General features: G+C 42.1%; 88 protein-coding genes, 1 pseudogene and 1 other annotated feature (2 of these 90 only partly in view). Of the genes and pseudogenes, 74 read left to right on the top strand and 15 right to left on the bottom strand.

Annotation, left to right across the window (positions count from 1 at the left end; translation table 11 throughout):
• The 3 genes from ABS301_RS05555 to ABS301_RS05545 form a co-directional block, all read left to right on the top strand.
• Nucleotides 1–3,415: the 3' portion of a DUF6531 domain-containing protein gene (locus ABS301_RS05555; protein ID WP_349671268.1), read on the top strand. Its footprint begins 1,598 nt before the window's first position; the window shows 3,415 of its 5,013 coding nt (coding positions 1,599–5,013); the start codon falls outside the window, past its left edge; its stop codon occupies nucleotides 3,413–3,415.
• A gap of 47 nt (nucleotides 3,416–3,462) precedes the next feature.
• Nucleotides 3,463–4,296, top strand: coding sequence for a hypothetical protein (locus tag ABS301_RS05550; RefSeq protein ID WP_349671267.1), 834 nt, complete (start codon nucleotides 3,463–3,465; stop codon nucleotides 4,294–4,296).
• 178 nt (nucleotides 4,297–4,474) lie between these two features.
• Nucleotides 4,475–4,675, top strand: a complete 201-nt coding sequence (locus tag ABS301_RS05545; RefSeq protein ID WP_349671266.1) for a hypothetical protein — start codon at nucleotides 4,475–4,477, stop codon at nucleotides 4,673–4,675.
• Nucleotides 4,676–5,140: 465 nt separating this feature from the next.
• Here ABS301_RS05545 and ABS301_RS05540 read toward each other — a convergent pair whose 3' ends face one another.
• Entirely contained in the window at nucleotides 5,141–6,169 is a 1,029-nt protein-coding gene (locus tag ABS301_RS05540) for a 3-deoxy-7-phosphoheptulonate synthase (protein ID WP_349671265.1), read from the bottom strand.
• 182 nt (nucleotides 6,170–6,351) lie between these two features.
• On the opposite strand from ABS301_RS05540, the gene ABS301_RS05535 reads away from it, so the two are divergent.
• Genes ABS301_RS05535 through citX form a run of 3 tightly spaced genes read left to right on the top strand, consistent with a single transcriptional unit; the run spans nucleotide 6,352 to nucleotide 8,587 of the window.
• Complete coding sequence (locus tag ABS301_RS05535) at nucleotides 6,352–6,642, top strand: hypothetical protein (RefSeq protein ID WP_104438231.1); 291 nt, start codon at nucleotides 6,352–6,354, stop codon at nucleotides 6,640–6,642.
• Nucleotides 6,643–6,689: 47 nt separating this feature from the next.
• Nucleotides 6,690–7,997, top strand: coding sequence for an MATE family efflux transporter (locus tag ABS301_RS05530; RefSeq protein ID WP_349671264.1), 1,308 nt, complete (start codon nucleotides 6,690–6,692; stop codon nucleotides 7,995–7,997).
• Between the two features lie 56 nt (nucleotides 7,998–8,053).
• Complete coding sequence (gene citX, locus ABS301_RS05525; protein WP_349671263.1) at nucleotides 8,054–8,587, top strand: citrate lyase holo-[acyl-carrier protein] synthase; 534 nt, start codon at nucleotides 8,054–8,056, stop codon at nucleotides 8,585–8,587.
• A 17-nt stretch (nucleotides 8,588–8,604) separates the two neighbouring features.
• Here the strand turns inward: citX and ABS301_RS05520 are convergent, their stop codons facing one another.
• Complete coding sequence (locus tag ABS301_RS05520; protein WP_349671262.1) at nucleotides 8,605–9,414, bottom strand: MerR family transcriptional regulator; 810 nt, start codon at nucleotides 9,412–9,414, stop codon at nucleotides 8,605–8,607.
• A gap of 99 nt (nucleotides 9,415–9,513) precedes the next feature.
• On the opposite strand from ABS301_RS05520, the gene ABS301_RS05515 reads away from it, so the two are divergent.
• The 8 genes from ABS301_RS05515 (at nucleotide 9,514) to citC (ending at nucleotide 19,236) form a co-directional block, all read left to right on the top strand.
• The gene (locus tag ABS301_RS05515) at nucleotides 9,514–11,625 is read left to right on the top strand and encodes an FAD-dependent oxidoreductase (protein ID WP_349671261.1); all 2,112 of its coding nucleotides are present in this window, start codon (nucleotides 9,514–9,516) and stop codon (nucleotides 11,623–11,625) included.
• Between the two features lie 11 nt (nucleotides 11,626–11,636).
• Nucleotides 11,637–12,881, top strand: a complete 1,245-nt coding sequence (locus tag ABS301_RS05510) for an NADH-ubiquinone oxidoreductase-F iron-sulfur binding region domain-containing protein (protein WP_349671260.1) — start codon at nucleotides 11,637–11,639, stop codon at nucleotides 12,879–12,881.
• 76 nt (nucleotides 12,882–12,957) lie between these two features.
• Nucleotides 12,958–14,412, top strand: a complete 1,455-nt coding sequence (locus ABS301_RS05505) for an FAD-dependent oxidoreductase (RefSeq protein WP_349671259.1) — start codon at nucleotides 12,958–12,960, stop codon at nucleotides 14,410–14,412.
• A 140-nt stretch (nucleotides 14,413–14,552) separates the two neighbouring features.
• A complete protein-coding gene (gene citD / locus ABS301_RS05500) occupies nucleotides 14,553–14,852 on the top strand; it encodes a citrate lyase acyl carrier protein (RefSeq protein ID WP_349671258.1) in 300 nt (99 codons plus the stop codon).
• Nucleotides 14,849–15,751 carry an aldolase/citrate lyase family protein gene (locus ABS301_RS05495; RefSeq protein ID WP_104438224.1) on the top strand — a complete coding sequence of 301 codons (903 nt, stop codon included), beginning with the start codon at nucleotides 14,849–14,851 and terminating at the stop codon, nucleotides 15,749–15,751. The genes citD and ABS301_RS05495 overlap by 4 nt, the downstream gene beginning before the upstream one ends.
• Before the next feature lies 1 nt (nucleotide 15,752).
• Entirely contained in the window at nucleotides 15,753–17,315 is a 1,563-nt protein-coding gene (gene citF / locus ABS301_RS05490; RefSeq protein ID WP_349671257.1) for a citrate lyase subunit alpha, read from the top strand.
• A 3-nt stretch (nucleotides 17,316–17,318) separates the two neighbouring features.
• Nucleotides 17,319–18,305 (top strand): triphosphoribosyl-dephospho-CoA synthase CitG, encoded by a 987-nt coding sequence (gene citG / locus ABS301_RS05485; protein ID WP_349671256.1) that lies wholly within the window; start codon nucleotides 17,319–17,321, stop codon nucleotides 18,303–18,305.
• Entirely contained in the window at nucleotides 18,211–19,236 is a 1,026-nt protein-coding gene (gene citC, locus ABS301_RS05480) for a [citrate (pro-3S)-lyase] ligase (RefSeq protein ID WP_349671255.1), read from the top strand. The genes citG and citC overlap by 95 nt, the downstream gene beginning before the upstream one ends.
• On the opposite strand, the gene ABS301_RS05475 is transcribed toward citC, so the two are convergent.
• Nucleotides 19,226–19,912 (bottom strand): response regulator transcription factor, encoded by a 687-nt coding sequence (locus ABS301_RS05475; RefSeq protein WP_349671254.1) that lies wholly within the window; start codon nucleotides 19,910–19,912, stop codon nucleotides 19,226–19,228. The genes citC and ABS301_RS05475 overlap by 11 nt on opposite strands.
• A gap of 110 nt (nucleotides 19,913–20,022) precedes the next feature.
• Between ABS301_RS05475 and ABS301_RS05470 the strand changes: the two genes are divergently transcribed.
• Both ABS301_RS05470 and ABS301_RS05465 read left to right on the top strand, forming a co-directional pair.
• Entirely contained in the window at nucleotides 20,023–22,197 is a 2,175-nt protein-coding gene (locus tag ABS301_RS05470; protein WP_349671253.1) for an ATP-binding protein, read from the top strand.
• Nucleotides 22,198–22,321: 124 nt separating this feature from the next.
• Nucleotides 22,322–23,659, top strand: coding sequence for a CitMHS family transporter (locus tag ABS301_RS05465; protein ID WP_349671252.1), 1,338 nt, complete (start codon nucleotides 22,322–22,324; stop codon nucleotides 23,657–23,659).
• Between the two features lie 115 nt (nucleotides 23,660–23,774).
• Here ABS301_RS05465 and ABS301_RS05460 read toward each other — a convergent pair whose 3' ends face one another.
• On the bottom strand, nucleotides 23,775–24,323 hold the full coding sequence (locus ABS301_RS05460) for a beta-class carbonic anhydrase (RefSeq protein WP_349671251.1): 549 nt from the start codon (nucleotides 24,321–24,323) through the stop codon (nucleotides 23,775–23,777).
• A gap of 357 nt (nucleotides 24,324–24,680) precedes the next feature.
• Here ABS301_RS05460 and ABS301_RS05455 point away from each other — a divergent pair, with 357 nt between their 5' ends.
• Together ABS301_RS05455 and ABS301_RS05450 are read left to right on the top strand one after the other, a co-directional pair.
• Nucleotides 24,681–30,689: a right-handed parallel beta-helix repeat-containing protein gene (locus tag ABS301_RS05455; RefSeq protein ID WP_349671250.1), complete on the top strand. Its 6,009-nt coding sequence runs from the start codon at nucleotides 24,681–24,683 to the stop codon at nucleotides 30,687–30,689.
• 221 nt (nucleotides 30,690–30,910) lie between these two features.
• Nucleotides 30,911–32,014: a GGDEF domain-containing protein gene (locus ABS301_RS05450; RefSeq protein WP_349671249.1), complete on the top strand. Its 1,104-nt coding sequence runs from the start codon at nucleotides 30,911–30,913 to the stop codon at nucleotides 32,012–32,014.
• A 73-nt stretch (nucleotides 32,015–32,087) separates the two neighbouring features.
• On the opposite strand, the gene ABS301_RS05445 is transcribed toward ABS301_RS05450, so the two are convergent.
• On the bottom strand, nucleotides 32,088–33,320 hold the full coding sequence (locus tag ABS301_RS05445; protein WP_349671248.1) for a helix-turn-helix domain-containing protein: 1,233 nt from the start codon (nucleotides 33,318–33,320) through the stop codon (nucleotides 32,088–32,090).
• A gap of 279 nt (nucleotides 33,321–33,599) precedes the next feature.
• Between ABS301_RS05445 and ABS301_RS05440 the strand changes: the two genes are divergently transcribed.
• The 12 genes from ABS301_RS05440 to ABS301_RS05385 all read left to right on the top strand — a co-directional run bounded on the left by ABS301_RS05440 (nucleotide 33,600) and on the right by ABS301_RS05385 (nucleotide 48,778).
• On the top strand, nucleotides 33,600–35,003 hold the full coding sequence (locus ABS301_RS05440) for an MFS transporter (RefSeq protein WP_349671247.1): 1,404 nt from the start codon (nucleotides 33,600–33,602) through the stop codon (nucleotides 35,001–35,003).
• A 22-nt stretch (nucleotides 35,004–35,025) separates the two neighbouring features.
• A complete protein-coding gene (locus ABS301_RS05435) occupies nucleotides 35,026–35,904 on the top strand; it encodes a sugar phosphate isomerase/epimerase family protein (protein ID WP_349671246.1) in 879 nt (292 codons plus the stop codon).
• A gap of 29 nt (nucleotides 35,905–35,933) precedes the next feature.
• Entirely contained in the window at nucleotides 35,934–37,130 is a 1,197-nt protein-coding gene (locus ABS301_RS05430; RefSeq protein ID WP_349671245.1) for a Gfo/Idh/MocA family protein, read from the top strand.
• Nucleotides 37,131–37,151: 21 nt separating this feature from the next.
• Complete coding sequence (locus ABS301_RS05425) at nucleotides 37,152–38,162, top strand: Gfo/Idh/MocA family protein (protein ID WP_349671244.1); 1,011 nt, start codon at nucleotides 37,152–37,154, stop codon at nucleotides 38,160–38,162.
• Nucleotides 38,163–38,184: 22 nt separating this feature from the next.
• Nucleotides 38,185–39,051: a sugar phosphate isomerase/epimerase family protein gene (locus tag ABS301_RS05420; RefSeq protein ID WP_349671243.1), complete on the top strand. Its 867-nt coding sequence runs from the start codon at nucleotides 38,185–38,187 to the stop codon at nucleotides 39,049–39,051.
• A 211-nt stretch (nucleotides 39,052–39,262) separates the two neighbouring features.
• Nucleotides 39,263–41,107, top strand: coding sequence for a flavocytochrome c (locus tag ABS301_RS05415; protein WP_349671242.1), 1,845 nt, complete (start codon nucleotides 39,263–39,265; stop codon nucleotides 41,105–41,107).
• A 163-nt stretch (nucleotides 41,108–41,270) separates the two neighbouring features.
• The gene (locus ABS301_RS05410) at nucleotides 41,271–41,684 is read left to right on the top strand and encodes an alpha/beta hydrolase fold domain-containing protein (protein ID WP_349671347.1); all 414 of its coding nucleotides are present in this window, start codon (nucleotides 41,271–41,273) and stop codon (nucleotides 41,682–41,684) included.
• Nucleotides 41,685–41,796: 112 nt separating this feature from the next.
• Nucleotides 41,797–42,561: a type I 3-dehydroquinate dehydratase gene (gene aroD / locus ABS301_RS05405; RefSeq protein ID WP_349671241.1), complete on the top strand. Its 765-nt coding sequence runs from the start codon at nucleotides 41,797–41,799 to the stop codon at nucleotides 42,559–42,561.
• A gap of 91 nt (nucleotides 42,562–42,652) precedes the next feature.
• Nucleotides 42,653–42,906, top strand: a binding site (T-box leader).
• Nucleotides 42,907–42,945: 39 nt separating this feature from the next.
• The gene (gene tyrS, locus ABS301_RS05400; protein WP_349671240.1) at nucleotides 42,946–44,166 is read left to right on the top strand and encodes a tyrosine--tRNA ligase; all 1,221 of its coding nucleotides are present in this window, start codon (nucleotides 42,946–42,948) and stop codon (nucleotides 44,164–44,166) included.
• 278 nt (nucleotides 44,167–44,444) lie between these two features.
• Nucleotides 44,445–45,362 carry a helix-turn-helix domain-containing protein gene (locus ABS301_RS05395; RefSeq protein ID WP_349671239.1) on the top strand — a complete coding sequence of 306 codons (918 nt, stop codon included), beginning with the start codon at nucleotides 44,445–44,447 and terminating at the stop codon, nucleotides 45,360–45,362.
• Between the two features lie 5 nt (nucleotides 45,363–45,367).
• Complete coding sequence (locus ABS301_RS05390) at nucleotides 45,368–47,431, top strand: beta-glucosidase (protein ID WP_349671238.1); 2,064 nt, start codon at nucleotides 45,368–45,370, stop codon at nucleotides 47,429–47,431.
• A gap of 12 nt (nucleotides 47,432–47,443) precedes the next feature.
• Nucleotides 47,444–48,778 (top strand): MFS transporter, encoded by a 1,335-nt coding sequence (locus ABS301_RS05385; RefSeq protein WP_349671237.1) that lies wholly within the window; start codon nucleotides 47,444–47,446, stop codon nucleotides 48,776–48,778.
• Between the two features lie 55 nt (nucleotides 48,779–48,833).
• Here ABS301_RS05385 and ABS301_RS05380 read toward each other — a convergent pair whose 3' ends face one another.
• Nucleotides 48,834–50,165 (bottom strand): HD-GYP domain-containing protein, encoded by a 1,332-nt coding sequence (locus ABS301_RS05380; RefSeq protein WP_349671236.1) that lies wholly within the window; start codon nucleotides 50,163–50,165, stop codon nucleotides 48,834–48,836.
• A 194-nt stretch (nucleotides 50,166–50,359) separates the two neighbouring features.
• Here ABS301_RS05380 and ABS301_RS05375 point away from each other — a divergent pair, with 194 nt between their 5' ends.
• From ABS301_RS05375 to ABS301_RS05335, 9 genes are all read left to right on the top strand, one after another.
• A complete protein-coding gene (locus tag ABS301_RS05375) occupies nucleotides 50,360–51,058 on the top strand; it encodes a DUF1961 family protein (protein WP_349671235.1) in 699 nt (232 codons plus the stop codon).
• Complete coding sequence (locus ABS301_RS05370; RefSeq protein ID WP_349671234.1) at nucleotides 51,052–53,271, top strand: helix-turn-helix domain-containing protein; 2,220 nt, start codon at nucleotides 51,052–51,054, stop codon at nucleotides 53,269–53,271. Before ABS301_RS05375 ends, ABS301_RS05370 begins: the two co-directional genes overlap by 7 nt.
• Nucleotides 53,272–53,475: 204 nt before the next feature.
• Nucleotides 53,476–54,444, top strand: coding sequence for an ABC transporter permease (locus ABS301_RS05365; RefSeq protein ID WP_349671233.1), 969 nt, complete (start codon nucleotides 53,476–53,478; stop codon nucleotides 54,442–54,444).
• 16 nt (nucleotides 54,445–54,460) lie between these two features.
• Nucleotides 54,461–55,363, top strand: coding sequence for a carbohydrate ABC transporter permease (locus ABS301_RS05360; RefSeq protein ID WP_349671232.1), 903 nt, complete (start codon nucleotides 54,461–54,463; stop codon nucleotides 55,361–55,363).
• 25 nt (nucleotides 55,364–55,388) lie between these two features.
• On the top strand, nucleotides 55,389–56,972 hold the full coding sequence (locus ABS301_RS05355) for an extracellular solute-binding protein (protein ID WP_349671231.1): 1,584 nt from the start codon (nucleotides 55,389–55,391) through the stop codon (nucleotides 56,970–56,972).
• 88 nt (nucleotides 56,973–57,060) lie between these two features.
• Nucleotides 57,061–59,688, top strand: coding sequence for an exo-rhamnogalacturonan lyase family protein (locus tag ABS301_RS05350; protein WP_349671230.1), 2,628 nt, complete (start codon nucleotides 57,061–57,063; stop codon nucleotides 59,686–59,688).
• An 18-nt stretch (nucleotides 59,689–59,706) separates the two neighbouring features.
• Nucleotides 59,707–62,856, top strand: coding sequence for a rhamnogalacturonan lyase family protein (locus tag ABS301_RS05345; RefSeq protein ID WP_349671229.1), 3,150 nt, complete (start codon nucleotides 59,707–59,709; stop codon nucleotides 62,854–62,856).
• The gene (locus tag ABS301_RS05340) at nucleotides 62,856–63,905 is read left to right on the top strand and encodes a glycoside hydrolase family 88/105 protein (RefSeq protein ID WP_349671228.1); all 1,050 of its coding nucleotides are present in this window, start codon (nucleotides 62,856–62,858) and stop codon (nucleotides 63,903–63,905) included. The genes ABS301_RS05345 and ABS301_RS05340 overlap by 1 nt, the downstream gene beginning before the upstream one ends.
• Entirely contained in the window at nucleotides 63,905–64,714 is an 810-nt protein-coding gene (locus ABS301_RS05335) for a polysaccharide deacetylase family protein (RefSeq protein ID WP_349671227.1), read from the top strand. The genes ABS301_RS05340 and ABS301_RS05335 overlap by 1 nt, the downstream gene beginning before the upstream one ends.
• 12 nt (nucleotides 64,715–64,726) lie before the next feature.
• Here the strand turns inward: ABS301_RS05335 and ABS301_RS05330 are convergent, their stop codons facing one another.
• Nucleotides 64,727–65,290 carry a manganese efflux pump MntP gene (locus ABS301_RS05330; RefSeq protein ID WP_349671226.1) on the bottom strand — a complete coding sequence of 188 codons (564 nt, stop codon included), beginning with the start codon at nucleotides 65,288–65,290 and terminating at the stop codon, nucleotides 64,727–64,729.
• A 332-nt stretch (nucleotides 65,291–65,622) separates the two neighbouring features.
• Between ABS301_RS05330 and ABS301_RS05325 the strand changes: the two genes are divergently transcribed.
• The 8 genes from ABS301_RS05325 to ABS301_RS05290 all read left to right on the top strand — a co-directional run bounded on the left by ABS301_RS05325 (nucleotide 65,623) and on the right by ABS301_RS05290 (nucleotide 74,191).
• On the top strand, nucleotides 65,623–65,763 hold the full coding sequence (locus ABS301_RS05325) for a hypothetical protein (protein ID WP_349671225.1): 141 nt from the start codon (nucleotides 65,623–65,625) through the stop codon (nucleotides 65,761–65,763).
• Nucleotides 65,764–65,929: 166 nt separating this feature from the next.
• Complete coding sequence (locus ABS301_RS05320; RefSeq protein WP_349671224.1) at nucleotides 65,930–66,364, top strand: MarR family winged helix-turn-helix transcriptional regulator; 435 nt, start codon at nucleotides 65,930–65,932, stop codon at nucleotides 66,362–66,364.
• 13 nt (nucleotides 66,365–66,377) lie between these two features.
• Complete coding sequence (locus ABS301_RS05315) at nucleotides 66,378–67,805, top strand: MFS transporter (RefSeq protein WP_349671223.1); 1,428 nt, start codon at nucleotides 66,378–66,380, stop codon at nucleotides 67,803–67,805.
• Between the two features lie 475 nt (nucleotides 67,806–68,280).
• A complete protein-coding gene (gene aspS, locus ABS301_RS05310; RefSeq protein ID WP_349671222.1) occupies nucleotides 68,281–69,612 on the top strand; it encodes an aspartate--tRNA(Asn) ligase in 1,332 nt (443 codons plus the stop codon).
• Between the two features lie 25 nt (nucleotides 69,613–69,637).
• The gene (gene gatC, locus ABS301_RS05305) at nucleotides 69,638–69,931 is read left to right on the top strand and encodes an Asp-tRNA(Asn)/Glu-tRNA(Gln) amidotransferase subunit GatC (RefSeq protein WP_104438186.1); all 294 of its coding nucleotides are present in this window, start codon (nucleotides 69,638–69,640) and stop codon (nucleotides 69,929–69,931) included.
• Between the two features lie 11 nt (nucleotides 69,932–69,942).
• Nucleotides 69,943–71,439 carry an Asp-tRNA(Asn)/Glu-tRNA(Gln) amidotransferase subunit GatA gene (gene gatA, locus ABS301_RS05300; RefSeq protein ID WP_349671221.1) on the top strand — a complete coding sequence of 499 codons (1,497 nt, stop codon included), beginning with the start codon at nucleotides 69,943–69,945 and terminating at the stop codon, nucleotides 71,437–71,439.
• On the top strand, nucleotides 71,440–72,873 hold the full coding sequence (gene gatB, locus ABS301_RS05295) for an Asp-tRNA(Asn)/Glu-tRNA(Gln) amidotransferase subunit GatB (protein WP_349671220.1): 1,434 nt from the start codon (nucleotides 71,440–71,442) through the stop codon (nucleotides 72,871–72,873).
• Nucleotides 72,874–72,901: 28 nt separating this feature from the next.
• Nucleotides 72,902–74,191 carry an aspartate aminotransferase type Ic gene (locus ABS301_RS05290; RefSeq protein ID WP_349671219.1) on the top strand — a complete coding sequence of 430 codons (1,290 nt, stop codon included), beginning with the start codon at nucleotides 72,902–72,904 and terminating at the stop codon, nucleotides 74,189–74,191.
• Between the two features lie 65 nt (nucleotides 74,192–74,256).
• Here ABS301_RS05290 and ABS301_RS05285 read toward each other — a convergent pair whose 3' ends face one another.
• Nucleotides 74,257–75,135 carry a LysR family transcriptional regulator gene (locus ABS301_RS05285; protein ID WP_349671218.1) on the bottom strand — a complete coding sequence of 293 codons (879 nt, stop codon included), beginning with the start codon at nucleotides 75,133–75,135 and terminating at the stop codon, nucleotides 74,257–74,259.
• A gap of 223 nt (nucleotides 75,136–75,358) precedes the next feature.
• On the opposite strand from ABS301_RS05285, the gene ABS301_RS05280 reads away from it, so the two are divergent.
• Nucleotides 75,359–75,898 (top strand): hypothetical protein, encoded by a 540-nt coding sequence (locus ABS301_RS05280; RefSeq protein WP_349671217.1) that lies wholly within the window; start codon nucleotides 75,359–75,361, stop codon nucleotides 75,896–75,898.
• Nucleotides 75,899–76,031: 133 nt separating this feature from the next.
• Here the strand turns inward: ABS301_RS05280 and ABS301_RS05275 are convergent, their stop codons facing one another.
• Both ABS301_RS05275 and ABS301_RS05270 read right to left on the bottom strand, forming a co-directional pair.
• On the bottom strand, nucleotides 76,032–77,228 hold the full coding sequence (locus tag ABS301_RS05275; RefSeq protein ID WP_349671216.1) for an NADP-dependent isocitrate dehydrogenase: 1,197 nt from the start codon (nucleotides 77,226–77,228) through the stop codon (nucleotides 76,032–76,034).
• Between the two features lie 72 nt (nucleotides 77,229–77,300).
• Nucleotides 77,301–77,720, bottom strand: a complete 420-nt coding sequence (locus ABS301_RS05270) for a metal-dependent transcriptional regulator (RefSeq protein WP_104438180.1) — start codon at nucleotides 77,718–77,720, stop codon at nucleotides 77,301–77,303.
• A 156-nt stretch (nucleotides 77,721–77,876) separates the two neighbouring features.
• Between ABS301_RS05270 and ABS301_RS05265 the strand changes: the two genes are divergently transcribed.
• A complete protein-coding gene (locus tag ABS301_RS05265; protein ID WP_104438179.1) occupies nucleotides 77,877–78,191 on the top strand; it encodes a FeoA family protein in 315 nt (104 codons plus the stop codon).
• On the top strand, nucleotides 78,182–78,355 hold the full coding sequence (locus ABS301_RS05260; protein ID WP_349671215.1) for a FeoB small GTPase domain-containing protein: 174 nt from the start codon (nucleotides 78,182–78,184) through the stop codon (nucleotides 78,353–78,355). The genes ABS301_RS05265 and ABS301_RS05260 overlap by 10 nt, the downstream gene beginning before the upstream one ends.
• Nucleotides 78,356–78,366: 11 nt before the next feature.
• On the opposite strand, the gene ABS301_RS05255 is transcribed toward ABS301_RS05260, so the two are convergent.
• Nucleotides 78,367–79,764 carry a recombinase family protein gene (locus ABS301_RS05255; RefSeq protein WP_349671214.1) on the bottom strand — a complete coding sequence of 466 codons (1,398 nt, stop codon included), beginning with the start codon at nucleotides 79,762–79,764 and terminating at the stop codon, nucleotides 78,367–78,369.
• A gap of 128 nt (nucleotides 79,765–79,892) precedes the next feature.
• Between ABS301_RS05255 and ABS301_RS05250 the strand changes: the two genes are divergently transcribed.
• Complete coding sequence (locus ABS301_RS05250; RefSeq protein ID WP_170072452.1) at nucleotides 79,893–80,042, top strand: hypothetical protein; 150 nt, start codon at nucleotides 79,893–79,895, stop codon at nucleotides 80,040–80,042.
• A 68-nt stretch (nucleotides 80,043–80,110) separates the two neighbouring features.
• Here the strand turns inward: ABS301_RS05250 and ABS301_RS05245 are convergent, their stop codons facing one another.
• Entirely contained in the window at nucleotides 80,111–80,470 is a 360-nt protein-coding gene (locus tag ABS301_RS05245) for a hypothetical protein (protein ID WP_349671213.1), read from the bottom strand.
• Between the two features lie 294 nt (nucleotides 80,471–80,764).
• On the opposite strand from ABS301_RS05245, the gene ABS301_RS05240 reads away from it, so the two are divergent.
• The 8 genes and pseudogenes from ABS301_RS05240 (at nucleotide 80,765) to ABS301_RS05205 (ending at nucleotide 94,472) form a co-directional block, all read left to right on the top strand.
• Complete coding sequence (locus ABS301_RS05240) at nucleotides 80,765–81,928, top strand: FeoB small GTPase domain-containing protein (protein WP_349671346.1); 1,164 nt, start codon at nucleotides 80,765–80,767, stop codon at nucleotides 81,926–81,928.
• A gap of 169 nt (nucleotides 81,929–82,097) precedes the next feature.
• Nucleotides 82,098–83,426: a redoxin family protein gene (locus ABS301_RS05235; RefSeq protein ID WP_349671212.1), complete on the top strand. Its 1,329-nt coding sequence runs from the start codon at nucleotides 82,098–82,100 to the stop codon at nucleotides 83,424–83,426.
• Nucleotides 83,427–83,430: 4 nt separating this feature from the next.
• Nucleotides 83,431–84,942: a VanW family protein gene (locus ABS301_RS05230; protein WP_349671211.1), complete on the top strand. Its 1,512-nt coding sequence runs from the start codon at nucleotides 83,431–83,433 to the stop codon at nucleotides 84,940–84,942.
• A gap of 368 nt (nucleotides 84,943–85,310) precedes the next feature.
• Complete coding sequence (locus tag ABS301_RS05225; RefSeq protein ID WP_349671210.1) at nucleotides 85,311–91,460, top strand: hypothetical protein; 6,150 nt, start codon at nucleotides 85,311–85,313, stop codon at nucleotides 91,458–91,460.
• 111 nt (nucleotides 91,461–91,571) lie between these two features.
• Nucleotides 91,572–91,727 carry a hypothetical protein gene (locus tag ABS301_RS05220; protein ID WP_349671209.1) on the top strand — a complete coding sequence of 52 codons (156 nt, stop codon included), beginning with the start codon at nucleotides 91,572–91,574 and terminating at the stop codon, nucleotides 91,725–91,727.
• Nucleotides 91,724–93,322 (top strand): recombinase family protein, encoded by a 1,599-nt coding sequence (locus ABS301_RS05215; protein WP_349671208.1) that lies wholly within the window; start codon nucleotides 91,724–91,726, stop codon nucleotides 93,320–93,322. The genes ABS301_RS05220 and ABS301_RS05215 overlap by 4 nt, the downstream gene beginning before the upstream one ends.
• A gap of 12 nt (nucleotides 93,323–93,334) precedes the next feature.
• Nucleotides 93,335–94,180: pseudogene (locus tag ABS301_RS05210) on the top strand (nucleoside recognition domain-containing protein); the annotation flags it as partial.
• A 64-nt stretch (nucleotides 94,181–94,244) separates the two neighbouring features.
• Complete coding sequence (locus ABS301_RS05205) at nucleotides 94,245–94,472, top strand: hypothetical protein (protein WP_277406096.1); 228 nt, start codon at nucleotides 94,245–94,247, stop codon at nucleotides 94,470–94,472.
• A gap of 52 nt (nucleotides 94,473–94,524) precedes the next feature.
• On the opposite strand, the gene ABS301_RS05200 is transcribed toward ABS301_RS05205, so the two are convergent.
• Nucleotides 94,525–94,923: a bacteriohemerythrin gene (locus tag ABS301_RS05200; RefSeq protein ID WP_349671207.1), complete on the bottom strand. Its 399-nt coding sequence runs from the start codon at nucleotides 94,921–94,923 to the stop codon at nucleotides 94,525–94,527.
• A 178-nt stretch (nucleotides 94,924–95,101) separates the two neighbouring features.
• Between ABS301_RS05200 and ABS301_RS05195 the strand changes: the two genes are divergently transcribed.
• The 9 genes from ABS301_RS05195 (at nucleotide 95,102) to ABS301_RS05160 (ending at nucleotide 105,877) form a co-directional block, all read left to right on the top strand.
• The gene (locus ABS301_RS05195; protein ID WP_349671206.1) at nucleotides 95,102–95,905 is read left to right on the top strand and encodes a pseudouridine synthase; all 804 of its coding nucleotides are present in this window, start codon (nucleotides 95,102–95,104) and stop codon (nucleotides 95,903–95,905) included.
• Nucleotides 95,880–97,838: an NAD-dependent DNA ligase LigA gene (gene ligA, locus ABS301_RS05190; RefSeq protein WP_349671205.1), complete on the top strand. Its 1,959-nt coding sequence runs from the start codon at nucleotides 95,880–95,882 to the stop codon at nucleotides 97,836–97,838. Before ABS301_RS05195 ends, ligA begins: the two co-directional genes overlap by 26 nt.
• Nucleotides 97,839–97,841: 3 nt before the next feature.
• Entirely contained in the window at nucleotides 97,842–98,747 is a 906-nt protein-coding gene (gene metA, locus ABS301_RS05185; protein ID WP_349671204.1) for a homoserine O-acetyltransferase MetA, read from the top strand.
• A 693-nt stretch (nucleotides 98,748–99,440) separates the two neighbouring features.
• Nucleotides 99,441–99,635, top strand: a complete 195-nt coding sequence (locus tag ABS301_RS25790; protein ID WP_502877941.1) for a Fic family protein — start codon at nucleotides 99,441–99,443, stop codon at nucleotides 99,633–99,635.
• A 137-nt stretch (nucleotides 99,636–99,772) separates the two neighbouring features.
• On the top strand, nucleotides 99,773–101,515 hold the full coding sequence (locus ABS301_RS05180) for a tetratricopeptide repeat protein (RefSeq protein WP_349671203.1): 1,743 nt from the start codon (nucleotides 99,773–99,775) through the stop codon (nucleotides 101,513–101,515).
• 559 nt (nucleotides 101,516–102,074) lie between these two features.
• Nucleotides 102,075–103,520, top strand: coding sequence for a sensor domain-containing diguanylate cyclase (locus tag ABS301_RS05175; RefSeq protein ID WP_349671202.1), 1,446 nt, complete (start codon nucleotides 102,075–102,077; stop codon nucleotides 103,518–103,520).
• 194 nt (nucleotides 103,521–103,714) lie between these two features.
• The gene (locus tag ABS301_RS05170) at nucleotides 103,715–104,281 is read left to right on the top strand and encodes a hypothetical protein (RefSeq protein ID WP_349671201.1); all 567 of its coding nucleotides are present in this window, start codon (nucleotides 103,715–103,717) and stop codon (nucleotides 104,279–104,281) included.
• A gap of 837 nt (nucleotides 104,282–105,118) precedes the next feature.
• Complete coding sequence (locus tag ABS301_RS05165; protein WP_349671200.1) at nucleotides 105,119–105,427, top strand: cupin domain-containing protein; 309 nt, start codon at nucleotides 105,119–105,121, stop codon at nucleotides 105,425–105,427.
• Nucleotides 105,428–105,454: 27 nt separating this feature from the next.
• Nucleotides 105,455–105,877: an EamA family transporter gene (locus ABS301_RS05160; RefSeq protein ID WP_349671199.1), complete on the top strand. Its 423-nt coding sequence runs from the start codon at nucleotides 105,455–105,457 to the stop codon at nucleotides 105,875–105,877.
• An 85-nt stretch (nucleotides 105,878–105,962) separates the two neighbouring features.
• Here the strand turns inward: ABS301_RS05160 and ABS301_RS05155 are convergent, their stop codons facing one another.
• Nucleotides 105,963–106,292, bottom strand: a complete 330-nt coding sequence (locus ABS301_RS05155) for a winged helix-turn-helix transcriptional regulator (protein WP_349671198.1) — start codon at nucleotides 106,290–106,292, stop codon at nucleotides 105,963–105,965.
• 220 nt (nucleotides 106,293–106,512) lie between these two features.
• On the bottom strand, nucleotides 106,513–107,730 hold the full coding sequence (locus ABS301_RS05150; protein ID WP_349671197.1) for an MATE family efflux transporter: 1,218 nt from the start codon (nucleotides 107,728–107,730) through the stop codon (nucleotides 106,513–106,515).
• A 337-nt stretch (nucleotides 107,731–108,067) separates the two neighbouring features.
• On the opposite strand from ABS301_RS05150, the gene ABS301_RS05145 reads away from it, so the two are divergent.
• From ABS301_RS05145 to ABS301_RS05120, 6 genes are all read left to right on the top strand, one after another.
• Nucleotides 108,068–109,441 (top strand): ABC transporter substrate-binding protein, encoded by a 1,374-nt coding sequence (locus ABS301_RS05145; protein ID WP_349671196.1) that lies wholly within the window; start codon nucleotides 108,068–108,070, stop codon nucleotides 109,439–109,441.
• A 150-nt stretch (nucleotides 109,442–109,591) separates the two neighbouring features.
• On the top strand, nucleotides 109,592–110,329 hold the full coding sequence (locus ABS301_RS05140; RefSeq protein WP_349671195.1) for a response regulator transcription factor: 738 nt from the start codon (nucleotides 109,592–109,594) through the stop codon (nucleotides 110,327–110,329).
• Nucleotides 110,326–112,137: a cache domain-containing sensor histidine kinase gene (locus tag ABS301_RS05135; protein ID WP_349671194.1), complete on the top strand. Its 1,812-nt coding sequence runs from the start codon at nucleotides 110,326–110,328 to the stop codon at nucleotides 112,135–112,137. The genes ABS301_RS05140 and ABS301_RS05135 overlap by 4 nt, the downstream gene beginning before the upstream one ends.
• A gap of 158 nt (nucleotides 112,138–112,295) precedes the next feature.
• Nucleotides 112,296–113,201, top strand: a complete 906-nt coding sequence (locus ABS301_RS05130) for a carbohydrate ABC transporter permease (RefSeq protein ID WP_349671193.1) — start codon at nucleotides 112,296–112,298, stop codon at nucleotides 113,199–113,201.
• A gap of 22 nt (nucleotides 113,202–113,223) precedes the next feature.
• Nucleotides 113,224–114,072, top strand: a complete 849-nt coding sequence (locus ABS301_RS05125) for a carbohydrate ABC transporter permease (protein WP_349671192.1) — start codon at nucleotides 113,224–113,226, stop codon at nucleotides 114,070–114,072.
• 14 nt (nucleotides 114,073–114,086) lie between these two features.
• Nucleotides 114,087–115,343: the 5' portion of a glycoside hydrolase family 43 protein gene (locus ABS301_RS05120; protein WP_349671191.1), read on the top strand. The gene runs 318 nt beyond the window's last position; 1,257 of the gene's 1,575 nt are visible here — the first part of the coding sequence; its start codon is at nucleotides 114,087–114,089; its stop codon lies beyond the right edge, outside the window.

The following is a 115,343-nucleotide window of genomic DNA, read 5'->3' as shown; positions in this document are numbered from 1 at the left end:
CTTCAACTACGACGATAAAAAACAATTAGTAAGTATTTTATATCCGGACGGTTCGAAGAAAAAGCTGTGCTATGATTCATCAGGAAACGTAACCTGTATAATTGATCCAATGGAAAATATGATCAAGTACGAATATGACATATTAAACAGGGTTTCTTCGACCACAGATGGAAATGGAAACATAACCAGATTCTATTATAATGAAAATAACGATATTGTTAAAACCATAAATCCTATGGGATATGAAAAAGAATACAATTATAATCCAAGTGGAAAAGTAATTGCCATCATGGATTATGATGGGTCAACACAAAAGATGTGGTACAATTCCTGCAACCGTCCGGAAAGATACGAGGATCAAGAAGGGAATACAACGGAATATCAGTATGATGAAATGGGAAATCCGATTAGTGTAAAACTGCCCAATGGAGGAGAAATACACCTTACCTATGATAAATCCAACCGACTGATTCAACATGAAGATGCAGTAGGGGGGCATACGAAATTTACATATGATGCCTGCGGAAACCAAGTGCAGATAAAAAATGTAAGAGGTAAAATTACCGATTACCATTACGATGCATTAAACAGAGTAATAGAAGAATCGGATTCTCTTGGCATGGTAACTCATTACGAATATGATGCTGCTGGAAATTTAGCACGGATCACAGATTCGGCCGGTAATTGGAAACAGATGGAGTGTGATGCAAGTGGGCGGAAAATTAAAGAAACTGATATTCATGGTAACATAACTACCTTTTGTTATAATTCAATGGGTAAACCGATATCTGTTAGGGACGCAATTGGAAGGACGACTTCTTATGAATACTATCCAGGAGGTCTTTTAAAAAAAGTAAATTATCCTGATGGAAAAGGTGAGAGTTATATTTATGACGGAAATCGGAACATATTGGAAAAATGGGATGGAGAGGGATACCGTATTCGTTATTTCTATGATTGTCAGAACCGCATAATATCAATAAAAAGCAGTGACAGTCAGGAAAAATCCTATTCTTATGATACAGCTGGGAATATAACTTCCGTAACGGATGCCAATGGAAATACAATAAAGTACAGCTATTCTCTGGCTGGAAGGCTTATGAGCGTGGAAGATGCAAAGGGGAATTTTACGAGATATGGTTATGATCCTTTGGGTAATGTAACTGTGGTATTCCGAATAGGGAACCAGTCTGAGCGTTACATGGAGCTGGAGGAGGCTATACAGCTAAATCAAATTCAACATAGCCTTCATCTGACGCTTTATGATAGGGATTTGGCCGGACGGGTATTGTCCGTGACGAATCCATTGGGAAATAAGGAACAATATGAGTATGATGCTGCAGGAAACGTACTGAGAAAAACGGATCGGGATGGCTACTGTACTTCATTTTCTTATACCATTGACGGACAGATTGAGAGTATCACCTATGATAATGGAGACCAAGTAGAATACTCCTATGATCTACTCCGGCAGCTAAAAGAGGTAAAAGACTGGCTTGGAACCACTACCGCCGAGTATGACAGTTTTGGAAGAATACATAAGATAACGGATCATAGAGGTCAAAGCATAGCTTATGAGTTTGGAGACCTGGATGAGAGGAAAGCTGTTGTCTACCCTGATGGAAGCCGGACAGAATATGCCTATGACAATCTGCTGCGGATGAAGGAAGTTCGTTGCAGAGGTAGTCGTGTGAATTATCAATATGACCAGTCAGGAAGATTAACAGAAAGAATTTGCAATAACGGTCTAACCACGTTCTGGAATTATGATAATGCTGGCGGACTGACTGAACTTATTCATAAAAAGGATGATACAGTACTGGAAAATTACCAGTATATGTATGACCGTATGGAGAATAAAACTGAAATTCGGAAATATCGAAAGGGTGTACCGGAAGAAAGCGGGAATTACAGGTATCATTATGACCATAATGGCAGGATGGCCGCTGTAGAAAAGGATGGACACACACTGCGGGAATATGCTTATGATGCATTTAATAACCGGACAGTAATGCTGGAAGGGAAAGAAAAAACTGAGTATTCCTATAATGCTGCGGATCAGATGATTCAGAAAACAGGCAGGATCAGACAAATATACGATTATGATTTAAGAGGAAACTTGACAGAAATCCGGAACGATAGCACAATAGAACATGAGTATACTTACGATGCTATGGGCAGGCTGAGCATGGCTGCATCTGGTTCTGGTAAAAAAAGTAGCTGTTATGTTTATAATGGTTTGGGCAGAAGAGTTGGGAAGACAGAAAAAATTCGGGAAGCAAATAGCTGCCAGACGGAATATCTTCTTGATATGACAAAGGATTATAATGATTTGCTTGCGGCAGAAAGCGGAGGAAAGCGTCAAAACTATCTGTGGGGAAAATTTCTTGAAGGAATGGAGGAAGGGGAATTAGAAAGTTTTGCGCTTTTAGATGAGATGGGAAGCCCAGTCAGATTCCAATGGCATAACGGAAACGATATGGAATGTTATGGATATGATGAATTTGGTTGTGATATGCATGGAAATGCTGGGAAAAAACAGCCTTTTTCCTATACCGGATATTTGGCAGATGAGGTGAGCGGCACCCACTTCGCACAGGCGAGAGAGTATATCCCAGAGATTGGAAGATTTGGTGGAGAAGATATACTAAAAGGGTATCTCGACAGCCCATCATCTTTAAATAGTTATATATACTGTCTTAATTCACCTTTAAATTTAATAGATTTATTAGGAAATGAATCGGAGTTTTGGCTTGTTCTGTTAGAGCAAGGTGGTGATGCCCATAAAACCTTAGAAACTAAAATGATCGGCTGCCCGGGTCTGATTTCGGAGGCGCCCATACCGGATGGCTTAGAAAAAGGAAATGGTTCAGGGTATTCTACACCTACAGGATCAGGCCGTGCAGACTTCATATATTATAATGCTGCTGGTCAGATTGAAGTATATGAATTAAAACATGACACTGCATTTGGAAGAACAACAGGTCAGGTACAGTTAAACGCATATATAAATGCGATAAATGAAAATGAAACAATATATAAAGGGAAAAGTGCAATAAAAGGTAAGTCATTAAACAGAATGTTTAACTGTTCGCTTCCTAGCCTTAAATATCCAGATAAAATGATAAATTATCATACAGACCCAAGCTTACCAGGTCAGATTTTCTGGTCTTATGAAGATAGGAAAAAACAGCCACAGGAAGAGTTAGTAGCGTTACCAAAAGATGCTTTAGAATGGGCTAAGAATGCCGGCCTAATAATAGGGGCTGCGGGTTTGACTGTATTCGGTCTTGCTTTGCTAGCGGATGATGCAACTGGTATTGGAACTTTAGATGATGGCATTGCTGTGGGATTTTTTGCAAAAGCAGCACAAATGTTTACACAAGTATTTGGTAGTTGTCCGGCGTTGAACTAAAGTATAAATATTATAAAACACAACATTTGTGTAGAAATGGAGGAAAGATGGGAAAGAAAAGTGTTGTAGTCGATATAATGGAAAGAAGGCTGTCTCCCTATGGCTTTCAATATGTGGGTTATAATAATCTGATTTGGACCTTTAGACGAGAGGTAGAAGGGGTGGATCAGTATATAGCGATTCAAAAGAGTCAATGGGAAAATTCTTATGCACTAAATCTTTATGTTTATGGGGTGGGTCTACCAATATACCGAACAAAAGAGCTTACCAATGACCCGAAATACAGTTGGGACTTCCTGAACTTTAACAACGAGCAAGATCAAAGAGAAGTACTGAATAAGTTGTTAGATGTTGCCGAGAAATATGGTATTGATAAATTAAATGAATTAGCTAATGAGAAAAAGGTCATGGTGGATCCTCTTAAGCCAACTACTCAAATGTATAAGAGGTTATATGATGAGAATGCAATACTGATGAAGCAGTTTATGAGCCGAACTAATGCGGCTGATTTGATAGAGGAGGATATTTTACAATTGTTAGAAAAAGAACTTGTAGAATTGCAAGGAGAAGAGTATGAGAATATACAGGATAAGTTGGTAGAGCTTGCTTCCGTGTATGGAAATATGATACTTAAGAAGCTAGGAGGGCGTTGGGAATATGTGAAATCCAGTGGTAAAGCTGGTGTAGATATTCCATTGTTTTGTAGGTATAACATTTTAGTAGATTTTATTGAAGCCTGGCAAAAGGGTGAAAAAAATTTAATTATAAAAAATTTTAATAATAAATGTAATGAAGTTATTAATTGGGTAAGGCAGTGCAGGGCATTATATGGAGAAGACTGGCAACCTCCGGAAACGAAATATAAAATACCACCTCTGTAATTTGGTGTTTATGGGATTTTATATGAACAAGTAAAGTAGTTTTTGTGTGATAAAATTGCTATATTTTAAGTTGGGTTTAAAGCAGATCATTACGCTAAAAATGTGGTCTGCTTTTTTATGGACTGTGCCAGAGCTCGTGATGCGTCTGAAAGAGAAAAAACAAAGAGACTAAAAAAAGATGGAAGAATGGCTTTATCCAACTCCTCTAATGAATAAAAAATTGTATAAGAAAATTCTATATTGGTGCAGAAATTTATTGATGAAAAATGCAGATAAGTTATTAGAGAAGGATATACTGCTGCTGCTAAAAAATGTAGTAAGTGTTGTTGGCGTATTCGATGATGGCGTTGCTGTGGCGCTTTTTGCAAAAGAATCATAATTATTCCCGCAGGTATTTGGTAGTTGTCAAGCGGCATACTTAGATTAGTTGAAAAGGAGACAAAATGGGCAAGAAGAGTATTGTTGTTTATATAATGAAAAAAAAGGATGGCTTCCTACGGTTTTCAATATGTGGATTATGAAGGATATCGGTGGAGATTTAGTAGAGAGGTAGGAGAGGTGGGGAGTGGCAATGGAGAGAGGATTATGGAAATATATGCTGGATAGATAAAATGCGCGGAGATATAAATGGGACATATCCCCTGAATGACATAATTTATCATTGGCGCGAAGGGAAAGATAGTATCAATTATTTTATGGATATGTTTAGAGCTTCAAGTGAAGAAAAAATTTAAAATTAATTTAAAAAGGTCATAGACCAAGTAATCTGTTGTAAGATAAATCAGATTGTTTTGGTCTATGCCTTTTATTAAATTACTTAAAATTGAGAAAGATGTATGGGTAATTAACAGTTCTCCGCAATCTCATAAACCAGACGCTCGGATTCCTCCCACCCAAGACATGGATCGGTAATGGATTTTCCATAGCATCCGTCACCAACCTTCTGGCTGCCAGGTTCGATATAGCTTTCAATCATCAGTCCCTTAACAAGGCTGCGGATCTCAGGCGCGTGCTTTCTGCTGTGAAGGACTTCTTTGGAGATACGAATCTGCTCCCTGAATTTTTTATTGGAGTTTGAATGGTTTGCATCTACGATGCATGCTGGATTTTGCAGATTGCGTCTGCTGTACATCTCATGAAGAAGAAATAAATCTTCAAAATGATAGTTGGGGATGCACTGCCCATGTTTATTAACCGCACCCCTCAGGATGGTATGGGCAAGGGGATTGCCGGAGCTTTTCACTTCCCAGCCACGGTAAGTAAAATCATGAGCCTGCTGGGCAGCGACTACGGAGTTCAGCATAACTGACATATCACCGCTGGTGGGGTTTTTCATACCAACGGCCACTTCACAGCCGCTGGAAGTTAACCGGTGCTGCTGGTTTTCCACGGAACGGGCTCCGATGGCAATGTAGGACATGATATCATCAAGGTAGGTTAAGTTCTCCGGATACAGCATTTCGTCTGCTGTGGATAAACCGGTCTCCTCAAAAACTTTCATGTGCATGCGGCGGATTGCGATGAGTCCTTCGTGCATGTCCGGCTTTTTCTCCGGGTCAGGCTGATGTAGCATTCCTTTATAGCCTTCGCCTGTGGTTCTTGGCTTGTTGGTGTAAATTCTGGGAACCAGAATTAGACGGTCTTTCGTTTTCTCCTGAACCTTCACCAGCCGATTTACATAATCACAGACGGAGTCTTCGTTATCAGCAGAACAGGGACCAATAATAACCAGAAATTTGTCGCTGTTTCCTGTAAGTACGTCACGGATGGCCTGGTCTCTTTCTATCTTAAGGGCTTTTAAAGCGGCTGGAAGAGGAAAACGATCTTTGATTTCTTCCGGGCTGGGCAGATTGCTGACATATTGAAATCCCATAATATCCTCCTGTATCATTGCTGTTTTATTTTTTGCTGTTGATTATATAACAGAACACCGGAAAAATCCAGTGTTCCTTGAAATTTGGTTAAGTTTGACCAAGTGCCTCTTCTAAAGTGTTCCTTTTTTTACAAAAATGTTGTATGATGTTAACGAATGAAAAATGGAAAGGTGTTAAAAATATGGAAAAATATTGGAACTGGGGAGGAAGCTATATCGGGGTGAAGCAGCGGGATTATTTAGTTGCTTGTGATGGAACAGTTCTTGGTAAGTTTTATGGCAAAGAGCTGTATGACAAGAATGGAAATTACATAGGTGAGTTAGGAAGAAATGACAGACTGATTAAAAATAAAACAAAAGAACCATTTCGCCGTCTGGCATTCAGTCCTTATGTTAAGGGGACGATAACCAGTCCGGTGAAAAGCATCGCACCGTATCCCATGATTTCCGGATTTGAGGATTTTACTGTCTGACTCTATTTGATTGATGGGAGAAATATGAAGATGACTAAGGAGAAAGTATGAAGGACTTAACCAAAGGCAGCCCCGGAAAAATCATGCTTCAGTTTGCGCTTCCCGTTGCAGCTGGCAATCTATTTCAGCTATTTTACAGCCTTGCAGATACCCGGGTAGTGGGAAGCACTCTGGGAGAGAGTGCACTGGCAGCTGTGGGAGCCACAACTTCCATCAGCACTCTGTTTATTGGTTTTTTGTCAGGACTGACCGGCGGCTTTGCCCTGCTTACAGCAAGAAGCTATGGAGCCGGGCAAGAGGAGAAGGTCAGGAGGTATTCTGCCGGATGCCTGCTTTTAGGGACTCTTACCTCCCTTGTGATCACTTTGCTGTGTGTGGTAGGTCTGCCTCTTTTTTTAAGGGCACTTCATGTACCGGAGTCTTTGATGTCTGATGCAAAGGGATATATCCGGATCATTCTGTTTGGAATGGTCATGACCATGTTATATAACGCCTGTGCCTCCATTTTAAGAGCGGTGGGAGATACGGCAGCCCCTTTGGCATTTCTGGTTTTCTCCAGTATCCTTAATGTATTTCTGGATCTTTTCTTTATCCTTGTTCTCCATAGCGGAGTGGAGGGGGCGGCCATTGCAACCGTATTGTCCCAATCTCTGTCGGCAGTGTTAAGTCTTTGCTATATGATAAAACGGTATCCGGTTTTCCGCTTTCATATCCGGGATTTTAAGATTACCAGAGGAGAGATCAGGCAGCTCTATTCGTCGGGAATTTCCATGGCGCTCATGATGTCACTTGTCTTTTTTGGAACTCTTTCCCTGCAGAGTGCAATCAATCTTCTGGGGACTGATATTATTGTTGCACACACGGCGGCTCGTAAAATTACAGAGTTTTTCATGCTTCCCTTTTCTGTTATGGGCGTGACCATGGCAAATTTTTGCGGACAGAATATGGGAGCGGGTAAGATTTCCCGAATTCATAAGGGGATTTCCCAGGCACTAATCATTACGTCTGTCTGGTCATTGGCAATGATTCTTTTAAGTTATACGGCTGCGCCTTATCTGGTGTATCTGGTGACCGGTTCTTTAAACCGTGATATAGCAGGAACGGCTGCCCTTTACTTAAAGATTAATTCCCTGTTTTATTTTGTAACGGCTGCAATCTCCATATTCCGAAATGTACTTCAGGGATGTGGGGATCATAAAACCCCGGTTATATCAAGCTTTATTGAACTGGCAGGAAAGGTTGCAATTGCAGCATTTCTGGCACCGGTTCTTAACTATATGGGGATCATTGTAGCAGAACCAATCGTCTGGATTCTCATGGTGATTCCACTGACAATTAAGATTAGAAAACTATAAGATGTTTTTTAGGGATAGAATTTCTGTACAGATTAAAGCCAGATAAGAGGTAGAACATGGAGAAATATGTAGAGCTTGAAGAGATGCTTCGGTTTCGGGAAAAGAAAGTCAGAATCCAGGAAGAACTGAGAGAAAAATATAAAGGGATGGTGACGATGGCGCTGGCGATGAACATACCAGGTCCAGTCAAGACTTCCCCCGATTTTTTGCTTGCTTTTGACGAGGGAACCAAAACGCTGGAAGAGGCAGTTTCTGATTCGGGAATCGGAATCAAAGAGATGGCAGGGGTGTCAGAGAATGCAGGATATATGAAATTCTATGCTTTAGACAGTTTTGATCCTGCCGCAGTGAAATGTCTGACCGCCAGGCTGGAGGAGACCCATCCGCTTGGAAGGCTGTGGGATATTGACGTATATGATAAAAAAGGCGTCAGTATGAGCAGAGAGATCCTATCTGCCCCCGCGCGCAAATGTTTAATCTGCGGGCAGGATGCCAAATGTTGCGCCAGAAGCAGAACTCATTCGGTTGAGGAACTGATCCGCCAGGTGGAGCATATCATTCATGACTGGAAAATCCATCAAGGATTATAAAAGACAGTGTTTAACCTTTATAAATGAATCATGATCTGGAGCTCCATCAGATATTCATATTTGGAACATGCAGGGAATTTTACCATGGGAGAGATCAAATATGCAGCTTCGTCTAAGACAATTCCTTTTACTTGTGCATATTCAGCCAATTCGTTAAACGCAGTGCTGGTATTTTCCTCAGAGTAAAGAAAACTCCGGGTGATATAGCGGCCTTCCCGAATGGTTTTTAACTCCATTCCAGGCAGCTTTTTGTCAGATAAAACACCAAAACCCCGGACTTTCAAAGTTTCTCCTGTCTGAAGATCCGATCGGGAAAACAAAAGGCACATGGTGTTTGTCTCCGGCAGATCCTCATCAGCGCCGTTCCTTGTAACATATTTATCGATATCATAAATAGAGCTGTCCAGTTTGTGGTAATACAAATTCCGGCTCATCTGGTATTTTTCGTATATCCCGATTTTACCGGGATATTTTTTTTGGTCTTCTATCTTTTCAATCAGATGTTCTGTCAGCTGTATGGAACTATCCAGAGCAGCAATTCTGCTTTCCAGCTGCTGTTTATGACACTTAAGCTGTGTTAATAAATGGTCTGGTTCTTTGTTCTCCTCCAACATCTTTTTCACATTTTCAAGAGGAATTCCAAGGATTTTGTTTAAGTAACGGACTACATCAATAATGAAAAACTGTTCATAGCTGTAGTAGCGGTATTTGGTTTCCGGTGAAATATAACAGGGTTTTAATAGCCCCATATCATCATAATTACGTAAAGCTTTCGTTGAAATTTTAAGAAACCGTGCAACTTCCCCAATCGTATATAAGTTTGTCATTTTTTTCACACTCCGCTATTGACTTTGCCTCTGTGGCAAAGTTTATAGTACTAGTATAAATGAATCTCAACAAAGGAGTCAAGAAAATTGGAGGTTGAAATGAATCAGGTTAAAATTGAGATTGACGGCATGGAAGTTTATACGCAAAAAGGAAAGACAATCATGGAGGCAGCGGAGGATGCGGATATTTACATCCCTCACCTGTGTCACCATCCGGATCTGCATGAAGAGGGAGGATGCAGACTGTGTGTGGTTGAAATAAACGGGAGAACAGAGTCTCAGACCGCCTGTACCACACTGGCAGAGGAAGGTATGTCGGTGAAGACGAAATCAGAGAACCTTGACCAGATGAGAAGGCTTTCCATGGAACTGATGCTGGCCAATCATGTAGATGACTGCACGACCTGTCCAAAATATTTAAAATGTGAACTTCAGTCTCTGATCCAGTATCTGGGAGTCAGTACTTCCCGGTTAAGAAGGACCTTAAATGCTGTAAACGTGGAAACCGGTAATCCTTTAATTATCAGAGATCCCAACCGCTGCGTTGCCTGCGGGCGCTGTGTACGGGTCTGCCGGGATGTGAGAGGGGTTGGAATTCTTGGATTTTATAAGAATGAGGAAGGCAGAACAGCAGTCGGTGTAAACGAAGGTCTTGCTTTGGCAAAAGCAGATTGCCGGTTCTGCGGTGCCTGTGTGGAAGTATGTCCGACTGGAGCTCTTCAGGACAAGAAAGGCACTTTTCAAGAGGGAAACAGAGATGATGTCCTCATACCCTGTAAGCAGGAATGTCCTGCCGGTATCAATGTTCCTAAGTATGTCCGTCTCATTAAAGAAGGAAGATATGAAGAAGCGGCGGCTGTCGTCAGGGAAAAAGCTCCATTTCCCAAGTCCCTTGGACTTGTATGCATGAGATTTTGCGAATCTGCCTGCAGAAGAAAAGAGATAAATGGAGCTGTTTCAATCAGAGAACTGAAACGGTTTGCAGCCGGACATGATACTTACCAATGGAAAGAAAAGTCTGTTTTCAAACCACAGACTGGAAAAAGGGTGGCAGTTGTGGGAGCTGGTCCGGCCGGGCTTACGGCAGCATATTATCTGGTTAAATCGGGACATGCAGTTGATGTTTTTGAAAAGCTTCCGGTTGCAGGTGGAATGCTTTCAGCCGGAATTCCGGATTACCGTCTGCCTGCACAGATTGTGGAAGAGGAAATCGCTGTGATCAGGGAGGCAGGAGTAAAAATCTTTACCAATCGGAAAATCAGTTCCTTAGAAGAACTGAAGGACCTTGGCTACGAGGCGATTCTTATTGCGGCCGGAACCGACAAGGGAGTGCGGATACCCCTGCCTGGTGCCGATCTTTTAAATGTCCATGTAAATATTGATTTTCTCAGACGGAACTTATTAAGCACTCCAATGGAACTGAAAGATTCGGTTGTGGTATTGGGCGGGGGAAATGTTGCCTTCGACTGTGCAAGGACTGCAAAGCGGCTGGGATGCAGGGAAGTATCTGTGGTATGTCTGGAAGAAGAAGGCAGCATGACCGCCGGTGAGGAGGAAATTGCTGAGGCCAGAGAAGAAGGAATCCGGATTTACAACGGAAGAACCTTTGTAAGAATTATAGAGAATGGCGGAAAAGCAGCCGGTGTTCTCTGCCGCAATGTTGAAAGCTTCACATTTGACGAAAATAAAAAGCTGATTTTAACGGTAAAAGAAGATTCCGATCATGTGATTTCCGGAGAAATGGTGATCTTCTCCACCGGGCAGAAGCCGGATCTGGAAAGCTTTGAGGAGCTGACTTTAAATCCGAGAGGACTTGTAGAAACAGATGGCAGTGGAAATACGGGGATAAAGGGCGTTTTTGCAGCAGGTGATGCGGTAACAGGAACAGCTTCTGTCATTCAGGCAATTGCGGGAGCCAGAAAGGCCGCCTCGGAAATCGACCGTTATTTAGGTGGGGATGGCAATTTAGAAGAATGTTTGACAGAAGATGAGGAAGTAAACGGATTTATTGGTAAAGCAGAGGGATTTGCAGACTTAGGCCGCAGGACATACCGCTGTATTTCCCTTGACCAGAGGAAAGATAACTTTCATCTCATGACAGAAGGGTTTGAGGAAACGGAAGCCATATGCGAGGCAGAGAGATGTTTACAATGTGATCTGCGTCCAAGGCTTACCAGATCCAGATTCTGGACAGAGTATCAGTATAAATAAAGAGGGTGAAAATGATGGAAACGGACAGAATTGTACTATTCGGACACGGGATTAAAGGAAGACCTTCTGCAGAACGATGGAGCAGCAGGGAATGGAAGGAGCTTGTCTGCCTTTTTCTGGAAGATCAAAGCGGATGCGGGAATATGGCATATCTGCTGGAGCATCATCTGGATGAGGCAATTAGCGGAATGGAGGCTTTAAAAGACCGGCTTCGATTAAGCAGCATTTGCGCATTATTGTCTAAGAACTACGAAAATTATGCAGAGAGATTTCATGTGAAAGGAATTGAGACTAAGCTGGCAGATACCACAAAAGAAACCCAGAAGGAAGTATTCAGGGAAGGCGTTCTGGTACATCACGGAGAGACGATGCTGGCTCTGCATCAGTATTTGACGGACGAAAATTACGTGCCTCACAAAATAGTAACGGTAACAGGGGATATTATGGAGCCCGGAATTTATGAAATTCCCTTTGGAATCACGCTGAAAGAGATTATTACCAAATACGGCAAAGGAGTAAAAGCTGGGAGAACGGTTAAATTTATATCAGCAGGCGGGGGGATGGGAGCAGTTTATGGAGCGGATGAACTGGATACTCCATTTACCTATTACAGCCTCTTAAAAGACGGCACAATGCTTGAATCGGCAAAAATAGAGGTTTTTTCCAATGATACCTGTATTGTGGGCTGGACCTCTGAACGGATGCGTTTAAACAGCCGGAAAACCTGCGGAACCTGTGTGTACTGCAGAGAAGGGATCTATCAGCTCTTCCGTATTTTACAGGATGCAACAGAAGGAAAAGGAAGGGAGGGCGATATTTCCGTTATGAAGGAAATTTGTGACACATTGAAAGCAGGAACGTTATGTGATATGGGAAGAACAGCGGCTGTCCCTCTTTCTACAGCTTTGAAGAAATTTGGGGAAGAATTCGAAAAGCACATAGACAGAAAGATCTGCCAGTCTTTAAGATGTATTTCTTATGTAAATTTCTATATTGATCCTGCTGTCTGCAACGGCTGCGGAGAATGCATGACGTGCCCTGAGCATGCCATTAGGGGAAGAGAAAATTTAATTCACATCATTGATACAGATCTTTGCAGCAAGTGTGGAAAATGCAGCAAGGCATGCAGCAGTAATGCTGTTAAGAGGTATGGAACAGTGAAACCCGTTCTGCCGTCAGAACCGTCAGAAGTCGGAAGTTTTTCGGCAGAAAGCAACGGAATGAAAAAAGGTCTTGGCAGAAGGCGGAGAACGTAAGGCGTTTTAGTAAAGCAAAAACAGCATTATAATTTAAATTATAATAAATGAAATGAATGAGATGGAGGATGGAATCATGAGAGAGATGGAAGCGGATGTAATCGTTGTAGGCGGAGGAGCAGCAGGACTTGCAGCTGCAATCGCAGCTGCAGAGCAGGGGGCAGAGGTACTTGTATTTGAAAAGGCCAATACAACAGGAGGCTGTGCAAACATGGCAATGGGTCTTCTGGGTGTGGAGACAAAATTGCAGAAGGACAGACTGATTGACTGTACCAGAGAAAGTGCATTCCAGAAATTTATGGATTATACACACTGGCGTTCCGATGCAAGGCTGGTAAAGGGCTATATAGATAAATCTGCAAGCACGATTGCCTGGCTTCAGGATATGGGGGTAAAATTTGCTCTGCCATCTAAATATTTTCCTGGCTCAGAAGCAACCTGGCATATCGTTCAGCCGAAAACGGGAGCTCCGGGGCTGAGAGCAGCGGCAACCATGATTAAGGCAATGACGGACAGAGCAGAGGAGCTGGGCGTAAAAATCTGTCTGGATTCCCCCATACAGCGTATTTTGAAGGAAGATGGTGAAGTGATCGGTGTGGTTGCAAAGGACGGAGACGGAGAAATAAGTGCCTATGGATCGGCAGTAATTATTGCGACCGGAGGATTTGGGGACAGTCCTGAATTTATTAATAAATATACCGATTATGAATGGGGAAAGGATCTTTTCTCCTACAGAATACCGGGCCTTACAGGAGATGGAATCAGTATGGCATGGGATGCAGGCGCTGCCAGCGACCGCATGGATATGGAATTAGTGTTTTTTGCACCAAATACAGGCGGCTATGCTCCTGTTGAATTACCGTTCCGTCAGCCCAACCTCTTTGTAAATCTGGATGGGGAACGGTTCTATGATGAAGCAGTGGTAGAAAATCCGGTTTTCTCTGTAAATGCGATTGCCAGACAGAAAGACCGGGTAGCATTTTCAATCATAGATGATACTATTTTGCATCAGTACGAGAAAAACGGACTGGATCTGATCAATGTGGTTACCTCCAATATCAGCATGGATGATTTTAAACAGGAAATGCAGGAGCTGATTAAAAATGGAAATGACGTCCTTTTCATAGCCGATTCCATTGAGGAACTGGCAGAAAAAACTGGAATTGACAAAGAGGGGCTTGAAAAAACCTTAGCTGATTATAATGAATGTTGTAAATTCAGAGACACCATGTTTAACAAAAATCCAAAATACTTAAAACCAATCAATGGGCCAAAATACTATGCACTCAAGTTTGCACCCAGTGCATATGGAAGCCTTGGAGGAATTCGGATTAATTATAAAACAGAGGTGGTGGATAAAGATAATCATGTGATACCAGGACTTTATGCGGCAGGAACGGATGCCAATTCCATATGCAACCCGGATTACGTATTCATTCTTCCAGGAAATACTCTTGGATTTGCCGTCAATTCCGGAAGAATGGCGGGAGAGAACGCGATTCAGTTTATAAAGGAACATTTTTCTGAATAAATTAGTCTGTGAGGAAAGGGAGTCTGCACGAAAAAATGCAGGCTCCCTTTCTTAACATTTTTTAAGGTACATTTTTTCCAGAGTTAAGATTCCCCATGTAAACTGAAATTATAGAAAATTAAAGGGAGGCTTTAAACAAAATGGAGATAGAAAGACCGGCTATGGCCGGAACGCTGGAATCCAGTGACTGTCAGGTAACTGTTGAGCCAGGAGACGGAAGAATCGATTTTACACTGGAAAGTGCAGTGATCAATCAGTATGGCAACCAAATCAGAAAAGTGGTATTTGAAACTCTGAGTCACTTAGGAGTGGATAATATAAAAATTTCCATGGTAGACAAGGGGGCTCTGGACTGCACCATCAAAGCCAGGGTAGAAGCGGCGGTATCCCGCTCTATGGATCAATTTGTCAATGCTTTATGGGGAGGTGCTTTCAAATGATCAATTTAGTGAAGAAGCGGCTCAGAAGAACCATGATGTTTTTAAATGCCCAGAAACCGGGACTGATTAAGGATCCCTATATTTATAGACCGGACAGCATCATCCTTGATTTAGAGGATGCAGTTGCAGAAAACCAAAAGGACGCTGCCAGATTTTCCCTGTATCATGCTCTCAAAGAGATTGATTACAGAGGGTGTGAACGGGTGGTAAGAATTAACGGGCTTGATACGCCATACTGGCAGGAAGACATCCGCTGTGCCGTAGCTGGTGGATGTGATGCCATCCGTATTCCAAAAGTGGAATGTCCCAAAGACGTTCACAGAGTGGAAGAGGAGATTTTAAAGGCAGAGAAGGATTTTGGAATGCCGGAAGGTATGATCCTTATAATGGCGGCAATAGAATCGGCAAGAGGTGTCATGAAGGCGTTGGATATTTGTGAAGCATCAGACCGTCTCTTTGGAATTGCTCTGTCAGGAGGAGATTATACAAAAGATTTGCAGACCCGCATTACAGGTACAGGTATTGAGCTCATGGGAGCCAGACAGAATTTAATCATCGCTGCAAGAGCGGCAAAGGTACAGTGCTTTGATACCGTATATACAAACCTTGATGATATGGAAGGCTTCCGCCGTGATGTGGAGACAATTCATCTTATGGGATTTGACGGAAAGTCAATTGTTAATCCCCGCCAGATTCCAATTGTTCATGATATTTTTACCCCTTCTGGAAAAGACATTATCTTTGCAGAAAAGGTGGTTAGAGAGATCGAAGAGAAAAAGGAAATGGGAATCGGCGTGTTTACAGTAGATGGAAAGATGATTGACATTGCATTTTATGACGGAGCTAGGAGAACCATTGAACTGGCAAAGGCTTCGGGCGTATATAAAGGAGATTTATAAGATGATCAATGCAGTAGGAAGAGAGATTCCGGAAGAAATCTTAAAAATAACAGGAAAAGAACCATTTAAAGGAAATCACTATTTTGATGGATACGAATATAAAAAAGACGGTCCTTCCACCAGATGTGTCATTAATTCAGAGGGAAGTAAGCTGGTAGAAAACATTCATGAAGTTCTGGTAAAGTGCAAAATCCAGGATGGGATGACTCTGGGCTTTCACCATCATTTCCGGGATGGAGATTATGTCGTTAACATGGTGATGGAAGAGATCCACAAAATGGGAATTAAGGATATCACCATTTGCGCAAGCTCTCTGGGAAAAGCACATGATAAGCTGGTGGAATTGATTGAAGACGGAACGATTACAAACATTCAGTCCTCTGGTGTCAGAGGGAAAATTGGTCGTGCCATTTCAGAAGGGAAACTAAAAGGACTGGCTGTTATGCGTTCCCACGGCGGCAGAGTCCGTGCCATAGAGACTGGAGAAGTGAGAATTGATATTGCATTTATTGGATCGCCTACCTGTGATGATTACGGCAACTGCCGCGGAATCGGCGGAAAGTCCGACTGCGGTGTACTTTCTTACTCCATGGTCGATGCGGATTATGCGGATAAAGTGGTTGCCATTACCGACTGCCTGGTTCCATTTCCAAACTTTCCTGCCCATATTTCCATGACAAAGGTAGATTACGTGGTTGTGGTTGATGAGATTGGAAATCCGGATAAAATTGCAACAGGAGCGGCTAAGCCTACCACAGATATGAGAAAGCTGATGATGGCTGATTATTGTACTCAGTTTGTAGTAAATACGCCATATTTCAAAGACGGATTTTCTTATCAGACGGGTGTGGGCGGAGCTTCCATTGCGTCTACCATATCTCTTTCTAAAATTATGAAAGAGAGAAACATACGAATGAAGTTTGGCGTGGGGGGGTTAACAAAACCCATGTGCGACCTTTTGGAAAACAATCAGGTAGATGCACTGCTTGATACCCAGGATTTTGACTTAAATGCAGTGGAGTCTGTAATTAATCCCAAGCATTTCCGTATTAGTGCCGGTGAGTATGCCGATCCGTTTAATAAAGGAGCGGTAGTTAATAAGCTGGATTTCGTAATTCTGGCTGCGTTGGAAGTAGATGTAAATTTTAACTGTAACGTTGTGGTGGGCTCTGACGGTATTATTACCGGCGCTCAGGGAGGACATCCGGATACGGCAGCCGGTGCAAAATGCACCATCGTAATTGCACCTCTTTTACAGGGAAGAATTCCAGCCATCTGTACCGACGTGACAACCGTTACTACTCCTGGAGAATCTATTGACGTGGTAATAACGGATTATGGTATTGCAATTAATCCCAGGAGACAGGATTTAATTGATGCCATGAAGAATGTGGATCTTCCGTTTAAAACCATTGAGGAATTGCGGGATATTGCATTTTCCATGGTAGGAGAGCCGGAACGGGTGCAATTTGATGATAAAGTAGTGGGAATCATTGAAGGACGTGATGGTACAGTAATGGATGTTGTCCGTAAGATTAAAAAATTTGAATTTTCAGGAGAATAGACAATGCAAAGCGGGTCTTGTGTGAACCTTCCTTCAAAGGAGGAAGAAACTGCATATCGGATTGGAAAACTGGCATACGGTGCGCTGCTGGAGGAGGTCTATACACTTCCAAAGCCAGGGTTAGTGGATCCTTATTCCAATGGGGCCCATACGGATATGAATGTGGTTTCCTTTGAACGGAGTGCCAAGGCCTTAAAGCCTTATTTTGTCACAATGGCTCTTGAGGGGGAGAGGTTGTGGGAAGCGCCTCCTGTGTTATTTGAAACCATTCGCAGAATCGGAATTCTGGCAGAACGGGCCATGTATCAGGCGACTGGCGGAGTGAATACACACAAGGGGCTGGTCTTTCATCTGGGGATTTTATGCGGGGCAGCAGGAGCCTGCCACCGCACTTTTGGAAAAGTTACGTTAAAACAGCTGATAGAGATGGAACAGGCAATGGTCAGAGATGTTCTGGTGAAAGAAGTACAAAGCATGGATCACTTTGTTTCGAAAGGTGAAAAAAACCTTCAGAAATACGGTCTGACCGGTGCCAGGGGGGAGGCCATTAGTGGTTATTCCTCTGTATTTCATATTTCACTGCCTGTAATGACAATGGGTCTTTATAAAGGACAGGAATGGAACAGTATTAAGCTGGAGACCCTGTTCCATCTTATGAGCCAGGTGGATGATTCAAACATTCTTTCCAGGCATAATCCTGCGGTGCTAAAGCAGGTGAAGAACATATCTGCCAGGTTTATTCAAGACGGAGGCGCCTACAGGAAAGAGAGTTTTTCTTTATTAAAAGAAATGGATCAGTGGTTTGTGAAAAAGAATATCAGTGCAGGAGGAAGTGCAGATCTTCTTGCTGTCACCATATTTCTCACACAGATAACTGGAGAGTGGGGAGGAGCCTATGGAATTCATGAGACTGGAAGGGAGACCTTTCCGGGGGAAAGAGCTGGAACGGTTGAAGGAATTTCTTACCTTAAATCAATTGGATTACGATGAGGGGATTGAGTATACCATCTGTCTTTTAGATGAGAATTACAGGATCGCAGCAACCGGATCTGCTCATGACAATGTGCTGAAATGTATTGCGGTGGATCAGGAATCCAGGGGCTTCGGACTGGCGGCAACCATTTGTTCTGCGTTGGTTCAGTATGAATTTGAAAAGGGAAGATCCCACATACTTCTTTACACAAAACCGGGAAACCAGGAGATGTTTGAAAATCTGGGATTCTATGGAGTATTAAAGACCAGTGAAATTCTTTTTATGGAAAACCGAAAAGAGGGTTTTGATCAGTTTATACACCGTTTAAAAGAGGAGTCTCCCAAAGAAGCGCTGGAATCCGGTTCCGTAATTGGCTGCATGGTGGTAAACTGCAATCCATTTACCAATGGACACCGTTATCTGGTGGAACAGGCACTTCTTAATTGCGACTATCTTCATGTACTTGTTTTATCTGATGACAGGAGTTTTTTTCATGCGGAAGACCGTTATCAGTTAGTAAAGAAAGGCGTCAGTGATTTATCAAAGGTGATTGTTCACCGGTCCTCGGATTTTGTCATTTCTGCTGCTACGTTTCCTACCTATTTTATTAAGGAGAAAGCCCAGGCTCAAAAGGCCAACTGCCTTTTGGATTTAACTTTATTTGCACGCCGGATCGCTCCGGAACTTAAGATTAACAGACGTTTTGTTGGTACAGAACCAAACTGTGCCATAACAGGACAGTACAATGAGCAGATGAAAGAGATTCTGCCTCAATATGGGATTGAGGTAATTGAATTTGAAAGAAAACAGTTGAAAGGGACTCCTGTCAGTGCCTCCATGGTGAGAGCCTGGTATGAGAAGGGAGACTTTCATCACATTAAGGAAGTGGTACCAGAGACGACTCTGAAATATCTGGAAATAAAAAAAGGCCAGAGGCCTAAGGGATAAACCGGTATCCCAGACCTCTGACAGTTACAATATGGGCCGGCTTTTGCCGGTCCTCTTCGATTTTACCGCGGAGACGGTTGATATAAACCATAATGGCGTTATCATCAACTGCCACACTGTTTCCCCATACGTGCTCATAAATCATCTCTTTTGTGTAAACCTGTCCTGGATGCTTTAAAAACAACAGCATCAGGCTGCTTTCCTTGGAAGAGAGAATGATCTCTTCCCCCTTGTTATAAAAACGCATGGTGGAAGTGTTGTAGGAAAAGGGACCGCATTCCAGAATATCGGAACTGTCCAGCACCTGGTTTTTGTAGCGCCTTATGAGCGCCTTCACCTTGGCACCCAGCACAAGAGGGCGGAAAGGCTTTGTAATATAATCATCGGCGCCTAACGACAGTCCATACAGGGAATCATAGTCCTCGTTTCGTCCGCTGACAATCATAACGGGAGTCTGTATTCCCTGGCCACGCAGCTTTTTAATGACTTCAAAGCCTTCCATATCTCCCAGCATGACATCCATAAGAATCATATCATATGTATGATTTTTTATGCAGTTAAGAGCAGCGAGACCGCTGTCTGCCACAGTAGTTTCCAAATCATTGCTGTGCATGACTTTTTCCAGCAGTTTTAAAACAGCCGGATCATCATCTACAATTAATACTTTATCAGACATAGTTTCCCCCAATGAAAATCATGTAGAATTTTATCGAAATATGTTATAATTTATTATAATATTAATAATAGAACAAGTCAATGAGGAAGAGGCAAACGAAAGGCAGAATCATGAATAATAGAAGAGGAAAGAGGAAGTATACCGGGATATTTATCTGTTGCGCAATGGCGGCTGTGCTGATTATTTTCTGCTTTCTCACATTTGGTATCTGGAATGACTATAAGGATGCCATTATTAACAATCAGAAAAAGCAGATGCTTTTGACAACCCAGAGTATGGGGGAGAACTTAAAGGTTTTTATTGAAGGCTATCAGGCAGATCTAAATACAATTTATGATATAGAGGAAGAGAACTTTAGAAAGACCGGAAACCGGGACTGGAGTATGATCGGGGATTATGTATCCAATCACAGACGGTTTGTCTATGATGTGATTGTGGAAGACAAACGTGGGGATATGATAAAAAGCATGAAGGGCTATGGTGTGGTGAAGACATATTCAGTCACACCAATCAGCCAGTCGGAACAGTTTCTTCAGTGTAAGCTGGAAAATGGAGACCTGTATCTGGTATTAAAGAGGAAGATTCCCGATGTGGGTTCTATCTCCATCGTAATTAATGAACGAAACTACTATAAATCACTGGTATCTAAAATTCGTCTTGGCACAAACGGATATGTCGTCATAAAAGATTCTTCTGGTATTATACTGGCACACCCCCAGGAGCAGCAGTGGGGAATCAATGTGATTTCCGGGAGAAAAGAGATGTTCCCAGGCGTAGACTTAACCAGTTTAAAACAAATGATCGACAAGCAAAACCGGGGAGAAGAAGGTGTATCGGAGTATTTTTCTTACTGGTGGGTTGATCCGGGTGTTCCGGAGGTGAAAAAGATCAGCGCCTATTCACCGGTACAGATCGGAGATGGATTCCTGGTCATCAGTGCGGTCATCGATTACAATGATATCTACATTCCTGTAGCAGCCGGATTTTTTAAGCTGGGACTTGTATTTTTTTGTGCAATGGCAATTGTTCTGGGTTTGGTAATTTATATCGGAGATTTAAGGGTTCAAAAACGAAAGGATACGGAACAGATTACATATCTTTTGGAACTCAATAAAATACTGGAAGAGATTCATCAGAGTGAGGAGACTATTGCACATCAGCAGAGGCTTCAGATTATGGGAACCATGACAGGTGGAATTGCCCATGAATTTAACAATCTTCTGACTCCTATCATGGGTTATGCAGAGCTTTTGATGCTGGATCTGCCCGAACAGTCAGAGAATCATGACAATGCCACGGAAATCTATGAGGCTTCTACAAAAGCAAAGGAAATTATCCAGCAGATCTCATCATTAAGCAGAAAAAATATGGAGACGGCTTTTAAAAATCTTCAGGGTGAAAAGGTGTTAAAACGGGCAATTAAGATGGTTAGTTCTGTCTGCCCCCCCAATATACATCTAAAGGAATCATTTACCCTGCAGGAAGAATGCTTCCTGGGCAATGAAACACAGATGAATCAGGTGATTTTAAACATCTGTGTTAACGCCATTCATGCCATCGGACACAGAGAAGGAACCATTTGTGTATCATGCCAGTCGGTGGATCGTGTGGATCTGGCCCGGCACAAGCTTTCCACACTGCCGGAGGGGTGGGATCATTATATCCGGATTGATGTGGAAGACGATGGGGAGGGAATGAGTGATGAGGTGCTGAAACAAATATTTGACCCGTTTTTTACTACTAAGAAAAATGGAAAAGGGACAGGCCTTGGCCTTTCCCTGGTGGAGCAGATTATTCATTCCCATAAAGGCTATGTATTTGCAGAAAGCACTCTGGGAAAAGGAAGCATCTTTCATATGTACCTACCGGTTAATGAGCAGAAGGAGCGGGAAGAGGAGATTAAACTTGTGGATGGAGGACCGGTCCTGCGTATTTTGATTGTAGATGATAATCCCAAAGTATTACGTCTTTTGGAAAAAAGCTTTAGCAGGCTGGATGTTCCTCTTACTTCCTGCATGGATTTTGAAGAGGCGAGAAAAATATTAAAAGAACAGGAAGTGGCTGCGGTTGTAACGGAACAGTATGTGAGAGGGAAAAGCGGGGTGGATTTTTGCATGTCCTTACAGGGTCCGTATCCCGGAGTGATCCGCATTGTTATGGCCGACCGTGTGACAAAAGAGCTTGTGGAAGCAAAGAAACGCAGAATGATAGATGAATACATTGATAAGCCGGTCTCAGATTCTGCAATTTTAAAAGCAGTCATGAATTTAAAAGATATATTTTAACTGGAAGTCCAATCTTAACAACTTTTAATTTTTCTCTTAAAGAAATGAAAGGGAGAAGATGTGAGGCTGTAAGGTTGGGCTTTTATACTTTCTCTATAACAAAATATAGAGGAGGAAGAAAAACATGAATGAGACAATGCTTGCATTATTGGGATTTGCAACCATTATCATGATCATTGTTTTACTGTTGAGAAATGTTACTGTTCCGGCTCTGGCATTCATCGGAGTATCCTGTGTCAGTGCGCTGATACTGGTATTAACAGGAACCTTTACAGTCAAAGAAGTTGGGGATTTTATTAAGGCGGGGGTTGCTGATGTGCATTCCACTGCTGCACTGTTCATATTTTCCGTTTTGTTTTTCGGAATTATGACGGATGCAGGAATGTTTGACAGCATCATCAATGCTTTAATGAAAAAAGTGGGGCACAATGTAGTTGGAGTTGCATTTATGACCTGTATTATTGCCATAATCGGTCATCTGGACGGAGGTGGGGCTTCCACATTCCTGATAACCATACCGGCAATGCTTCCGATTTATAAAAAGCTGAAGATGCGTCCTACTACGCTTCTTTTAATCTGCGTAACAGCTATGGGTGTTATGAATTTACTTCCATGGGGCGGTCCTACCATGCGTGCTGCTTCTGTTCTTGGGATTGAAGCCAATGTACTTTGGATGAGAATTCTTCCCATGCAGGCAGTTGGTATTGTAATTGCGTTATTTACCGCTTTCTTCTGGGGCGTGATGGAGAAAAAACGTGGTGCGGGAATTGACAGCACTCTGGAAATGGAAGATTTTGATATGCTGGAAGAAAGCGCTTCTACCAGTGAACTGGGTGATCTTGCAAGACCAAAGCTTTTATTCTTTAACATAGGTCTTACCCTGCTTGTCATCTATTGCCTTGTATTTTTAAAGGTTCCATCTTACTTAACTTTCATGGTAGGTTGTGTAATTGCACTTCTGGTTAACTACCCGGGAGCGAAACTTCAGAATAAGATTATTAAATCTCATTCCGGCCCTGCTCTTATGATGGCATCTACGATTCTTGCAGCCGGTGTATTTTTAGGTGTACTGGAACAGAGTGAAATCATGAACCATATGGCTAATATTCTTGCTTCATTTATTCCACAGTCTATGGGTCATTTTATGCCTCTGATTATCGGCGTTTTATCTGTACCGCTGACCATGCTGTTCTGTACGGATTCTTATTTCTACGGTCTGCTTCCTGTTCTGATCAGTGTAGGAAACAGCTTTGGCGTAGATCCTGTTCATACGGCAATTGCCATGGTAGTATGCCGTAACTGTGCAACCTTCATCAGCCCGGTAGTTCCGGCAACGTTCCTTGGTGTCGGTCTTGCAGGTGTTGAAATCAAAGACCATATAAAGAATTCATTCCTTTGGATCTGGGGCGTCAGCCTTGTATGTCTGATTGCCGGTGTTGTGCTTGGCGTCATTACATTTTAAATAAGTTATCTCCTAAGAATAGCGGGGCTGCAAAATGCGGCCCCGTTATATATTACTGAATTAATAAATGCGTTCTGAAATGCTGTGTATCAGCAATCAGAACGCATTTTCAATTTTATGAAGCGCTGACAGGATCCAGTCTCCCGCAGGAAATATCCATAACAAAGCCTTTTATGGTAACACCAGAAGGCATAAGCGGATGCTCTTTTAACAGAGAAACAGAGCGCTTGACAGAAGTTTTTGTATCCTCAAATCCCTGAAACAGGTTTTCAAAATCAAACCCCATTTCTCTTTGATTCTGTATGGTTTCTCTTGTAATACCCCGCTGCACTAAACGGGTAATAATGGATTCTGAACTGACAGATGCGGCACCGCAGTCAGTATGACCAATTACCATGATCTCTTCCACACCAAAATCCAGTATGGCAATCAGCAGGCTCCGGATTGTACTGTCACAAGGATCTAAGATCATTCCGCCGGCGTTTTTAATTAATTTCACGTCTCCGTTATGAATGCCCAGAGCTGCTGGAAGAAGCTCTACCAGCCTTGTATCCATACAGGTTAATATGGCAAGCCTTTTTCGGGGATATTTGTTGGTATTAAAGCGTTTATAGAAACCGCTGTTTACAAAGATGTCGTTGTATTTCAGAATTTCCTCAATCATAATCTGCCTCCTTTTATATGGTGTCAGGTTTATGATAGAGGTTTAATCTTAAATGGGACTTATAGTTCTCCTTAAAGATTATTTAGCTTGGAAGGTCAAATGTGTTCTGGAAATGAAAAATGTCGAAAAATGTAAGTGCTTAACCATTTTTTGTTATCAAAAAAACTAATAAAAACACAAGTGAAAATATGTATAAAAATAACAAATATTAAAAGTATTATTTGGAAAAAACTGGTATTAACACATAAAGATATTGTCATTAATTACCAAAAGTGCATAAGCGAGCTTGATTAATTTGATAGAGAGTTGTAAAATTCAGCTGTAAGCGCTTACACTACAAAACGGGAGGAAATAAGTATGAATGCTTTGCGAAAACAATGCAGAAGGGGTGTGGCTGTGCTTTTGGCAGTTGCCATGCTGCCACAGTGGGGAGTGCCGGGCGGCGGTCTGGCACATGCAGAACTCTTAAAGGAATTGGAAGAAAGAGATTATGCCACACCGTCAGAAGCGGCGGTATCAGAATTTTTTGAAACCAGGGATCTGGAAGTGTTAACTGCCACACCTTCCAATGCCGAAGTTTCACTGTCTGTTGAAACCGCTTCCCCATCCAATGCCAGCCTGTCACTGGCAGAGGTAAAACATTACAGTACGTCAGAGGGGAGCAGCGACGTGACTAACTTAAGAGTTCCCACACTGGCCTATGACGACACATCAATTACTCTGGTATGGGACAAGCCGGAGAATTATGCGGACGTCGCCAACTACTACGTATACTTAAATGATGTGAAACTTGGTGATGCAAGAAGTAATTTTGCCAGTCATGCAGACTGGGCATCTGTTTACATGAAAGCATTTTACGATTATTACCAGGAAAAAAACATCGATATGGTAAACGTAGATATTCATTCTTTTCGTGCAGACGGACTGAAACCGGATACGGATTATAACTTTTCTGTGGCGGCGGTGGATGCAGCAGGAGAGGAACTTGGCAGCCGCGCAAGTATTTCCTGTTCAACAACCAGCAAACCGGAATTGTTTGACATTACGGATTATGGTGCAAAGCGGTCAGAAGAAGGATTTACCTCCATTGATGAGGAGAAGAATGCGTTTACAGTAGCCAATACTAAGGCAATCCAGGATGCCATTGATGCCTGTTCGGAAGGGGGAAAGGTTGTAGTTCCAGAGGGGATTTTTATGACGGGAGCCTTATATTTAAAGAGCAATATGACTCTTGAGCTTTCGGAAGGGGCAGTGCTGTTCGGATCACCAGATGTGGATCATTATGATCAGAATTATCTGCTTTATCCCTATTCCACAGATACAAGATCCTGGGCACTGATCAACACCTACAGTGCAGATGAGGAAGGCGGATTTGAAAATATCCGGATCGTGGGGAAGGGGACGGTTTATGGAAATGGTTGGAAATATGGTTCGGAAACGGTTCCGGCTTCAGACGGAAACGGATATCTTCCTGCCATTCAGCCAAGACAGAGCGGAGATCCGGACTGGGCAAACGGGGAATTTTCCAAATATGCCTTAAAAGGTTTTGTGGGAAGAAAAGATAAGAATTACAATGACATGAACCTTGGAATTCTTGCCAAAAGTGCCTTTGACAATGGCAAAAGCAATGGCCTTAGTAATACCTCAGCTTATGCCACCAGACCCAATCTCATTGTGCTTCGAAATGTAAATGGCGTTTACATTGAGGGAATCACAGCAGAAAATCCTGCAAATCATACAATAGCAGTTCTTGACAGTGAAAATGTGGTTTCTGAAAACGTAAAATACATTACTTACGATGCAAACAATGGGGATGGAATCGAGCTTGGCAATACCCAGAACGCCATGGTCTTTAACAATTTCTTTGATACCGGGGATGACGGGATCAATTTTGCAACCGGAATGGGGAAAGGTGTGCAGGATACAGATCAGAAGCCATCAAGCGAAATCTGGACATTTAACAATTTCCTGAGGGAATGCCATGGCGGTGCAATTGCAGCAGGAAGCCATACGGGAGCAGGCATTGGCAGTATGCTTGTGGAGGACAATGTTTTAAATCACAGTGATATGCCATTCCGTTTTAAGAGTGCACCTGTAAACGGGGGCGGAATCTATGATGTACTGATTCGCGACTGTGCGGTGGGAGATGCCCAAAAGGTATTTACCTTTAATACGACTTATAGTGATGCGAACCAGGCCATGACTGTGGAACCGGCAGATAAGCCGGCAGAATTTTACAACATTGATGCATTCCGCATCACAGCGGATACCATCACAAAAAACACCATCGATATTGTGGCAGATGTGGATGACCAGATGCCTCATAAACCCGTACATAGCCACCATGATCTTTATTTCCAGGACATAACATTTACTAATATTGACACAAAGCTGGCAAAGAACTCTGAAATCTTACAAGGTGCTTCCAATGTTACCTTTAATAATGTGGTGATGAACTGGAAGAATATTGAAAAAGGGTCAGATGATGCAGCAGAAGAAAGCTATAAGGCATGGGCAAATATCAGCGCCTGCAGCGATTTGAATTTTATTGGTACAACTACACAGTCAGTAAATTCCTATGATGCAATGTCAAAGCCCGTCTGGCCAGAGGACGCAGCCGTACTTGCCAGTGCATCGGAAGCAACCAAGAGTGGATCTGAGCGGAAGGTAACATTAAAATGGCCTGCAGCCAGGGATGGAGATCAGGTGGCAGGTAAAGGAGAAATTGCCGGGTATATTGTGGAAACATACCTGGAAGATGAGTTAATTGACAAAACAAAACCAGTAAGCGGGACATCCTGTGAAATCGGGGGACTTTCACCGGATACCGGTTACTTATTTAAGGTTTATGGTGTTGATCAGACAGGAAACAGGACACCAGAGCTGGCGTATGAAGTAATGACAACAGAGGGAGAGGATCCGGAGTTAAAAGAACCGGAATCCAGTCAGGTTACATTCAGCGGAGTGGGTTACACCTGGGCTACTGCTAAGTTTGCAGCCAGCAAGGATCCAAGAGTCAGGGGATACCGGGCATATGCAGACGGGGAGCTGGCAGCTACGGTCTATCAATATCAGCTTGCCGATCCAAAAGCCAGTAATATAAGTATGACCATCGGAAGAATGATGGAGGAGAGCAATGAAATAACCGTTGAGGCATTCAGTGACTCAGGCCAGACCTATGAATATAAGGAAAAAACGGTTAAGACAATGAAGAACTACGATTACAAAGCTCCGGTATGGGAATCGGAAGCCCTTAAAGCCACTGTTACAGGGGAGAATGTGCTCCTGACATGGAAGGCACCGGAAGATGAGTCGGGAATTTATGCATACCGGGTGTATGTGGATGAGAAACCGGTCTATACGACGGAGGGGGATTATTTTAATCATGTCAATGGTACCTATACCACAAAAGATGCTTTTTACACCGTAAATAATCTGGATTTATCCGTACCACATACATTCCGCGTGGAAGCGGCAGATGCCTGGTGGAGAGCAAAAGATGGCAGCGGGCCGTTCCACTGGACAAACAGCGGGCCTGAGGTTATGTGGGATGGGTCTGGTATCGTGCAAAAACGTAGGATGGCTGGATCTGAAATTCTTTGGAAGTCTTCGGCATTTGGACAGTCTACGGATTTGAACTTTAAATCTGGTGTCTTAGAGGATAAGGTTGGAACGAATTATACCTGGCCTGTGAATAAAGATGTTCCTCTGGGAATGGAGGGAAAACCTGCTCAGGATGTTGTAATTGAATCCAGGGGAGGAAAGCTTCAGGCAGGACATGACGGAATTACATTTTATTATACCGAAGTGCCGACCAGTAAAAACTTTGCGCTTACTGCAGATGTTACAGTGGAAAAGATGGGACCGGAGAACGGAACCAAGCCCAATCAGCAGGAAGGCGCGGGCCTTATGGTCAGGGATGTTAACGGACCTCCCAGAAAGGATCCTCTGGAAGAAGGATACGAAGAGTACCCGGCTGCTTCCAATATGGTCATGCTGCAAGTAGGTGCAGCTGGAAAATCTCTTAATGCGGACTTAAATTTAATTGCATCAGCCCGCTATGGTGTAAACAGCCCGGCAGGAAACTTAAAGTCTGTTAAGAACACTGAGACCTTTGCAAAATCTGTTGGAAAAGCAGACAAATCAGGAGGGAAAACCAATAGTTATAATACTGAACTTAAGTTGAAACTGGAGCGAACGGATGCAGGATTTACCACTACCTATCTGGATAAGGATGGAAACGTAATCAGTACGTATACCTTTAAAGATAAAAATGTGACTCCCAATATTGTGTCCTATTTAGATGAGGATTTGATGTATGTTGGATTTTTTGCTTCCAGAAACGCCAGAATAACGGTTAAAAATATTATTCTTGATTTAACGGATGTCGTAATACCCGATGAATCACCGGCATATGTGGCACCTGATGATGAAGGTGCATCTCTTTATGTGGCTTCCGGAGAATATTCAAACAGCCGGGATTATATGGTTCAGGCGCTGACGAATCAGTCTGGCAGTATGACAGTAAGCCAGGATGGAAGTGTAATTGTTTCAAAGGCTGAAGTAACCGGAGGTACTCAGTTTAAAGTACCAGCCGTGTTAAATGAGTCCGGAGGAGAGTTTAAGCTGACCTTTGTACCATCCGAAGGATTAGATATCGGAAAGGAAATTGTAAAGACATTTCAGGTAAAAAGAGAAGATTATGGTAAAGATCTTTACGTTTCATCGGAAGGATCAGATAGTGGGGTGGGAACCGCCGCTAATCCTATGTCCATTGAGACTGCAGTAAAGAAACTGGTGCCAGGTGGAACTATTTACATGAACGAGGGGATCTATCAGCCATTTCAAATTCCTTTGACTGCATCAGGAAATGAGGATAACAGAAACACCCTGAAAGCCATGGGTAAAGTTACTATAACAGGAGACTTAAAGATATTTGTTTTAGATTGTGATTACTGGAATGTTATGGGTCTTGATGTAGATGGGCGTAATGTGGAAAACAGCCGCGGTGTTATGATCCATGGCAGCCATAATCTGATGAAGGATTCCCTGATTCACAATACCTCCAGCGATGCAGGTCTGACCATTACAAAATCAAGAGGCAGCAGAAGCTTATGGCCGTCTTATAATGTGGTCGAAAATTGTGAGTCATATGAAAACAAAGATGGATCCATGATTAATGCAGATGGTTTCGCTTCAAAATCAGGTTCCGGTGATAACAACCGGTTTGTAAACTGCGTATCTCATGATAATGCGGATGATGGCTGGGATTTATATAATACGTTATCAGATGGGCCAAACGGCATAACCATAATTGAGTACTGTGTGGCATATAACAACGGAAACAATGGGTTCAAGCTTGGAGGAGAGGGCAGAGAAGTACCTCATATTTTACGCAACAGCATTGCTTACCACAATAATCTGGATGGAATTACGGATAACTTTAATCCAGGTGAGCTTAGAGTTGAAAACAATACTTCTTTTGATAACGTCAGATTTAATTATATTTTACGCCCAAGTCCTTATAAGATGGATGGGAGTGGCAATCTGACTGCGGATGGAATATTTAAAAATAATGTTTCCTACCGGACCGATGCATATAGTGCAAAGCTGAAAACAATTTATGGAGATAAAATAGCTGCAAGTGAGATCAGCAATAATTATCTTTATACGGAAACCGGAAACGCCATAGACGGAGATAATTTCCTCTCGCTGGATCCGGCAGACAGCTACTACCGGGTTGACGGCAGAATTATGTTTGGAGACTTCCTGCGCCCGAAAAGAGGAAGTGTGATACGAAATGCAAAGGCTGGCGCTATACTGCCTGGAATTGATGAGCCGGAGCCAGAGCCGGAACCAGAGCCGGAACCAGAGCCAGAGCCAGAACCAGAACCAGAACCCACGCCAAATCCCACTCCTAATCCCTCCCCTTCCGATCGCGATTCCGATTCGGACAGGGATTATGGTATCAGAAAGCCATCTGGATCAGGAGAGGTAACAGGAGACTGGAAGCAGGATGAGAAAGGATGGCGTTTAAAGAAGAAAGACGGTACTTATCCAAAAGAGGAATGGGCTAAAGTCAACGGTGTCTGGTATTACTTCGGACAGACCGGATATATGACTACCGGCTGGAAGCAGGTAGAGGGAAAATGGTATTATCTGGCAACCGACGGAGGGATGCAGACAAACTGGGTATGGACCGGAGAAAACTGGTATTTTATGAATGCAGACGGTTCCATGGCAACCGGATGGGTCATGGTAAATGACAGCTGGTATTATTTAAACCAGTCAGGAGAATGCCTTTTAAATACGGTTACACCCGATGGATACCGTGTTAATGAAAAAGGGGAATGGGTGAAATCATAATTTTGCCTGGTTTTACAGGAACATAGTCAAACAACGTATAAGAGCGCGCTGCAAGATCAGAAAAATAAGATTTTTGCAGCACGCTTTTTGTCGTATTTTGTAGAAAATGGCAGAAAATGAAATTGTGAAATCTCCCGTCAGATGATAATATAGTTCTATATTAAATTGCTGCTTGTCCTGCTTAAAAATGATTCACACTTTAAGATTGTGAGGAAGTCTTTATGTTACATGAGGCAATGAGGTCCTATTACGCACCGCTTTTAATCCTGCTGTTTTTCGGGATAATGGTTTTGGTGGACAAACTTTTTTCCCGGAAAATTAAACGTTTATTTCTTCTGGAGATTTTTCTGCAGCTGTTTTTAATGGCTGTCACATCACTGGATCAGTATTTTGCAGCATCGGGTGATGCTGGTATGGTATGGAGGTTCAGAAGTATCACTACCTGTCTGAATTTTGTAATTGGTCCGTGTTCCTCCATGATTCTGGTATTGATTTACGATACAGGTGTGTCAGGAAAATTGTCAAAATTATATTTCCTTCCCCAGGTGATAAATGCTGCGCTAAGCGTGCTGAGTTTATGGAATGGCTGGATTTTCTCTGTGAACAGCAGTAATCTGTACAGAAGAGGCCCTCTGTTTGCCATGTCATTAACAGTTGGATTTTTCTATCTGCTCACATTGATTATATTTTCTGCCAAACAGCAGGATAAGCCCAACAGAAGGGCAGAGACGACATTTCTAACAGCTGCTTTTCTGGCAATTGGTACAGCTGCCGGTCTGGAATTATTTTATGATTTTAATTTCATGATATGGAATGTTTCATCTGTATGTGTTGTTTTGTATTATTTACTTTTAACTACCCAGAAAATACTATACGATTCCATGACAGGTACATACAGCCGGGTAGCCTATGAAAAGCAAATGGAAAAGCTGAATTATAAGCATTCCTGTACCATCGCCATGATCGACCTGAATAATTTAAAGCAGTTAAATGACTGGTATGGGCATTCTGCAGGTGATGCGGCAATCTGCAATGTGACAGCAGCCGTTTTAAAGCAGAGATCCAGACATATGAAGCTATATCGTTATGGTGGAGATGAATTTGTTCTAGTCAGCAGCCGGATTTGTGAGGAAGAGATGCACCGTGTTTTAAAAGCAGCGCAAAAATATTGCGGCACGATTTCTGGCCAGCCAATTACTTTTTCCTATGGAATTTCCGTTTACCGGCGCGGAGATGATATTTACAAAGCAATTACCCATGCGGATGAGATGATGTATCGGAATAAGGCGATAATAAGAGAAGGAGAAGCAGCAAAATTGGACTGATGTGCCCCAAAAAGGTAGAGATTATAGCGAAGCGGTTTTATACCGCTTCGCTATTTTTAGTTAATTTCTATTTTTAATTATTACGTAACTGGATCCGGTATTGTTTTGGAGAGATGCCGTTCAAACGCTTAAAGAGCTTGATAAAGTAGTTGATATCATTATATCCGCAGTTTACAGCCACAATATGAATTGGCATCTGTGTGGAGTTCAGCAAAAACAGGGAATGGCTTATTCTGACTGAGTGGATATAGTCTGTCAGATTCCTTCCGGTTTCCTTTTTAAAGAGGCTGGATAAATAAGATTTCGTCACATGGCATCTTTCAGCAAAAAAAGCCAGAGTCAAAGGTTCAGCATAATGAAAATCGGTATAGGTGATGCACTGCTGAACGATCTGCGAATAATTCTTCATAGAATGATTGTAAACCAAGAGGCAGTATTTGTGTATCATATCACTTTCTAAAGTATCAAGTTCTTTCAATGATCTGATCTGGTTAATCTGTATGGCAAATCGGGTAGACAATTCATCAATGTACATTGGATGGACATGTCCCTTCTGCACAGCTTTACGACATAGGGTATTAAGTACAATAACTAAATTTTTCCTGTTCACCAAAGTATTTTCGCTTCGAGGCATGATTTTGAAATTCCTGGATTTTCCGTGGTAAAGAATAGCTCTTGCATGATCACCTGCGGCGATAGCCTCCAGCAGATTTTCTTCTGTCTCATAACGCTCTTCGATGCTCTGTATGGCAATAAAAGGATTTTCATTTAACTGGGAATGTCCAATTACGGATTCGATAGAAGGATCTCTGGAATCCGAATATATCTGGAACTTAAAATCTCGTGAAAATAAATGGCAGGCTATATTAATCAATGTGGATTCAAACACATTGAAATCAGGCGGTATTGTAATATTACAATAGTAAGTCTGCAAATCCTGTAAGATTTTTTCCGGCAGGGTTCTCCTTATCATCAGCTGGTGTATCTGATCAGGTGTCGGCAATGTTTCAAGTACAGGACCCACAGAAATGTAAAAGTTCTGTTTATCTGATTCAGATTTTGTATCTTCTATAAGGATAAAATAATTAACCAGATTAAAATCATCTTTTATCCGCAGTATTTCAGAGTCGTGGCAGTGACTGATAATAAAATCGTGAAGACTTTGATAATTGTAATTCGTATAGAGTCTGCCGCGCAGAGCCAGATCGACCTGATAAAGGTTGGAAAAGTCGGTCTCCAGCCGGTAACAGGGTACATTCTGCGCCTGCATGATATGAACAAAAAGATCCAGATTATCCAAGTTCATGTATCGTACTCACCTCTTTAAGAAATTATATAATTTAACAGTAAAATCGTAAAATATTTATGTAAAATCAAGTATACCATAAAATCGTATTATTTTAAATGAAATTTATCACTGTTTAACATTGTTTTTTTCAGATAGACTTCCTATATCATAAATGAACAGGAGGAAGCAGAATGAAATATAAGGATTTCGCAAGGAAAAAGAATTATCTGGTCTGAGGCTTTTAAAGCAGCATTGGAGAAAATGATGGGTAAGAGTGAATTTAAAGGAGATGAACAAATGAATGATAAGCAGGAAAGACCATTTGGACTCAGAGATAAAATAGGATATATGTTTGGTGATTTCGGTAATGATTTTACATTTATATTTGCCAGTTCATTTTTAATGGTGTTTTATATGAAAGTTCTCGGAATTCCGGGAGCCATGGTAGGAACCTTGTTTCTGATGTCCAGAATCGTGGATGCTTTTACGGACATCACCATGGGGCGCATTGTTGATACCTGCAAACCTGGAAAAGACGGTCGTTTTAAACAATGGATCCGTTTAATGGCAGGCCCAGTGGCAATTGCCAGTTTTTTAATGTATCAGTCTTCCATGGCAGGAGCTTCCATGACAATGAAGATTGTTTATATGTACGGAACCTACTTACTGTGGGGAAGCATCTGCTACACTGGTATCAACATTCCTTATGGTTCCATGGCATCTGCGATTACGGAGAAACCAGATGAGCGGACCGGATTATCCACGTTCCGTGGGATTGGTGCAAATCTGGCTCAGTTGATTATCGGCGTGTTAGGTCCCATTATCATCTACACAAAGGATGAGAGTGGTGCGCAGGTTATCAGAAACAGCGGGAACATCTTCCCTGTTATCGCAGGCGTATTCTCCATATGTGCCGTCATCTGCTACGTTATCTGCTATAAATGCACGACAGAGCGGGTTAAAATTGAAAAGGAAGAAAATTCTACTAAAATGACATTAGGCAAGACCTTCGCAGCAATTTTTTCAAGCAGAGCCATTCTTGGAATCATCGGTGCGGCAATATTCTTATTGTTAAGTCAGCTATTAATCAGTGGCTTAAATACATACCTGTATGCGGATTATTTTGGAGATATCAAAGCGTTTTCCAGCTTTACTTTTATTAATGTTTCATTTGCCTTAATTCTGGCTATATTTGTGGGAAAAATCGCAAAAGCGGTTGGAAAGAAAGAAGCTGCCATCATAGCTACCACATTTACTGCGGCTGTATATGTATTGTTGTTTATCTTAAAGGTTAGGAACCCATGGGTTTACATGGTTTCTGCAGCGATTGGTTTCCTGGGTGTTAACTTTTTCAACCTGATTATCTGGGCAAATATCACAGATGTAATTGATGATGCGGAGGTAAGAACTGGTAAGAGAGAAGATGGTACGATTTATGCAGTTTATTCCTTTGCAAGAAAAGTAGGTCAGGCACTGGCTGGCGGCTTAAGCGGATATGCTCTGCAGATGATTGGCTATGAATCAGCAGCCAAGATTCAGACACCGGAGGTACTTAACGGATTATATACAATCTCAACCATTGTTCCTGCAGTCCTGTTTTTATGTGTTGCCCTGATGCTGTTTTTTGTATATCCACTGAGTAAAAAGAAGGTGGAGGAAAATTCTGAGATTTTAAAAGAGAGAAGATTAAATCATAACTAGTTTTTCAACAAAGGAGGAGCCCGTGAAGAAACATGTAATGATATCTGGTTTTGCAGATGAAATTTGTGAAGATTTTGAAGAGCAGTTAAATACCGTGACCGGGTTGGGAATGCAGTACATTTCCCTGCGGACAGCAAACAGAAAATCCATTGCAGAATTTACAGTTGAGGAAGTCAGGGAACAGCTTCTGCCCAAACTCAACCAGTTTGGTGTAAAAGTATCGTCTCTGGGCTCGCCCATTGGAAAAGTTGGTGTAGATGATGAGGAAGGTTATGAAAAACAGCTGAAACAACTAAAGACGCTTTGTGAAATTTGCAAGGTTCTGGATTGTAAGTATATCCGTGTGTTCAGCTGTTATATTCCAGCAGGAAAAGATCCGGATCATTACAGGGACAAAGTAATGGACAGAATGAGAGGGTTTTTAAAAATTGCAAAGAGTTATAAAATTATTCTGATCCATGAAAATGAAAAAGATATTTATGGCGATACCGGAATCAGGTGCAAAAACCTTATGGAAGCGTTATCAGATTCCTGTTTTCTCAGTGCATTTGATTTTGCCAACTACGTGCAGTGCAACGAAGATCCTGTTAACTGCTGGGATTTACTAAAGGATTATGTTGCCTATATACACATCAAAGATGCAGTTGCATCAGATAAAGAAAATGTGGTGTGCGGTACCGGTGAAGGGCGGATCAGAGAGATCTTAGAGCGGGCTGTTTTGAGAGAAGGCTATGAAGGATTTTTGACTTTGGAGCCTCATCTGGTGGTGTTTGACGCTCTGTCTGATTTGGAACTTGCTGATGCAAAGAAAATCATAAAAGAAGATAAAGCAAAAAATGGTGCAGAGGGTTATGCAATGCAGTATCGTGCGTTGCGGGAAATTTTAAAATCCATGCTATAACCCATGAATGTAACGGAAGGAGAATGAAAATGGAAAAAAAAATAAGATATGGACTGATCGGAGCAGGTGTGCAGGGAAGCGCATATGCAGGATTCTTAAGCGGACAGGCAGGATTTGCAGGAATGCCGGCGGTGGAGTGTCCTCCCCACTGTACTCTGGGAGCCTTATGTGACAATGATCCGGCAAAAGAGGAGATATGCAGGGAAAAATATCCGGAAGTTCCTTTTTATAAAGATTGGAAGGACATGGTAAAATCCGGAGATGTAGATGCGGTGATTACGACCGTTCCTCATTATCTTCATACGGAAATTGCTATTTACTGCCTGGAACATGGAATGAACGTACTGGTGGAAAAGCCTGCAGGAGTTTATGCAAAAGCAGTCCGCGAGATGAACGAATGCGCTGCGGCCCATAAAGATGTGGCGTTTGGAATCATGTTTAACCAAAGGACAAATAAACTGTACCAGAAGGTGAAAGAGCTGGTTTCTTCCGGAGAATTGGGGGAAATCCGCCGCTCAAGCTGGATTATCAATTCCTGGTGGCGTCCGGACAGTTACTATAAGCAGAGTGACTGGCGCGCGACCTGGGGTGGGGAAGGCGGAGGCGTTTTGGTAAATCAGGCCCCCCATCAGCTGGATTTATGGCAGTGGCTCTGCGGAGTGCCCGATAAGGTAATTGCAAAATGTCTTTACGGCAGCCACAGAGATATTATTGTGGAAAATGACGTTACCATTGTAACAGAATACAGCAACGGCGCTACCGGCAGCTTTATTACCTGCACCCATGATCCCATTGGAACAGATCGACTGGAAATAGATTTGGATGGGGGTAAAATTGTGGTAGATGACAGTAAAACCGCTACCGTATATCGGCTGAAAAAAGATGAGAGCGAAATGAATGCGACCATGAGCATGATGGATGTACATAAGCTGACAAGCGGCAATTCAGCTGGTGCAGGAGACATGATATTGAAAGAAACCTTTGAAAATACCGATGGCTGGGGAGTTCAGCATATTTCCGTCATGGAAAATTTTGCACTTCACATTCTGGAGGGAGTGCCGCTTCTGGCTCCTGGCTCCGACGGCATCAACGGTGTTAACCTGGCCAATGCAGGCCTGCTTTCGTCCTGGCTGGGAACTGAGGTGGAAAACCCTGTTGACGAGGATTTGTATCTGCGGGAATTAAATAAGAGAATTGCTGCAGAGGGGAAATTTAAAACCAGATAACCACAATAAGGAGAAGTATATATGAAAAGAGCGGCTGTCATCGGCCTGGGAGACATCTCTTCCATTCATATGATGTGTATTCAAAACAATCCTGAAATTACTCTTGCTGCAGTCTGTGACATAGAGGAAAACAAAAGAGATCAGGCTCCGGAGGGAGTGCCGTTTTATACCAGTTATCAGGATATGATTTCCAGGGAGAAACCGGATGTGGTACATATCTGCCTGCCTCATTACCTTCACGTACCGGTTTCTATTGCTGCTGCAGAGATGGGAGTCCATGTATTATGTGAAAAGCCTGTGGCTTTAAATCAATTACAGGGGCAGGTGTTTGCTGACTTTGAAGCGGCACATCCGGACATTCACATGGGAATCTGCCTTCAGAACCGATTCAATGAATCTGTGGAAGCTTTGAAGACAATCATTGACAGCGGAAAATATGGCAGAGTTTGCGCTGCAAAAGGGGTTGTGCCATGGTCCCGTTCCAGAGATTACTATGAAAGCAAACCCTGGCGGGGAAAATGGGATACTGCCGGAGGCGGCTGTATGATTAACCAGTCCGTTCATACTCTGGATCTGCTGTATTATCTGGGAGGTCCCGTGAATGGTGTGAAAGCATCGGTGAGTCAGCTTCTGGACTATGGAATAGAAGTGGAAGATACCGTTATGGCGAATCTCTTCTATGAAAACGGTGCCCATGGTCTGTTTATGGCAACCAATGCAAATTATAAAAATGAAAGCGTACAGATCTCGATTCAATTGGATCAGGCGGAATTTGCCATTATTGAAAATGTTCTGTATCGTATCCATCCAGATGGCGGCAGGGAACAGCTGGCAGAGGATGCAAAGTTTTTTGGCTCTAAATTCTATTACGGAGCCAGCCATGGGAAACTGATTAATAAATTCTATGATTCTATTGAAAAAGACGATCAGGATTATCTGCATGTCAAAGATGGGCTGATGAGCATACGTCTGATTGATTCCATACAGGAGTCAGGACGTACAGGTATGTTTGCTTCGTTAAAGGAACAATAAAATATGAGAGGAAATATTTGCAATGAAAAAAGGTTTAATTGGAATTCAAATGAGTACGATCAAGAATAAAGTTGATGAATTAGGGGCATATGAGACATTGAAAGCCTGTGCAGAGATGGGGTATCACTGTGTGGAGATCAGCCAGATACCCATGACTCCGGAAAATGTGAGTGATATAAAGAGGGCTTGTGAGGAATATGGCATTAAGGTAGCTGCCTGCAGCGCTTCTTTAGAACCCATGATGCCTGGCATGCCGGGAGAATATCTGACTACTGATTTTGATAAAATTGTGGCAGACTGCAAGGCATTAAACTGTGACTTGCTGCGTATTGGCATGCTTCCTGTCAACTGTATGGGCAGCCGTGATAAAGCTTTGGATTTTGTAAAAAGAGCGGATGACTATGCTGGGAAGCTGAAAGAGCACGGGATAGATCTGTATTATCACAACCATCATATAGAGTTTATAAAATATGATGGACAGTATTTGCTGGATATAATTAAAGACAATACCCGGTATATGGGTTTTGAACTGGATATTCACTGGATCCAGCGTGGGGGAGAAGATCCGGTAGAATTTATAAAAAAATATGCAGGCAGGATTCGGCTGATTCATCTGAAAGATTATCGGATCAGGGAAGTAAGGCTTCCGGATGGTGCGTTTGACAAAACGACCTTTATGCAGGCATTTACTGATACTATTGAATTTGCAGAATTGGGAGAAGGAAGTCTGCCTGTAAAAGAGTGTGTGGAAGCCGGGTTTGAAGGAGGGAGCGAGTATTTTTTGATTGAGCAGGATGATACTTATGACCGTGATTCCTTTGAAAGTCTGAGGATCAGCCGCGATCATCTGATTGAATTAGGTTATAAGGATTGGTTTGAGCTGTATTAATGGACTGATATTCACAGATAATAACGCTGTTTTGTGTCCTGTCACAAGAAAGGGTTCCTGTAAAGGAACTCTTTTTTTACTTACAAAAGGTCTTCTTTACATTCCAAAACTTTTTAAAGTGAACAATGTATGATAAATTATTATCAAAGTTTTCATGCAATTAATTAACTTAAAAAACTGTTATTAACAGCGAAAAAGTGAGGAGAATGATATGAAAAAAGGAATATTTGTGGGTATTGCTGCGATGGCAGCAGCGGCAGCAGCTGTAATTGTATTATCCGGTCCGGCCTATACCAGTCTGGACAAATCCGGGAAAAAGAATGTTCAGGAAGCGGCAGCTGAAGGCACCCTGGAACGTGAATCAAAAGAAGACGAAAAACAGGCAGACATTGTTATAATCGGAGCAGGGGGGGCCGGTATGACAGCGGCTGTTGAAGCCACACAAAAAGGAGCTTCAAATCTGATTGTATTAGAAAAAATGCCTATTACAGGAGGAAATACCGTCCGTGCAACAGGTGGTTTAAATGCAGCTGAAACACCGTACCAGAAGGCTGATGGAATTGAAGATTCCATTGAGCTGTTTGTGGAAGACACCATGAAGGGCGGCAAAAATTTAAATGATCCAAAGCTTGTGCAGGTAATGGCGGAGCAATCCGCAGACGCAGTTACGTGGGTCAACGAAATAGGCGGAGATTTATCGGTAGTAGGGCAGTTCGGCGGAGCCAGTGTTAAGAGAATCCACCGTCCGTCTGATACATCGGCAGTGGGCCCCATGCTTGTAAATGCTCTTAATGCAAAACTGAAAGAATTGGATGTACCTGTATTTTTAGAGACGGAAGCAGTACATATTTTACTGAACGAAGAGGGCGCCGTGGTGGGAGTGCAGGCAGTAACAAAGGATGGAGAGCCTTATACTATTTCATGTAAGGCTGTAATTTTAGCATCTGGAGGTTTTGGAGCCAATTCTGAGCTGGTGGTAAAATACAGAAAAGATTTGGCCGGTTTTTGCACCACCAATCACTCCGGTGCCACTGGTGACGGAATTGTTATGGCAGAAGAGCTGAAGGCAGGGCTTGTAGATATTGATCAGATCCAGACCCACCCTACCGTGAATCCGGATACAACCACCATGTACACAGAAGGCGTTCGTGGAAACGGAGCAATTTTAGTCAACCGGTCCGGAAAGCGTTTTGTCAATGAGCTGGAAACCAGAGATGTTGTTTCAGAGGCCATTTTAAATCAGGAAGGAAAAACCTGCTTCATGGTATTTGACCAGTCTGTAAGAGAGAGCTTATCTGCTATTGAAAAATATATCGGTCAGGGCATCATTACCCAGGCTGACACTCCGGAAGAGCTGGCAGAGGCAATTGGTGTTGATAAGGATCAGCTGAAAGCCACACTGGAACAGTATGCAACATATCAGACAGGTGGCAAGGATACAGAATTTGAAAGAGAAAGCATGGAAGTTCCATTAAACATGCCTCCTTATTACGCCGGACTGTGCGCTCCAGCGGTTCATCATACCATGGGCGGAGTAAAGATTGATACAGCTACCCAGGTTCTAAAAGAGGACGGAAATGCAATTCCGGGATTATTTGCAGCCGGAGAGGTAGTTGGAGGCGTTCATGGAGCAAACCGGCTGGGAGGAAACGCAGTGACTGATATTGTGGTTTTCGGAAGACTGGCGGGAAATGCCGCTTATGACTACGTTATGAAAAACGGCGGTTTTACGGAGAAAACAATGAAGGCTGCAGGGGAAGACGAAGCAGCACAGCCAGAAGTAAAGGGAAATTATAAGGACGGAACTTATACAGGAACCGGAAAAGGGAATAACGGAGATATTACAGTAGAGGTGGTTGTGAAAGATGGAAGTGTGACTTCCGTAGAATTGACAGATCATCATGAGACTCCCGGGATCTATGAGGCAGCAGAGAAGACGGTCACTTCAGCCATTATCAGAACACAGAGTACTTCTGTAGATGGGGTTTCAGGTGCAACCAACTCTTCTCAGGGAATCAAAGAGGCGGTTGCAGCAGCTTTATTGAATGCGAAATAACTCTGGAATCAGGTAGCCGGAAACCCGGGGATATGATAGTAATAAGGATTGCGCTGGAATTCCTCCAGCGCTATTTTTATAAGTGCTTTTTCCGGGTTGGAAAGATTATGAGACTTTTTGTATATAGACAGCTAAGAAATAAAAGCGTTTGAGTCACTTGCAGATGTGCAGGTCCTGGAAATGGAAGCGAACGGTCATCCTTTTACGGTGTATTGATATGAAGGAGAAGGAAGCTCCTGAGGAGGAAAGCGATTTCATGCGGAAGATGAGAATGCGCGGAACCTGCTTTTTGGATCTCCTCTTCCGTAAGGAAGAACGTTTCTTCAAGGATCCCTTTTCAAATCCTTACGCTGCAACGGATGATATGCTTGCCCGTCTCCCAAGAACCTTAGTGATTACAGCGGGAGAATGTGATTTCCGCTTTGAAGATGAAGCCTATGGTCTTCGGCTTGCCCAGTTGGGAATAGAGACTACCATACAACGGGTTCCTGGGGCAAAGCATGGCTTTATCCCCCATTTTGGGCAGTTCTGGGAGCCTGCTGCCAGGCTGATCGCGGAGAAAATCAAGGAAGTATAAACAGAACCATTCCCTGAATAAAAATTGTGTTTGAACTATTTATCGTTCAACGCTATAATAGAAAAAATACAGTTGGTGCAATCTGGACGGAGCACAGGGAAAGGAATTTAGTATGAAAACGGTCAGAGTGAGAGATGTGGTCATTGGCGAAGGTGTGCCTAAGGTATGCGTGCCTATTGTTGAAATAGAACTGAAAGATGTGGTATCGTCTGCCCAGGACTTGAAAGCTGGCGGTGCCGATGTGGCGGAATGGCGGATTGACTGGTTTAATGAGGCATATGAAATCAGTAAAGTTGTGGAAGCGGCTGGTTATATCCGGGAAGCCCTTAAGGAGGTTCCTCTCCTTGCAACCTTTCGGACTGCGGGAGAAGGGGGAGAAAAGGAAATCAGTGTGCAGCAGTATATTGATTTAAATCTTGCTCTGATCCGTTCCGGTTATATAGATCTCATTGATGTGGAATTGTTTTTTGATGAAGAGGCTTCAAAAATACTTGTGGAGGAAGCTCACAGGCTGGGAGTCCCTGTCATCGCTTCCAATCATGATTTTCAGAAAACACCGGACAAAGAAGAACTGTATCGCCGTGTGGAGCGGATGATTGAGCTTGATGCGGATATTCCCAAAATTGCGGTGATGCCCCAAAATGTGGAAGATGTTATGGTGCTGCTGACAGCGACGTATGAGATATCACGCTATATTTCAGACAGACCAATCATTACCATGTCCATGTCAAAGGAGGGTGTGATCAGCCGGTTTTCCGGTGAATTTTTTGGCTCTGCACTGACTTTTGCTGCAGTTGGGAAAGAATCAGCACCAGGACAGGTTGAAGTAAGCAGTTTAAAGAAGATACTCAGCCAGATCCATGAAATTATTTCATGATTTTATCCGTACGCTTTTCTCGTTTTTGATGGAAAAGGATCTTGACAAATAAATAGAAACCTCATATACTAAAAACTAACTTCACAAACAAGAAAAAGCATTGATAAGAACAAGTAACAGTACGGAAAACCAGACAGAAAGCAGCCGGTTGATGAAAGGCGCATGGAAAACGCACTGCGAATACATCTTTGAGCTTCGCTCCCAAAGGTTTTTAGGCCCGGTAGGCGGCGACGGATTCCTGCACCCGTTATTGTGCTAGAGTATCAGACGGTACTTGAAGAGATAAGCAGCGTGAGCTGTTTATGAAAAAAGGTGGTAACGCGAGATTTTAACCTCGTCCTTTTAACAGGGCGGGGTTTATTTTTTTTGTAAAGGAGAATTGGAATGACAATCTACGAAGAACTGAAAGCCAGAGGGCTGTTAGCCCAGGTGACCAATGAAGAAGAGATCAGCAAAATGGTCAATGAAGGAAAGGCAGTATTTTATATTGGATTTGATCCCACAGCAGACAGTCTCCATGTGGGACATTTTATGGCTTTGTGCCTGATGAAACGTCTGCAGGAGGCTGGTAATAAGCCAATCGCCTTAATCGGCGGAGGAACTGCCATGGTTGGTGATCCTTCCGGAAGAAGCGACATGCGTCAGATGATGACGGTGGAAACCATTGCCCATAACTGTGAATGCTTTAAACAGCAGATGAGCCGTTTTATTGACTTTTCCGAAGGAAAGGCCATGATGGTGAACAATGCGGACTGGCTGATGGACTTAAACTACGTTGAATTCCTGCGGGAAATCGGCCCTCATTTCTCAGTAAACCGGATGCTCAGTGCAGAATGCTATAAACAGCGTATGGAAAAAGGATTAAGCTTCCTGGAATTTAACTATATGATCATGCAGAGCTACGATTTCTACGAGCTGTTCCAGCGCCATGGCTGCAACATGCAGTTTGGCGGAGATGATCAGTGGAGTAACATGCTTGGAGGAACCGAACTGATCCGCAGAAAGCTTGGTAAGGATGCCCATGCAATGACCATAACCCTGCTGTTAAACTCAGAGGGCAAAAAGATGGGAAAGACCCAGTCCGGTGCTGTGTGGCTTGATCCGGAAAAGACTTCTCCATTTGATTTCTTCCAGTACTGGAGAAATATTGCCGATGCTGATGTATTAAAATGTCTGCGTATGCTTACCTTCCTTCCTTTAAGCCAGATCGATGAGATGGATAGCTGGGAAGGCAGCCAGTTAAATGAGGCAAAAGAAATTCTGGCTTACGAGCTGACCAAGCTGGTACATGGGGAAGAAGAGGCGGAGAAAGCGAAACAGAGCGCAAGAGAGCTGTTTACAGGCGGCAATGCAGAAAATATGCCATTATGTGAGCTTGATGAAGCTGATTTTACAGACGGCAGCGTTGATATATTGACCATTCTCCAGAAATCCGGACTAGCACCCTCACGTTCAGAAGCAAGAAGAAATGTGGAACAGGGCGGAGTTACCATAGAGGGAGAAACCGTGAATGACATAAAAGCTTCCTATACCAGAGAACAGCTGGCTGACGGAGCTGTTGTGCGTCGGGGAAAGAAGAAGTTTGTGAAAGTGATTGCAAAATAAAATGTCGTGCTCTCTTTCTGACAGGCAGGTGAGATAATTCACCTGTTCGTTGGAAAGGGAGTTTTTTTGTGCCTGAATATAACTTATTTGAAGGATGAGATTGCACCAGAAAAATGTCGATGATTGTGCAAAATATATAAAATAAATTAGAATATAAAATGTTAATTGTGACAATGTCCTGTTTTGACAGTGAAACAATCGAATAATGACAGCAAAAATAATAAAAACAGGATATAATCACAATGTATTAATTAAATTCCCACAAAAAGGAAATGGACATGAGCTCATATATTTTCGAAACAGTAGAATTTAAAAATCAGTATCCGGTTAATGCATTTGTTGCATTTATCCAAAGCAGCAGTTTTCACTGGCATTATGAATATGAGTTAATTGCAGTGCTGAAAGGCAGTATTACAATCAGCGTCAGTCCCAAACCAATTACTCTGCATAAAGGCGGTATCGTTCTTGTAAATTCAAAGACCGTTCATGAAATAAAGAGTGAGGGAGAAAATATCTGTATGATATTGCAGCTGGATCCCGCTCTTTTTAAAAAGGAGAGCAATGACAGCAGCAATTATCGCTTTTATTTAAACAGTGTATTAGACGAGGTACCTGTAAAAATACGATACAGTCACTTTGTAAATAAAATGGCAAAAATTGTGCTGTATGCAATTGATCAGGATAAGAAGAACTGTTACCGTCTTCGTGCGGAGATTTATAGTTTAATTGCTGATCTATTTGAATATGTACAATATGACATGATTATGAAGTCGGATCAGTGTGACAGAGATGCTGCGCTGTTAATGAATATGATTGATTATCTGAAAGCGAATCTGTCTGAGCCGGATGTTATAAATAATCTATATAAAGAGCTAGGCATGGGTGAAAAGACTGTGTATCGGTATTTAAAGGAACATATGGGAATTTCACTCAAAGATATGGTTGATACATTTCGTACGAATGAGGCAAAAAGGCTGTTAAAAAATACAGATAAAAGTATGGGGTGCATTATTGATGAATGCGGATTTGGATCTGAGAATACATTTTACCGTCTTTTTAAAAAGAGTACGGGGTTAACACCAAAGGAGTATCGCCAACAAAAAACAGAGATAGAAAAAAAACCTGAATTAAGGGGTTATCTGAATTTTGAAATAAATGAAGCAAAGCAGCTTCTGCTTAAAATAATGGAGGACTGATTGTAATGGATTGCAGCAAAAAGGAGAGGTTGTTATTTACGGGTCGTGCAAAGGAAATTGTGAATCATCTGACATTGGAAGAGAAGGTTTCTTTCATGAGCGGTGGCATGAAGTTTGAGGAAGTACGCGGTGCCATAAAAAAACAGACGAAGGAGCATTATAATCAGTTTCCGTATCCGGCGGGCGGGATGGCAGAACAGGGGGTACCGCCCATGCTTTTCTGCGATGGCCCCAGAGGTGTTGTGTGCGGAAATGGAAAAAGCACTTGTTTTCCTGTTTCTATGTTGAGAGGAGCTACTTTTGATACGGAACTGGAGGAAGAGATTGGAGAGGCAATTGCAAAAGAAGTGCTTGCATATGGAGGAAATCTGTTTGCAGGAGTCTGTATTAACCTTCCATATAACCCCGGTTGGGGGAGAAGTCAGGAAACGTATGGCGAAGATTCCTATCTGCTGGGAGAGATGGGGGCAGCTCTGGTAAAGGGAGTGCAAAAACATGGAGTTATGGCCTGTCTAAAGCATTTTGCCTTTAATCAAATGGAAAATGCAAGATTTAAGGTAGATATTGATTGCAGCAAAAGAACGGAACGGGAAATTTTTCTCGCCCATTTTAAGAAGTGCATAGATGCCGGAGCCGCTTCCGTCATGAGTGCATATAACCTTTATAAAGGAGCGATGTGCGGACATCATGATTATCTGTTAAATCAGGTTTTAAAAGAAGAATGGGGATTTGACGGATTTATTATGAGTGATTTTGTGTGGGGGGTAAAGGATACAGTTGAAGCAATTAACGGTGGCCAGAATATGGAGATGTGTGTAACAAAGTATTTTGGCGAAAACCTTGTAACGGCAGTCAGAGAGGGGCTTGTAGATGAGAAGAAAATTGATGATGCAGTTCTTCGTATCATTCGGACAATCCTGGCTTTTAACTCTGTACGGGAGAATGTAAATATGAGGCAGGTGGGATGCAGGGAGCATGTTATGCTGGCATTGGAATCTGCAAGAAAAGGAATTACTTTAATACAAAACAAGCACCACGTATTGCCATTGGATAAGAGGACGACCAAACGTATTGTGGTTTTCGGCAGACTGGCCCAAAGCGAGGCAACCGGTGATAAAGGATCCAGCCAGGTTTATCCGGCTTACGTTGTGACTCCGCTGCAGGGAATTGCAAATGCTTCTTCTAATACAGAAGTAGTTTATTATGACGGTGATGACAGGAATCATTCAAGGAGACTGGCGAAAGAAGCAGATGCAGTTATTTTCGTGGTTGGATATGATTTTAATGATGAGGGAGAGTTTGTAGCCCCCAATAAAGAAGATGTTTACACAGGAGCTGTGGGTGGTGACAGAAGAACCGGATTAGGTCTGCATGCAGATGAGATTGATCTGATAAAAAACATTGCACCGGAAAATAAAAATTCGATTGCTGTCTTAATCGGAGGCAGCACCATTATGATTGATAGCTGGAAAGAGTGTGTAAGTGCCATTATCATGGCTTATTATCCGGGAATGGAAGGCGGAACTGCTTTGGGAGAGATTATTTATGGTGATGTTAATCCAAGTGGAAAACTTCCGTTTGTGATACCTGTAAAAGAAAACGATCTTCCACAGGTGGATTGGGATGCTGAAAATCAGTATTATGAATATTTTCATGGATACCGGAAGCTGGAACGGGAGGGAATTAAACCAGAGCTTCCATTTGGTTTCGGACTTTCTTACACTACATTTACCGTAGACAAAATAAAAGCGTGGCTGTCAGACGATATTCTCTATGCCTGCTGTGAACTTAAGAACACAGGAGAACGTGAAGGGGAAGAAGTGCTTCAGCTGTATGTGGGATTTGGTAAATCTGCGGTAGAAAGACCGGTAAAGGCATTAAAAGGTTTTAAACGGGTGCATTTACAACAAAGTGAAAAGCGTCAGGTGATCTTATCCTGTCCGGTCAGTGAACTTTGCTGGTTTAATGAAGAAACAGGGGCTTTTGAATTAGAACATATGGAGTATGAGGTGTATCTTGGAACCAGCAGTGCGCCAGAGGACCTGATTAAAACAACCATTACATTTTAGGAGGAAATGAAGATGGAAAAAAAGATACCATTTTATGAAAAAATTGCATTTGCAGTAGGGGATGGAGGCTGTAATTTTATCTGGACGACGATTGGTTCCTTTTTAACCCTGTATTATACGGACAGTGTTGGAATCAGCGCGGCGGTTATTGGTACAATTATGCTTCTTTCAAGAATAGTGGACGGATTTTCTGATTTGGGAATGGGAGTGATCATTGACAGAACTCATACCCGATGGGGAAAGGCAAGGCCATGGATTCTCTGGTCAGCTGTTCCAATGGGGGTTGGTCTTATCTTGCTGTTCAGTGTGCCGGGATCGTTAAGCAACAGCGGGAAGGTGGCCTATGCTGCGATTTCCTATACAATTATGGCTGCGGTAATTTATACCGCATGCAACCTTTCTTATAATACTTTACTCTCTCTGGAAACCACAGATCCGAAAGAGCGGGTAACCATGAGTTCACTCAGGTTCTTTTGTACAATGGGTGTAGTATTGCTGATCAATTACAACACCATGAAAATAGTTCATAAATTTGGCTGGAGCAAAATGGCTGCTATTTATGGTCTGATTGCAGTGGTATTGCTGCTTATAACGTTCTTCGTTACAAAAGAGCGTAATTCCTTAGAAAAAGAAGAATCAAAAAAGACAAAAGAAGGGTCGGTTACCCATTCATTTAAGATACTGTTTAAAAACAAATACTTTGTTTTAATTACATTTATTTTCATAATTAATTATACTGCACTTGGTGTTAATAATGGAATACGGATCTATTTTGCCAGAGATGTTCTGGGGAGCGCAGCATTGATGGGTACATTAACCTTATGTTTTATTTTACCCAAAATGATCGGTAATCTTTTATATCCCCAGATTTCAAAATATCTTGGTAAGTGGAAAAGTCTTGTAATCGGGTACATATTAGAGATGCTTGGTGTTGGTATAATGATGATTATGCCTGTTTCTTTGCAGGGAACAGTGGCAGGACTGATACTGCTGGGAGTGGGTGGAATTCCTCATACAGCAGGTCTATTTGCCATGGTGGTAGATATCATTGATTACGGAGAGTGGAAAACGGGAGAACGCATGGACGGTCTCACCTATTCAGCAACAAGTTTTGGTATGAAGGTGGGGGCAGGTCTTGGAGCAGCTATTGTTGGCTGGGGGCTCGCTTGGGGAAATTATAACGGTGCTCTTAAAGTACAAACTGCAGAGACCGTGTCAGCCATTAAGATGCTGTTTACTGTCGTTCCCTTCGTATTATTTGCAGCAGGTCTGATAATTATAATGTTTGCTAACATAGATAAGATTTATCCACAGATTTCCAAAGATCTTGCAGAGAGAAAAAGGTGAAATAATTCTAATATAGAAGACTGTATCCACATAAAAACGGATACAGTCTTTTTGTCTATGGCCACAACTCTGCCTTTTCCTGTTTTTTAATAGAAAGTGCAAAGTTTAGTTTTTCGTCATCGTTTGTAAGACCCAGCAGATACTGGTATTCATTTTTTAGCTTTTCATAGATACGAAGGATAGGCCTGCAGCGGACGTCTGTTGTTTCAAGTATGGAGTCCAGATTGGTGACTGCGATCGTTACAATATCCGGATCCACAAGCTGGTCGTTTTTCATGCTTTCCAGGATGTTTGTTATTTTTTCCAAAGGATAGGAATCCTTATAGCTTCTTGTTCCCGTAAGCGCACTGATGATATCTGCGATGGCTACCAGGCGTTCCTCTTTTGATAAGTCCTTTGCAAAGAGTCCATTGGGATATCCGGTACCGTTTAACTTTTCATGGTGGCGCAGAGCAATCCGTTCCACCGCTTGGTCGATGCTTCCGCCAAAGATCTCTTTCGTGTAATCCACATGGGTCCGCATGATATTCATTGCCTGGCGGCTTAGTTTTCCCGGGAACTCAAGGATCTCTACCGGGACTGCGATCTTTCCCAGATCGTGAAGCAGAGCGCCGCAGAGAATGATATTTAAGCGGTCTTCCGGATAGGAAAGAAGTTTTCCCAGTTCGTAGCTGATGCTTGTGGTAGTGATGGTGTGGGTGACGGTATGGTGGCTTCTGAAATCGATAATAAAAACCAGCATTTTTAAATAATCCGTAATCGCCTCTCCTGAAAGCGGAATTCCGGTAAGAAACAGATTGAACTGACTGTCCGCTTTCCATTCTTCTTCAATGGATTTTTTAAAATCAAGTTTTTCTGCCAGTTCTATGATGTGAGGGGCATAAACGGTTCCGCGTTCTTTTTTTAGTAAAAATAGTGTCTCATCCCAGGAACAATTCTGCAGAGACATCAATACATCGATCCGGTCTGCTATATGGATCAGCTGTCCTAAATCCTTCATCAAAGGATCCAGATTATTTTGATTTTCCAAAAAATCCCAGTTGAGATGGTGCAGGAGTACTGCAGGTGCGAAATCCTTTAAGGGAGAGAAGTAACGGATAAAAAGATATCCATAAAAAGAATGATCCCAGACATCTTTTGTTTCAAACTGAAGCATTCGGGAGATCTCTTCTGTCTTGTAGGCTCCCACATCATGAAGCTGAGCCACAAAGCAGATGTTTCTCAGTTCTTCTTTTGTAAAACGAACAGTCTCTCTGAGCATCAGAAAAACAATATAAGACACATGGGAACCATGCTCTGTAAGCCGTGGGTCTATGTAATTGCAGAAACGGCGAATGATGTTTAGAATGCTCTCGTTATTAATATCTTTGGTGTACTGAACCTGCATGCATGCGATTCTCCTTTCGTACAAAACTCTGTATCACAGTTTACCATATTCGTCCAGATATGGAAAGAAGAGATTCACATCTTTGGTGTGTAAATTTTAGAAACAGACGGGGAAAACGAGTTGAGAATAATGGAAAGCGGTTGTATAATAAACTGGTTATGTATCGTGAGAAAGGTGCTTATGGAGGGAATCACATGAAGAAAGAAACGACGGGTTATGTTCAACTGATTGAAGAAAGGTTAATTTACGACAATCCCCTTTCCAAACCAGGAGATATAGAAGGCTTCGTGGTAGAAGGAAGGGCATCAATAAGTTTTGAAGAAGGCAGTATGCGTTTAAAAAACAGTCTTGATGAGGAGCTGGGACAAAAAGCCAATTACGTTTTGTGGTGTCCGAAAGAATTTCCGGAAAATGTTAAAATTACATGGGAATTCAGGCCGGTTACTGATCAGGGACTTTGCATTTTGTTTTTTGCCGCGAAAGGACGGAACGGGGAAGATTTATTTGATTCCTCCCTGGCGGAACGAACAGGAGAGTACCCCCAGTATCACAGCGGTGACATCAATGCATTCCACGTATCTTATTTCCGCAGGAAAGAGCCGGATGAGAGAGCGTTTCATACCTGCAATTTAAGAAAAAGCCATGGGTTTCACCTGGTTTCACAGGGGGCGGATCCTTTGCCTGGTGCAGCAGATGCACAGGATTTTTACCGGATTTCCATACGTAAATATCATGGAGATATTCGATTTTCCATTAATGATATGACTGTGTTTGAGTATAACGATGAGTTGGAATTGTTTGGAAAGCCATTAAAAGGTGGAAAAATTGGATTCCGTCAGCTGGCACCGCTGACTGCTGATTACAGAAATCTGAAAGTATTCGAATTATGTTAACTGATTTAAAGAACAAAAAACTGTTTGCCATAAAAGACGGAAAATATGAAAAGCGCCTGTTTACCCAGTTTCTTCTGCTGGTAACGGTTCCGCTTATTGTTATGGGACTGGTTTCTTACTTCATCTATGTAAATGGAGAGACAGAAAAAAGCAGACAGGCGCTGGAATCTTACTGCAATAGTGTGGCAAATGAGTACGAGAACATTTTTTCTTCTGTCAGGGAATATTATCTGGACAGTACAAGCAGCACATCCATCAAATGGCTGGTTAATCAAAAGGATGTTCCTTATTCCCAGTACAAAGAAGTGAGGCAGGCCCAGAGTATGCTTCAGGGCAATTACTTTTTATCCAAATATATCGGTTTTTACAATTTTATTAATGTAAAAGAAGGATGGGTTCTCAGCAAGTTTGGAATGTATAACTATGAAGATTTAAAAAACAGGGGAGAGACAGACCTGTTTTTACAGGATCAGAAAGAAGTTCCTTTATCTCTTTACTGGCTGAACCGGACTGATGTATCAGGCCCTTATCAGGAAGGGGCGAAGGAATCCGGATTTATTGATACATCAGGAGAACTGCTCATTGTAAAGGAAGAGTACGCCAGTACCGGACTGGTCTACCTGCTTACGGTTCAGCTGAATATGAAGCAGCTTGGAACTCTGACTGAGCCATATCAGAAAATGGGTTATGATGTGACTGTGTTAAGTCAGGGGAAGGTCTTGATGGAAACCAATCCTGATTTTACAGCTGCTTTTATGAAATCGGGGAAGAGTGAGAAGACAGACGGAGGATTTTTTTCATCTCCGAAAGGAAAAAAATACCGTTATCGTGTCAGCCGTTCTGGCAGCAATGGTCTTGTTTACATAACTGGAATGGATACGGAGAAAATGAAACGGGGCGGCATTGTATTTGTGCTTGCTTCTGTCGCAGTCATTGCCGCTTTTGGAGTGATTCTGGTTTTTTTACGCTTTGCAGCTTCTGTTTTTTCGGAACCTCTTTTGAAACTTCAGAGATTTGTGGATGATCAGAATGTGCAGATCAGGGAGCTGTTTGTGTCAAACCTTGTAAAGGGCGAGCTGAATATGGACAGGATACAGGATACCATGAAGAAATATGGCATGGAGGCGTTTCATTCCTACCGCATGATCGGAGTTTCCTGTAAGTTTGATGAAAGAGAAAAGAATCTGACCCAGGAGGAGCAGGATGAACTGAACAGAAAGATCCTGCTTGGCCTTCCTTTAGAAGTGAAGGAAGCATTCTTTGTAGCACCGGTAATCTATGAGCACACACTGTTATTTATGATTGGAGAAAACGATGATATAGAAGAGGATCATAAGACTGCGCTGGTCTATAAGCAGATGAAAGATTATATTATGGAGGCATACGGATATCCCACAGCCTTTGGAATCAGCCGGACCTTCCATAAACTGACCCATGCCAGAAGAGCGTATGACGAATGCTCGGAGGCACTTCACAGTAAAAATCATGATCGGAATGAAAATGGTCCTTCCCTGGTTCTTTATGATGATTATTCCCTTATGGATCCGGCTGGGAATGTTTATGATAGAATTGTGGAGGATGAGTTGATTCATGCTGTAGAAAGCTGCAATGAGGAAGAAGCCAGGCGTCTGCTTGATCTGATCCTGGAAAGGCTTGAAATCAAAGGGGCTTCTGGCATGGAACGGACCTATTATGTCACCCGGCTTTTGACAGCCATCCTTGATATACCGGCAAAGGTGTCCATGCCCCTTTCTGATATTTTTGACAGCGAGCAGTACGATGTCTTAACCAAGGCATCAAGAATTTACGGAAAAAAGGAACTTTTCAACTATCTATTTACGGAAATTCTGAAACCGGTGATGGAGGCCCTTAACGATTACCGGCAGTTAAATTCCTGTGACATCGCAAAACAGGTGACAGCCATGATTAAATCCAGCAGCGGCAATATAACCCTAAATGAGTGTGCCGATGCCTTAAGCTATCATCCCAATTATATCAGCCGGGTGCTAAAGAGGGAAAAAGGGATGTCATTTACGGACATGGTCAATGAAGAAAAGCTGAAGATAGCGAAATATATGCTTTTAACCACCCAGGATCCCATAGCAGAAATTTCAGCCAGATTAAATTATAACAACGTTCAGAATTTTATCCGTTTTTTTAAAACGCAGGTGGGAATTACCCCACTGGCTTTTCGAAAAGAGCATCGGGAATAAAAAAATCAGATGGAAACAAAATGATAATTCTAAAGGCCAAGCCTTGGAAACTCCTTATATTATAAGGGGATCCAGGGCTTTTTTATGATAAGAATCAGGTTTGATCATGATTATTTACAAAAGCAGATACCTGGTGTAGGATAGCCTCACAACAGGGGAGCAGATTTCATAAGATAATCCCCGTAATATTGAGGAGGAGAGACAATGAGTCAGAAAGCAGAACGTTTCGTTCCGCAAAAAAGGGGTGTATCCCTTAAGCAGGCATACCGCTCTCATAAGTGGCTGTATCTTATGATCATTCCGGGAGTAATCTATCTCTTGGTTTTTCATTATCTGCCCATGGGTGGTCTTATCATGGCATTCCAGGATTTCAGCCCTTATAACGGAGACACCATGCTGGGGGCATTTTTTCATAGTCCGTTTGTGGGATTGGCAGTCTTTAGAAAATTTTTTACCGGGCCGGATTTTATTCGTATATTAACCAATACACTTGCTATTTCCATAGCCAGCCTCGTTTTTTATTTCCCAGCGCCCATTCTTCTTGCGCTTTTATTAAATGAAATCAAGAATATGGCATTTAAAAAAGCGGCTCAGACAATGGTTTACATTCCCCATTTTATTTCCATGGTGATTGTGGCGGCCTTAACTGCCCAGCTGTTCAGTACAACCGATGGTCTGGTTTATCACTGGCTCACTGGAATATTTGGAAAAAGTCATGCCCCGGATATCATGTCCAATCCAAAGCTTTTTGTCTCCATGATCGTTGGTCAGAATATGTGGAAGGAAACCGGATACGGAACGATTATATTTCTGGCTGCTTTGTCCGGCGTTGATGTACAGCTATATGAAGCGGCTGAAGTGGACGGTGCAAACCGGTGGCAGAAAATGTGGCACATTACCCTTCCAGCCATTCGCTCCACCATTGTAATCATGCTGATCTTAAAGGTGGGAACTATTTTAAATACCGGCTACGAACAGATTTTTCTGATGCAGAATTCCATGAACCGTGCCGTATCTGATGTATTTGATACTTACATCTACACAAAGGGTGTTGTAAATGGCAACTATTCCATGGCAACGGCAGCAGGTATGTTTAAATCCATTGTCTGTATGATCATGGTACTTGGAGCAAATAAGCTTGCAAAGCTGTTTGGGGAATCAGGATTTTATTAATGGGGAGGTTCATAAGATGGCAAACACAAAAACAATCAAAATAAAACGAAGTCCGGGAGACCAGCTGGTTCAGGTGATTATTTACATACTGGTAGGTGGATTTGCACTGGCTACCCTGCTGCCCTTCGTATACATTGTGGCAGGATCATTTGCTACAGAACGGGAACTGACAGAACGGGCATTTTTCGTATTCCCTCACACCCTTTCCTTAAATGCTTACCAGTATATATTTAAAACCGGCGATGCAGTGAAGGGCATTATAAATTCTGTTTTTGTAACAATCGTGGGAGTAATCATCAATATGACATTATCGGCAACTCTTGCGTATCCATTATCCAGACCCTATTTTAAGGGAAGAAGGTTCTTTACAAACATGGTTATCATTACCATGCTTTTTACCGGAGGAATGGTGCCTACCTATATGCTGGTGGCAAATGTACTTCATTTAAAAAATTCTTATTGGGCGCTGTGGCTTCCGGGAGCAATCAATCCCTTTAATATGCTTATTATTAAAAACTACTTTCAGGGATTGCCATCGGAGCTTGAGGAGGCGGCCAGAATGGATGGCTGCAATGATGGGGAGATTTTTGTTAAAATCATTCTTCCATTGTCCAAACCGGTCCTCGCCAGTGTTGCCCTGTTTTATGCAGTAACTCACTGGAACTCTTATTTCAATGCGATGATGTATATTTCAGACAGCTCAAAGGAAGTAATTCAGATTGTCTTAAGGAGGATCATATTCCTTACTTCCAAGGTGGCCAATGAGAGCAGTTTCGATTGGGGAGCCTTTGGAATGCCGCCTCAGAAAGCGGTAAAAATGGCGACGACCGTAGTTGCCACCATTCCCATTTTATGTATTTACCCATTTGTTCAGAAGTACTTTACGCAGGGCGTTATGGTTGGCTCTGTAAAAGGATAAATAAAAGTTTAAAAGGAGAAGTGTTATGATGAAACAGGTATGGAAAAAGGCAATGGCAGTGACCCTTGCCGGTACAATGGCGCTGTCCATGGCAGGGTGCAGTTCCAAAACAACCAGTCAGACGGCAGGAGAGTCAAAAGAAACAGCAGCGGCAGAAGGGGGAGAGGGAAAAGGAAAAGCAGCTATTTCCATGATGGTAACCCAGTTTTATGGAACTGAGCTGAAAAATGATCATTCCGATGAAGTGATTAAAAAATTTGAGGATTATACCAATACCAATGTGGATTTCCGCTGGGAGGCAAACGACACCTATAATGAAAAGCTGGGTCTGGTGCTCATGGACAAAGACAATATGCCTATGATTATCACTGGAAAAGGAGATTTATCGGCTAATGTGGTTGATGCGGCAAAAAAAGGTGCTTTCTGGGATTTAAGCGAATTTATTAAGGACAGTGCAAGCTATCCCAATTTATCAAAGGCGGATCCCCAGGTATTAAAATCCATGACAGTGGATGGGAAAGTGATCGGACTTTACCGTGCAAGAGAAATCGGCAGATTTGGATTTTCTTACCGCACCGACTGGGCAGAAGCAGTGGGCATTACCCAGGCACCTAAAACTGTGGAAGATGTCTATAATATGCTTTATAAATTCACCTATGAAGATCCCGATGGAAATGGAAAAGATGATACATACGGGCTGGAAATGACAAAATATGTAGGACCAATTGATATTATGCAGTCCTGGTTTGGTACCGGTAACGAGTGGGTTGTGCAGGATGGAAAACTGATTCCTGTTCATCAGACAAAAGAATACAAAGAAGCCTTAGCCTGGGTCAAGAAGATATATGATGATGGTCTGATCCGGAAAGACTGGGCAACTGTGGATTCCGGTACATTTGGTGATGCTCTTAAAAAGGGAGAAGCCGGTGCATTCGTAGATGTTATGGACAGTGCAAAAAGAATATGGAACTACTATATTCAAAATGATATAAAATCAGTAACGGATCCCTCTAAGACAGCCACCATGACCATGGTAGGACCGATTAATGGAAAAACACTGGCAACCAGCGGTTTTAATGGTTATTATCTGATCACCAAAGCAGGTGCAAAAACAGAAGAAGATGTAAAAAACTGCCTGCATTTCCTGGATAAGATGTGCGACAATGAAATGCTGGTGCTGGCTGATTACGGTCTTGAAGGTATTACTTATGACTTAAAGGATGGCAAAGTAGCGGTGAGAAATGATCTGGAAGTTCAGCAGACTCCTCATACTGGATTAAATCAGACCATCTGCTATATTCCAAACCTTGCTTCGACTGAACCAGTTCTGGAAAAGACAGAGCCAACCATTGCCCAGGATAAAGCATATGCAGAAAATAAAAAGGTTGCAGTCTTTAATCCGGCACTTGGTTATCTTGCTAATTCCGGTGTCAATGCAGAAGTAGGCACGGATATCGAACAGATTATTGATGATGCAAGAACCCAGTATATCTGCGGACAGATTGATGAAGCGGGTCTTGACGCAGCTGCCAAACAGTGGCTGGACAGAGGCGGAGACAGATTGATCGAAGAAATCAATCAGCTGTATCAGCAGGATACCGGTAAATAGGTTCAGCCTGGGCGGTACGGTTTCCTTGCAGGAGCCGTACCGCTTCTTTTGATGAAAAATGCGCAGTCGTGCGCAGACGGAGGATTATATGAAGCTGCATAATTTAAAAGACAGGCAGAAACGGGGGTACACCACCTGGGGCTGCATGTGGAATCAGGGAGAATGCGGAAAAAATCAGTCCTATGTGTTGGAAAATCAGGATGGGACTCAGGCTGCCATGCAGTCCAGAATCACGGCATACTGGCCTGACGGCTCGGTTAAGTGGACGGCGCATTCTGCATGTGCAGACCAGCTTACCGATGAAATCCAGGTTATGACTGTCGATGGGAATACACAGAAGATATCCCATTGCCTGGTGGTTAGCAGGGGAGCAGAGGGGATCTTAATAAAAACAGATGCGTTGTCTTTTTTTATTCCTTATAAAGGTTCTTTTTTATTTAAGGATCTGACAGTCCGGGGAACCCCCCGGGTATCGTCTGCAACACCAGTACTTTTGCTGGAAGAACCTTTTACAAAAGACGGAATGGTGGGGCAGCTGCAAAAACAGTACCGGGGTTTTGTGGAGAAAGTCACTCTGGAGGAAGAAGGACCGCTTCAGGCAGTGATTCAATACACAGGGGTCCATGTTTCGAAAGACGGAGACAGTAAGCTTCCCTTTGTCATCCGGCTTCATGTGGGTATGGGCAGTGAACGCCTTCATTTCACCCATACGTTTCTTTACGACGGGGACGAAAACAGAGACTTTTTAAAAGGAATCGGCCTGGAATTTACCATTCCGTTAAAAGGAAGTATGTATAACCGGCATGTAAGGTTTGAAGGGGATTTTGGGACGGTTCATGAGGCACTGGCAGAGCTTTTAACCTGGAGACCGAGAGTGCCGGAAGCAGTTTATTCCAGTCAGATGGCTGGAAAACAGTTGATTCTTCAGGAAAACGACAAAGAAATTGTGGATAAAGTCATGGAAGACATGCCGTTTTGGGATGAATATGATTTCTGCCAGGACAGTCCCAGTCATTTCCGGCTGAAGAAGAAAATGAAAGAGGAAGGTGTGTGTTACTTAGACTGTCTCCATGGAAGAAGAGCGGGAGGGGCTGCTGCTCTGGGAGGAGAGAATGGAAGTGTGGGATTTGCTATCCGTGATTTCTGGCAGACCTATCCTTCCGGATATACGTTTCACAGTCTGACAGGAGAAGAGGCGAAAGCCACAGTCTGGCTTTACAGTCCTGCAGCAGAGGCAATGGATTTCAGACATTATGCCAGCCGAGGATATAACCAGGTATATTATGAGGGATATGATTATAAGGGGGCGGACCCCTTTGGTATTGCGTCCACCAGCGAATATTCGGTAGCGTTCTTTAATGAAGTCATTCCCAGTGAGGAAGAACTTCTGGAATTTTCAAACGGTGTGAATCATCCCCCCCAGTACGTGGGAACTCCGGAATTTTATCATGAGCACCGTGCGTTTGGATACTGGTCCCTGCCAAAAAGGGATAGCGAGATGGAAATCTGGCTGGAAGACCAGCTGGAGAGGGCTGCTGTTTTCTATGAAAAAGAAGTGGATCAAAGAGGCTGGTACGGGCTTTTTAATTATGGGGATTTAATGCATACCTACGATAAAGAGCGCCATCAGTGGAGGTATGATATGGGCGGTTACGCCTGGGATAATACGGAACTGGTTCCCACACTCTGGCTCTGGCTTTCCTTTTTGCGATCTGGAAGAGCAGAAACATTTTCCCTGGCGGAGAAGCTGACCAGACATGCTTCCGAGGTCGATGTATATCATATAGGAAAATATAAGGGGCTGGGCTCCCGGCATAATGTACGACACTGGGGCTGTCCCTGTAAGGAAGCACGAATAGCCATGGCAGCTCATCACCGGTATTATTACTATATGACGGGAGATCACCGACTGGAGGATATCTTTGAGGAACTAAAGGATAATGAAAAAACGTTCCTTGCAAAGGATCCTCTGGCAGATTTTTATGATTCCTCTGAAATGGTCTATAAAAGCCATGCCAGAAGCGGACCTGACTGGTCTTCTCTTTGTGCAAACTGGCTGACCCAGTGGGAGCGGTTTGAGGATAACCGTTACCTGGATAAGATCCGGACGGGAATTGAGGATATAAAAATGGCTCCACTCCGACTGGTATCAGGACCGGACTTTGAGTTTGACCCTGAGACCGTTCACTTAAGGTACATTGGAGAACGGGCAGCCGGCGGGACACACCTGCAGATCTGTATGGGAGCGCCTCAGATCTGGCAGGAGATGGCGGATCTTCTTTCCGATCCTAAATGGAAAGAGATGCTGGCAGAGTACGGCAGATTCTATTATCTTCCAAGAGAGAAGCAGCTGGAGGAATCCGGGGGAATTATTGGAGACCGGGAGTTTTCCCTTCCGTTTATGGCAGCAGCCATGGGAGCTTATGGAGCATGGTATTATAACGATGAAATGCTTGCAAAAACTACCTGGAGTCATCTTCTTCACGCTCTTCTTTGTGAAGAGAATCACAGCGGTTTCCAAACCACTGTTTTAAAAAACTGTGCAAACCAGGAAGAACTTCGGGAGATTTCCTGGATTTCTACGAATTTTGCAGCCCAGTGGTGCTTGAATGTAATTTGTACTCTGGAATTTATCAGAGCTCATCTGCCCGAAAGTTTAGAGGAAGCCAATAACCTGATATCTGGAATGCCTTTTGAAAGCTTTCGCAAAGCCTAGACGGAGGGAGGAGTTATTATGATAAGGCTGTTATCTATTAATCCACAGGAGTTTACCATTACCTGGGATCCGGTCAATAAGGCAAAGACTACCTGCATCTACTGGTCGGATCGGGAAACCAGTGAAAACTGCTATCGTTTGATAACGGAGATTCATGAGACGGATGAAACGGTGTTTACTTTGAAAAAGGCAACTTTCATTCCCCACCATATTCTCATCTGCCACAAATCAGAAGATGGCTGTGTGTTAGAGAAAGAGTCCTTTGTTTCTCCCGTTCATTTTCATCAGGAAGAACAGCTGGAGAAACTTTCAAGAGGTCTGACTGCAATTAGGGTAAAAAATGGAATCTTCTTAAGCTGGCGCCTTTTTCTGAATGAAGTGACTGGAGTATCAGACGGAGGAGATGGTCTTACAGGCGTGGATTTTAGAATTTTTCGGGATGGAGTCAGTCTTGGGGTTGTGACAGATAGTACCAATTATCTGGATAGCCAGGGAACGGAGGCGTCAGTCTATTGTGTTGCACCGGTCATCAATGGGGTGGAATCAGAACCCTGCGGGCCAGTAAGGGCATGGGAGCACGATTATCTGGATATTCCGGTTAAAAAGCCAGCCGGGGGAGTGACACCATCAAATGAAACGTTCACTTATTCTGCCAATGACATGTCTGTGGCAGATGTTAACGGAGATGGAGAATACGAATATATAGTTAAATGGGACCCATCTAATTCCCATGACGTATCCATTTCCGGATATACGGGAAACTGTATTCTGGATTGCTATCAGATAGACGGAACCCTTTTATGGCGGCTTGATATGGGACCGAATATCCGGGCTGGTGCCCATTATACTCAGTTTATCTGCTACGATTTTAATGGAGACGGAAAGGCGGAAATGGCTGTAAAGACCGCTCCGGGAACCCGCATGACCAGATATGGAACCGGGGGAGAGGTTGTGGAAGAATTTTACATTACCATGCCACAGGAGGATTGTAACAGAGGGTATAGCCATAGTGATTCCTATGTGTCAGGATTTAAGGATTATGAAGCCCATCTTTGCCGTTTGTTTGCCGGATGGCAGGAGCAGCCGGAGGTAAAGGCGGGACAATGGCCGGATACTTTAGAGGAATGCTTTCATATCCCGCCCCGCTGGAGTTATCCATTAAATGGGGTCCAGCAAAAAGAGGCAGTTGATTACTTTCTTGATGTGTATGCGCCTGCAAGGAGTCCGAAAAACAGATTGAGAGAATGGGAGGGTTTTATTTTTCACGGACCGGAATATTTAACCATGTTTGCCGGTGACGGAAAAGAGCTGGATACCGTTGTATTTCCATTTGAACGGGTAGATGATGGTCTGCGCTGGGGTGATTATTCCATGCCCCGCATCGAACCTTGCAACCGGGTAGACCGATTTTTGGCAGGAGTGGCCTATCTGGATGGAAAGAGGCCTTATTTCATTACCTGCCGTGGGTATTATACCCGGGCGGCAATCGCTGCCTATTCATTTTTTGAGAATCGCTTTCTTACGGAATGGGTGGCAGACAGCGGGTTTGTTCCCATGAAAAATCCATTTTGTGACAATCCACATGAGAAATGGGGAACAGATCCGGTTTATGGGAAACTGGCAGGACAGGGAAATCATTCTCTCTCTGTTGCGGATATAGATGGGGATGGCTGTATGGAAATCATCTACGGAGCTGCCTGTATTGATCATGACGGGACTCTTTTGTACAGCCTGACAGGCATTCTCCCAGATGGGAGAGAAGCGAAACTGGGGCATGGAGATGCCATGCATGTGGCAGACATTGATCCGGATCGCCCTGGATTTGAGATATTTGCCGTATTTGAAGGAGCAGAGAATGCCCCATACGGTTATGCACTGCGGGATGGAGAAAACGGGCAGATCATTTTTGGAAAATATGCCGAAGAAGATCTGGGCAGATGTATGATTGGAGATGTACTGGAGGGAGTAAGAGGACTGCAGTGCTGGGTAAACGGAGAGGGAACCTATGATTGTCATGGTGAATTGATGAAAAAAGAAACCCTTGGAACCAATATGTCCATCCGGTGGGCAGGAGATTTATCCACCCAGATCACAGATGGAACGGATTATTTAAGCCAGCATCCCACCGGTGTGGTAAACGACTGGGTTCATGGCACAATGCTCTGTCCGGAGCAAACGGCAACAAACAATGGAACGAAGGGAAACCCATGCCTTGTAGCAGATATTTTTGGAGATTTCAGGGAAGAGATTCTTGTGAGAACAGAGGACAGTTCTGCCATACGGATTTATACAAACACAGAAGTAACCGGACATAAACTGTTTACACTCATGCACGATACTCAGTACCGCTGTGGAGTGGCATGGCAGAACAACTGCTATAACCAGCCATGCTATCCTAAATTTTATTATGGAACTGATATGGATTTTCATCGTGTACTTCCTTTTATGCAGCGAAAACCTGTTATTTTTCTGGCAGGTGACTCCATTACACAAAGCTATTGGGATGAAGAGAGAAAGCAGACCGGTATGGGAGAAAAACTGCTTTCCTGCCTGGATCATGGCAGTTCCTATCAAATCAGGCGCAGCGCAGCGGGTTCATTTCCCCAGGAAACAAGATACGAGAGCAGGAGTCTTGTAGTGGATAACTGTGCAATGGCAGGAAGATCCTTAAAAACATTTTTAGAAGAAGGAAGACTGGAAGATATAAAAAGACGAATGAAGCCAGGGGACTATCTCTTTATCCAATTTGGACACAATGATGCCGCTGCTTCAAAAGAAGACCGGTATGTACCACTTGCGCAGCTTTCTCAATATTTGGAACTCTATGTGGAAGCGGCACTTGAAAAAGGCGGTTACCCTGTTATTATCTCTCCTGTCTGTCTCTGCCCCTTTGATCGGGACAGGAAGGGAGAAAAGAAAGAGATTGCCCGTCTTCTTCCGGCATACAGGGCTGAGATGAGAAGATTTGCAGAAAAAAGAACGGTTTTATTTGTGGATTTATATGGTTTATGTGAGGAACTTTTGTGGAAAGCAGGAGAAACGGCAGCAGTGAAATGCTACACGGAAGATCTGGTTCATTTATCGGAAATGGGGGCCGGTATCTTTGGGCAATTATTGGCAAATGAAGGAAAAAGATTTATAATAGATGAAAAACGGAGGTATAAGTGATGGGGAAGTTACATTATGATGAGACAAGAATTACAGATGCCATGAACCTTATTCTGGAACGGACTAAGAGAATGGATATGTCCTGGGACTGGCCCTGCGGTGTGGCATATTACGGGCTGGCAGAAGCCTACGAGGTAACAAAGAATGAATCGTATCTGAACTTTTTAAAGGAACGGGTAGACGAACTGATGGAACTTGGACTTCCGGTGCTGACAGTAAATACCTGTGCCATGGGTCACTGCCTTATTACCCTTTACGAAGCCACCGGAGAAGAAAAATATATGGATGTAATCCGGTTAAAGACCCGTTATTTAACGGAAGAAGCACTTCGGTTCGGAGATCACGTCCTTCAGCACACCGTATCTGCAGACAATGATTTTCCAGAACAATGCTGGGCGGATACTTTATTTATGGCTGCTTTCTTTCTCCTCAGAGTGGGTGTCATGACAGGCGACGAGGCCATGGTAAAGGATGCCTTAAATCAATATTACTGGCATATTCAGTATCTTCAGGATGAAGAAACCGGGCTTTGGTATCATGGTTACAACAATATCACCAAGGATCATATGTCTGGTTTTTACTGGGGAAGAGCAAACTGCTGGGCAGCCTATACCATGAGTAAGGTAGGACTGATTCTTCCTCAATGCTATCTGTATCCCCAGTATTTAGAAATCGTTGGAAGTTTAAATGAACAGCTGTCTGCGTTAAAGGGATTGCAGACGGAGAATGGGCTTTGGAGAACCATTTTAAATGATGAAGAGTCCTATGAGGAAGTATCTGCTTCTGCGGGAATTGCGGCAGCCATGGCATTAAAGAGAAATCCTCTTCACATCAAATATGTGGAGCGCTCCATAGAAGGAATTCTTTCCCATGTGGCAGCAGACGGAAGAGTAACCGATGTATCCGGAGGTACGGCAGTGATGAAGGACCGGGAAGGCTACCGGAATATATCAAAGAAATGGATTCAGGGCTGGGGACAGGGGATGGCACTGGCATTCTTTTGTGCTGTACTGAATTACGATAAGATTGCAGGAGACGGAGCGCTATAATGATGGAAAATATGAAAAATATCTATATCTGCTATCCGGAAGGAAAGCATAAGGCACTTACTATGAGCTATGACGATGGGAGACTGGAAGACAGAAGGCTGACCCAGCTGTTTAACCAATATGGAATCAAGGGTACATTTCATATCAACTCTGGACTTGCAGATCAGGAGGAAAGGCTGAAACCAGAAGAGTGGAGCGAAGTATACAGGGGTCACGAAATTTCCTGCCACACCGTGCTCCATCCAACCATAGCAAGATGTCCGCTGCCTTTGACGGCACTTCAGGTATTGGAGGACAGGCGTGGATTAGAACGGGCAGCCGGTTATCCGGTTCGTGGAATGTCTTATCCCAACGGTTCCTATACGGAAGAAATTGTAAACATGCTGCCCAGCCTTGGAATTGAATACTGCAGAGTGGTGGGCAGCACCGATGATTTCTCCATGCCTGAAAATTATTTAAAATGGAAAGCCACCTGCCACCACAACCATAACCTGTTGGAAAATGGAAGGCGGTTCATCGAACTTAATAAGACCCAATACCTCTATCTGATGTATGTCTGGGGACACAGCTATGAATTTCCCCGGGATAACAACTGGGAGCTTATGGAAGAATTCTGCCGTATGACCGGGCAGCGGGAGGATATCTGGTATGCAACGAATATTCAGATTGTGGACTATATGAATGCGGCAGCGGCACTGAAATATACCATTGACGCAGACTTTGTATCCAATCCATCAGCAATGGATGTCTGGATCAGTGTAGATAAAACAATTGTGAAAGTGCCTGGGGGCAGCCAGATCAGGATATAAAATCCACCCTGTTTACATTTCAAAGAGATGCTGGAACAGAATTTTAACACCCATTACTATGAGAATAATTCCCCCGGAGAATTCTGCTTTTGATTTAAAGCGTGAACCGAAAACATTCCCTACTATTATTCCCGCAATAGACAGGGTAAAGGTGGTTGCTCCGATAAATGAAACAGCAGGAATGATCTGAACCTTTAAAAAGGCAAAGGTCACACCAACGGCTAATGCGTCTATACTGGTGGCAATGGCAAGCATTAACATATTTTTAGGATCCGGGGAGCAGTCTGCACACTCCACTTCTTCTTTGCTAAAGGATTCTTTGATCATATTGATGCCGATAATTCCCAGAAGGACGAAGGCAATCCAGTGGTCATAGGAGGTAATGGCTTCCTTAAACTGAGAGCCAAGCAGATAACCGATAACCGGCATTCCTGCCTGGAAACCTCCAAAATATAAACCGGCAATAACTGCATTTTTCCAGTTCATCTGAGGCATGCAAAGACCTTTGCAGATTGAAACGGCAAATGCATCCATGGACAGACCCAATGCAATGATAAATAACTCCAATAATGACATGTGATTTTCCCCCTGTATATGGTATCTAATTATATGTGTTAGAGGGAGAATATAATAAAAAAGACTTATCTGTGTGTACAGAAATGAACACACAGATAAGTCTCGTCTTTTTGTATTGAAAACAAATTAGCAAAGCCAGACAGAAAAAACTGTCAGTATGTTGACTTTGCAGGCATCTTACCTGACCCGGGAAGATGCTGACTACTCCCTCATCCTTTGCTAATTCTATCGTATGGGGAAACTTATGTCAAGATTAAATCAGATCATCTCTTTACAAAGGTGGAAATTTATGGTATATTCTTTCTGATTTTGAAACCAGGGAGGAAAAAAGTATGGATGATTTAATCGCTGTTATAATTTTTATCGTTTTTCTTGGAGTTTTGCTTTTTATCAACGGGCTATATATGAATTTCATGGCTAAAGTGGAACAGAACAATATTAAAAAGAAAATAGCAAAAGGAAAGAAGAAGTAGAGCGAAGAGGATTAATGAACCAGATTTAATATAATTCTTGTCATACATAGAAGAATCCGTAAAAAGACTCGTATCAGGGATACCAGTCTTATTTTTTTGGATAATGGTTGACTAATCAACTAAATCCTGATACAGTAAGAAACTGAATAAAAAAGGTGGTAATAAAATGGGGAATGAACCTATAAATTTAATGATGCTAAACAGTAAAATATATAGAAATACACAATCTTATTTAGACAAAGTACTAAAACAATATGATTTAAGCAGCGGATCGTTTCACTATTTATTTATAATGGAGCAAAATGAAGGATTATGTCAGAGCCGGATCAGTGAACTGATTGGCCACGATAAAGCAATGTCTGCCAGAACCATCAGCAGGCTGACAGAGGTTGGCTATGTAGTGAAAATAGAAGATCAATTGGACAGCAGGGCATATAAATTATATCTCACTGATAAAGCAAGGCTGATTCTTCCCCAGATCAGAGAGGAGATAAATAAATTAATAGAACTAATTACCGGGGATTTAACCGCAGAGGAAAAGGAAATTACGTTGTCTACTCTGGTTAAAATTCTAAATAAAGCGCTTGAATTGAACACATAAGAAAGGAACTAAAATGGAAGAAGTAAGGAAACGTAATAAATGGTCGGTACTAATAATTGTTGTATTATCGACTTTCATGTCAACGTTAGACAGCAGTATCGTTAATGTGGCACTGCCCCGTATGGCAGATTCTCTGGGCGTTACCACAGCCAGTATCCAGTTCGTTGCCACAAGCTATCTGATCGTAATATCGGGTACAGTTCTGATTTTTGGAAAACTGGGAGATATGTTTGGCAAGACAACTATGTTTACCCTTGGCGTTATTGTTTTTACCATTGGCTCACTCCTGTGCGGTTTGTCCCATTCCTACTGGTTTTTAATCATGGCCAGAGCCATACAGGCAATCGGTGCGGCGGGAACCATGGCAAATAACCAGGGAATCGTTACGGAAGTCTTTCCTGTTCAGGAAAGGGGAAAGGCACTGGGACTCCTTGGGACGGCAGTTGCACTGGGTTCTCTGGTAGGACCCGGACTGGGTGGAATGATTGTAGGAGTATTAAGCTGGGAATATATTTTTACCATTAATGTTCCAATTGGTATCCTTGCAGTAGTAGGAGCCTTCTGTCTGCTTCCAAAAACAAAGACAAAGGCCAATGGCAAAATGGATTTATATGGTGCGCTTCTGTTTATCGTGACAATTGTTTCTTTATTTGGAGCCCTGAGTGAGGGACTGAATCTTGGTTTCGGGCATCCCCTGATTTTAACAGGATTCTTCCTTGCAGCAGTCTGTTTTGCAGTATTTCTGGCTGTTGAGAAAAAGAGGAAAGATCCAATGATCCAGCTGGATATTTTTAAGAATGGTCTTTTTTCCTTAAGTATATTCTGCGGTTTTATTAGTTTTGTTGCCATGTTCTGCAACAATATCATACTTCCTTTTTATCTACAGGATGTTATGGAGTTTTCACCTCAGAAGGCAGGCATTATTATGATGGCTTATCCGCTGATTTTAATGGTGGTAGCACCTGTGAGCGGCCATCTTTCCGATAAAATAGGTTCTGAAATTCTTACCTTTATCGGACTTGTTTTCACCAGTGTGGGGTTGTTTTCCATGTCCTTTTTAAATGAAAATTCAGCCGTAATTACCATGGTCAGCCTGATTGGAATTATGTCTGTTGGAATGGGACTGTTTCAGTCTCCCAATAATTCCCTTATCATGTCCACTGTATCCCGTGATAAGCTTGGGGTGGCGGGAAGTATCAATGCTCTGGTGAGAAATGTGGGTATGGTATGCGGAATTGCTCTTGCTACCACACTTTTGTATGGTATGATGAGCAGCAGGCTGGGATACCGGATTACGGACTATATCCCGGGTAGAAATGATGCCTTTTTATATGGCATGAATATCGTTTATATCACTGCATCTGCCATCTGTATGATGGGAGCGGTTTTAACATTTTTCAGGTTAAAGAGAAAAAACATCACAGCCATGGCCGGGAAATAAAATATAAAAAAACATTGCATCGGGAAAAAGATTGTGATATTATAAGTAAAATTCAATGTAGTGAAGTGTTGAACTGTTTAAAAAATTTGAAAACAGGGCATGATGAAGCTACAGAATGAAATAAATACTAAAAAGGCAGAGAAGGAGACTCTGGCCTATGGATCCGGACAGGAAGATTGCGTCACCGACTGAGAGCGCTTTCACGAGAGACTTGGCTATGGGAACACTCCGGAGCCGATAGATCGAAGCGGCTGGTACTGATTTGTACCGGTGACATGAGTAGGTTTGTCCGTATACATGCGTTAAATGTTTGAGTGGAGATATCTTTATCTCAATGCGGGTGGTACCGCGGGAGTCTATTGAATAGTAATCCCGTCCCGGAATATGTAACTGTATTCCGGGACGGGATATTTTATTGTCATAAAATATTTCTCCGGAATCAAAGCAATTACATTCAGGTAAGGAGAAATCAATCATGGAATTTATCAGTGGTGTAAAACAGAAAGAAACAATGGGAATCCAGGAAATTATATCTGGTGATTATGCAGGAAAGACGGTCCGAATGGAAGGAAGTGTCCATACCATTCGTGACATGGGTGATGTGGCTTTTATTATTTTGAGAAAGGCCGAAGGTCTGGTACAGTGCGTGTTTGAAGACGGAAAAACAGCCTTTGATTTAAACCAGTTAAAAGAAGAGTCTGCAATCCGTGTTACCGGTGTGGTAAGCGGCGAGGAGCGGGCACCTCATGGATTTGAAATCAGACTTCAGGAAATAACCGTGTTGTCACAGCCGGCAGAAGTGCTTCCGATCGCCATCAGCAAATGGAAGTTAAAAACCTCTTTGGAAACAAAGCTGGGTCTTCGTCCCATTACCTTGCGAAACCCCATGGAGCGTGCAAAATTCCGTATTCAGGAAGGGATTGTAAGAGGCTTCCGGGATTTTCTCCATTCCCAGAATTTTACCGAAATCCGTACACCAAAGATTGTAGCCCGGGGCGCAGAAGGCGGATCAAACGTATTTAAACTGGATTATTTTAATAAAAAAGCAGAACTGGGTCAGAGCCCGCAGTTCTACAAACAGACCATGGTTGGCGTATATGACCGGGTATTTGAAGTAGCACCCGTTTTCCGCGCAGAGAAGCACAATACAACCAGACATTTAAATGAATATACCAGCATGGATTTTGAAATGGGATACATTGACAGCTTTGAGGAGATCATGGAAATGGAAACAGCCATGCTTCAGTATGTCTTCGAACTTCTTTGTGAGGAATATGCACAGGAACTTGCCATGTTAAAGATCGACCTTCCTGATGTAACCAACATTCCCCAGGTTCGTTTTGATAAAGCAAAAGAGCTGGTATCTGAAAAATATAACAGAAAGATAAGAAACCCCTATGATTTGGAACCGGAGGAGGAAGTTTTAATCGGCCGTTACTTTAAAGAAGAGTATGGCAGTGATTTTGTATTTGTCACTCATTATCCTTCCAAAAAGCGACCGTTCTATGCAATGGATGATCCGGCAGATTCTAAATTCACCTTAAGCTTTGACTTACTCTTTAAGGGACTTGAGATCACAACCGGAGGCCAGAGAATCCATGATTATGATACCATCATAAAAAAGATGGAGGCCAGAGGAATGAATCCGGAGGACATCTCTTCCTATTTAATGATATTTAAGTATGGAATGCCACCTCACGGCGGACTGGGAATTGGTCTGGAACGTCTGACCATGCGTCTTCTTGACGAGTCAAACGTCAGAGAGACCACACTGTTCCCAAGAGATGTTACCAGGCTGGAACCGTAATTAGGCGAAAAGGAGACAAAAAGAAATGGCGCACATCATTGATGATGAAACAATTGAGTATGTAGGCATTCTCGCCAAGCTGGAGCTTGATGATGCAGAAAAGGAAGCGGCAAAAAAGGATATGGGCCGTATGCTTGATTATATTGACAAATTAAATGAACTTGATACTGATGGAGTGGAACCCATGTCCCATGTATTTCCGGTTTACAATGTTTTCCGGGAAGATGTGGTGATTAACGGAGACGACAGAGACCAGATTCTAAAGAATGCACCGGAAAGCAAAGATGGAGCGTTCAAAGTGCCGAAGACAGTGGAATAGGGGGAATTAAAATGACAGCAAGCGAAATATTGTCCCTCACAGCGGTACAGCTGGGGAAAAAGATAAAAGAGGGAGAGGTTACCTCCCCTGAGGCTGTAAAAGCCGTTTTAGGCCAGATTAAGGCCATGGAACCGGAGCTTAACAGCTACGTAACCATTGATGAAGAAGGTGCCTTAAAGCAGGCAGAGGAGATCCAAAAGCGCATTGAATCAGGAGAACTGACTGGCCCTCTTGCCGGTGTTCCGGCAGCGGTTAAGGATAACATCTGCATGGAAGGACTGAAAACTACCTGCAGTTCTAAGATCTTATCCGATTTTGTTCCTACTTACAATGCCAAGGCGGTGGAGAATTTAAAACAGGCGGGAGCTGTGATCATCGGAAAGACCAACATGGATGAGTTTGCAATGGGAAGTACAACGGAAACTTCTGCATTTGGCGTTACCAGAAACCCCTGGAATCCGGAGCATGTTCCCGGCGGTTCTTCCGGTGGTTCCTGTGCGGCAGTGGCAGCAGCAGAGTGCTTTTTCGCTCTGGGCTCTGATACGGGCGGTTCCATCAGACAGCCGGCTTCCTTTTGCGGAGTTACAGGTTTAAAGCCAACTTACGGAACGATTTCCCGCTATGGCCTCATCGCTTACGGTTCATCCTTGGATCAGATTGGGCCGGTAGCAAAGGATGTGGCTGACTGTGCAGCCATTCTGGAGGTTCTGGCATCCCATGATGGTATGGACAGCACTTCCGTGCAGCGTGAGGATTATGAGTTTACCAAGTATTTAACTGGTGAGGTAAAAGGCTTAAAGGTGGGAATACCTGCAGATTATATGGGAGAAGGCCTGGAGCCGGAAGTAAAAGAGGCCGTTTTAAAGGCGGCTAAAGTACTGGAAGAAAAGGGTGCTGTTGTGGAGACCTTTGATCTGGGCATGGTGGAGTACGCCATTCCGGCATATTATGTCATAGCTTCTGCAGAAGCCAGCTCCAATCTGTCCCGTTTTGACGGTGTAAAATACGGATACCGGGCAAAGGAATATACAGGACTTCACGGAATGTATAAAAAAAGCCGTTCTGAGGGCTTCGGACCGGAAGTAAAACGTCGGATTATGCTGGGTTCTTTCGTACTCAGTTCCGGTTATTATGATGCATATTATTTAAAGGCGTTAAAGACAAAAGCGCTGATTAAGAAAGCCTTTGATGAGGCATTTTCCAAATATGATGTGATTTTGGGACCGGCGGCGCCGACCACAGCACCAAGACTGGGTGAGAGCTTAAGCGATCCTTTAAAGATGTACCTGGGAGATATCTATACGATCTCTGTAAACTTAGCCGGACTTCCCGGTCTCTCCGTTCCGTTTGGAACAGATGAGAAGGGACTTCCCATCGGCGTACAGCTGATTGCAGACTGTTTCCAGGAAAAAAATATTTTAAGGGCCGGTTTTGCAGTGGAGCAAAGCAGAACCTACGAGATGCCTTCTCTGGCGGCAAAGGCAATGAAAGAAAAGGAGGAGAAGTAAATGAGCAAACAGTACGAAATAGTGATTGGTCTGGAAGTTCATGTTGAGCTTGCTACAAAAACAAAAATCTTCTGCTCCTGTTCCACAGAATTCGGCGGAGCGCCCAACACCCATACCTGTCCGGTCTGCACCGGAATGCCGGGATCTCTTCCCGTTCTTAACAAACAGGTGGTGGAATACGCCCTTGCAGTAGGCCTTGCAGCAAACTGCCAGATCAACCAGAATTGTAAATTCGACCGGAAAAATTATTTTTATCCTGACAATCCTCAGAACTATCAGATCTCCCAGCTTTATCTTCCCATCTGCCACGACGGATATGTGGAGATTGATACAGCTGCAGGAAAGAAAAAGATAGGGATTCATGAGATTCATATGGAAGAGGATGCGGGAAAACTGATTCACGATGAATGGGAAGACTGTTCCTTAGTTGATTTTAACCGAAGCGGAGTTCCGTTAATTGAGATTGTTTCTGAGCCGGATATGAGAAGTGCAGATGAAGTAATCGCTTACTTGGAGAAGCTGCGTTTAATCATTCAGTACTTAGGCGCCTCTGACTGCAAACTGCAGGAAGGTTCCATGAGAGCTGATGTAAACTTATCGGTAAGAGAAGCGGGTGCTTCCCAGTTTGGAACCAGAACAGAGATGAAGAACTTAAACTCCTTTAAAGCCATTGCCCGTGCCATTGAAGGGGAGAGAAAGCGTCAGATCGAGCTGATAGAAGACGGGAAAGCAGTGGTTCAGGAAACAAGACGCTGGGATGACAACAAGGAGTCTTCTCATGCCATGCGTTCCAAAGAGGATGCGAAAGATTACCGTTATTTTCCGGATCCTGATCTGCCGCCTATATCCATAAGCGATGAGTGGATTCAGAGCATTAAAGAGAAGCAGCCGGAACTGCGGACTGAGAAGATGGCAAGATATCAGGAGGAATATAGTCTTTCTGAATACGATGCGGATATTATTACCGGATCCAAGCACATGGCTGATATATTTGAACAGGTTACAGTCATCTGCCAGAAGCCGAAAGAAGCCGCAAACTGGCTGATGGTAGAGGGTATGAGACTGTTAAAAGAGCATGAGATGGAAATGGAAAATATGACATTTTCTGCGGAAAATCTTGCAAAACTGATTGTTTTAGTGGATAATGGAACCATTAACCGCACGGTTGCCAAGGAAGTATTTGAGCAGGTTTTCTTAAATGATATCGATCCGGAGCGCTATGTAGAGGAAAAGGGACTGAAAGTCGTAAGCGATGAAGGTGCCCTTAAGTCCGCCATTGAGGCGATTCTCGCTGCAAATCCCCAGTCTGCCCTGGATTACCGGAACGGAAAAGAGAAAGCAATGGGCTTTCTGGTTGGTCAGACCATGCGTTCCATGAAAGGAAAGGCTGATCCGGGAGCGGTCAACCGAATTCTGAAGGAACTGTTAGGTTAGAGGAATCTTTATGAGGAGGAAGAAATCTATGAAGCCGTATGTTGAAATGACAAAGGAAGAGTTACAGGAGCTTAGAAAGGAACTTTCTGCACAGTATAAGGAGTTTCAGGGCAGAGACTTAAAGCTTGATATGTCCAGAGGAAAGCCTAGTGCCGAGCAGCTGGATATTTCCATGGGAATGATGGATGTGTTAAGCAGCAGCGATGATTTAACCTGTGATGACGGTACAGACTGCCGCAATTATGGTGTGCTTGATGGAATCAAGGAGGCAAAGGAACTTCTTGCCGATATGATGGAGGTAGCACCGGATCACATTATTATTTATGGCAATTCCAGCTTAAATGTAATGTATGATACCGTTTCCCGTTCCATGACCCACGGTGTTATGGGTGGCACTCCCTGGTGTAAGCTGGATAAAGTGAAATTCCTTTGTCCTGTACCTGGATATGACAGACATTTCTCTATAACGGAATACTTTGGAATTGAGATGGTAAACGTACCTATGACTCCAACCGGCCCGGATATGGATCTGGTAGAGCAGCTGGTGGCTGCAGACGATTCCATCAAGGGTATCTGGTGTGTGCCCAAGTACTCCAATCCTCAGGGGATTTCTTACTCAGATGAAACCGTACGCCGTTTTGCCCGTTTAGAACCGGCAGCAAGCGACTTCCGTATTTACTGGGATAACGCTTATACCATTCACCATTTATACGACAACGAACAGGATCATTTAATTGAGATTCTGGCAGAATGCAAGAGAGCCGGAAATCCGGATATGGTTTATAAATTTGCTTCCACCTCAAAGGTAAGCTTCCCTGGATCCGGTATCGCAGCTATTGCAGCCAGCGAGAACAACTTAACGGACATCATGAAGCAGTTAAAGATTCAGACTATTGGTCATGATAAAGTGAACCAGCTTCGTCATGTACGTTTCTTTGGGGACATTCATGGAATGGTAGAGCATATGAGAAAGCATGCAGATATCATGAGACCTAAATTTGAAGCTGTGATTGAAACTCTGGAAAAAGAGTTAGGCGGTCTTTTAGTAGGTGAATGGACCTGTCCAAAAGGCGGATATTTTATTTCCTTTGATTCGTTAGATGGCTGCGCCAAAACCATTGTTGCAAAATGCAAAAAAGCAGGTCTGGTCATGACTGGTGCAGGAGCTACCTATCCATATGGAAAGGATCCTCATGACAACAACATCCGTATTGCACCGTCTTATCCGACTCTGCCGGATTTAAAGCAGGCCATGGAATTATTTGCACTCTGTGTTAAGATTGTAAGCATTGACCACATTCTGTCTGAAAAAGCATAAATAGAAATCGCCGCATAAATCTGCCTCTGAAGGGAGATGATGTGCGGCGATTTTTCGTTTCTATATTAGTCAAATAAGACCAGATTAATAAAAGCCTGAAAGGATTCTGTCTGAAATTTGTCTTTATGGAATACAACATGGTTCATACAGCTGATCTCCATATCTTTTACCTCGATCTCAAAAATCTCACCCTTTTTAATGGATTCATCGGCAAAAATTCTTGGTACAACACCAATCCCGATATTTTCTCTGGCTGCCTGTAAAATTACGTCGGAATTGGTACTGGTCCACAACGGTTCAGCAGATAAGTTATTCAGTGCCAGCGCGCAGTCAAAGGTATCTCTGATGGTGCAGCCGGTTTCTCGTAATAAAAGAGGTTCCTCAATCAGCCTGTCCAGGGAAACAGGCTGTGCAGCCCGGTTTGCAAAGGGATGGTTTGGAGAACAGATTACGGCCATGGGATAGGAGGAGAATGGGATTTTCTCCAGCTTTTCGTCGGATACGACACCTTCTACCAAAGCCAGATCCAGCTCATTCTTTAACAGTTTGCTGATGATTTCCACGGAGTTATCCACGGTAACCTTCAGCTGTATGTCAGGATTTGTCAGAGCGAAACGGGAAACAGCATTAGGAAGTAAGTAACTGGCCAGAGTCACACAGGAGCCCACCCGCAAAGGTGCCTGTAAGTGCAGGGAACCAGAATAGTTCTCCAGATCCTGGTATAATTCCAGAAGAGGAATCACTTTGGATAAATAAAATTTACCGTTTTCATTGATCATTACTCTTCGGGATACACGGTCAAACAGGGGGGAGCCAACGGATTCTTCCAGTTCATTGATGGCATGAGAGATAGCGGGCTGAGTCATGGACAACGCTTTTGCCGCTCCTGTAATGCTTCCTTCCTCACATACTGTTTTAAAGATTGTTAGATGTCGTAGATTCATGTTTATAGGTCCTTCCATTACCAGTGCTTCATATGATAACTTTCATTATATCATTTTGATAATGGGTTGAACAGAGATTTTGAAAAAAATGTCGAAACGATTTGATGTATAAAAATTAATAGATAAAAAGTGCAGCTGGTAAATTATGGTTGATAATGGATCCGAATTTATGTAGAATGATAAAGTGACTTTAATAATAATATTGAAATTTAAGGGAGAAATTATGAAAAGGTTTATTTGTGTAGTAATGTTATTCATGTCTGTTTTATTATGTTCTTGTTCAGCCAGCGGGAAAAAAACATCAGTTCCGGAGGAATTGGCAGTTAAGAATTCAGATGGAAAAATCCTTGAACTATATATGCCAAGAGATGAAGCAGAAAAGATACTGGGAGAGACGGATCAACGAAGCTGGACGGGTGGTTATGATTATGAAAATATTATAGTTGGATATAAAGAAAATCTGCTTACCTATATACAGTTGAACGATGACAGCTGGAAATTAATGAATGGAGTAAAGGTAGGTGATCCTATTGATTCCCTTACTTCCTATGAGAATCCAGGAAGCACTGATTTAAGGCAGTTATACTATAAAAAAGATGGCAGTAATTATTCAAAGGTGCTTAAAAAGGACCTTCCTCAAAAAGCGGAAAAAAGTGATTATGGAGTGTACTGTTCTTCAGAAATTCTTGGAATAGATGGTACGATTGAAGCGATATCAGTTTGCGACAGATATGTTGGAGCATCTGGTGATATGGAAGATTAAGAAAGGGGATGTAACGAAACTAACTTAAGTTGGTTTTGTTGCATCTTACTTTTTTAACTTAAAAGCAAAAAGGCAGATTCTTAAGAACCTGCCTTTCATTTAAATTTGTCGCCCTATATTATCGATCTAATGATTAAAGTCGTTTTGCAATCGCTTTTATAAAATCCTCACTGTTTAAAACAGTTGGGTTTTCTATTGTTGTGATAAGCGCAAGGTCTTTAGTCATCTCTCCAGCCTCGATGGTATCGATCGTTGCCTGCTCTAACTTATCCGCAAATGCAGCCAGTTCCTGATTGCCATCAAGTTCTCCCCGCTTTCTTAAAGCTCCTGTCCAGGCGAAGATCGTAGCAACGGAGTTGGTAGAAGTTTCCCCGCCCTTTAAGTGCTGATAATAATGTCTCTGCACAGTTCCGTGAGCTGCTTCATACTCAAAGTCACCATCAGGAGAAACCAGTACTGAGGTCATCATGGCAAGAGATCCAAATGCAGAGGAAACCATGTCGCTCATAACGTCTCCGTCGTAATTCTTGCAGGCCCAGATATAACCGCCTTCTGATTTCATCACTCTTGCTACCGCATCATCGATTAAGGTATAGAAATATTCAATACCTGCTTCCTTAAACAGATTCTCATACTCAGCATCAAAGATATCCTGGAAAATGTCCTTAAAAGTGTGGTCATACTTTTTGGAGATGGTATCCTTGGTTGCAAACCATAAATCCTGCTTTGTATCCAGTGCATAATTAAAGCAGCTTCTTGCAAAGCTTTCAATGGAATTGTTAATATTATGCATACCCTGGACAATTCCGGCACTCTCAAAGTTATGAACCAGTTCCCGCACCTCTGTTCCGTCAGCAGCAGTATAAACAAGTTCTACTTTGCCGGCACCGGGGATCTTCATCTCAGATCCTTTGTAAACATCACCGTAAGCGTGTCTGGCAATGGTAATGGGCTTTTTCCAGTTTACAACACATGGTTCGATTCCTTTTACAACAATAGGCGCCCGGAATACGGTTCCGTCGAGAATTGCACGAATGGTGCCATTGGGGCTTTTCCACATCTCTTTTAAGTTGTATTCTTTTACACGGGCAGCATTTGGGGTAATAGTGGCGCATTTAACGGCTACTTTATATTTCTTTGTGGCCAGAGCTGAATCAGTGGTCACTTTATCATCTGTCTGATCCCGATATTCCAGTCCAAGGTCATAATATTCTGTCTTTAAGTCAATATAGGGCAGCAGAAGGTTGTCCTTAATCATCTGCCAGAGAATACGGGTCATCTCGTCGCCATCCATTTCGACTATGGGGGTTGTCATATTAATCTTATCCATGTGTTTCTCCTCCTTAGAAATGTTCGTGTTATGCTATAGTATACGACGAAATATCAAATCACACAAGCATATCTATGCAAATTTATCCAACCATTTTTGAATATTATACACTGTTTCCGGATCAATAAAATGCTCGACTTTTTCCACCTGCTCCAGATCATCGGTTTTCTGATTGACATAACAAAAAAAACGGGTAAGAATCTGGTGTCTGAACAGGAGGTATTCCCCTAACTCCTTTCCGTCACTGGTCAGAGAAACGGTTCCGTATTTTTCAAAGCCAACCAGCCCCTGTTTCCTTAAATTTCCAGTCATTTTAGACGCAGAGGAGGGCTTGACATGAAGACACTCTGCCAGTTCCTTAATGCGGACCGGCTGGTTCTCCTGAGATAACCGGTATATCATCTCCAGGTAGTCTTCCATCGAGGATGTGATTTTTGTATGCTCCAAAAGAGAGTAACCCTTTAATGTATAAAAATTATCGTTCTGAGGCATAGTCAGTTCCTCCTTGTATACGGCTGTTAGTTATATCTATTCATGGCTGGCAGATTCTATGAATTACCAGGGCGGCAGGGGGATGAGTGAGACAGGAACCTGTTTTTTATCAAATGCATATGTTAGGATATGGAAACTTTTTCGGAGGTTAAAGAAATGTCGGGACGCTTTTGCTTAAATGACTTAAAAAGAGGTCAGAAAGGAATTATTTCCAGACTGACCGTTTGTGATGATATGAGACGCAGATTACAGGATATGGGACTGATTGAGGGCACTGTAGTGGAGTGTGTGGGTAAAAGTCCTCTTGGGGATCCAACTGCATTTTTAATCAGAGGAGCTGTAATCGCCCTGCGAAATGAAGATTCCGTCAGGGTTTTGATACAGAATCATGACCAGGAGTCATTTGAACCCAGTTATGGAGAGGGAATTGCGGCTGCCTGTGTCACTGCGGAGGAAGACATATGGGACTAAGCAGAGAATCCATGGGAATCAAATCGGTAGACTGTGGACTGGAAATTAAAAAAAAGGAGCCAGAAGATCTGGTAATCGCGCTGGCCGGAAATCCCAATGTGGGGAAAAGTACGGTATTTAATCAGCTGACTGGGATGAACCAGCACACCGGATCATGCACTTAGGGGCAAAATCGTCATAAAAAAATAATGGTATATTCCCTGTGACAGCCGGAGCGCTTACTCAGGCGTATTTCTTTAATGACTGACCGCCAGAACTGGCGCTTTTGCTGGTTATCAAGGCGCTGATACATGCTTTCAAAATCTTTATTAATCATGTTTATAAAAACCTCCGGATTTTCGGCCGGCTGCTTTATATCAGAAAGTTGATTCAGATGAATCTCTAATTCTTCCCTGTCGGTTTTATATTCTTCCAGTGTAATTGCTTCATTTAAATATAAATCCTTTAACCGGTCTATTTTCTTTTGAAGCTGATTTTTTTTCTGACGGTTATCAACTACTTTTTTGCTTTTTGCTTCAAAGTCTGCGATATAAGACCCAAACTGTTCCTTTACATTTTTCAGAAGATATTCCTCTATGCGGACTTCCCTGACTGCTCCCCCGTTGTCACACTTCCGGAAAGACCGGTGCCGTTTGCATTCGTAGGCTGGATATTTATACCGGAGTTCTGTTTTGTCTTTTCGCTTTGAAACGGTATTGATATGACAGCCACCCATTTTTTGACCGCATTCGGCGCACACCAAAAGGCCGGTAAAAATATAGGGGTATTTCTGACCGGATTTTATATTGCTGTTATGATCCAGAATGCGCTGAACCTGATGGAAGGCTTCATCGGAAATCAGACGGGGACAGTAAGTATCATTGCTTCTGTAACGTCCGGTGATTTTTTCATTGCGAAGGATTGACTGTTTAAAGTTTTGCACGGACATGATGATTCCGTGTGTGTCTTTCAAGTACTGGACAGCCTGATTCATGGACTGATGTTTTAAGAAATAAAAAATTGTGTCTTGTATGGCAGGGGCTTCCTCTGACAGTACCAGATGCTTATTCTCGATCTGGTATCCGTGTGGGACTTTACCTGATATGACTTCTCCGTGGGTGACCTTTGTACGAAAGACGTCAGCCACACGAAGACCGCCATTTTGTGCCTCAAGTTCAGCCCAGGTCATGGATTGAGCCACAAATGCCCGGCCGTAGGGAGTGGAAGTGTCAAAGAAGGGCTGGTCGATGGCGGTCCAGACTGCATGATATTTTTCCAGGACTGCCTGGGTATTTAGATAGTGGCGCAGGCTGCGAAACCACCGGTCCAGCTTGGTAAATATAATCAGATCCACAAGCCCTTCTTTTACATGATTCATTAAACGGGTAAAGTCGTCCCGGTCAATTTTCTGCCCGGAAACGCCGTCGTCCAGATAAATATCCTGCAGAACCATATTTTTATGTTCTTCGATGTATTTGATGCCCCGCTCTTTTTGATCTCTAATGGAATCGCCCCGTTCCGCCTGTTCATCGGAAGATACACGGATGTAGACGGCTACACGCAGCAGTTTCTCAGATTCCTCAGCACGTTTCATTCTATCATCTCCTGGTATAATCTACTCCCTCCGGCAGTAAATTAAAACCCGTTTTCGGTGATTGCTTTAAATAAGGTAAGAAGGACAATCAGCGGAACATACAATTAACCAGAAAGGAGGTGGTAGTAGTGGCAGATACTATCACCACAGTAAATCAGGCAGATCCGGTCAGGGCATTTGAAGCGCTGGCGAGAATAATAGGGGAAAAAGAGGGAGTGGAAATCACTCTGAAAAATCTTCGGAAAAAAGAAGAAAAAGAAACTGGATCAACGGAATGATTCTATATAAAAAGGCAGATCGGATTGGCGGATCTGCCTTTTGAAATGCTATGTAGGAATCTTACTAACTAATTAGAAGCTTTCTTTGTTTCTGTTACTGCTGACTTGCTGTCTTTTGCAGCTGCTGGGGATTCTGCCTTTACTTTGCTGTCGCCAGTCTTGGACTCTGCAGCAGTTGTTTCATCTTTCTTGGTTTCGTCCTTCTTTGTTTCTTCTTTCTTAGTCTCGTCTTTTTTGGTTTCTGCTAAGGAACTGCTTTCTTTTACATCTTTTTTAGTTTCTGCTGGTTTTGTGGTTGCTTCGGTGGTTACTTCTGCTTTTGTAGCGGCAGTTGTTTCAGAACTTTTAGTATTTCCACATGCGGAGATAGCTGCCATAGTTAATACTGCAACACCTGTCAGTACCAGTTTCTTTGTTGTTAACCTCATAATTATATCCTCCTTGAGACTGCATAGGTATTATGGTTGTATGGCTTCCGGTTGTCCTATGTCCCTGAAGTCAGAACTCAGTGTAGCACCGAAATTGAATAAAATCAATGCCAAATTTGTTATTTATTTCTTAAAAAAAATTAAGTTGTATTAAAAAAATAGAAATTAGTTAAAATTAAGAATAAATTCACAAATATTTCACAGTTTGAACAAACTTCCATCACAAACCCGTTTTCCGACTTCCGGATTTTAATCTGACCGTATGAAAATGGCTTTTTTTCATTTTTCGGCTAACTGCATCAACCCACCGGAAACTGGCCCGGCAAAACGGTTGCCAATGCCCAGGGCTGGTGTCGGGATGGGGATCAGGGATATGTTATGGTGGATATTCCAGGCTGCTATTCCCTTATGGCACACTCTACAGAAGAGGAGGTGGCACGGGATTTCATCTGCTTTGAAAATCCCGATGCAGTAGTAACTGTTTGTGATGCCACCTGTCTGGAGAGGAATTTAAATCTGGTACTCCAGATCATGGAGGCAGCTGACCGAGTGGTAGTCTGTGTGAACCTTATGGATGAGGCAAAGAAGAAACGGATTGTTTTAAATCTGGATCTTTTGGAAGAACGGCTCCACGCCCCTGTAGCAGGAACAACAGCAAGAAGTAAAAAGGGACTGAACCAGATTTACCAGGGGTTAAAGCGGTGCATCAAAGAAAAGGAGACTAATTATGAGAGACCTGTGCTCATATATTATCCCCAATATATTGAAGAGGCAATAGAAAGGCTGGTTCCTGCTGTGGAGGAAGTATCAGACGGAGCAGTTAAAGTCCGGTGGCTTTGTGCAAGGCTTTTGGATGCCAATGAAAACCTGATGGGAGCAGTAAACAGATATTTAAAGCCTCTTGCAGATTCAGAGACTGTAAAGGCATGCCTAACTGAAATCTGGAGCGAATGGAAAGAACAGGGGATCAGCCAGGAACAGGTAAGCGATGACATGGCTGCTGTATTTATCCGAAAAGCAGAAGAGTTATGTAAGGGTGTCGTGGTATTTGAGAATAAAACCTATAACGGGAAAGACCGGAAACTGGATCGTTTCTTTACCAGTAAAGCAACTGGATTTCCTATTATGTTTCTGGTTCTTCTGGGAATTTTCTGGCTGACTATTACAGGCGCCAATTATCCATCCCAGCTATTAAGCAATTTATTATTTGGTATTGAAGACCGCTTGTCCATTGCCGCAGATGCAGCGGGAGTTCCGGCAGTTTTATCCGGGCTTTTCATTCACGGTGTATACCGGGTGCTTGCCTGGGTAATATCGGTTATGCTGCCGCCTATGGCCATTTTCTTTCCCCTCTTTACCCTGCTGGAAGATTTTGGTTATCTTCCCAGAGTAGCCTTTAATTTAGACCGGTGCTTTAAACGATGTTCTGCCTGCGGAAAGCAGGCGCTGACCATGTGACAGAAGAAATCTATGCTTTTTTCACTGTTAAATCCTGGATTACTATCTTGACACTTTTTATTCTGAATGTTATAGTTACAAATATAAACTGTAATTAAAAATAGTACAGAAACACGAGGTTAACTGCCGTAAACGGGCGGTAAAAGTATCATTTACAGGAGGTAATCATTTGGGATTTTCGATTGACATGAGTGTTCCGGTATTAGCCGTATTTTTACAGGGAATTGTAAGCTTTTTTTCACCCTGTGTGCTGCCTTTAATTCCTCTCTATATTGGATATCTGTCAGGGGGAACCGGAGTAACAGGTGAGGATGGAAGAATTTATTATAAGCGAAGCAAGGTTATGTTACATACCGTTTGTTTCGTAATTGGAATCAGTTTTACGTTCTTCCTTCTGGGAATTGGTGTCTCAGCACTTGGAAGCTTCTTTAGAACCAATCAGCTTCTGTTTGCAAGACTAGGCGGAATTCTTGTCATCATGTTCGGATTATATCAACTGGGATTCCTGGGAAATTCTTCTCTCCTGGGAAAGGAGCGCAGGCTTTCCGTTTCGTTTGATAAACTAGCCATGTCTCCGTTCACTGCCCTTCTCATGGGATTTACCTTCAGCTTTGCCTGGACACCCTGTGTAGGACCTGCGCTGGCCAGCGTGCTGATCATGGCGGCATCTGCTTCCACCAAAACACTGGGATTTCTGTTGATTGGAGTCTACACCCTGGGATTTATTCTGCCATTTCTTGCAGTGGGATTTTTTACCACATCGGTTCTTGAATTTTTTAAGACACATAGGAATGTTGCTAAAAATGCGGTTAAAGTTGGCGGAGCGCTGATGATACTCATGGGATTACTGATGTTTACCGGGAAAATGAATTCTGTGACCGGATATCTTTCTTCCGTAAAATCTCCATTTACCAGGGAGTCCACAGAGCCGGCAAAAGAGGAAGAACCATCAACAAAGGAAACGGTGGCTGAAACCACAAAAGAAACTTCCACAGCGGCAGCGACTGAGCCCCAGTCAGAATCAGAAGAAACCGCAGATGGGGAAAATCAGATTCTGCCTGCCATTGATTTTACCTTAACTGACCAGTTTGGTAACACACATTCTCTTTCAGATTATAAAGGGAAGACCATTTTTTTGAATTTCTGGGCGACCTGGTGTCCGCCCTGCAGGGCAGAAATGCCGGATATACAGAAGATATATGAGACCTACAGCACAGAGGGCGATGACGGACTGATTGTTCTTGGAGTAGCAGCTCCCGGTTACGGGGATGAAAAGGATGAGGAGGGAATCAAAAAGTTCTTAAAAGATAATGGATACACCTATCCGGTGCTCATGGATACGAATGCAGAATTATTCGATGCGTATGGGATATACTCCTATCCAACAACCTTTATGATTGACCGGGATGGCAATGTATTTGGATATGCAAGCGGACAGTTATCAGAGGACACGATGAAGAGTATTATCGATCAGACAAGGAAAGGAGTAAGAGACTAAGAATATGGATAAAAACAGGGCCAGAAGAAAACGTGAAAGAAGAAATAGGAGAATCATTTATGGATCATTGCTCATAGCTGCCCTGTCAACGGTTGGTATTTTATATAGCTTTGGAAACAGTAAAAAAACCAAAGATTCTGACAGCAGCCAGGTGATCACAGAAACTAAAGAAAAAGAAACAGTCCCGGAGAAAGCGCTGGTATCAGCCAGGATCGGAACGATCAATCTCTCCGGATTGACTGTAAATGAGGCAAAGGATACCATTGAAGAGCGTTATCAGTGGGAAATGACTGTTACAGACGGAACAGATGCAGTTGTAATAGATGATATACTAAGCAGTCAGCTGGAGAACATTATTCAGAAGCTGAGTGAAACTCCGGCAGATCAGCCACAGGATTATCAGCTTGATTACGATTCCATGAAGGAAGCATTTAAAAAACAGGCGGAGGTTCTTGCTAAGCGCTGGAACAAGGACGGAGCCAATTCCGAAGTGGAATCATTTGACCAGAAAACTGGGGTATACAGTTATACAAAAGAGCAAAATGGCAGAGTACTGGACCAGGAGAAGTTAGTAAATCAGCTTCTGGCGGCTGCTAAAGAAGAGAAATTTCAGGCTGAGATCCCGGCAGAGTTTGACCTTAAGGCACCTGCAAGGACCCAGGCTCAGGCAAAGGAACAGTATAAGGTAATCGGAACCTTTACGACCAAAACTACCACCAATAAAAACCGAAATCAGAATATCAGCCTAGCCGTGAACGCCATCAATGGCGTGGTCTTGAAGCCTGGTGAGGAGTTTTCCTTTAATAATACCACAGGAAACCGTACCAGTGAAAAGGGATATCAGCCTGCAGGCGCATACAGAAACGGCGTTTTAATTGAAGAGCCGGGCGGCGGCGTATGTCAGGTTTCCACCACACTGTACCATGCGATTATAGAAAGCGGGTTTAAAACCACGGAACGGAATTCTCACAGCTTTGCCCCCTCCTACGTGGAAAAGGGACAGGATGCCATGGTCAGCTTTGACGGCTATGCCGGACCGGATTTAAAATTTATTAATACCGGAAGCTCTTCTGTCGTACTCAGAGCATCTTTAGACGGAACTACTTTAAAACTATCTATCGTAGGAATCCCGGTTCTTGAGGATGGTGTAAAGGTTACCATTCGTTCAGAAAAGGTGAAGGATTCCGATCCCCTTCCGGTTACCTATGAGGAAAATACAACGCTGCCTTTTGGAACAGAAAAGGTAGTGGATAAAGGAACCATCGGCGGTTATTTTAAAAGTTACCGGGTAATAAAGAAGGGCGACACGGTAATAAAAGAAGAGCCGCTTCACAACAGCAGTTATAAAGGGAAACCGCAGGTAATTCAGAGAAATACCACCTTAAAGCACGAAGAGACCGTACAGGAAACTCATGTACAGCCGGAAAGTACCACAGCAGCTCCGGCAGAAGAACCAGGTGAGACCCATGAGGCTGTGAATGTGGGACCTGGTGTGACAGAAGCAAACCCTCAGTAAATTTTGAAAGTAAAAGAACAGGACAGAATTTTTGTAAAATTTTCTGTAACCTGTTCTTTTTTATTTGGACAAATAGAAAACAAAAAAAGTACAGGAATTGTAGAAAAAGTACAGGATTATTTTTGCATATTTTTCATTGACCTGGATAATGGAAAAAATTAACAAAAAAGTACAGGATTTATATAATAAATTACATTCAAAACTCAACGGCCAATCAGTAAAATTAATTTAATTGCTGGAAAGGAGAAAAAATAATACAAAGATTCAATATATAATCACTGCGTATCTGTAAAATATGCGCAAAAATCCCTGTAGATCCAGCCGGTGGTTGGAATCTGCAGAAAAAATGATTGAGGGAGGAACAGAAATTGGGGGTAAATTTAAAAAAGGAATTACGAAGGTCGGTCTCTCTGCTGCTTTGTACAGGGCTGATTGGAAGCGGCTTACCGTTAGGAGGTATCATGACCAGTCATGCCTCCCAGTATGCAGTTCAGGAAGGCGAGATTCCCACGAAGGCATCTTCTCTTGAGAGCCTGCCAACCAGTGTGAACTGTGTAGCAGAAGGCAGTTCCATTCAGACACCAAAAAACATTACATGGGAAATAAATGGAAATGATTCTTTTTATAACGCAGGAAGCAGGATATCTGTGACCGGTACTATTACAGAAAATGGTCAGAAGGTGGAAGCCACAGTTCTGGCGGTACCAAAACAGGTGGTGTACCTAGTGGATTCAAACGTTTCTGCAGCAGCAAATTCTGCTGAATATACTGCATTTTTACAAAACGGAGACACAACTTTACTGAAAAATCAGGTTCCAGATCAGGAGTATAGCAGCGGAACATGGGGGTATGCAGGTTCAATTGGAACAGATATGAGTAAAAAGGGGGCAGTGAGCCAGTTTAAAAATACCAGAAATGAGACAGGTTATTATGCATCATCTGGTAAACAAATTATCTACCGGATTCCCCTTGAGGCAGGCACCTATATTGCTGTAGGTGAATGTGCAGAGTGGTGGGGGAATTACCAAAGATCTGTGAATATGTCTGTGACCTATACGGATGCGGCTGGTCAGTCCAGAACTGATTTGCTTGGCACCGCAGTATTAGGAACTCAGTTTAGTAAAAATACAGCTGTGGGCAGCTTTACGCTTACAAGCAGTCAGGAAGTACAGCTGACATTTGAGAAAAAGACGGGAACAAGCCAGGAGGCAGTATTATCCGGCTTCACCATTCTAAAAACGCAGGAAGAGCTGCCTCCAAAGGATGTGATTGACGTAACTGTGGACGGAACTAAGATTGATAAGGCTAATACCTTTGGGGGATTTGGCTCCGTAACCTGTAATAATACCTCCAGACTTTTAATGGATTATAAATCGCTTCATGAAGATCAGTACTGGAAAATGATGAGGCTTCTTTTTGACAAAGAAGAAGGCGCCGGCTTAAATCATGTGAAAATAGAAATGGGTGCAGATGTAAACTCTTCTTCCGGGACTGAACCGGCTACCATGCGTTCTTTTGATGAAGTTCCTAATGTAAAGCGGGGAGCCGGATTTTCTTTTGCAGCGGACGCCAAGTCCATTAACCCCGACATTACGGTAGAAATCCTGCGGTGGGGAGAACCCAAATGGACTCAGGAGGGAATTGGCTACAACGAATTTGAAAATCCCAAATATGAAGCCAGATATCAGTGGTATCGTAAGACCATAGATGCTGTATACGAGACCTATGGCTATGAGATAACAGAGGTCAGTCCGGGACAGAACGAAAGAAGGAAAGACTACGCAGATGATTTTTCCTGGATTAAATATTGTGCAAAACGTTTTGAGGAAGACGGTAAAAACGGGATAGGTGCCTTTGATTATGGAAAGATTAAAATCGTTGCGGCTGATTTATACAGAGGCATGAGTACTACTGTAGATTATCTCATGAAGGATAAAGAACTAAATGATCTGGTAGATGTTATTTCTGATCATTATCAGATCTGGATGGGAAGTGAATCTCTAACAAAACTCAATCAGGAATATGGAAAAGAGATCTGGTATGGAGAGTCCACGGCTCCTATGATTAATGCCAATTACCGTGCAAATGTGGATCCCGATCGGGGAGGGATTGGAGGATCAGCAGGAATTGCGGCCATGGCAGAACGATTCATCGCTGCTTACGCTTACAAAAATGCAGATGGTTATACCAGCCATATGACAGAGCTGTTATTTCAGCCTGCAATCGGAGCATTTTATGAAGGAAGCGCCTACAGCCCCAAGCAGCTGATCGGAGCCTTTGATCCATGGTCTGGTTATTATGAAGCAGATGGCGGAATCCAGATGGCAAAGCATTTTATGGAGTTTACTGACAGTGACTGGAATTATCTGCCAGAAGCGTGTTATTCAGATGGTTCAACCGGAGATGGAGATATTACAACAGATACATCTACAGATACTCGTCTGGCAGTTAAGGACCCGGAAACGGATGACTATTCTATCATGTTTGCAAATAATACCTCAAAAGAACGGAAATACCACATTTCACTTAAAAATATGAAGACCAGTGAGAAGGCATACAATGTTTGGGAAACCAGAGGCCCGGATTCAGGAGAAGCCTATGATGCCAATTGGTTTCAGAAGATCACAGATCAGAAAATGCCTTTAACTGGCAAAGACAATACTTCCGTGATTGAATTCACTGTGAAACCTTACTCAATAGTTACTGTAACAAGCCTGACAGACCGGGGTACCAGCTATGAAAGCGGGCAGAATGACTCAGGAATCAACCGGTCAGTATTGGAACTTCCTTACCGGGATCATTTTGATTACGAAGATTCCTTTGTTGAGGAACGGGGAGGAACTCCTTTATTCACCACTGATTTGGAGGGAGCGTTTGAAGTTAAAAAATCCGATGATACCGGATACGTTCTGGCACAGATGATTCATGGGGATAACCGGCCCTATAATTGGAATCCTTGGGGAAGTGGAAGCGATGAAAGCAGCCAGACCACAGCGGTTCCATGGACGGTTCTGGGTGATCACCGCTGGGCGAACTATACAGCAGGAGTGGATGTAAAACTGGATACGAAAGGAAATGGTTACGGAGATAATTTTGCGGTACTGGGAGTAAGGGAATTAGTTCATTCAAGCGGAGCACCTTACCGCGCGAAACTATATGAAAGCGGAAAGTGGGAGCTTCTTAATTTCAATACAGTCAAAAAGTCCGGTACCATTCAGAATTTTTCTCCGTCACTCTGGCATAAGCTTCAGCTTAAGGCAGAAGAAAACACAATCACCATGTACGTTGATGGGGTAGAAACAGGAAGTTTTGTGGATTCTGCCAATCCGGTTATGACTGGACGTGTTGCCCTGATGAGCGGATTTTATCAGACCAGCTTTGACAATCTGGAAGTTCTTCCTACTGAAGGAACTGCCCCCTATGCACTTTCAAAGCTTGATGATACATCTCCTCTGATCACCTGGAATGGAAATGTGACTCATAATATCTGTCAGGGATTTGCTTTTTATAACAGAAGTTATACTTCCATGCCTGCGGGAAGCCAGCTGACATTTGAGACTGTAGAGGGAGTAGGCTTTGATGTGTTTGGAAAATCCTCAACTGCCAGGATCAAAGTTACTGTTGATGGGCAGGAGATGACTGCCAATACCATAAGCGCAGGAGACCGTCAGACAACTTACTGGAATGAATCTCTTGCAAAAGGAAATCATGAGGTTACAATAGAGGTAGTACAGGGGACCTATCAGGTAGACGGAATCAATCTTTTTACATCAGCATACAAGGATGGAGAAGAGATAGAAACGGAAACGCTGTCCAAATTAACAGACTATGTTATGAATCAGACATTTGATTCCAGTCTATATCCTCATACACTGCTGAGCTTATTGGAAGATAAAACAAAGGCTGCTCAGGAAGTACTTGCTCACCCGGCAAGTCAGATGAAAGTGGATCTGGCAGGAATCGAACTGCGTAATGCCCTGATAAAGCTGGTACCTTCCGACACCATTGTAGAGGTAAAAAAAGTACCTGCGTCCGTAACCGCTGTCCAGTTCAGTCTGCCGGATCTTCCGGATACTGCGACAGTATTAAATGCAGCTATGGAAGAATCGGAAAAGCCGGTGACCTGGAATCTATCAGAAGAACAGTTTCAAACACTATGGAGTACCGTTTCGGTGACTGGAACGGTGGAGGAAACAGACTTAAAAGTCAGCACCATGGTTACTGTAGTACCTTATGGTCTGTCCTATTTTATAGACAGCGGAACTGCCGGAGTCACTGATGAAAATGGAGAAACCGGTCATTCCAGCTTATATGACGTAATTGCAGCCAATATACAGCTGGAAAATGATCGTTCCGACCAGGTATATGAAGAAGGATCATGGGGATATGTGGAAGACAGTGCGGTGACAGTAAAAGGCGGAAGCAGCGTAGGCTATAACACTGGTATCTATGAATCTGGTCTTTATGTGGATTATAATACAGATCGTGATATTATTTATAAACTGCCCATGAAAGCTGGAAATTACCGATTCATGATGGGTGCTCAGGCGTATTGGGGAGAGACTCATTCTGGTAAAATTGAAATCGGCTATGAAGATACAGACGGAGTTTGGAAGACAAAAGAACTGGGAACGGCTACGGTCAGTTCTTCTTCTGATAATATCCAGTTTGTAAAAAATGTACAGATACCCAAAGATGGATTGGTGGAGGTAAGAATCAAAAAGGCAGATACCAAAATTCATTTAATCAGCTGGTTTGCGGCAGCAAGGGAAGTCAGTGCAGATATACCATCGGCTATGGTAACTAGGGCAGGAGAACTGCCGGAACTTCCGGTTAGCAGTATAGTTGAAGGAGTAGAAAAGGAGATTATATGGAAGAATGTCAAAGAGTCTGACTTTGACAAACCCTGGTCAACCGTAAAAATAAAAGGAACCGTAAAAGATTTGGGACTGCCGGTGGCAATAACGGTAGAAGTCATACCGGATCATCTTGTGTATTTTATTGATTCGGGAGTGGCAGACAGCGAAGGGTCATCCTGTTACCGGTCAATTACACAAGCGGAGGAAGGATTGCTTAACCAGATTCCTGACCAGCCATACGCAGAGGACTCCTGGGGGTATGTAAACCCGGATGACTTAGGCGGTCCAATGGGTGAAGACAGTGACAGCCGGTCTCAGAGCGGCTGGTGGGCGAGAAGTGGTAAAGATATTCGTTATAAGCTTTCATTAAAAGCTGGAACGTATCAGTTTTACAGCGGATTTTATGAATGGTGGGGCGTGACCCGTCCCATGGAGGCATTTGTGACTTACCAGGATAAGGAGGGGAAAGAAGCTACCGTTTCTCTGGGGAAGATCACCATTTCAAAGCCGGAAGAGTCTATTTTAAAGAATTTGATTCCTATAGAAGTTCCGACTGATCAGACTGTGGAATTTATAGTGAAGAAAACGGGGGACAGCGATCCTGTAATCAGCTGGCTTGCAGTAAATGAAGTAAAGGCTGAGGAGCCTGTGGAAGAATCTGCTTATGAGACGACCAAAATCCGGGTAACACAAAAACCAGTAAAAAAAGAGTATGAAACAGGGCAGGAGCTTGATCAGACTGGTATGGAGGTCACAAGATATGCAGTGGCAAGCCCAAGCAATGCTGTAAGAGAAATTGTTTTATCCGAAGATGAATATCAGACGGAGTATGATTTCTCCAAGCCAGGAAGAACAGATGTGTCAGTCTCGTACTATGAGTGGGCTGATGATGGTTCAGAAAAAATATTTACCGATACTTTTCCGGTTACAGTCCGTGAAATGATTTCGGAAGACGAGTATTATACTTCTAAAATAGAAATATCCAGAAAACCAAGAAAGTTAAAATATGAGCTGGGAGAAGATCTGGACACGGAAGGATTAGTTGTTACAGAATATAAAAAGGCCAGTCCTTCCAATGCAGTGCGTAAAAACATTCTCTCGGAAGATGACTATGATTTGGAGTACGATCTTTCCCTGCCTGGAACCAGAAATGTAAAGGTGGTTTATTATGGGCAGGACAAAAAGGGAGAGGAGCGCCGTTTTACGGATTTATTTACAGTAACAGTAATACGAAAAGTTAAGGACCGGGAAGAAGAGGATGATAGTTACGATCAAAGTAATTATAAATCGAAAGATTCCAATTATTACGATGGCTCATGGCAGCAAGATAATAATGGCTGGAAGCTGATTGGAAAGGATGGTTCTCACCCTTCCAACCGTTGGGCGAAAGCCGGCTGGAATGGGGCAGATAGCTGGTATTTCTTTGATGAAAAAGGTTATATCGTAACCGGATGGTTTCGGTATAAAGAACATTTGTATTATTTAAATCCAATGGATGGCACGAACAAAGGCTGTATGCTCAGAGGATGGCAAATTATTAATGGAGTGTGGTATTATTTTAAGGAAACAGAGGATGAAAAAGAAGGTTCTCTGCTTACTGATACAGTAACCCCGGATGGTTATCGGGTAGGGCCTGATGGGGCAAGAGTCAGTTCATAAGGTGAGAAAGGTGTGGCAGAAATTGTGCCATACCTTTTTTTCATTGTATGCATGCTCAGAAAGTATATGGTACAAACCTGGCTGAATAAGATCTTTCAGGAGGTGGGCACTATGGATTTGTCCAGAGAGATCACCTATGAAAAAGAAGGCAGGGATAAGCCGTTAACAGTCAAAGTGGAGCAATGCTTTCAATGCGAAGCAACAATACAGCAACTGATTCTTGAACTTTTAAAAAGACGTCTGAATGCAGGGGGCGGTCTGGGATGAGCGAGTACCAGGCGGCACTTTACATGCGTCTTTCCAAAGATGACGGAGCGGGAGAGAGTGCCAGTATCGGCAACCAGCGGAGCATGCTCCGGGAATATGCCAGCGAAAACAGCTTTTTTATCTACCGGGAATATATAGATGACGGGTTTAGTGGGACTACGTTTGACCGTCCGGCATGGAAATGTCTTCTTGCAGATATAGAATCCGGTAAAGTCAATCTGGTAATTACCAGGGATCTTTCCAGGCTCGGAAGAGATTATATCCTTACCGGTCAGTACACGGAGATCTATTTTCCTGCGAAAGGGGTCCGTTATATTGCAGTAAATGACGGTTATGATACCCTCAATCCGGGAAATGACCTGGCCCCTTTTCAGAATATAGTGAATGAGATGTATGCCAGAGATACTTCAAAAAAGATCCGCAGCGCATTAAGAACCAAGATGAAAGAGGGTGCATTTATCGGTAATTTTGCCCCTTATGGGTACAGGAAGGATCCGGAGGATAAAAATCATCTTCTGATTGACCCGGTAACAGCTCCAGTTGTCAGAGAAATTTTTGAGCGGGCATTAAGGAGGGAGTCACCTATGAAGATTGCAGAGCTTCTAAATCAGAGAGGAGTTAAAACGCCGGCTGATTATCGCCGTTTTCTTCACCACGAACTCTTTCCGGACAACGGGAAAGGAAATAACGGGTGGGTATCCAGTAACATTTGCAAGGTTCTGTCTAATCCTGTCTACACAGGAGATATTGTGCAGGGTAAATCATCCAAGCTGTCCTTTAAAAGCCAGATTACCTTAAGTATACCGAAAGAGGAATGGATTGTTGCAAAGGATAAGCACCAGCCAATCGTATCCAGAGAAATGTTTAAGCTGGTCCAAAGAAGGAAAACTTCAAGAAAAAAATCTGATTCCCCCCCATTCACCAATGCATTTTCCGGATTGGTATACTGCGGGGATTGCAAAAGAGCAATGACGACTACCAGTGCGGGCAGGAATGAGGAAGAGAGAAAGCTGGTATGCAGTGGGTATAAGCAGTACGGGAAATCCGTATGTACCAATCATTACATGGAATATGGTCTGCTCTGCCAGATTGTGTCTCAGGAACTTGCAGCTATTATCACCTTGACGGAAAATGAAAGAAAAGAAATTGCGGATGAATTGGAGGTCTATGGAAAAAGAACAGGTAATCCGGCCGAAAAGCAGGCGGCCGCCTCTTTAAAAAAGAGGGAAAGGGAGATTGAACGTATCATCAGAAAAATTTACGAAGACCGGGTTAACGCAGTGATAGAAGAGGAACGGTTTTGTAAGCTTATTACTTCTTATGAAAAGGAGCTCAAGGAGATTCAGGCAGAAGAAGATTTCGTAAACCAAACCGCCGCATTGGTGTGGAAAAGCAGAGGGGAATCAGAACATGATGTGGACCGGTTGCTAAATGAGGTTATGGAAAATAAGATTCCTGCATTTGATCTTTTACAACAGTTTATTGACCGTATTGAGATTTTTCAGTCCAGGGAATATCCGGATCAGAAAGAGAAAAAGTTACTGACTGTCCGGATCTTCTACCGTACCGGACCTCCAGGAAGCAAAAAAGCATAGATTTCTCCCCACATGTGCATGGGCTTTGGCTGCAATGCAGCAGGGATTGTAGGCTGCCGGATTATTGATTCTCCAAGAGAACGACTCATTGCTATGATTACAAACAACTTTGTTCCCTGCAACGGGCGTTTTCCAACCATGATTGCGATTATTACCATGTTTTTTATCGGAGGAGCGACGGGATCATTTTCCACGATTTTATCTGCAGGGATTCTGTCAGGTATTATTCTTCTTGGAATTTTCATGACCCTTGTAATATCCAAAATACTCTCTGTAACCATATTAAAGGGGATCCCCTCTTCCTTTACCTTAGAGCTGCCCCCTTACCGCAGGCCCCAGATCGGAAAGGTCATTGTCCGCTCCATATTTGACCGGACCCTCTTTGTCCTCGGAAGAGCCGCTGTAGTGGCTGCTCCCGCAGGTCTGGTAATCTGGCTGATGGCAAATATCACAGTGGGGGATATGACCTTATTAACCCTCTGCTCCGGTTTTTTAGATCCCTTTGCCAGCGTCATCGGCCTTGACGGTGTGATCCTCCTGGCATTCATCCTTGGCTTTCCCGCCAATGAGATCGTTGTTCCCATTATGATTATGGCTTATCTTTCCGAAGGAAGCATACGGGAAATCAATGATTTATCCATATTAAGGGATCTGTTGATTGCCCATGGCTGGACCTGGGTAACTGCCGTCAGCACCCTGCTTTTCTCCCTCATGCACTGGCCCTGTTCCACTACCTGCCTGACCATAAAGAAGGAGACCGGGAGCATAAAATGGACCCTTTTATCCTGGTTTGTGCCCACGGTAACCGGAGTCATAGTCTGCTTTTTGTTTACTACTGCAGCAAGGGCGTTCCTGTAATGTTTAAAGTTCCCTCTGATTGTCTACAATAGGGGTAAGACACTCATAGAAAGGAGGGAGAAGCGTGAACAGGAGTTACCACGTTTACGCCCTGTCAGACCGGCCAAAGGCCAGAAAAATTGAGCGGGAAATTGCAAAGGTTGATGGGGTGAAGGTAATAAAGATCTCGGAAGACTTAAAGCTAATGAACATTGAGATGGAGAACAGCAAGATTACGGCTGTCATGGAGCGGGTGGTAAATATCTGCAACCGCATTTCTAACGGCTGTGAAGTGCATTATAAGTTTACGTAAGAATAATAAAAAAGAGGGCTTGAATGGATTTCATTTAAGTCCTCTTTGCCTGTTAATGGGCGGTCTTTGCGTATTCGCCGATCTTTTTATCCATATTGGAAATGTGCTTAGTAAGCCATTCAAGCACCATCTGGTTTGCATTTAAGATAACAAGTAAATTACCGCCGGAAGAATTATAATCGCTTCTAAGCTTGGAAAGCTGGGCAATGAAAGCAGTATGAGCCTGCTTCTGCTCTGCATATCCAGGGTAATGAATCTTCTGCATGTAAACTTCCTCATCTGCGAAATGCTTTTTTGTGTAACTTTCGAGAAAATCTAAAAGCTCTCCTACATATTCCTTCGCTTTGTTGTTCTTTCCGGCATCAAAGAGAGCCTCTGCTTTTTCAAACCACATCTTATGCTGATCATCAATCATTGAAATACCAACTGATAAATTTTGTGTCCACGGCATAACGAAATCCTCCTATGTAATAATGATATTTATTATTATAATACGCTTACTAAGAAAAAGCAAACCATATTTTACCATTCAGGAAAGAAAAATCGTTTTTAAAATACAGATAAAAATTTGACGTACCACTTTAGCAATGTTATAATTTTTATCTAGCAAACAGTAAGGGAGAACAATTATGGATGCAAATGGAATCCGTCTGAATAAATATTTAAGTGAGGCAGGAATCTGTTCCCGCAGGGAGGCGGATCGGCTCATTGAGACAGGAAAGGTTAAAATAGATGGACAGGCCGCAGTACCGGGACAAAAGGTGCTTCCGGGACAGTCTGTTACGGTTAAGGGCCGTTCTGTCAGCGCAGCCAAAGGTGAGACCGGCCATAAGGCAGAGCCTGTCTTTTTAGCAGTCCATAAGCCCCAGGGTGTGGTATGCACCACCTCAGACAAGGACCGGGCTCCCAACATCGTGGATCTGGTTCATTACCCCGTGCGGATTTATCCCATAGGCCGTCTGGACAAGGAGTCCGAGGGTCTGATTCTCATGACTAACCAGGGAGATTTAGTGAATAAAATCATGCGCAGCGGAAATGCTCATGAAAAGGAATATTTAGTAAAAGTGAATCGTCCAGTTACAGACGATTTCATCAGAAAGATGCGAAAGGGAGTCACACTTTCTGAGTTAGACGTAACCACAAAGCCCTGCTTTGCAGAGAAAGCGGGAGAGAAAACATTTCGTATCGTATTAACCCAGGGATTAAACCGCCAGATTCGCCGAATGTGCACCCAGCTTGGTTTTGAAGTGCGCATGTTAAAGCGAATGCGGATTATGAATATTGAACTAGGAGATTTAAAGCCGGGTGCTTACCGTGAACTTTCCCGGCGTGAATACCACCAGATGAAAGAGTCTTTAAAAAGCTCGACCAGTCTTCCCTATCAAGAACAGAAAAAGGAGAAATCTGATGGACGAAAAACTAAAAAGAATTAAGGAACTGATCCCCCTGTTGCAGGAAGCAGGAAAAGCTTACTACCAGGAAAGCCGGGAGATCATGAGCAATTATGAGTATGATCGTCTCTATGATGAACTGGCGGCGCTGGAGGAGGAAACCGGAATTGTTCTCTCCACCAGCCCCACACAGAACGTTGGCTATCAGGTCTTAAGCGAGCTTCCCAAGGAAGCCCATGATTCTCCTATGCTTTCTCTGGATAAGACGAAAAGCACGGAGGATTTAGCAGACTGGCTGGGAGGCCAAAAGGGAATTCTCTCATGGAAGCTGGATGGACTGACGGTTGTTCTGGTTTACCGGGAGGGAACGCTTCAAAAAGCGGTAACACGGGGAAATGGAGAGATCGGAGAAGTAATTACCAACAATGCCAGGGTATTTGCAAACATTCCCCTTACCATTTCCTATCAGGGAGAACTGGTTATAAGGGGAGAGGCTGTTATAAAATACACGGACTTTAACCGGATTAATGACGAGATTGAGGATGTGAATGCAAAGTATAAGAATCCGAGAAATCTATGCAGCGGTTCTGTCAGACAGTTAAACAACCAGATTACCGCCCGGCGAAACGTGAATTTCGAGGCATTTGCTCTGGTTTCCGCCCCTGGTGTTGATTTTAAAAACTCCAGAGCTGAGCAGTTTCAGTGGCTGAAAGCCCAGGGCTTTGATGTGGTGGATTATAAGATAGTGACGAAAGACAACATAGGGGATGCAGTTGCTGAATTTGCAAAGACTGTACCGGAATATGACATTCCATCAGACGGACTGGTGCTTTTATTTGATGATATTGCCTATGGAGAATCTCTTGGACGGACTGCCAAGTTTCCCCGCAACGCCATCGCATTTAAATGGGCTGATGAGATCCGGGAGACAACCCTGACAGAAATTGAATGGAGTGCGTCAAGAACCGGTCTGATTAATCCGGTTGCCATCTTTGAGCCGGTGGAGTTAGAGGGTACGACAGTGAGCCGCGCCAGTGTCCATAATCTGAGTATTATGGAAGCTTTGGAGCTTGGAGAAGGGGATCAGATCACGGTTTACAAGGCGAATATGATTATTCCCCAGATTGCCGACAATTTAACCAGAAGTGGTAAAATAAAGATTCCGGATCACTGCCCGGTCTGTGACGGCATTACGGAGATCCGTCGGGTAAATGATGTGAAAAGTTTATATTGCACCAACCCGGATTGTCAGGCAAAGCGGATCAAGGGCTTTTCTCTGTTTGTAAGCCGGGACGCTTTAAATATTGATGGATTATCAGAAGCTACACTGGAGAAGTTTATCGGAGCAGGATTTATACGGGAGTTTGCCGATATGTTTCATTTAGATCAGCATGAGGAAGCCATTACCCAGATGGAGGGCTTTGGTAAAAAGTCTTATGACAATTTAATTCAGGCAGTGAAAAAGGCATCTCATACCACCCTGCCCCGTCTGATCTACGGACTTGGAATTGCCGGAATCGGTGTTGCCAATGCGAAGATGCTCTGCCGGGAATTCCGCTACGATTTTGACCGAATGCGTCATGCAGAGGAAGAGGAGCTGACTGCTGTCTCTGGCATTGGAAAGGTGCTGGCAGATGCCTGGATTACTTATTTTAAGGACGAGAAGAATAATGAGATGACAGACCGTCTGTTAGAAGAAGTAACCATTGAGCAGGAGGCGGAGACCGGAGGAGAGAAGCGGATGGAGGGAATGACGTTTGTCATTACCGGATCCGTGGAGCGTTTTGAGAACCGGAAGGCACTTCAGGAAGCAATCGAGGCACAGGGAGGCAAAGCTACTGGTTCGGTTACATCGAAGACGACTTATTTAATTAACAACGATACCACATCCAATTCATCTAAAAATAAAAAGGCAAAGGAACTGGGAGTGCCCATTATTTCAGAAGAGGATTTCATAAAACTGCTGGAGGGATAACATATGCCGATTAAAGTACAAAAGGATTTACCTGCGAAAGCCATACTGGAAACAGAGAACATATTTATCATGGATGAGGACCGGGCCTCAAGACAGGACATTCGTCCCCTTGAAATCCTGATTATTAATTTAATGCCTATTAAGGAAGAGACGGAAACCCAGCTTCTTCGCGCATTGTCCAATACGCCGCTGCAGGTGGATTGTACGTTTATAATGTTGGAGAGTCATACTTCAAAGAATACTTCTGCCAGCCATTTGAATAAGTTCTATGTGTTTTTTGATGAGGTAAGAGATAAAAAGTTCGATGGTATGATTATTACCGGTGCGCCTGTTGAGAATATGGAGTTTGAAGAGGTGAATTACTGGGAAGAGCTGACGAAGATTATGGAGTGGAGCAAGACCAATGTCACCAGCTCCCTTCATATCTGTTGGGGCGCCCAGGCAGGGCTTTATTATCATTATGGAGTACCGAAGTATAAAAGGGATAGCAAGCTTTCCGGTATTTACAGACATAGGGTCCTGGATCGGAAGGTGCCGCTGGTACGCAGCCTTGATGATTATGTGATGGCGCCTCATTCCCGGTATACCGAGGTGAAGAGAGCGGATATTGAAAAGCATCAGGAGCTGAAGATTCTGGCGGAGTCGAAGGAAGCAGGGATCCTGATGGTGATGAGTGAGGATGGGAAGCAGGTTTTCATTCAGGGGCATCCGGAATATGATCGGATGACGTTGAATGGGGAGTATCATAGGGATCTGGATAAGGGGTTGAATCCGGAGATTCCCTGTAATTATTATGAGGACGATGATCCAGATACGATGCCAGTGCTGTGTTGGAGGAATGCGGCGAATACGATTTATGGGAATTGGTTGAATTATTATGTATATCAGGTGACGCCTTACGAACTGTAGGTAAGGGCAAAAAAAACTTATACTACAGAAGATGATCTGTGGTATAGGTTTTAGTACATGAAATATATGTGAAAGCAGTATGTCTTGAAGTTGTCTGTGAAGGTGACTTTGGCATGCTGCTTTTTGTTTTCCTTTTATCTATAGATGAAGGAGTGAAATTTTGATTATGTTATCGTCAGAAGAAAGGGTGAATGGAATATATGCAAGATATAATAAACAGAAAAATTGTGTTGATATAATTATATTACGGTCGGATTGTGGAAAATGGGAAAATGTATTATGATAAGACAGTAAATTTAATTTTTGTTATTACTTAAATAATAACCAAAATCACGATAAATGATAATATGAGCAACAATCCAAATTTCTTTATCGATTGAAAATAATTCCTTATCTTTGTATCTAGAAATCGATATTATTAGTGGAAAAAAATCTTGGGCAACAGATGAAATATGCGAGGTAAAGAATGCCTTTGAGGTATATAATAAGCTTTAAGAATTGAATCCATATTATGTTAAGGATATGTTACTAGCTCATAAAGTTCTGAATTGGCGAATGAGGCAGGAACATTTCGAAGTGGTGGAGTAGGAGTCTTTCCTGGAGAGCAGTTGGTTCATATGGTCCCTCCTGCAAATCAAGTAAAATTGCAGATACCTTACAAGTAAGAGGACAAGTAACTTAACAAGCTAAAAATTGTTAGAGATTATTGGCGATGAGGAATATATAACAAAAGGACTTATGGAATTACTGGGGCTAATACATAGGCAGACTTTTAGAGATAATTATTTGTTGCCTGCTTTGGAGCTGGGGTTTATTGAGATGACAGAACCTGATAAGACAAATAGTAGCAAGCAGAAATACAAAAAAGTAAAGTATATTATCAACTAGTACCATATTTATAGAAAGGCTAAGTTTGATACATGCAAATTAAATATAATTGACGAGGGAGAAAAGGTTATGGTTTAAGAAATTAGAGGAAGGGCAGATAAATTTGGAAAATAATTAGTATATAACTGGAGGAAATTATGATTGGTTATGAGATGGCATTAAAAAAAATATTAGATTATTCTACACAGATATTAAATCAACTCTTTGATAAGAAAATGGAAAGATTTTTTGAAGAAAGAAAAATAAGAAAGATTTTTACTAAATTAGATAATAATATTATTAATAAGATTAATTCAAACTTTAGAGATACTTATTTAGAGGATAGATTAAAAAATTTTATTATGAGTGATGAAACTATTATTTCTACTAATTTTAAATTTATTAGTGATGATGATAGAGATAGTTTTATTGATTTGTTTATTAAAACTTATCCAGATGTTAAAGTTTTACCTAATATTGATAAAAGTTTAATTTTTGAGTGTTTAAATGAGTATCTAACCATGCTTAATGACGCGGTTGTTAACATGGTTAGCACTGAAGGAAAAATTGTTTTAGCACAAACCAAAAAAACGGAAAAGAAAATTTTAGATAATGCTGAAACAAATAAAGGTTTCGTGGTAAATAAAATTTTAGAAACAGAAGAAAATATTTTAAAGAAAATAGATGATTCAAATAAAGTAGCATGTGATAATGAATTAAGTATTATTAATGATTTGCTAGAGGATGCAGAAAAGTTGTTTGCTATTGGAAGTTTTGAAGAATCATTAAAAAAGTATGATAATATATTAGAAAAAATATCAAGTAAAAGATATCCAGAAATGTTTTGTAAGATTAAGTTGAAGATGGGAACAATTTATGGTAAGAGAGCAGTTAGAGATAATAAAAAAATGAACTGTCTAAAAGCTTTAGAATCGCTAAAAAAAGTAATAGAGGTTGGTGATAATTTATTAGAGGATAGATTGATTTCTGCAGCTTACAATGATATGGGAAATTGTTATTGCATGCTTGGAGAAATTTCAGAAAAGTCTATAAACGATACTCTGGCAATCGAGTGTTATGAAAAAGCATTGATTTACACTAATGCAATTACAAATGAAAAGGACTTTATACACACAAAAATAAATATAGCATCAGCATATCGAGCATTAAGCCTAGTGGAAAATAGTGAAGTAAATATAAAAAAATCCATCGAAATATTTGCATCTATTGAAAAAAATATTGATGAAAAAAATTTTTTGTATGCAAATTTACAGAATAACATTGGTATTTCATACAACACAGCATATAAATATACATATGATAAAGAATATTTAATAAAATCAAATGAAGCTTATTTTAAGTCATTGAAGTTTTATAGAATAGATAAATTTGCTGATGAATATTCAAAAATTACAAGTAATATCAGTGCAAATTATTATAGCTTATCACATGAATATGAAAAAATTTCCAATATTAAAAAAGCTATTAAATATTGCGAAGAAGCTTTGCTTATTAGATCCGTTGAAGACTATCCACAAGACTATGCTCACAGTAATTGGTTAATGGGAACTTATTATAATGAATTGTTGTTAGTGCAAAGAGATATAGATTTTGCTACAAAAGCTATAAAGGCTTTTGATAATTCTTCAAGAATATTTAGAATTGATAAATATCCAACAGAGTTTGGAAACATTCAGTTTGGGTATGGTAATACATATCGTAACTTGGCAATATTAGAGAAATCTGTAGAAAGTGCGATTAAAGCGAAAGAATACTATAAAAGAGCACTCAAATTTAACAATATACAGGATAATCCTATTGATTTTAATACAATATCTCAACAAATTAAAACTATTGAAGAATTAATAGATTTATTGACAACTATAAATATATCAATTTAATAGAAAAAGTAGAAAATAATTATTTTATTTGAAACAGATGAGAAAAAATGCAAGAAGCATCTTATAAGTACGTGTATAGCTTTTTTGCAGGTATTCATACATAGACTTTGCCTATTTAACTGGAGACACGTCATTGTGAAATTGTTGTGCTTATTATTAATATCAGGTGAAACTGCATGAGTTGTAGAAAAAAACGTAATAAGCAGTGTGTTTTAGAGAAGGACTAGGCGTATGACTAAAGCATTCTGCTTTTTGTTTTTCTTTTATCTGTAGATTGATTAGTAGAATTCTAATACTAATATTTTTTATTTAATTTTCTAAAGCATATAATTATAATGTGGAAATGGCATGGGTTATCATATATAATGAGAAAGATATTTTAACTAGTATGCGAAATATCTATAAAACTGCAATACCTGGTAGCGTAGCACATATTGCCAGAACGGATATAAAATGATAATTAGATTATCACAATTGTAAAGACTATATTATAATAACAAAGAAATGACAGCTGATACACCTAATAAATACACCCAAGGTATGACCAAGAGGAGCAAATGTGAAAAAGCATATACTACTACTCAGCAATCTCATTATCATCATTTCCATTATAATTGGATTTATCGGCATCGTTTATCGAGATACCACCGCGTACCAGGACCTGGCAGAAAAACATTTGGAAAATATTTTAAGCCTGTCTAATAAAGATATTTCCAGCCATGTGGAAGACGCTATGACTAAACCAGTGATGGTTTCCAAAACAATGGCGAATGATGAATTCCTGAAAAAATGGCTTTCACAGGAGCCCAAAAATGTTGGAAATGATACATACCTGAAACAATTATATAATTATTTAAACACATACCGGAATAAATATGGATATACCACGGTGTTTTGTATTTCGGCAGAAACAGGAAATTATTATTATCAGGATGGCCTCAATAAGACAATTTCAAAGACAGATGAGCACGATATCTGGTATTATAATTTTATTAAATCCGGCAATGAATATGATCTTGAGGTAGACACCAATGAGACAAAGGAAGACTATATAACGGTCTTTGTAAATTTTCGTGTGGAAGGCAGTGATGGAACACTTCTTGGTGTAATTGGAGTGGGGTTACAGGTTGATTCCCTGGGTGATACGATCTATTCTTATGAAAGAGATTATGGCTTGTCGGTTCATATTATTAATGTCATGGGGGCCGAAACTTCTTTTAAAGGGGATACTGATATCTTTATCAGTGAAGAAGAACTGCAAAAACGTGTTGGGATTACAGAACGTCTTCAGTTAAATCAGTCTGAAACCCCGATCATGCAGTGGTACACATCGGAAGGGAAGCGAAAATGCTTAATCACCCAGTATGATAAAATACTTGGCTGGTATTTGGTTCTTGAGATGGATACCAGTTCCATTAGCCAGGTGTTTCAGGAACGCGTAAAAAGCAATGTGTTTTTTATGCTGGTTGCACTGGCTGCCTGTATCGTAGTTTCCACGTCTGTATTTATTAACTGTAATCTGCGTATTATAAAGATTGAGAATACGGATGAGTTAACAGGACTTCCCAATCGAAAGCAATTTTCCAAACGGTATCTGGCATTTCTTCGAAAGAACCGGAAGACGAAAAAAACGTTGTTTATGTTCGACATTGACCATTTTAAGGATATTAATGATACATATGGCCACATATTTGGAAATTCAGTCATTGCAATGGTTGGGGAAGACTTACAACATGCAATAGGCAAAAATGGAATCGCAGCACGATGGGGTGGAGACGAGTTTTTCGGTGTTTTATTGGTGGGAGTGGACGAAGCAAAGCAAATTATGGAACAGTTTATGGATTCATTGAAAAGTGAGGAAAAGAATGAAAGTTACCATGTGACCATCAGCGTGGGTATTTCAGAGGTCGATGAAGATCTTAGTATGGAACAGATGGTTAAGAGAGTTGATGAGGCATTATATCATTCTAAGAAAAACGGACGGAATCAGATTTCAATTTTATAACCATTTAAAACGAGAGGGAATAAAATCGGCAAGACTGATTAAATGCAGGAATGAATTAATCAGATATAAATACTGTCTATCATTCGTTGGTTCGTTTTAGTTATCATTTAAATCTGATGATTGGTTAAGGTCTAATAAACTTAATTATTTATATATGCATATCAATAAATAGTAAAAAAGGAGGTATAATTAAATTGGTAGATATTATTACAAATATTATTGCAGCTTTAGCTTTGTTTGTGGCGTTAATTTCATTTGCATATACTTGGATTACTAATACTAAGAAATATGAATTAACAGATCAATTTAGAAATAATTTATTGGGATGGTATGAAGAAACAACAAGTATCTTGATACATCTTAAATTAGTGACAGAATTTAATTGTATTAATGATACTGAGAAATGTGAAATGCTATCAAAATTATCAACTCAAATTGAATTGGGGAGGTTTTATTTTCCTAATATTGATAAAGGAGATTCATTTGGAGAAGATAAACCATCTGCATATCAAGGTTATAGGCATATAGCATTAGAATTTCTTGTCTTTTCTTATAACATATATCTTAGAGAAGATGCAAATAGATATATAGGTCATGCAACTGAACTTCAGAGACATTTTACTTCATATATTTACGAATTATTAAATCCACAAAAATATAATAAGGACGTTTGTAAATATACTACTGTGACTTTTAATAAAGATATAGTTTTAGAAGAGTTTTTGAAACAAGATCCCCTAAATTATATTTTTTATTGCTGAAAGCAGATATAATGATAGAGCTTTAGAAATATAGAAAACGTAACCAAGAGGTCGACTCATTAAGTGGAACGTGTTAACCTGGCCATACACCTGGTCATATTCCAATCCGATTTCTTAAGATGATTTTTTAATTACTGGAGATGCAGCGGTTTTGGAGGACAATAGGTTGATTATTGCAAATCCAGTGAAGATGCGAAAAGATTCCTTGAAAAGATAATTAACTATAAGTGTGGCTAATATATTTGTTATCACGGTGGAATTCTAAAAAAATAAACTCTGATGTATCATGGTGAAAGGTGTCTACATACATGCAAAGATTGTAATAGACTTCATAAAAAAATGGCAATCATGGTGGGATACACAATGTTTACAGTTACAGGATCAAATCCGTAAAGATACAAAGAAGCGGTTGGGTGATTTTTATATGAGACTTATGTTTATTGCTATCTCAGCAATTCTTGTTGTTATGGCTTTAGAGTTGCCACGGTTAATTAATTATATTAGTCATTAATAAAGTTTTTTTAAGTGGCAAAGCTATAGGAAGATAATGGATATAGATATATTTATTAACAATATAAATAACTTAAGATCTATATGAGTCCATATACTTGTATGAAAAATACGAGTATATGGGCTTATTTTAGTGTCCGATATAACAATATCATCTTTCAACTCATGTCCTTACTTACTATTTCGTTCGTATAACACAAAATAGTGCCTTATTGCAAAAATTTTGTATCTTTATTATAGTAAAAGTACAGAAGCGCTATCTGAATGATTGACGTCAATTAATTTGCGGGCACTAATTAAAATAATACCTATCTGGAGGGATATGTAATGGAAAAAATAAATGTTAACGATATAACAGAAATCATGAAACGGAAAGCACTATTTACAGAGGGAACAATGGATTCGGGCATTTTATTCTATGAACCAGGAGAGACAATGACTCCTCATAAACATTCAAATTTAGATGAAATTTTCTATGTTATCAGTGGAAAAGGAATCATAACCATAGATGGCAAGGATATTTCAATTAAAGAAAATGATGTGATGCTGTCTCCCCACAACGAGAGTCATGGTTTTACAAATAATGGAGATGAAAAATTGGTGGTTTTACAGATAAAGAATACGTTTGTAAAATAATTCTAATATAGAGAAAGGTATATTTATATGTATTATATTTCTATGGTAATCACAGTATTGGCAACTGTAATGTATAATATCAGCCAAAAATCAATTAATCAAACGATAAATCCTTTTATATCAATGTTAGTGACATACATTACAGCAATTATTTTTTCGGTATTAGCATTTGTTTTTTTACCGATCGACCGCAATATAGTAAGCTCACTAAAACAATTAAACTGGGCCAGCTATTTATTAGGCTTATCTGCGTTAGGATTAGAGATCGGATATTTGTATCTTTATAGAAGTGGCTGGAATATAGCTGTTGCTCCTCTTTTTGTAAGTATAATTTCAACAATTATGTTAATTATCATTGGAATTATTTTTTATAAAACAAAAATTTCTCCTGTGAATACCATAGGAGTATGTATCAGTATCATCGGGTTAATTTTAATGAATAAAAAATAATGAACTTGCTGAATGATTCAAAAAAGCGGGTCAGACAGTTATGGTAAACTGCCTGACCCGCTTTTCCCTAGTAAATTATATATCATTATTTATCAGCATCAATTTGTGCCATATGTTTTTTCCCCCATTGATTCATCTCTTCCAGAATAGGACCTAATGATCTTCCAAGTTCCGTCAGGGAGTACTCTACCTTTGGAGGAACTTCAGGATATACCGTTCTACAGATGATTCCATCGGCTTCCAATTGCCGAAGCTGCTGTGTCAGCATTTTCTGACTGATTCCATTAATTCCCTTACTTAACTCAATGAATCTTTGAGTGCCGGAATTAAATAAATTTCTTAATATAAGAACCTTCCATTTATGCCCAATCAGATTGACCGTATGCTCAATAGGGCAGAATTTATCACAAGGCATAATTAATCTTCCTTTCATTTCTTTTTAACGCTTATTGAATTAGTATAACATAAAAAGATATTTTCTTGCAAAAATGTAGTTACTTTATTTTAGTAATCCCCACTTTTGTTGAAATTTTTTGCAACAATTATAAAATAAACAAGGCAAAATATTACTTGTAAAAAAGTGGAAGAGGGCGTAGCAAGACCTATGTAAAATAAAGAAGTTGGTGCGGCTTTACTTATAATGTAAATAATGGGATTCTGATACAAAAGGCACCGAAAATCCCCTGGAACATAACAAAGGTTGTTTTGCCGCAGCCATTAAAAAATCCTGTCAGACAAAAAAGGAAGGAAGTAAGCAGACAGTCAATGGCATAGGCTTTCATATAATCCCAGGAGGCATTTACAACCGCAATATCGTTTGAGAACATTCCAGAAAGTAAATTTCCATGAAAAAAGGAGAAGTATGCCATCACCACACCAAAGCACAGGGAAGCTCCAATTCCATAAGCCAGAGTCTTTTTTGCCCGGAGATATTTTTTGGCACCATAGTTTTGAGCTACAAAAGCAGCAACTGACTGTGCAAATGAAGAAGGAACAAGCATAATAAATCCCGCTAATTTTTCTGCCACCCCAACGCCGGCGGAAGCGATGACACCAAGTGAGTTTACAATGGTGGTAATAGCAAGAAAAGATAAGTTTACCAGTCCGTCTTGCAATGCTATTGGTGCACCATATTTTAGAATTTGTGAGGTAAGACCTTTATGAAATCGAATACTGCTTTTTGAAAATTCAAAAGGTAAGCCCCGTTTCTTTATCATGATGACAGAAAGGATTACACTGATTGCCTGAGCAAATACAGTTGCAATCGCCACACCTGCGACGCCCATATGAAATCCGGCGACTAAAATAACATCTCCTGTGATATTTGCAGCACAGGCAATGGATACTGTTATAAGTGGAGTCTTGGAATCTCCAAGACCTCTGAAAATTCCGCAAATCACATTGTAAGCAACAATAAAAACAACACCTGCTGAGCAAATATATACATATAATACTGTGTCGTTAAATGCCTCCGCTGGTGCATGCATCAATTTTGAAATTTGTACAGCAAAACTGAACATAACAACAGTGATGATAGCCGCAAGTACGGAGAAAATACAGATACCGCTGCCCACTACATTTCCTGCTTCTTTAGATTTGCCTTGTCCGAGCATCTGGCCTATAAGTATCGTAACTCCCATCGCAAAGCCATTAACAATGGAAGTAATAGTCGTCATTACCTGACTTCCGGTGGCAACTGCAGAGACATCTGTCGCTGTGCCAAATTGGCCGACAATCAGTAGGTCAACAGCACCATACATTACCTGTAAAAACATAGCGAGGAGTACAGGTATTGCAAATTTAAACAAGGGCGATAAGATTTTGCCCTCTGTGAAATTAGATGTTTTTGTCATTAGAATTACCCTTTCTTCGTAAAAAAATAGCCGGATAAAACAGTATCTCTCTCGACATACCATCTTATCCGGCAAAATCACTTCTTAGAGTTTCCCCTATGGAGTAAGTTCCCTCCGATGAATCTAAGGAATATTATCACTTTTTTGGGGAAATGTCAAGTAGAGTTAAATGGTATCTATAAATGGTTTCTCCATCATAAGAAATGATAACTTCTACATTTACAACCCTAAAAAAGAAACTTAATAATAAGCCATAGTCCTACCGAAAACTGTTGGAACTGTTATAATATTTATATTAGTATTCCAGATATCATTTTAATATTAAGGGAGGTTTACCATGAAAAAGAGACAGTATGTATCAGCAGCATTAGCTTGTTTGCTGGCCGTTTCGCTGACTGCAGGCTGCAGCTCATCAGAAAGCAATTCGACATCGGCCGCCGGTGATACGAAGGAATCTGCGTCAAAGGCTGAGACAAAAGCTGGTGAAACCGTTGCAGAAGATCAGAAACAAGAGCCGGTCACTCTGAGGTTTTCCTGGTGGGGCGGGGATGCAAGGCATGAGGCTACCCTGAAAGTGATCAAGCAGTTCGAAGAGAAGTATCCGTGGATTACCATTGAACCGGAGTACAGTGCATTTGACGGGTATAATGAGAAGAAGATGACGGAATTTGCATCTGGGACAGCACCTGATATTTTCCAGATTGAGACAGGATCCGGACCGAATTACAACGAGAATGGTGTCCTGTATAACTTATCTGAGACGGATATCGATTTTTCTAATTTTGATGCAAAGTTTCTCAAGGATAACGGTCAGTTTGGAACAGGAAGCCAGTATGGCGTTCCGGTAAGCCAGGCAGGCAGTGCGATTATTGTAAACAAGACTTTGGCGGATAAGATCGGCATTGATTTAACCAAGGACTATGACTGGAACCAATTAATTGAATGGGGGGAAAAAGTTCAGGAATACGATCCGGAGACTTATTTGTTTTCTGTTAACAGCAGATATGCCACATCATTTTTTATGAGGGCATGGTGCCGCCAAAAGACCGGAAAGGCCCTGATAGATTCAGATCTGAAACTGAATATGACAGAGGCTCAGTTTGAGGAGTGCTTTAACTTTATCAAATCCTTATATGATAATAAAGTTTTTCCACCTGCATCCTATAAGGCCGCATATGGGGAATCGGATCAGGAAGATCCCAACTGGATTGCAGGAAAATATGTGGGAGTCTTGACTTATACCTCCATGGCGGATGTATTGCAGGCTGCCAATCCGAGTGCAGAGTATATTGCAGGGAACCTGCCTCTTGCTGCCGACCGGGTAAGCGATGGCTGGTATAACGACTGTTCCGGTTATATTGGAATATATGCAAAAAGCCAGCATCCGAAGGAAGCCGCCATGTTTGTTAATTTCTTCTTTAATGACGAAAAAGCCATTGAAACTTTGGGAACTGTGAGGAGTGTTCCTCCCACAGCAAGGGCAAAGGAAATCTGCGAGAAGAGCGGGAGCTTAAATCCCTTGGCCAAGATGGCTGTAGAAACCAGCTTAAAGTATAATGGACTCTCTGATTCCGGTAAGACCACCACATCGGAAGTTGAGGCAATTCTTAAAGATGCATATGATAATATTGCATACGGTGCCAAGACTCCGGCGGATGAAGCCAGGGAAATTGTTCAATTATTAAGTGATTACATTGAATCCCAGAAATAAATTACATTCTCTGCCATGCCTTATGTGTATGGCAGAGTTTTGCTATGCGGCCAATTAATATAAAATCTGCTGTTAAAAAAGGATTTTTTTTTATATACTGGAAGGTGAGATCCAAATAAACTTATGGTGTGTAAATGATCGGGGGAAGGCATGTTTCGATTAATAGTTGTAGATGATGAAGAACGAATTCTGGAGGGGATAACGGAATTGTTTCCATGGAACAATATTGGGTTTGAAGTGGTTGGGAAATTTCTAAGTGCAAGACTTGCTCTTAAGTATCTGGAAATGAATCCGGCGGATGTGGTGATGACGGATGTGTCAATGCCGGACATGGATGGGATTGCTTTTTCAAAAGAGTTGAGAAAATTTTCCGATTGCAGCATTGTTTTCTTCAGCAGTTATCAGGATTATACCTATATGCGTGCGGCAATTCAGCAGGATATTACAGATTATTTGTTAAAGCCGGTGAAATATGATGATCTGGTAAGTTGTTTTGAACGGATCCGGGAACGTCTGGAAGAAAAACATGCAGTTCAGGAAATAGAACAAAAACCCTACTACGATGAAATCATAAAGCGTGTGGATTCGTATATTGAAGTCGGTTACCGGACAGCCTCCTTAAGCGGGGCAGCTGAACTGGTTTGTTTAAGTACCAACTACCTTTCTAAAATCTATAAGGACAAATCAGGAGCCGGTTTTTTGGAAAAATTAAACAAAGTGCGCATGGAAAAGGCCTGCGAGCTTTTGCGGAATCCTGATTATAAAAATTATGAGATCGCCTATTATGTGGGTTATGACAATCCCAAGAATTTTACCAGAGCATTTAAAAGCTATTATAATATAAGTCCCAGGGAATATCGGAACGGTCAGGGAGGAAACCACAAATGATGATGAAACGGTTCTTTATGAAACGGTTTCGGACATTCAGCATAATCATGATTCTTCCGATTGTGATCATATCTCTGATCAGCCTCTTTATTTTGGTTCAGAATAAAAAGGCAGAGCTGCTACATCAGGAAATGAACACCATTAACCGTATCAATGATACTCTGGATAATACCATAAGCAATGCCATATTTCAGCAGAACAGCATGATGAGCAATGCCCAGTATGCGCTGTCATTAAAAAAAGTAATGGCCTATTCGGATATGGATCTGAAGGACTCCATTTTTTTGGCAGCGCTTAAAACACTCCTCAGTAAATATGAAGTCTCCAATACATATATCCATTCCATATACTTATATCTGGATGGCACAAACCGGATCATGACTTCTGAAGTGGAAGAAATAGCGACACTTCAGAAGTTTCATGATCTGGATTTTTTACAGGGTTATCAAAGCATGAATCCGGAAGACCGTATGTATATCATATCAAGACCTGTGAAACGCTATTCTTTTGAAAAAGCAGTGGATGTGGCTACCATATATCAGCGTATGAGCTACATGAACGGAGTCATCGGCGTGAATATCAAAAAAAAAGAACTGAGTGAAATGCTTTCCGGTCTGTCTTCCAGTGATGGGCAGACCTTTTGTGTGGTTAATACGGATGGTGAGATCATTCTTGCTGGTGATGGAAAAATCAGCGATGACCGGGAATTTACCGGTCGTATATTTCCACAGATGGCTCAGGAACTGAAGGAAACCGGCAGGTATTCTCACAACAAGAGGTGGATCTCCTTAAAGAAAGAATCTTATTTAATCTGTGTTAAGAAATCCATGACCTTACCGGTTTATCAGGTGATTTTAGTTCCCAGGTCTTATCTGGTTCAGTCTGTCTGGGATTCCTTTAAAGGTGTTATGCTGATGATCGGAATACTGCTAGGGCTTGTCATGTTTCTGGCATGGGTGACAACGAAACGTTCCTTTGGCTATATAAAGGATTGTATTGAAATTTTTTCGGCTGCAGAAAACGGTGACATGCTGGAAAAGCCGCCCATGGATGTAAAGGATGAGTACGGCCTGCTTTTAAACAATATCATTTATATGTATTTGCATAATAACCAGATGAAGGCCAGCTTAAGGGAGAAACAGCATCAAAGCGAGATGTCTGAAATGGTGGCTCTTCAGCTGCAGATTAATCCTCATTTTATTTCCAATACTCTGCAGACCATGGATATGGAGGTTCTGAAGGAGTTGGGAAGCCAGTCCGCAATGCACAATCTCATGCAGGAGCTCAACAGCATTATACACTATATTTTCCGAAACCCCATGGAACTGGTGACCATTGAAGAGGAACTCAAGTATCTAAAGGCTTATTGCGAGATCCAGTATGTCCGTTTCCCCAATCAGAGTATTGTCTATTATGAAATAGATGACCGGGTTCTTTCAGACCAGGTATTCCGCCTGATATTGCAGCCCATGTTAGAAAACTCCTTCTGCCACGGAAGAAAAGGCAATGGGGATATGCTCTATATAAAAGTGAAAATTATGAAACAGCATGGGAATCTGACGTTTACGGTAGTGGATAATGGAATCGGAATGGAACAGGATGAAATGAGAAAGGTCTGTGAGCGGATCAACAACCCGGAGTCCAGAAATATTGGGCTTACAAATTTAAACAGAAGGCTGATTCTGAATTATGGAAAGGAAAGCGGTCTTCATATCATGAGCAAATACGGTATGGGAACAGTAATCCATTTTAAAATAGCCTGTTCAAATTTAAACAGGGATCTGCTGTTTCATAGGAGTAAACAATGAAACGTAAATATGAATAAAAAAAAGAAAAGAAGAGAAGTTTTTGAGATATTCGTAAAAAAATGAGACTTTATTGTAAGCCTGACTCCTACAGAAGAAACTGCTCCGATGCTATAATAATTTCATCTGGAAATTAGTTTTTAAGGCATAGGAGGCGTAATATGAAAGGGAAAAAATGTATTTCTGTAAATACAAGAAGGGGAAGAATGGCATATGTATACATACTTCCCTGGTTAATTGGTTTCTTCATTTTGCAGGCGTATCCGCTTGTTTCGTCACTGATATATTCTTTTTGCGATTACAATGTACTAAGTGATATGAAATTTATTGGACTAAAAAATTATATCGCATTAATTACAAAGGATAAGGAATTCAAGAAATCTTTCTTAGCAACAGTACAGTATACGCTTTACACGGTTCCATTTAAAATCATAATGTCTCTGCTCATTGCCCTTCTATTGAATAAAAGCAGAAAAGGGATCGGGGTGCTGCGGACCATATACTATCTGCCGTCGCTGTTTGGAGGAAGCATCGCAGTTGCCATTCTCTGGAAGCTGATGTTTATGGATAATGGTCTGATCAATGCGTTTCTGACCCATATTGGTATAAAAGGAAGCTCCTGGCTGGGTGATCCAAAGCTGGCGCTTCCTACCCTCAGCCTTTTAGAGGCCTGGCAGTTTGGTTCCTCCATGGTTATGTTTCTTGCTGCGTTGAAACAAGTTCCTGCATCGCTGTATGAAGCTGCCGCTATTGACGGGGCAGGGAATTTTCGATCTTTTTTCAGTGTGACATTTCCTCAGATTTCGCCTATCATATTTTTCTGCATTATTATGCAGTCCATTAACGCCCTGCAGAATTTCACATCTGCTTTTGCAATCACTCAGGGCGGACCGGTGAAGTCCACCTACATGCTGGGGTTGAAATTGTACAATGACGGCTTTACCTACTTTAAGATGGGATATGCAGCGGCAACCTCCTGGGTTATTTTCCTGATGATTGTAATGGCTACGATCCTGCTGTTCGCCTCATCGAAGCTGTGGGTATTTTATGGCGATGAGGCTTCATAATGACCGATTGGAGGATTTTGTGATGAACAGAAAGAAGAAAAGAAATTTACAGGAATTGATTATGTACGTAGTACTGATATTTATTGGTTTTATGATGGTGTTTCCTCTGCTCTGGATGTTCCTTGCCAGCTTTAAGACAAATGAGGAAATCTATGGTTCGATCAAACTGCTGCCGTCTTCCTTCAACTGGCAGGCTTATGCAAATGGCTGGAAAGGAATCGGGGGAAACAGCTATGCACGGTTTTTCGTGAATACCTTTACCATGGTGATTCCTACTACGCTTCTTACAGTGGCTTCCAGTTCCATTGTATCCTATGGCTTTGCCAGGTTTCAGTTCGGAGGGAAAAAGGCAATGTTCGCGTTGCTGTTGGCAACAATGATGCTGCCCAATGCTGTAGTTATCATTCCGAGATACATACTATTCAGAAATTTACATGTGCTGGATTCTTATTGGCCGTTTTACCTGACTGCCGCATTTGCCTGCTATCCGTTTTTTATTTATATGCTTGTTCAGTTTTTCCGGGGGCTTCCGATGGAACTGGATGAATCTGCGTATATGGATGGATGCGGAACTTTTCAGACCTTTGTTCATATTTTACTGCCGCTTATGAAGCCATCCCTGTTTTCTGCCGGTTTATTCCAGTTTTTGTGGACCTATAATGATTATTTCAATTCTCTGGTTTATGTTAATACAGTAAAGAAATATACAGTTTCGCTGGCTTTAAAATTATCTTTGGATGCGGAGTCGGTGGTACAGTGGAATAAGGTAATGGCGGTTGCATGCATCGCGGTGATTCCCGTAGTTATCCTGTTCTTTACAGCCCAGAAATATTTTGTTGAAGGAATTGCAACTACAGGTTTAAAAGGTTAAAAGGAGGAAATAACATGCAGGTAAAAAACCCGGTACTGAAAGGCTTTAACCCAGACCCGTCGCTGCTGCGGGCAGGGGATGATTATTATATCGCCACTTCCACGTTTGAGTGGTTTCCCGGAGTGTGCATTCACCATTCTAAGGATCTGGTTAACTGGGAGATTGCAGCATATGCCCTGACTGACGAGAAGGAACTGGATCTGACCGGAGTAGATGCGGCCTGCGGAATCTGGGCACCGAATCTGACGTTCTGTGACGGTCTGTTTTATCTGACCTATACCATCGTTTATACCAACCGGCCCAGATATAAAGATACTTATAACTTTCTGGTCACGGCTCCGTCCGTAACCGGCCCATGGTCCAGACCGGTTCCATTAAACCGTTCAGGCTTTGACCCATCCATTTTTCATAATGATGACGGCAGAAAATATCTCGTCAATATGACTCTGGACCACAGAGCGGACATGGTCCGCTTCAGCGGCGTTGATGTACAGGAATACGATGCAAAAAACAAGGTGCTTCTTGGAAAACCGGTACGGGTATCCGGCGGTACAAAATATGGAACCACGGAAGGTCCCAATATCACGAAGAGGGGCCGGTACTATTATCTGACCATGGCAGAAGGCGGAACAGATTTTTTCCACTGCGCGACCGTTGTACGGTCTGAAAGCATTTACGGTCCCTATGAGGAAAATCCGGCAAATCCGCTGATCACTTCGGAAGGGCAGGAAGACTGCAGGCTGAAACGGGCAGGACATGCGCAGATTGCGGAGAGTCCCGACGGCAGGTGGTACATGGCACATTTATGTTCCAGACCAGTGGATGAATGCAGTATACTTGGACGGGAAACCGCCATTCAGAATATAGAGTGGACAGAGGACGGCTGGTTTAAGCTGAAGGCCAATGACAAGGCGAAGCCGGAGGATACCTTTGAGGTTCCCGTCAGGGTCAGTCAGGTGAGGGACAAATCCCAGTTCGCGGATTTCAGCAATGGAACGTTTCCGCTGGATTATATGACGTTAAGGCAGTCGGCGGGCACTTGCGGAATCAAGGTGGTAAACGGGCATCTGAGAATACAGGGAGGCTGTTCTCCCATGTCAAAATACATGCAGGCGTTCCTGGCCAGACGGCAGCAATGCCTGGAATGCGATTTTACCGCAGCAATGGAGTTTGAGCCCAGACACTTAAATCATCTTGCCGGGATGATGGTTTACTATAACTATGATAACCATTACTATCTGAAAATGAGCAGGGATGAACGGGGAAAGTGC

The organism is Lacrimispora sp. (assembly GCF_031982545.1).
Lineage (GTDB): Bacteria > Bacillota > Clostridia > Lachnospirales > Lachnospiraceae > Lacrimispora.
Note: the sequence above shows the minus strand (reverse complement) of the source record. Positions and strands in the feature narration are given on the sequence as shown.

Coding starts and splice junctions, on each gene's coding strand:
- ABS301_RS05550 (WP_349671267.1), top strand. CDS start 3,463: ATGGGAAAGAAAAGTGTTGTAGTCGATATAATGGAAAGAAGGCTGTCT.
- ABS301_RS05545 (WP_349671266.1), top strand. CDS start 4,475: ATGGAAGAATGGCTTTATCCAACTCCTCTAATGAATAAAAAATTGTAT.
- ABS301_RS05540 (WP_349671265.1), bottom strand. CDS start 6,169: ATGGGATTTCAATATGTCAGCAATCTGCCCAGCCCGGAAGAAATCAAA.
- ABS301_RS05535 (WP_104438231.1), top strand. CDS start 6,352: ATGGAAAAATATTGGAACTGGGGAGGAAGCTATATCGGGGTGAAGCAG.
- ABS301_RS05530 (WP_349671264.1), top strand. CDS start 6,690: ATGAAGGACTTAACCAAAGGCAGCCCCGGAAAAATCATGCTTCAGTTT.
- citX (WP_349671263.1), top strand. CDS start 8,054: ATGGAGAAATATGTAGAGCTTGAAGAGATGCTTCGGTTTCGGGAAAAG.
- ABS301_RS05520 (WP_349671262.1), bottom strand. CDS start 9,414: ATGACAAACTTATATACGATTGGGGAAGTTGCACGGTTTCTTAAAATT.
- ABS301_RS05515 (WP_349671261.1), top strand. CDS start 9,514: ATGAATCAGGTTAAAATTGAGATTGACGGCATGGAAGTTTATACGCAA.
- ABS301_RS05510 (WP_349671260.1), top strand. CDS start 11,637: ATGATGGAAACGGACAGAATTGTACTATTCGGACACGGGATTAAAGGA.
- ABS301_RS05505 (WP_349671259.1), top strand. CDS start 12,958: ATGAGAGAGATGGAAGCGGATGTAATCGTTGTAGGCGGAGGAGCAGCA.
- citD (WP_349671258.1), top strand. CDS start 14,553: ATGGAGATAGAAAGACCGGCTATGGCCGGAACGCTGGAATCCAGTGAC.
- ABS301_RS05495 (WP_104438224.1), top strand. CDS start 14,849: ATGATCAATTTAGTGAAGAAGCGGCTCAGAAGAACCATGATGTTTTTA.
- citF (WP_349671257.1), top strand. CDS start 15,753: ATGATCAATGCAGTAGGAAGAGAGATTCCGGAAGAAATCTTAAAAATA.
- citG (WP_349671256.1), top strand. CDS start 17,319: ATGCAAAGCGGGTCTTGTGTGAACCTTCCTTCAAAGGAGGAAGAAACT.
- citC (WP_349671255.1), top strand. CDS start 18,211: ATGGAATTCATGAGACTGGAAGGGAGACCTTTCCGGGGGAAAGAGCTG.
- ABS301_RS05475 (WP_349671254.1), bottom strand. CDS start 19,912: ATGTCTGATAAAGTATTAATTGTAGATGATGATCCGGCTGTTTTAAAA.
- ABS301_RS05470 (WP_349671253.1), top strand. CDS start 20,023: ATGAATAATAGAAGAGGAAAGAGGAAGTATACCGGGATATTTATCTGT.
- ABS301_RS05465 (WP_349671252.1), top strand. CDS start 22,322: ATGAATGAGACAATGCTTGCATTATTGGGATTTGCAACCATTATCATG.
- ABS301_RS05460 (WP_349671251.1), bottom strand. CDS start 24,323: ATGATTGAGGAAATTCTGAAATACAACGACATCTTTGTAAACAGCGGT.
- ABS301_RS05455 (WP_349671250.1), top strand. CDS start 24,681: ATGAATGCTTTGCGAAAACAATGCAGAAGGGGTGTGGCTGTGCTTTTG.
- ABS301_RS05450 (WP_349671249.1), top strand. CDS start 30,911: ATGTTACATGAGGCAATGAGGTCCTATTACGCACCGCTTTTAATCCTG.
- ABS301_RS05445 (WP_349671248.1), bottom strand. CDS start 33,320: ATGAACTTGGATAATCTGGATCTTTTTGTTCATATCATGCAGGCGCAG.
- ABS301_RS05440 (WP_349671247.1), top strand. CDS start 33,600: ATGAATGATAAGCAGGAAAGACCATTTGGACTCAGAGATAAAATAGGA.
- ABS301_RS05430 (WP_349671245.1), top strand. CDS start 35,934: ATGGAAAAAAAAATAAGATATGGACTGATCGGAGCAGGTGTGCAGGGA.
- ABS301_RS05425 (WP_349671244.1), top strand. CDS start 37,152: ATGAAAAGAGCGGCTGTCATCGGCCTGGGAGACATCTCTTCCATTCAT.
- ABS301_RS05420 (WP_349671243.1), top strand. CDS start 38,185: ATGAAAAAAGGTTTAATTGGAATTCAAATGAGTACGATCAAGAATAAA.
- ABS301_RS05415 (WP_349671242.1), top strand. CDS start 39,263: ATGAAAAAAGGAATATTTGTGGGTATTGCTGCGATGGCAGCAGCGGCA.
- ABS301_RS05410 (WP_349671347.1), top strand. CDS start 41,271: ATGTGCAGGTCCTGGAAATGGAAGCGAACGGTCATCCTTTTACGGTGT.
- aroD (WP_349671241.1), top strand. CDS start 41,797: ATGAAAACGGTCAGAGTGAGAGATGTGGTCATTGGCGAAGGTGTGCCT.
- tyrS (WP_349671240.1), top strand. CDS start 42,946: ATGACAATCTACGAAGAACTGAAAGCCAGAGGGCTGTTAGCCCAGGTG.
- ABS301_RS05395 (WP_349671239.1), top strand. CDS start 44,445: ATGAGCTCATATATTTTCGAAACAGTAGAATTTAAAAATCAGTATCCG.
- ABS301_RS05390 (WP_349671238.1), top strand. CDS start 45,368: ATGGATTGCAGCAAAAAGGAGAGGTTGTTATTTACGGGTCGTGCAAAG.
- ABS301_RS05385 (WP_349671237.1), top strand. CDS start 47,444: ATGGAAAAAAAGATACCATTTTATGAAAAAATTGCATTTGCAGTAGGG.
- ABS301_RS05380 (WP_349671236.1), bottom strand. CDS start 50,165: ATGCAGGTTCAGTACACCAAAGATATTAATAACGAGAGCATTCTAAAC.
- ABS301_RS05375 (WP_349671235.1), top strand. CDS start 50,360: ATGAAGAAAGAAACGACGGGTTATGTTCAACTGATTGAAGAAAGGTTA.
- ABS301_RS05370 (WP_349671234.1), top strand. CDS start 51,052: ATGTTAACTGATTTAAAGAACAAAAAACTGTTTGCCATAAAAGACGGA.
- ABS301_RS05365 (WP_349671233.1), top strand. CDS start 53,476: ATGAGTCAGAAAGCAGAACGTTTCGTTCCGCAAAAAAGGGGTGTATCC.
- ABS301_RS05360 (WP_349671232.1), top strand. CDS start 54,461: ATGGCAAACACAAAAACAATCAAAATAAAACGAAGTCCGGGAGACCAG.
- ABS301_RS05355 (WP_349671231.1), top strand. CDS start 55,389: ATGATGAAACAGGTATGGAAAAAGGCAATGGCAGTGACCCTTGCCGGT.
- ABS301_RS05350 (WP_349671230.1), top strand. CDS start 57,061: ATGAAGCTGCATAATTTAAAAGACAGGCAGAAACGGGGGTACACCACC.
- ABS301_RS05345 (WP_349671229.1), top strand. CDS start 59,707: ATGATAAGGCTGTTATCTATTAATCCACAGGAGTTTACCATTACCTGG.
- ABS301_RS05340 (WP_349671228.1), top strand. CDS start 62,856: ATGGGGAAGTTACATTATGATGAGACAAGAATTACAGATGCCATGAAC.
- ABS301_RS05335 (WP_349671227.1), top strand. CDS start 63,905: ATGATGGAAAATATGAAAAATATCTATATCTGCTATCCGGAAGGAAAG.
- ABS301_RS05330 (WP_349671226.1), bottom strand. CDS start 65,290: ATGTCATTATTGGAGTTATTTATCATTGCATTGGGTCTGTCCATGGAT.
- ABS301_RS05325 (WP_349671225.1), top strand. CDS start 65,623: ATGGATGATTTAATCGCTGTTATAATTTTTATCGTTTTTCTTGGAGTT.
- ABS301_RS05320 (WP_349671224.1), top strand. CDS start 65,930: ATGGGGAATGAACCTATAAATTTAATGATGCTAAACAGTAAAATATAT.
- ABS301_RS05315 (WP_349671223.1), top strand. CDS start 66,378: ATGGAAGAAGTAAGGAAACGTAATAAATGGTCGGTACTAATAATTGTT.
- aspS (WP_349671222.1), top strand. CDS start 68,281: ATGGAATTTATCAGTGGTGTAAAACAGAAAGAAACAATGGGAATCCAG.
- gatC (WP_104438186.1), top strand. CDS start 69,638: ATGGCGCACATCATTGATGATGAAACAATTGAGTATGTAGGCATTCTC.
- gatA (WP_349671221.1), top strand. CDS start 69,943: ATGACAGCAAGCGAAATATTGTCCCTCACAGCGGTACAGCTGGGGAAA.
- gatB (WP_349671220.1), top strand. CDS start 71,440: ATGAGCAAACAGTACGAAATAGTGATTGGTCTGGAAGTTCATGTTGAG.
- ABS301_RS05290 (WP_349671219.1), top strand. CDS start 72,902: ATGAAGCCGTATGTTGAAATGACAAAGGAAGAGTTACAGGAGCTTAGA.
- ABS301_RS05285 (WP_349671218.1), bottom strand. CDS start 75,135: ATGAATCTACGACATCTAACAATCTTTAAAACAGTATGTGAGGAAGGA.
- ABS301_RS05280 (WP_349671217.1), top strand. CDS start 75,359: ATGAAAAGGTTTATTTGTGTAGTAATGTTATTCATGTCTGTTTTATTA.
- ABS301_RS05275 (WP_349671216.1), bottom strand. CDS start 77,228: ATGGATAAGATTAATATGACAACCCCCATAGTCGAAATGGATGGCGAC.
- ABS301_RS05270 (WP_104438180.1), bottom strand. CDS start 77,720: ATGCCTCAGAACGATAATTTTTATACATTAAAGGGTTACTCTCTTTTG.
- ABS301_RS05265 (WP_104438179.1), top strand. CDS start 77,877: ATGTCGGGACGCTTTTGCTTAAATGACTTAAAAAGAGGTCAGAAAGGA.
- ABS301_RS05260 (WP_349671215.1), top strand. CDS start 78,182: ATGGGACTAAGCAGAGAATCCATGGGAATCAAATCGGTAGACTGTGGA.
- ABS301_RS05255 (WP_349671214.1), bottom strand. CDS start 79,764: ATGAAACGTGCTGAGGAATCTGAGAAACTGCTGCGTGTAGCCGTCTAC.
- ABS301_RS05245 (WP_349671213.1), bottom strand. CDS start 80,470: ATGAGGTTAACAACAAAGAAACTGGTACTGACAGGTGTTGCAGTATTA.
- ABS301_RS05230 (WP_349671211.1), top strand. CDS start 83,431: ATGGATAAAAACAGGGCCAGAAGAAAACGTGAAAGAAGAAATAGGAGA.
- ABS301_RS05220 (WP_349671209.1), top strand. CDS start 91,572: ATGGATTTGTCCAGAGAGATCACCTATGAAAAAGAAGGCAGGGATAAG.
- ABS301_RS05215 (WP_349671208.1), top strand. CDS start 91,724: ATGAGCGAGTACCAGGCGGCACTTTACATGCGTCTTTCCAAAGATGAC.
- ABS301_RS05200 (WP_349671207.1), bottom strand. CDS start 94,923: ATGCCGTGGACACAAAATTTATCAGTTGGTATTTCAATGATTGATGAT.
- ABS301_RS05195 (WP_349671206.1), top strand. CDS start 95,102: ATGGATGCAAATGGAATCCGTCTGAATAAATATTTAAGTGAGGCAGGA.
- ligA (WP_349671205.1), top strand. CDS start 95,880: ATGGACGAAAAACTAAAAAGAATTAAGGAACTGATCCCCCTGTTGCAG.
- metA (WP_349671204.1), top strand. CDS start 97,842: ATGCCGATTAAAGTACAAAAGGATTTACCTGCGAAAGCCATACTGGAA.
- ABS301_RS05180 (WP_349671203.1), top strand. CDS start 99,773: ATGATTGGTTATGAGATGGCATTAAAAAAAATATTAGATTATTCTACA.
- ABS301_RS05165 (WP_349671200.1), top strand. CDS start 105,119: ATGGAAAAAATAAATGTTAACGATATAACAGAAATCATGAAACGGAAA.
- ABS301_RS05160 (WP_349671199.1), top strand. CDS start 105,455: ATGTATTATATTTCTATGGTAATCACAGTATTGGCAACTGTAATGTAT.
- ABS301_RS05155 (WP_349671198.1), bottom strand. CDS start 106,292: ATGCCTTGTGATAAATTCTGCCCTATTGAGCATACGGTCAATCTGATT.
- ABS301_RS05150 (WP_349671197.1), bottom strand. CDS start 107,730: ATGACAAAAACATCTAATTTCACAGAGGGCAAAATCTTATCGCCCTTG.
- ABS301_RS05145 (WP_349671196.1), top strand. CDS start 108,068: ATGAAAAAGAGACAGTATGTATCAGCAGCATTAGCTTGTTTGCTGGCC.
- ABS301_RS05140 (WP_349671195.1), top strand. CDS start 109,592: ATGTTTCGATTAATAGTTGTAGATGATGAAGAACGAATTCTGGAGGGG.
- ABS301_RS05135 (WP_349671194.1), top strand. CDS start 110,326: ATGATGATGAAACGGTTCTTTATGAAACGGTTTCGGACATTCAGCATA.
- ABS301_RS05130 (WP_349671193.1), top strand. CDS start 112,296: ATGAAAGGGAAAAAATGTATTTCTGTAAATACAAGAAGGGGAAGAATG.
- ABS301_RS05125 (WP_349671192.1), top strand. CDS start 113,224: ATGAACAGAAAGAAGAAAAGAAATTTACAGGAATTGATTATGTACGTA.